Raw genomic sequence first — 81951 nt, forward strand, 5'->3', positions numbered from 1 at the left:
AGGCAGATGAGGGCGATCACGGGCATCAGGGTGGTGAAGCTGTCGCAGAGCAGCACCAGGCCCATCGCACCCAGCCGCAGCAGGTGACTCCAGATCAGCAGCCCCCGCAGCGGGAACCGCTCGGCGAGCTGCCCCGCCAGTGGCGACCCGGCGATGCCCGCCACCGCGGCGACGCCCAGCAACAGGCCGACCTGCCGGGCGTCCAGCCGCGTCACGAAGGTGAAGTAGAGCACCGAGGCCGCCGCCCACACGCCCGTCCCGGCCCGGTCCAGGAACTGGGCGAGCAGCATGATCCGCCCGTCCCGCCCGCCCGGCGGCCGTCGCAGCTGCGCCAGCAGTCCGCCCCCGTTGTCTCGCATGGCCCGCCACTTCCCGTTTTCCGTTCCGGTGCTCGGGAAGCAGCCTGCCGGAGATGAATCTCGACGTCAAGATACTTGATGTCGACAGACCTCCGGCCGTCAGGCGGACCCTAGTGATGCCTGCCGTCTCCCGTCCGGCTCCGGCCGGAGCCGCCGAGCGTCTCGCGGAGCAGCTTGCGGTCGGGCTTGCCCGCATCGGTGAGCGGCAGGTGGTCCACGGTGTGGACGGCGGCCGGCGCGTACATCGCGCCCAGCCGGTCGGTGATCCGGGCGCGGACCAGTGCGCCGTCCGCGTGCCGGCCGGCCGCCGGGACGACCGCGACGTGCAACTCCTCGGTCCCGTCCCCCCGCTGGACAGCGAAGGCCGCGCACTGGGCGACGGCGGGGTGGGCGAGCAGTGCCTGTTCCACCTCCGCCGGGTAGACGTGGCCGCCCACCACGATGACCACCTCCTTCAGCCGGTCGACCAGGTGGAGGTAGCCCGCGCCGTCGAGGTGGCCGACGTCCCCGGTGCGGATCCAGCCCTCGTGCAGCACCTCGGCGGTGAGGTCCGGCCGGCGCCAGTAGCCGCTCATCATCATGGGGGTGCGGACGTGGATCTCCCCGTTCTCGCCGGGGGGCAGGGCGGTCCCGGCCGGGCTGCGGATCTCGATCTCGACCCCGGGATCGGCCCGGCCGGCGGTGATCCGGCCGCCCGGTCCGGTGATCGTGTGCTCCTCCGGGCCGACCTCGGTGATCGACCCCGCCTCGGTCTGCCCGTACCAGCCGTGCAGGACCGGCCCGAACACCTCGGCGGCCTGCCGCAGCCGTTCGGCGGAGGCGGGGGTGCCTCCGTAGAAGAGCCGCCGGAGGGCGGAGAGGTCGGTGCCGGCCGCCGCCGGGTGGTCCAGTAGTCGGTACAGCAGGGGCGGCAGCAGCCACAGCTCGGTGATGCGTTCCCGCTCCAGGGCGGCGAGGACGTCCCCCGGGTCGAAGCCGGGCCGCAGCACGACGGTGCCTCCGGCCAGCAGGGCGGCGTCGGCGAGGATCCCGGCCATGTGGGCGAGCGAGGTGCAGGCGAGGGCGCGGGGCGTGGCGCCGGCCCGCATCCGGCCGGCGAGGCGGTCGAGCAGCTGCCGGTAGGGGCCGTGCGCCATCGGGATGCCCTTCGGGGTCCCGGTGGTGCCCCCGGTGAAGCGCAGGCACCAGTCGTCCTGCGCCCGGGCGTGATCCGCCGTCGTGGCGGGGGCGGCTGCTCGGGCCGCGGCACCCGGCGGCACGGTGGTGCCGAGCGGCAGCACCACCGGCACCCGCACCCGGGCGAGCAGTGCCTCGGCCGCGCCCGACCGGGCCGGACCGACCAGCAGCACGGGCGCGTCGACGCTCGTCACGATGTCCGCCTGTACCGCCGCGGACATGCCCGCGCCGAGGAAGGCCACCCGTGCACCGAGCAGGTTCGCGGCGTACCGCGCGACGATCGCCTCCGGCCCGTCGTCGGCGAGGAGTACCACGGTGTCCCCCCGGCGGACGCCGTGACCGGCGAGGACGGCGGCGAACTGCCGGACGTCGTCGTGGAGTTCACCGGCCAGGACGGTGCCGCCGTCGGCGGTGACCAGCGCCGGCCGGTCCGGGGTGCGGCGGAGGACCGTGAGGACGGCCTCGACGTAGCTCTCGAACCGACTCTCGGACGCCGGAGGCGGGTTGGCGGACATGCGGCAGCTCCTTCGGTGTGGCGGCCGTCGGGCGAGCGGCCCGGCCGGAACCTCTCCTCGGAGGCTAGGTGAGCCCCGCTCATCAACTCCAAGACCGAATACGGCATGAGATGATGCCTTCGGAGTTATGAGCGATGCCCGGGGGAGGGGAGAGCCTGTGGACCTGCCCGCGCTGCGGTGCTTCCAGGTCGTGGCCCGGCACGAGCACATCAGCCGGGCCGCCGAGGAGCTGCGCGTCGCCCAGCCCTCGGTGAGCAGGACGATCGCCCGGCTGGAGGCCGAGTTGGGGGTCCGGCTCTTCGACCGCCGGGGCCGGCGCATCCACCTCAACGACCACGGCGCGGCCTTCCTGCGCCGGGTCGACCGTGCGCTTCGCGAACTCGACGACGGGAAGAGCGAGTTGGCGGATTCCGCCCAGGGAGGCGGCCGGGTGGCGCTGGCCACCGAGACCCTGCTGACCGCCACCGACCTGCTGGCCGCCTTCCGGGCCGCCCACCCCCGCATCGAGGTGAGGGTGCGGCAGTCCTCCGTCGATGCGATGGCGCGCCGGCTCCGCACCCGGGAGGTGGACCTCTGCCTCGCCTCCCAGCCGCTGGTGGGCCCCGGGCTGGTCTCCGAACTGCTGCTGCGGGAGGACGTGCTGCTCGCGGTGCCGCCGGGCCACCGGCTGGCCGGACGCGAGGAGGTGCCGGTCGGCGAACTGGACGGAGAGCCGTTCGTCACCCCGAGCCGGGGCCACTGGCAGCGCGCTCTCGCGGACCGGCTCTTCGCCGCGGCGGGCGTCGACCCGGTGATCGTCTGCGAGGGCGACGAACCCGGCGCCGTCGTCAACCTGGTCGCCGCCGGGCTCGGCGTCGCCCTGCTGCCCGCGATGGCGCGCGCCTCGGACGTCCGCGCGCCTCTGTGCTGGGTGCGGCTCGTCGGGCCCGACTGCCACCGCGAGCTGCGCCTCGTCCGCGACGGGGACGCACCCCGGTCCGCCGCCGCCGGGCTCTTCGGGGCCTTCGCCCTACGTCATTTCCGCCGGACCGGTGTGGGCACGGGAGGCTGAGCAGCCGTACCCGTGCCGGGGCGCGCTGCTGCGGACGCGCGTGGTGTGCGCGCCGCTGGAACTGTTCTTCGTGCTCGTCGTGCTCCTCGTGCTCCTCGTGCTTGTCGTGCTCGTCGTCGGGACGGGGCTCGGCCGCCGGGCTGCCGGGCTGCCGGGGTGGAGCCGGCCGCGAGTGCGGAAGCAGGTCGTGGCGTGCCCCTTCGCCCGCCCCAGGCCGCCCGCGGGGGCGGGGCGCGGGACGCCCCAGGCGGCCCGGGGTGGGGAGGCACGCGGGGCCGCCCAGGGGGTGGCCCGCCCCGGTCCGCGCGCCCGCCCGGTTGTCCGACCTCGCGGTTAGGGTGGGAAGCCCGCTGTCCCGCCGTCCCGGAAGGCCCACCCGATGTACGCCCTGCACGCGCTGTGGCGGGCCGACGGCCGCCTCGCGCTCTGGGCGGAGGACGCACACGCGTACCGCAACGGCAGGCCGGCCGCCCGCCGTGCCGAGGGCGGCGCCCATCCGTTCGCGTGCCCGGCCGGCGAGGTCGCGCGGCTGCTGGGGGCGATCGGCCCGGGCCTCGACTGGCTGGCCGGGCAGGGCGCCGAGCGCTGGACGGGCCTTCTCCTGCCCACCCTCGGTGACCGGCCGGTCCCCTCGCCCGACCTGCCGGCCGGCAGCGCGCCACGCGGCCTCGCGCTGAGCCCCTGGCGGGTGCCGACCCTGCTGTTCGACGCCGCCGAGGCGGCCCAGCTGCTGGGCGCGGTCCACGACCCGCACTGGCCGGGCGCGACCGTCGAACTCCCCGGTGGCGGGCCCGGTGAATCCGGTGGCGAGTTCAGCGGCGCGTCCGTCGAGCTCGCGTACGGCGCCTCGCTGCGCTGGCTGTCCGCCGTGCACGACCTCGCCTGGCGGCTGGTCGGGCGCGGGCGGCTGCTCCCGGTGCTCGGCGAGGAGGCGCCGGCGGCGTGGGCCGCGCGGTGGCGGCCCGCCCCCGACGCCGCGGCCCGGCGTGAGCTAGCCGCCCTGGCCGCCGGCTGCCCGCCCGTCTGCCGCGCCGAGTACCACGCGTCCGCGCCCGCCCAGGCCGGGCCCACCGGCTCCGGCCTGGCCACCGCCCTGCTGGACACCCTGGTCGACTGCGAGGCCCGGGCCGCCCTCGCGGACCTCGAACCGCCCGCCGAGCCGTGGCTCGCCGCCCTCTGGTCCGCCGACGGCCGGCTCCCGGGGCCGCCGCCGGCCGGCCTGCCCGAACGCCTCGCCGCCTGGCACGCCGCCCGCCCCGCGGGCAGCCCGCTGCGGCTCAACCTCCGCCTCACCGAGCCACTCGCGCCCGACCTCGAAGCCTCCGGCCTCGAAGCCCGCGACGGGGGAGCCCCGGACGTCGGACTCCGCGACGGGGGACCCCGCGACCAGGGTGCCCCGGGCGAGGCCGCCCCCGAGGTCTGGCACCTCGACCTGCTGGTCCAGGCCGTCGACCGCCCGTCCCTGGTCGTCCCCGCCGCCGACCTGTGGTCCGAGGAGGCGGGGTACGCCGCCCTCGCCCGTACCGTTCCCGACCCGGCGGCCTCCTGCCTCGCCGAGCTCGACCGTGCCGCCCGCGTCCACCCGCCGCTGCGCACCGCCCTGTTGAGCCCCCGCCCGACCGGCGTCGAACTGGACCGCGAGGGCGCCCTGCGGTTCCTGCGCGAGGCCGCGCCCGCCCTCACCCGGGCCGGCTTCGGCGTGCTGCTCCCGGCCTGGTGGCAGCGGCGCCCCCGGCTCGGGCTGGCCCTCACCGCGGCCCCGGCCGCCGTGCCGGGCGCGGTCAAGCGCACCGCGCAGATCGACCGGGACGACGTCCTGGACTTCCAGTGGCAGCTCTCCCTCGGGGAACTCACCCTCACCGAGGAGGAGTTGGACGAACTGGCGGCGGCCCAGCAGGGCCTGGTCCGGTTGCGCGGCCGCTGGATCGAGGTGGACCAGGCCCAACTCGCCGTCGCGGTGCGGTTCCTGGCCGAGCGCGGCAGCGGCACCATGGAGCCGGCCGAACTGCTCCGGCTGGCCGTCGACGACCGCGCGGCCGTGGACGGGCTGCCCGTCACCGCTGTCCGGGCCACCGGTCCGATCGGCGAGCTGCTGGCCGGCCGGCCCGGCCCGGCCTCCCGCGTCCCCGACCTGCCCGCCGGTTTCACCGGAACGCTCCGCCCCTACCAGCGGCGGGGGTTGGCCTGGCTGGACGCCCTCGGTCGGCTCGGCCTCGGCGCCGTGCTGGCCGACGACATGGGCCTCGGCAAGACCGTGCAGACCCTCGCCCTGCTCGCCCTGGAACAGGAGCGTGGCGCGGCCGGGCCGACCCTGCTGGTCTGTCCGATGTCGCTGGTCGGCAACTGGCAGCGCGAGGCGGCCCGGTTCGCCCCGGGTCTGCGCGTGCACGTCCACCACGGCGCCGACCGCACCGTGCCCGACACGTCCGCCGACCTCGTGATCACCACGTACGGGCTGGTCCAGCGGGACGTCACCGAGCTGCGCCGGGTCCGCTGGCGGCGGATCGTCGCCGACGAGGCGCAGCACGTCAAGAACCCGGCGGCCCGGCAGTCCCGGGCGGTCCGCTCGCTGCGGTCCGGCCCCCGGATCGCGCTCACCGGCACGCCGGTGGAGAACCGGCTCGCCGAGCTGCACGCCGTCCTCGACTTCGCCAATCCGGGGCTGTTCGGCAGTGCGGAGTCCTTCAAGGAGCGGTTCTCGATCCCGGTCGAGCAGTCCGGCAACGCGGAGGTGGCGGCCCGGCTACGGCGGCTGACCGGTCCGTTCCTGCTCCGCCGCAGCAAGAGCGACCCGCTGATCGCCCAGGACCTGCCCGCCAAGCAGGAGTTCACCGTCCGCTGCAACCTCACCGCCGAACAGGCGGGCCTGTACCGGGCGGTGGTCGCCGACCTCCTGCAGCGCCTCGCGGGCATCCGCGGGGTGGAGCGCAAGGGTGCGGTGCTGGCGGCGATCGGCCGGCTCAAGCAGGTCTGCAACCACCCCGCCCAACTCCTCCACGACGGGACGGAGCTGGCGGGCCGCTCGGGCAAGGTCGAGCGGCTGGTGGAGCTCCTGGAGGAGGCGCTGGCCGAGGGCGACCGGGCGCTGGTATTCACCCAGTACGCCGAGTTCGGCACCATGCTCCAGCCCTACCTGAGCCGCCGGCTGGGCGAGGAGGTCGCCTACCTGCACGGCGGTGTGCCCAAGGGGCGGCGGGACGAGCTGGTCGAGCGCTTCCAACACCCGGACGGGCCAAGGGTCTTCCTGCTCTCGCTCCGCGCGGGCGGCACCGGCCTCAACCTCTCCGCCGCCAACCAGGTGATCCACCTCGACCGCTGGTGGAACCCGGCGGTCGAGGACCAGGCGACCGACCGCGCGCACCGGATCGGGCAGCACCGCGACGTGCAGGTCCGGCGGCTGGTCTGCGTCGGCACCGTCGAGGAGCGGATCGACGGCCTGCTCGCGGCGAAGCGCAGCCTCGCCGACGCCGTGATCGGCGGCGGCGAGCAGTGGCTGGCCGAGCTGTCCGCCGAGCGGCTGCGCGAGCTGCTGACCCTCTCCGCCGACGCGATCGGAGAGTGACCGCCGTGATGCCCCCACCTGCGGAGAGTGACCGCCGTGATGCCCCCTTGCGGAGAGTGACCGCCGTGATGCCCGCACCTGGTGACCGCCCGCTGGCCGAGTGCCTCGACACGTTCTGGCAGGGCCGCGTCCCGTCCGCCCCGAGCGGCGCCGACGAGACCGACCCCGTCGCCCCGGCCGTCGACGACCTGGGCCCGTCCGGCCTCGCCGTCCGAGGGCGGCCGCTGGAGGCCGCCCTCGGGCCGGCCTACCGGCGCTTCACCGGCAAGGGCTGAGAAACCGGCCGGGACACCCGGGGCGGGGACACCCGGCCCAGGCACCCGGCTTGAGGCCCCCGGCCCAGGCGCACCCAGCCCAGGACGCAGCCCAGGACGCAGCCCGGGCACCCGGCCGGCGTGCGCGGCCGCTCAGCCCGCCGACAGCGGGTAGTGGTCGGACAGGTCGGTGTAGGTGTAGCTCTTGCCCCAACTGCTCACCGTCCACGGTGAGCTGTGGAAGCGCACCACCGTGTTGGTGTAGCTCGCCGGCTGCGCGTGGTCGGCCCGGTAGAGGACGTAGTCGAGGTCCTCCTTGGGCTCACCGGGGTAGCGGTAGGCGGCGATCGAGTTGTCCACGGTGTCGAAGGAGTCGGCCCACCCGTCGCGGGTGGTGGCCGGCGACACGTTGGCGTTGCTGAGCAGCGACGGGTACTCGCTGCCGTGCGAGTCGATGTTGAGGTCGCCGGCGAGCAGCACCGGCTCGGCGGCCGGGATGTTCTTGCCGTCGATGAACGCCTTCATCGCCTTGAGCTGCGCCGCCCGGACGGCGGCCGGCTGGCTGGCGGAGCAGCCGGTGTCAGTGGACTGCAGGTGGGTGCCGACCACGTGCGTGCGCACGCCCTTGACGTCCAGCACCGCGTAGACGAAGCCCTTGTTCGACCACCAGTCGCTGCCGCAGGCGTCCTTGAAGATGTACTGCTCCTTGCGCAGGATCGGCCACTTGCTGAGCAGCGTCACCCCGCCGTCCTCCGGGGTGGACGAGGCGAAGCTGCCGCCGGTGGCGTCCCACCCGCTGGTCGACCGGCCGACGACCGGGGTGTGGTACGGGTACGCGGCGGAGGCCTGCGAGGTGAGCAGGTCGGAGGCGGCGTTGTCGAAGGCCTCCTGGACCACGACCACGTCGTGGCCCTGGAACACGTCCGAGGCGGCGATCGCCTTGGCCCGGTAGTCCTGGCCCCAGTTGGGGTACAGGTTCTTGCTCATCAGGAAGACGTTGTAGGTGAGCACGTTCAGTGCCGGAACCGTGGTGGCGGCCGTGCCGGCGACCGGGGCGGCCACCGCCGAGGCGGCCGGAGCGGCGGCCACCGGGGCGAGCAGGGCGGCGGCGACGGTGCAGGCGGCGGCCAGCCGGGTGCCGTGACGAAGCGTGGTGGAAGTTGGCATGCCCGCAGTCAACGCGTACCCGGTCACGTCCGGCAAGACTGCGGACGATAACCATATGAACTCAGCGGTAACTTAAAGCTGTCTGGTCAACTCGCTCTCGGGACGGCTGACTTGCCTGGACAACTTTCCCGGCCACCACATGTGACGGTCCAGGTCCATGGTGAGCGCGGTGACCAGGACCGACCGCACCACCAGGGTGTCCAGCAGCACGCCGAGCGCAACCGCGAAGCCGATCTCGGCGAAGCCCACCACCGGTAGTGTGCCGAGCACCGCGAAGGTGCTCGCCAGGATCAGCCCGGCCGAGGTGATCACCCCGCCGGTCGCGGCCAGCCCGGCCACCGCCCCCTGCCGGGTGCCGTTGTGGGCGGACTCCTCCCGCACGCGCGTCATCAGGAAGATGTTGTAGTCGATTCCGAGCGCGACCAGGAAGACGAAGACGAACAGCGGGAACGCGTTGTCCTCGCCCTCGAAGTGGAAGACGTGCTCGAAGAAGAACGCGCTGATCCCGAGCGCCGCCGCGTACGACAGCACCACCGTGGCGATCAGCACCAGCGGCGCGGTCACCGCCCGCAGCAGCAGCGCCAGGATCACCAGCACCACGCCGAGCACCAGCGGGATGATCGCCCGGTTGTCGCTGGCCGCGGCCCGGCCGGCGTCCAGGATCACCGCGGTGGAGCCGCCCACCTTGGCGTCGGCACCGGGCACTTCGTGGACGGCCGCCCGCACCCGGTCCACGGTGTCCTTCGCGGCCTGACTGTCCGGCGGATCGGCCAGCGTGGCCTGGAACAGCGCCTGCCCCTGCCGCTCCCCCGGCACCGACGTCCCGGCGATGCCGGGGGTGGCCTGCGCCACCGTCCGGACGGCACCCGCCTCGCCCGCCGTGCTGATCACGGTCAGCGGCGCGCCCGTCCCGCCGGGGAAGTGCTGCTCCAGCACCTGCTGGCCGACCACCGAGTCCGGCGTGTCGGTGAAGCTGCCGGCGGTGGACAGGCCGGTGGCGTTGAGCGACACCAGCCCGACGCAGCAGGCCCCCAGGGCCAGCGCGGTGCCGATCCAGACCTTGCGGGGCCGTCGGCCGATCCACGTCCCGACGTGCGCCCAGCGGCCGGTCCGCGTCGGCTCCGGCGTGCCGAAGGCAGGCTTGACCGGCCAGAACACCCAGCGTCCGACGACCACCAGCAGCGCCGGCAGCAGCGTCAGCATCGCCGCCAGGGCCACCAGCACGCCGATCGCGCAGACCGGACCGAGGCCGCTGGTGGAGTTCATCTCGGCGATCAGCAGGCAGAGCATCGACGCGACCACGGTGGCCGAGGAGGCCAGGATCGCCGGCCCGGCCCGGTGCAGGGCGAGCGCCATCGCCTCGTGCCGGTCCTCGTGCCGTCTCAGCTCCTCCCGGTAACGGGCGGTGAGCAGCAGGGCGTAGTCGGTGCCCGCGCCCAGCACCAGCACGATCAGGATGCCGGCACTCTGCGCGTTGACGGTCAGTCCGGCGTGTTTGGCCAGCAGGTAGATGACGGCCTGGGCGACGACCAGCGCCCCGGCCGCGGAGAGCAGCGGCAGCGCCCAGAGCACCGGGCTGCGGTAGGTGAGCAGCAGCAGGATGATCACCACGCTGACGGTGGCGGCCAGCAGGGTTCCGTCGATGCCCGCGAACGCCTCGGCCTGGTCGGCGCCGATCCCGGCCGGTCCGGTGACGTGGGTGGTCATGCCCAGGCTGTTGTCGGCGGCGGTGGCACGCAGGCTGTCGACCGCCGGGCGCAGGTCCTGCCAGCCACCGGTGCCGATGTCGACCGGCACGATGGTCTGCATGGCCCGGCCGTCGGTCGAGACCACCGGGCCGATCACCCGGCCCAGTACGTGCGGCGCGTTGGCGAAGGCGGTCGCGTCCCGGGCCGCCTCGACCTGGTCGGCCGGGGTGATCCCGCTGTCGCGGGTGTAGACCACCACGGCCTGGGCCGTGTCCACCGGCTGGAAGGCGCGCTGCTCGTTGAGTACCTGGGTGGACTCGGCGTTGCCGGGCAGCCAGCTGGACGCCTGGTTGTCCTCGGCGTCGGTGAGCTTGCCGGCGAGCGGTCCCGCCACCAGCAGCAGTACCAGCCAGAGCGCCAGCACCACCCATTTGCTGCGGCGTCCGCACGGGAGCGTGGCCAGTCGCCGGGTCGGGCTCATCGCAAACCCCCAGGGCCTGAGACATCACTCGTTCCAGCCTGCCACCGCCCCGCCGACCCGGCAGCCCGGGACGCGTCCGCCGGCGGGGACGGGCTACACCGGCGGGGACGGGCTACACCGGCGGGAACGGGCTACACCGGTACCGCGGCCCGCTCGCGCAGCTCCTTGAGCACGGCGATGTCGAGCGCGTGCCCGGTGCCGTCGCCGCCGTGCTTGCGGTCCGGCGTCTCGACCACCAGCGGGACGCCGGCCGTTTCCGGGTGCTCGAACAGCTCGCGGAACGGCTCCGCGCCGATCCGCCCGGCGCCGATGTTGGCGTGCCGGTCCTTGCGCGCGCCGACCACGTCCTCCGAGTCGTTGGCGTGGATCAGCCGCAGCCGGCCCGGCCCGGCGGCCGCGACCAGCGCGTCCAGCGTCTCCCGGACGCCGCCCGGCGCGGCGAGGTCGTGGCCGGCCGCGAAGGCGTGGCAGGTGTCCAGGCAGACCCCGACCTTCGGGTGGCCGTCCAACGCGTCCACGTACGCGGCCAGGTCCTCCATCCGCGAGCAGAGCGAACTGCCCTGGCCGGCCGTCGGCTCCAGCAGCAGCCAGGGCGCGTCCTCCCCGAGCGCGTCCAGCTCGTCCAGCAGCGGGCGGACGTCCTCGCGGACCTGCGCCATCGCCTCGGCCCGCCGGGAACCGCCGCCCGGCGCCGTGCCGACCGCCGAGCCGGTGTGCAGCACCACACCCAGTGCGCCGATCGCGTGGCCGCGCACCAGCGAGTGGCGCAGCGAGGCGGCCGAGCGCTCGCGGGTCCCCGCGGTGTCCGAGCCGAAGTTGATCAGGTACGGCGCGTGCACGTACGCCGGGATGCCCTGCTCGGCGCAGGCGGTGCGGAACTCCTCGTCCTGCGCCGGGTTGCCCGGGGGAGTGGCCCAGCCGCGCGGGTTGGCCACGAACACCTGGACGGCCTCGGCGCCGACCCGCCGCGCGTACGCGAGCCCCGTCCCGGCCAGCCCGCGGGCGGCCACCGGCACATGGGCGCCGACCGGGTTGCGGACGGCGGTGACCGGCGGTAGGGCGGCGACGGGCGGGAGGACGGCGGCGGTGTTCATGGCCCCGAGCATGCCACGCGCCCCGGACGCCCCGGCGCGCAGCCATCCGGGGCCGGCGATCGTATGCCGACGACACGCGCGGAGCAGCTCTCCTCTCTGCCCGATCGAGTGAATCGGACCTCGAACGCCAGGCCGGACGGCCCCGTTGGCGTCACTGCCCGTGACAGATCAGCGCACCGGCGCCCACCATCGGCACCCCGCTCACCATCGGCACCCCGCTCACCATCGGCACCCGTACCCACCAGCGGCAACCCGCTCGTAGCCCACACGCGTAACCCAACCCACGCGCGTAACCCACGCGCGTAACCCACGCGCGTAACCCACGCGCCCGCCCGCACCCACGCGCCCGCCCGCACCCCCGCGGCCGGGCGCGTCGCCATGTCCGCCGGCTCGCCGCCCTCACGCGCCGGTCACCACCCGCAGCCGTCCGGCGTGCCCCGCGCACGCCCCGCTTCCTCCGGTTGCCGACGCCCCGTCAGTCCCGCAGCCCAGCCCTGGTGGCGGGCCCACCCGTGCGCCCATAGCGTCGATGCGACCGACCCCACCGGCCGTCATCTCCCGCACACACCGCGTCACCGCGCCGGCGTCCCCGCGAGCGCGCCAGAAAGCAGGTCACCACTCATGCCCACGCGACGGGTCCACCATCTCGCCGCGGCCACCGCTGCCGCCACGACCGCCCTCACCACCGCCCTGACCACCCTCGCTGCCGCGCCCCCGGCCCACGCCGCGGGTGCCCTGCACCTCGTCCGGCCGGGCGAATCGATTCAGCAGGCCGTCGACGCCGCCCGCCCCGGCGACACCGTCCAACTGCTCCCCGGCACCTACCGTGGCAGCGTCCGGATCACCACCGCCGGCCTCAAGCTGCGCGGCTCCGGCCCGAAGAGCGTGATCACCCCCGGCACCGCCGAGGACGGCACCGCCGGCGACTCCGCCTGTGCCACCGCCGGCCACGGCCTCTGTGTCGTCGGCACCGACGCCGACCCGCTCGACGGGATCACCGTCGAGGCCCTCGCCGTCACCGGCTTCCGCAAGAACGGCATCAACGCCAGTGCCACCACCGGCATGACCGTCCGCGCCGTCCACGTCCACGACAACGGCCAGCAGGGCATCAGCCAGGAGAAGTCGACCAGGGCCGTCATCACCGGCAACAGGTCCACCCGCAACGGCCAGTCCGGTGTCTTCCTGGCCAACAGCGTGGCCAACGAGGGCGGTGCCATCGACACCGGCGGCACCGTGGTCAGCGGCAACCTGCTGACCGACAACCGGATCGGTGTCACCGTCCGCCGCCTGCGCGACCTGAGCATCGAGGCGAACCAGATCCACGGCAACTGCGGCGGCGTCTTCATCGTCGGTGACGAGGGAGTCCCCCGGGCCGGTGCGCTGAGCATCGCCCGCAACCGGGTCGTCGCCAACAACAGGTACTGCCCGCCCAACCCGCGGCTCGACTACATCCAGGGCACCGGCATCCTGCTCACCGGCGCCGAGGACACCACGGTGACGGAGAACCAGGTCAGCGACAACGTCGGGGCCTCGCCGATGTCCGGCGGCATCGTGCTCTTCCGCAGCGTGGTCGGCGTGGCCAACGCCCGCAACACCATCACCGGCAACCACGCGGTCGGCAACGGCCCGGCCGACCTGGTGGACGCCGACACCGGCACCACCAACTCCTTCACCCGCAACCACTGCGCGGTCTCCGTGCCCGCCGGTCACTGCTGAACCGCCGCGCGTCCCACCGGCTCCGCGACTCCCGCGGAGCCCAGGGGCGTGTCCGTGAAGGCCCGCCCGCCCGGCGACACCGGGACACCCGCCCAGCCCCCACCTCCCCTCTGCAGAAAGACGGCACATGACCACCACGCCCGCCACCACCCCGCCGGCCGCGATGCGCCTGCGGGAGCTCGTCTTCGGCGCCGCCTGCGCCGCCGCCGTCCGCGCGGCCGCCCGGCTCGGTGTCGCCGACGCGCTCGGCGACACCCCGACCAGCGTCACCGACCTCGCGGCCGCGCTCGACACCGAGCCCAAGCAGCTGCGCCGCCTGATGCGCGCGCTCACCTGCTACGGCATCTTCCAGGAGACCGGCGGCGACCGGTTCGAGCACACCGAAATGTCCCGGCTGCTGCGCGAGGACGCCCCCAACAGCCTGCGTTACATCTCCCTCTGGTGCACCGAGCCGTGGACGTGGGAGGCCTGGCCGAAGCTGGACGAGGCGGTCCGATCCGGCCGCAACGTCTTCCCCGAGTTGTTCGGCAAGGAGTTCTTCGACTACCTGCACAGCGACGCGGGCGACTCGGCGAAGGTCTTCGACAAGGCGATGACCACCTCCAGCCGCCAGTCCGCCGCCGACTTCGCCGCCTACCTGGACCTCACCGGGATCGACTCGGTGGTCGACATCGGCGGCGGCCAGGGACACGTGCTGGCCAGCCTGCTGGAGAAGCACCCGGCGCTGCACGGCACCCTGCTCGACCTGCCCAAGGTGGTCGCCGGCGCCGACCCGCGGCTCCGCGACGGCGGCGCCTACTCCGCCCGGGCCCGCCTGGTGCCCGGCGACTGCCGGGTGGACATCCCGGTCCGCGCCGACCTCTACATCATCAAGAACATCCTGGAGTGGGACGACGAGAGCACCCGTCGCACCCTCGCCAACGTGGTCCGCGCGGCCCGTCCGGGCGCCCGCGTCGTGGTGGTCGAGAACCTGGTCGACGACAGCCCGTCGATGCGCTTCACCACCGCCATGGACCTCATGCTGATGCTCAACGTCGGCGGCGCCAAGCACTCCGAGGAGAGCCTGGTCCGGCTGATGGAGGAGGCCGGCCTGGACGTCGCCGAGGTCCGTCCGGTCAACCCGTACCTGCACGCCTTCGAGGCCACCGTGCGCGGCTGACCCCGACCCGCGCACGACGAGACCGCCCGCACCGGGCTCCCGGTGCGGGCGGTCTCGTCGTGGCTGCTCGTCGTGGCTGCTCGTCGTGGCTGCTCGTCGTGGCTGCTCGTCGTGGCGATGGGGTCTCGTCGTGACGGCTCAGGCCTTGTGCGAGGACTCCAGGTGCGCGAAGACCACCACGTTGTCCAGGTAGTCCTTGCGCTTCTTGTCGTAGGTGCCGCCGCAGGTGATCAGTCGGAGCTGGGCATCCGGCGTCTTCCCGTAGACCTTCTGGTCGGGGAAGGCGCTCTTGGCGAAGGTCTCCACCGAGTCGACCGTGAAGACGGCGACCGTGCCGTCCGCCCGCTGCACCTCGACCTTGTTGCCCGGCAGCATCAGGCTGAGCAGCAGGAACACCGCCGGGCCCTTGGTGGTGTCCACGTGCCCGGCCACCACGGCGCTGCCGCGCTCGCCGGGGGTGACGCCGTCGCGGTACCAGCCGACGAGGTTCTGGTTCTCCGGCGGCGGCGCGTTGAGCTGCCCGGCCGGGTTCAGCGTCAACTCGGTGAACGGTGCGTCCACGGCGATCTGCGGGATCCGCAGCCGGGTCGGAACGGACCGCTTCAGCGCCGGCCCGGACGGCTTGGCCGGTGCCGGGGAGGCCGCCGGTGAGGCGGACGCGGCGCCGGGGGACGCGCCGGCGGTGGCCGCCGGGGGAGCGGCCTGGCCCGGCGGAGGCTCGGCCGAGGGTGCGGCGTCCACCGAGTTGTAGATGAGCAGCAGACCGGCCGCCGCCGCGCCCATACCCGCGCGCAGCAGCCGGGACGTACCAGGGACCAGACCGGTCATGACTCCACTCCTCGGCCTTCACGGCGACTCGGCCTTCAGCGCCGACCCGGCTTCAACGGCGACTCGGCTTCAAGTCGGCCCAGCGGTGGCACCGCCGCCGGAGGACCGCCCCGCGTGCCCCCGCCGTGGCCGGCGCACGGAGCGGCGGCCACGGCGGGGAGGCGACGGGAGGTGACGGGCGGCGCCTGACGCGGCGACGCAGGTCAGATCGCGGCTCCGGTGGCGCGACGGCCCTTGCGCAGCGCGATCGCGCCGGCTCCGAGACCGCCCAGCAGCAGGACGGCGCCGGCCCCGAGGCCGCCGCCGGACAGCGCCAGGCCGCCGCCGCCGGTGTGCACGCCACCGTGCGGGGTCTTCTCGTCGGCCTTGTGCTCCTCGCCCGAGGAGGAGCCCTTGTCCTTCTCCTCCCAGCTCTTCTGGCTGTCGGGGCTGGCCGACTTGTCCTGCTTCTCGTCCCAGGTCTTCTGGCTGTCGGGGCTGGCGGACTTGTCCTGCTTCTCCTGCCAGGTGAGGTTCTTGTCGGAGCCGTCGGCGAAGGCGGCCGGGGCGCCGACGGTGAGGGCGGCGGCGGCGACGACGGCCCCGGCGAGAAGCGTGCGTGCAGAACGCATGATGGTGATCCTTCCGGCGCGGCCCGCGACAGCCGACACGTCGTCGGGCAAGGGGACTCGCGGAGTGGTGCGCCTGATCCACCGTCAACCACCCCGGCGGCCGCTGCCACCGGAGCAGGGGGGTGACGGCGGTGGTTGTGCGCCCCTTCGAGTGGACTCCTTGGCGTGTTCACCCGGCTGCCCCGGCGATCCGGGTGAATCGGGTATGGACCCGGGCCGCGGGCCCGCCGTCCCGACGGGCGAAGGCCGGCGTGGATCCGGGCGCGCGCGGGCAGGCTTGGCGCATGGTCGAGATCTCGAAGGACGTCCGGGCGCGGATCGAGGCGGGGCACATCTGGTTCGTCGCCACGGTCAACGCCGACGGGTCGCCGCACGTCAGCCCGATGTGGGTGGGGACGGAAGGCGGCCTGGTGCTGTTCAACACCTCGGTCGGGCGGGTGAAGGAGCGCAACCTGCGGCGCGACCCCCGGGTCTGCCTGTCGCACGCGGACGCGGCCGACCTGTACGACCGGGTGCAGATCCGCGGGCGGGTGGTCCGGTTCGTCGAGGGGGAGGAGGCGGACCGGAACATGGACCGGCTGGCCGGGGTCTACCTCGGGGCGGAGCGCTACGAGTGGAGGATCCCCGGCGAGCGGCGGGTGGTGGTGCTGATCGAGCCGACCCGGATCAGCCGGGTGACCGGGGTCGAGACCCTCCCGCCGGGTGCGCCGGGTGCGCCGGGTGCGCCGGGTGCGCCGGGTGCTGCGGGTGCGCCAGGGGCCCGGGGGTAGCCCCTTCTCCCCGGTGACCACCCCGGGGAACCGGCCGCGACCTGCCGCGTCTATCTTGATGGTCCACTGACACGAGAGGGAGCGGTCGATGAGCACGGTCGGTCGGAAGGTTGCCGCGGTGGCGGCGACGGGGGTTCTGCTGGGCGTGCTGGCGGCCTGTGGCTCCGGGGGGTCGAAGACCTCCCACGACACGGCGAAGGGCAGCGCGAGCCCGGCGGCGGGTGCGACCGCGGGAGCGGCCACGACCGCTCCGGCGAGCCCCGGGGCGAGCCCGGCCGGTGCCGGGGACCAGGCGGCGGCCGGCGGCGCGACGTCCGCAGCCTCCGGCGCCGCGGCCGGTACCTCCGGCTCGCCCGCGCCGGGCACGCCGGGCACGCCGGCTCCGGGCGGGGGAGCGGGCGCCTCCGGCGGCGGGGCCGCGCAGCCCGCCGGGGCGGACTCCGACACGCTGCTGCTCGACGACAAGCTCCTGCTCCAGCTGATGCCGGACCAGAAGGCCATGACCGGCTGGGAGGAGGAGAAGCGCCGGGTGGACACCGCCGACCACGCCACCACCTGCACCGGCGCCGGGTCGTGCAGCGGCAAGCCGCTCAGCGGGTCGGCCCGCTTCTCCTCCGGCGAGGTGACCGCGCGCTTCGGGATCGAGACCCTCCCGAGCAAGGCGGCGGCCAAGGACAAGCTCGCGGAGACGTACGCGGGGTACGCCGACGGCAGCAAGTACCACGCGGTCGGGCTGGCTGCGCTGGGGAGCGAGAGCCGCGCCTTCCAGGGCGATCTGGCCGGCCGGGACGGCGTCGCCATCGTGCTGCGCTCCGGCACGGTGGTCGCGACGGTGACCACCGAGGGCGGCCCGGTCGACCCCGCGGCCACCAGGCGGCTCGCCGCGCTGCTGGTCCAGCGCGTCGAGCAGGCCCAGGCGGGCCGTACCCCGGACGCCACCCTCGGCACGGCCTGACGTACGCCCCGCCGCACGCCCCTGAGGCACGGCCCGACGTACGCCCCGAAGAACCTCGTCTTCAGCGCCTCAAAATCCATGATCCCCGCAACCCCTGAACTCCAGGGTGTTGCGGGGATCAGTAGAACCCACCCTTCCTGCGGGGCACCGTGCGGTCCGGGGCGCGGCTCAGTTGAGGCCGCCACGCTCCCAGCGGTAGAACTCACGCGCCATGGCGTCCTTGGGCTCCCGCCAGGTGGCCGGGTCGTACGCCTGGACGTAGGCGGTGAGGGCGTCGCTGACCGCCCGGAACTCCGGGTGGCCGGCGACCTGCGCGACGGCCGGGCCCGGCGGGCGGTCGGCCTCGATCAGGTGCAGGTAGACGTCGCCGAACTGGAAGAGGCTGCGGCCGGTGACGCCGATCAGGTGCGGCAGTTCACCGCGGTCGGACTCGGCGAACACGTCGGCGATGCCCGGGGCGGCGTCCGGCTTCATCCGGGCGACGATCAGTGCGCGGTGCATCCGGCTCACACCTCCCCGGCCTGCTTCTCGACCTTCTCGCGGATCAGCTGCATCTGGATGCGCGAGTTGCGGTTGATGTGGTTGACCATGCCGTCGTCGTCGACCGGGGCGGTGGGCTTCATCGCGAAGTCCTGGACCCAGCGCATCTTGGTGCCGGCCGGGACCTCCGCGTACTCCCAGCGGATGTCCATGAACTCGAACGGCCCGGGCTCGACCCGGCGGGCGCGCACCGCGAGCGAGGCCCGGTCGGTGGTGCGCTCGGAGACCCAGCTCCAGATCTGGCCGTTCTCGTCGGGGTGCATGGTGAGCCGGAAGCGCACGCTGTCGCCGTCCCGCTCCAGCACCTCGACGGAGGCGTACTCGCTGAACAGCTGCGGCCAGTTCTCCAGGTCGTTGGTGATCTCCCAGACCAGGTCGAGCGGCGCGGCGATGACGATCTCGTTGTCCGTGTGTCCAGGCATCTCAGGCACCGGCCTTCGCGGTGAACGCGGCGTTCACCAGTTCCAGGAATTCGGCCGGGGTCTTGGCCGACTCCGCACCGTTGGTGACCTTGACGCCGTGCCGGTTCTCCAGTTCGCCGACCACGCCGAGCAGACCGAGGGAGTCCACGCCGAACTCGTCGAAGCTGACACCGGGGCGTTCCAACTCGATCGGGTCGATCGCGACACCGGCCCGGGCCTGGATCAGCGCGGCCAGTTCGGGGTGGCTGAGGGTGATGCTCACGGGAAGTCCCTTCTAGGTGAGCCAAATAGGGGTTGTCGGTCAGGCCCGGTCGTCGCGCCGGAGCAGCAGCGCGGCGTTGGAGCCCATCAGCCCGCGGCTGAGCACCAGTGCGGTGCGCAGCTCGGCCGGGCGGGCGCGGCCGGTCACCAGGGCGAGGTCGTGGCAGACCTCGGTGACGTTGGGGGTGGGCGGCACCACTCCGTCCTCCATGGCGAGTACGGCCGCCGCCACGTCGAGCAGCGGCGCCCCGCAGTAGGCCCGCCCGGTGCCCGCCTTGGGCGCGGTCACCGGGACGCGTTCGGCGTAGGGGCCGAGTGCGTCGGCCAGGGCGAGCGCCTCGGCGCGGTCGGCGGCCGGGACGCCCAGGGCGTCGGCGAAGACCACGTCGACCTCCTCGGGGGCGATCCGGGCCTGGTCGAGCGCGATCCGGATCGCCGCGGCCAGCCCCTCCCGGGACTCCTCCCAGCGGGAGGCGCCGGTGAAGGTGGCGCCGTGCCCGGCGATGTGGGCCCGGACGGTGGCGCCGCGCCGGCGTGCCGTCCGCTCGTCCTCCAGCAGCAGCATCGCGCCGCCCTCGGCGGGGGCGAAGCCGTTGGCGTCCGCGGAGAACGGCAGGTAGGCCCGGTGGGGCTCCTCGGAGAGGCTGAGCTCGGGGTATCCGAGCTGGCAGACCATCGAGTAGGGCGCCAGCGGTGCCTCGGCGGCGCCGGCCACCACCGCGTCGGTGCCGCGCTCGATCGCGCGGGCCGCGTGTGCGAGGGCGTCCAGGCCGCCGGCCTCGTCGCTGGCGACCACACCGCACGGGCCCTTGTAGCCGCCGCGGATCGAGACCTGGCCGGTGCTGGCCGCGTAGAACCATGCGATGGACTGGTACGGTCCGACGAACTGTGGCCCCTGGCCCCAGAGTTGCTGCAGCTCGCGCTGGCCGAACTCGCCGCCGCCGGAGCCGGCCGCGGTCACCACACCCACCGCGTACGGCTGTTCGGGGTCGGGGGTGAAGCCGGCGTCCGCCACCGCCAGGTCGGCGGCGGCCATCGCGTAGTGCGTGAAGCGGTCGGTCTGTACCAGGTAGCGGCTGTCGATCACGGACTGCGGGTCGAAGTCCCGGACCTGGCCCGCGATGCGCAGCGGGAGGTCGGCGCAGCCCTCGCGGGATATCCGGTCGAGGACGCTCACGCCCTGCCTGGTGGCCTTCCAGAAGGCGTCGGCACCAACGCCGTTCGGCGCCACCACGCCGAGGCCGGTGACCACCGCCCGGCGTTCCTGTTGACGTGACGTCATGGATCTCACCCCGTTCTGTTGAGCACGACGGCGGACTGGAATCCGCCGAATCCGCTGCCGACCGACAGGATGTGACGGAGCGGCAGCTCGCGCGCGGTGCGCGGCACGTAGTCGAGGTCGCACTCCGGGTCCGGAGTCTCGTAGTTGGCGGTCGGCGGTACCACGCCGTGGGCCAGTGCGAGGGTGCACGCGACCACCTCGATCGCGCCGATCGCGCCGAGCGAGTGCCCGACCATCGACTTGATCGAGCTCATCGGCGTCTCGTACGCGTGCCCGCCGAGCGAGCGCTTGACGGCCGCCGTTTCGTGCCGGTCGTTCTGCTTGGTGCCCGAGCCGTGCGCGTTGACGTAGTCGACGTCGGTGCGGTTCACCCGGGCGTGGTCGAGCGCGTCGTCGATCGCCCGGGACATCTCCAGCCCCTCCTGGGTGAGGCCGGTCATGTGGTAGGCGTTGCCGAAGGTGGCGAAGCCGCCGATCTCGCCGTAGATCCGGGCGCCGCGCCGGCGGGCGTGTTCCAGCTCCTCCAGCACCAGGACGGCGCCGCCCTCGCCGAGCACGAAGCCGTCCCGGTGGGCGTCGAAGGGGCGGGAGGCGTGCTCCGGGTCGTCGTTGCGTTCGCTGGTGGCCTTGATGGCGTCGAAGCAGGCGACGGTGATCGGCGAGATCGGCGAGTCGGAGGCGCCGGCGATGCAGATGTCGGCGCGCCCCTCCTCGACCGCCTGGAAGGCGTAACCGATCGCGTCCAGCCCGGAGGTGCAGCCGGTGGAGACGGTCTGCACCGGGCCGTGTGCGCCGGTGCGCTCGGCGACCGCGGAGGCCAGCGTGGACGGCGCGAAGGCCCGGTGCAGCTGCGGTTCGGCCCGGCGGTGGTCGACGTCCCAGCGGGCGCCGCCGGCGCTGACCAGGGCGTAGTCGTGCTCCAGCCGGGTGGTGCCGCCGACGGCGGTGCCGAGCGAGACGCCGATCCGCCACGGGTCCTCCGCGGCGAGGTCAAGACCCGCGTCGGCGACCGCCTCGTCCGCCGCCACCATCGCGAACTGCACGTACCGGTCGGCCCGTTGGACGTCCTCGGGGCTCAGCCTGTGCGCCGCCGGGTCGAAGTCGCACTCGGCGGCGATCCGGGACCGGAACCCGGTGGGGTCGAAGAGCGTGATGCCCCGGGTCGCCGTCCGGCCGGAGGTGAGCAGCCGCCAGAAGGCGGGGACGCCCACGCCACCGGGTGCGACCACGCCGATCCCGGTGACGGCGACGCGCCGTGTCACGAAGCCACCTTGGCGTGTTCCGGCGGGCCGGAGGTGACGGCCCCCTCGGTCTCCTCGGTGTCGACGTGGCCCAGCTCCGGGCGGGGGGCGAGCGGGCCGAGGTGGAAGACCATCCGGGCCTCGGTGTCGCCCACGTTGCGGAACCGGTGGCGCATGTCGATCGGGATCATCAGGCCCTGGTTGGGCTTGAGCGCCCGGGTGACCCCGTCCAGGTCGACCTCGAGGTCGCCGCTCACCACGAAGACGAACTCCTCGGAGTACGGGTGGTAGTGCTCGCCGATCCGCTCGCCGGGCTGCACGATGGCCAGGCCCATGAAGCCGCTGGTCGCGCCGCAGGTGGTGGGGGTGAGCATGGCGCGCAGGTCGCCGCCGCGCCGGCGGTTCTCCGGTGCCTCGTCGACGTGCACGATCCGTGGGTACTGCGTGGACATGGTTTCTTCCTCCGAGTGTCGGTTCCGGATCTGGTCCGGCGGTGGTGCGGGGTCCGGCGGCTCTTCTGGCGGCGGCGTCGTGCCGGCGCCCCGTCAGCCCTCCTGCGAACTGCGGTCGGTGACCGGGTTCATCGCGCGGGCCGCGAGGAAGGCGCTGAGTCCGGCGACGGTCCGAAGGTCGCCGTCGGCGCCGAGGTCGAGGAGCCGGCCGAGGACGGTGGCCTCGCGTTCGCCGGCGACACCGAGGGCCGCCGCCGGGTCGGCCTCGGCGGGTACCCGCAGGTCCACCAGGCGGACCACGACGTCCTCCCGGTGGAAGACGAAGGACGCGGCGACCGGGCCGGTCGGGTCCGCGGTGGCCAGGTTGTCGTGCTCGGCCAGCAGCGCGGAGACGGCCTGCCCGTTGCCGGGCTTCACCGGGTAGAGCACCGCGTGCCGGTGCAGCCGCCCGGAGACGGGGGAGCCCGCGATCGCCTGGTGCTCGGCGGGCAGCGCCGCCTTGGCGAAGAAGGCGCGCGCGGCCTGCGGGTCGCCCAGCTGGCGGGCCTCCTCGAGGTACGGGTTGATCGCCTCCTCGACGGCCCGGACCTCGGGCTGCATGGCGACGTGGCGCAGTGCGTCACCGAGGTTGCCGATCACCTCGACGGCCCGGACGACGCGGTTGCCGTGCATGAACAGCGAGGTGCGGCGCAGCCGGGTGGTCTCGTCGACCTCGGCCTTGGGGGAGGTGTAGCCGGACAGGATCCGGGCCACCTTCTGCTCGCTGCCGGGCTTCACGGTGAAGGTCAGCGCGTGCCGGGTCACCCCGTCCGGGCCGGGTGCGGCCTGCGGCGGGCCGACGTGCCCGGCCGGCGTGGTGCGCGGCAGGCCGGCCGGCACCTCCGCCGGGGCGCGGGTGCCGGTGACGCCGGCCGCGGAGGTCTCCCGGAGGATGGAGTAGCGCAGCGAGCGGAAGGTGTCGCTGACGCAGCCGTGCATCGGCTTGACCATCTCGCGGTGCGCCGGGCTGTCGACCCACTCCAGGAAGGTCTCCTGGTCCTCCCACTCACTGGTGATCAGCCACTGCCGGGGGTCGTTGATCGACTGGCAGAGCTGGTCGCTGACATGCCCGGGGACGGACGCCACCTGGTGGCGCAGCGTCTCGTACACGTCGAGGAAGCGCTGCTGGGCGCCGTCCTTGATCTCCAGCATCAGCATGACGCGCAGCCGCGTGTCGGTCTCGGCCTGCTGTTGCGACTGCGGTTCGGACAGAGTCGTCATGATCCACTTTCTGCTTCTGGGGCGCCCGCGTCCGGCCGCGTGGGGCGGTGTCCGGCCGGTGGGCCCGACGGGGGAGGGCGGTGCGGTGGCGGTCGGCCCGGGCATCGGCGTCAGGCCTGAGGTCGATCGTGCGCGGAGCCCGCGGGGTGGCGCGAGATTTGCGGGCCATCCGAGCGAAGGGGCGGCAGAACGACCCCGGGGCGGGGGATGGAGAGATGGGGCCGCCGTGTGTGCGTGCCCCGCCGAGGGCGGCGCCGAGCCCGAAGCCGGACCGCGAACTCCCGTACAGGCTGGAGTAATTGATGAATCCGAAGGTTGACGACCGGGTGCCGGTCCTGATCGTCGGCGGCTCGCTGGTCGGGCTGTCGGCCTCACTCTTCCTGGGCCGGCTGGGTGTCAGGCACCTGCTGGTCGAGAAGCACGCCGACACCTCGCGTCACCCGCGTGGCCGAGGCAACAACGTCCGCACGATGGAGCTGTACCGGGTGGCCGGGATCGAGCAGGCGATCCGCGAGGCGGCCTCGGTGCTCGCCGCGAACCACGGCATCCTCCAGACCCCCTCGCTGACCGGCGAGGAGCAGGAGTGGCTGTTCCGGGAGATCGACCCGGGGGGCCGGCTGGCCCGGTTCAGCCCGAGCGCATGGTGCCTGTGCAGCCAGAACGACCTGGAGCCGGTGCTGCTGCGGTCCGCCCGCGAGCTCGGCGGCGACCTGCGCTTCAGCACCGAGCTGCTCTCCTTCGAGCAGGACGCCGACGGGGTGACGGCGCTGCTGCGCAGCCGGGAGACCGGCGAGGAGCGCACCGTCCGGGCGCAGTACCTGGTCGCGGCGGACGGCCCGCGCAGCCCGGCCCGGGAGCGGCTGGGCATCGGCCAGACCGGCAAGGGCGAGCTGTTCCACAACGTCAGCATCACCTTCCGGGCCAAGCGGCTGGCCGAGGCGGTGGGCGACCGGCACTTCATCGCCTGTTACCTGACCAACCCGGAGGCCGACGGCGCGCTGCTGCCGGTGGACAACCACGAGGAGTGGGTGTTCCACGCGCCCTGGCACCCCGAGCGCGGTGAGCCGCTGGAGGCGTTCACCGACGAGCGGTGCGTCCGGCACATCCGGGCGGCGGTCGGCGTGTCCGACCTGGAGGTGGAGGTCACCGGGAAGGCGCCCTGGCACGCGGCCGAACGGGTGGCCGAGCGGTACTCCGGCGGACGGGTCTTCCTCGCGGGGGACGCCGCGCACGAGATGTCGCCGACCGGCGCGTTCGGCTCCAACACCGGCATCCAGGACGCGCACAACCTGGCCTGGAAGCTGGCCGCGGTGCTGGGCGGCTGGGCCGGGCCGGGGCTGCTGGAGACGTACGGCCAGGAGCGCCGTCCGGTCGCCGAGGTGACGAGCGAGCGTGCCTCGGCGCGCTCGGCCGAGCACAGCCACCCCGGGTACGCGGTGGTGCCGGGCATCGGCCGGCAGGCCGGCGTGCTGGCGGTGGCGCTCGGCTACCGCTACCCCGAGGGTGCGGTGGCCGGGGCGGATCCGGCGGGCGCGGTGGTGCCGGAGAAGTTCGAGTCGGCCGGCGAGCCCGGCAGCCGGGCGCCGCACCAGTGGCTGCTGCGGGCGGGTGTGAAGCTCTCCACCCTCGACCTGTACGAGCAGGCGATGGTGCTGCTCACCGGCCCCGAAGGCACGGCCTGGCACGAGGGCGCCCAGCGGGCGGCCGACCGGCTGGCCGTCCCGCTGGACGCCTACCGGATCGGTACGGGCGCCGAGGACGACCTGGCGCCCGAGCCCGGCGCGGACTTCGCCGAGCTCCACGGGGTCCGCCCGGACGGCGCGGTGCTGGTCCGTCCGGACGGCTTCGTCGCCTGGCGCTCGGAGGGCGCGGTGGCGGATCCGGAGGCGGCGGTGACGGCGGCGCTGCGCGCGGTGCTGAAGCTGTAGGGCGCCGGGGATACGGGACGGGCCCGCCGGGGTGAACCGGCGGGCCCGTCCTGTGGTGTGACCGAGGGTCAGTGACCGCCCGCGTCGACCACCTCGATGTCCTCGACGTTCCGCTCGATCACGTCGGCCGGCAGCGCGACCCGGATCGCCCAGTAGTAGATGCCGAGGGCGAAGACCGCGACCACGGCCATGTCCCACCACATCGGAATGTGGCCCTGGCCGCCGAAGGTGCCCTGCCAGGAGATCACGCCGAGACCCACCAGGTACGCCGGCAGCCACTGGGCCGCCCGCCAGTCCAGGCGCGGCGCGTTCGGCAGGCCCTTGCGGATCGCGTAGACGGCGTAGCCGCCGAGCAGCAGGTAGCCGATCAGGATGGCGAAGCCCAGGCGGTACAGGGTCTCCCAGCCGGACCAGTAGATGATCAGGCTGGCGACCACGAAGGACAGCGGGGCGATGACGGCACCGCCGGGCAGGCGGTAGGAGCGCTCCCGGTTCGGCAGGCGGCGGCGCAGCGCGCCGAAGGCGAGCGGGGCGCCGGCGTACATCAGCACGCTCGCGGAGGTGATGAAGCCGACCAGCTCGTGCCAGCTGGGGAACGGCAGGAAGCAGATCACGCCGGTGACGAAGGACATGATCAGGCCGAAGTACGGCACGCCGTTGCGGTCCACCTTCTCGAAGGCCTGCGGCGCGTAGCCGTTCTTGCTCAGGCCGTAGGAGATGCGGGAGGTGGAGGTGGTGTAGATCAGGCCGGCGCCGCCGGGGGAGATGATGGCGTCCACGTAGAGGACGTAGGCCAGCCAGCCGAGGCCGACGGTCATGGCGAGGCCGGCGAACGGGCGGCTGATGCCCTCGAAGTCCAGGCCGGCCCAGCCCCCGGCGAGGCTGGCCGCGGGGATCGCGGCGATGAAGACCACCTGCAGCAGCACGTAGATCAGGGTGCCGATGCTGACCGAGCCGATGACGGCGCGCGGGATGTCGCGCTTGGGGTTGCGGCTCTCACCGGAGATCTGCAGGGCCTGCTCGAAGCCGAGCAGGGCGAAGATGATGCCGCTGGTGCTGATCGCGGTCAGGACACCCTTGATCCCGAACGGCGCGAAGCCGTGCTCGGTGAAGTTGCCGGGGTGGAAGTTGGTGATGGCCAGGACGAAGATCGTGGCCAGCGGCACGGCGATCTTGAACCAGGTGGTGATGCTGTTGGTGCGGGCCAGCACCTTGACGCCGAGGAAGTTGACGGCGACGAAGAGGGCCATGAGGAAGACGGCGACGATGAGGCCGCTGGTGGTCAGCGTCTCGTCGGGCCGCTGCAGGCCCTCGGCGAAGGACCAGTGCGTGGCGTAGTTGATCATGGCGAAGACCTCGATCGGCGCCACGGTCGCCGCCTGGAGCCACGAGAACCAGCCGAAAGACATCCCCGCCAGGCCGCCGAAGGCGTAGTGCGGGTAGCGGGCGGTGCCGCCCGCGACGGGGAAGAGTCCGCCGAGCTCGGCGTGGACGAACGCCAGCAGTGCGATCGCGATGGCGCCGATGCCCCAGGAGATGAGGGCGGCGGGGCCGGCGACCATGGAGGCGTTCTTCGCGCTGAACAGCCAGCCGGAGCCGATGATCGAGCCGACCGAGGCCCACATGAGGCCGATCAGTCCGACCTCGCGGCGCAGCGAGCGGTGAGTGGGGGTACCGGTGTCGGTACCCGTGCTCGGCGGGGAGAGCTGGTTGAGGGATGCCATGCGAAATCTCTCTGTGGTGTGGGGGCCCCGGCGATCGGAGCGCGGAGAGTTGCCACACAGTAGGCGTATTCATAGGCCTCTGCACAGATTTCATTACTGAATGTTTACCTACTTGGCCGGACATCCTCGCAGGTAGGGGGCATTCAGTTCATACATGTGTTACATAACTGATGAGTAAGTTCAGTACTTGAGCGGGAATTGAGCTTCGCCTCAAGATCTGGCAATCTGGACGGCACATAGGGTTATAGAAATAGCGCCTACTGCATAGTGATGCCGGCCCGGGCTGGTGGGGCGGCCTGCCCCAGGGGTGGTTCGTCCGCTACGGTATGCGCCACCACCGCGGCACAGCGTCGTGTCCGCGCGCTCTTACCTCCCCTCGAAGGTGCGCGCAGATGAAACTCACCCCCCACGAGCAGGAGCGCCTGCTCATCCACGTGGCCGCCGATGTGGCCCGCTCCCGGCGGGGCCGCGGCCTGCGGCTCAACCACCCCGAGGCGGTCGCACTGATCACCTCGCACGTCCTCGAAGGTGCCCGCGACGGCCGGACCGTCGCCGAGCTGATGGACTCCGGCCGCAAGGTGCTCACGCGGGACGACGTCATGGAGGGCATCCCCGAGATGATCCCGGACGTCCAGGTCGAGGCGACCTTCCCCGACGGCACCAAGCTCGTCACCGTCCACGGGCCCATCCAGTGAGCGCCGGCGGAAGCATGACGCCGGGTCAGATCATCCACGGAGAAGGCGAGATCGCTCTCAACCTCGGGCTGGACGTGACCCGGCTGACCGTCCTCAACGGCGCCGACCGGCCCGTCCAGGTCGGCTCGCACTACCACTTCGCCGAGACCAACCCCGGACTCGCGTTCGACCGCGCGGCCGCCCGCGGCCTGCGCCTCAACATCCCCGCCGGCACCGCCGTCCGCTTCGAGCCGGGCATCCCGGTCGAGGTCCAGCTGGTCCCGATCGCCGGCCGCCGCGAGGTCGCCGGCCTGCGCGGCGAGACGGCAGGAGCCCTCGATGACTGACCACCTCACGGCCGGCCGCCCCGCCCTCCGGCTCACCCGCGAGCGCTACGCCGACCTCTACGGCCCGACCACCGGCGACCGGATCCGGCTCGGCGACACCAACCTGCTGATCGAGGTCGAGGAGGACCGCAGCCGCGGCGGCGACGAAGCCGTCTTCGGCGGCGGCAAGGTGATCCGCGAGTCCATGGGCCAGGCCCGCACCAGCCGCGCCGAAGGGGCCCCGGACACCGTCATCACCGGCGCCGTGGTGCTCGACCACTGGGGCGTCGTCAAGGCCGACATCGGCATCCGGGACGGCCGGATCACCGCGCTCGGCAAGGCCGGCAACCCCGAGACCATGGACGGCGTCCACCCCCGGCTGGTGATCGGCCCGGAGACCGAGGTGATCGCCGGCAACGGCAGGATCGTCACCGCCGGCGCCGTCGACACCCACGTCCACTTCATCTGCCCGCAGCTGGTGGACGAGGCACTGGCCTCGGGTGTCACCACCCTGGTCGGCGGCGGCACCGGGCCCGCCGAGGGCACCAAGGCCACCACCGTTACCCCGGGCGCCTGGCACCTCGGCCGGCTCTTCGCGGCGATGGACGGCCTGCCGGTCAACCTCGGACTGCTCGGCAAGGGCAACACCGTCAACGAGACGTCGATGCACGACCAGCTGAGGGCCGGCGCGCTCGGCTTCAAGATCCACGAGGACTGGGGAGCCACCCCGGCCGTGATCGACGCCTGCCTGCGGGTCTGCGACCGGACCGGTGCCCAGCTCGCCCTCCACACCGACACCCTGAACGAGGCCGGCTTCGTCGGCGACACCCTCGCCGCGATCGCCGGCCGGGGCATCCACGCCTACCACACCGAGGGCGCCGGTGGCGGTCACGCGCCCGACATCATCACCGTGGTGAGCGAGGCCAACGTGCTGCCCAGCTCCACCAACCCGACCAGGCCGCACACCGTCAACACCGTCGACGAGCACCTCGACATGCTGATGGTCTGTCACCACCTCAGCCCGCACGTGCCCGAGGACCTCGCGTTCGCGGAGTCCCGGATCCGGCCCTCCACCATCGCGGCCGAGGACGTCCTGCACGACCTCGGTGCCATCTCCATCATCAGCTCCGACTCCCAGGCCATGGGCCGGATCGGCGAGGTCGTGCTGCGCACCTGGCAGACCGCCCACGTGATGAAGGCCCGGCGCGGCGCGCTGCCCGGGGACGGTCGCGCCGACAACCACCGGGCCCGGCGCTATGTCGCCAAGTACACCATCAACCCCGCCGTCGCCCAGGGGCTGGACGGCGAGATCGGCTCGGTCGAACCCGGCAAGCTCGCCGACCTGGTGCTCTGGTCGCCGCCCTTCTTCGGGGTCAAGCCCGACCTGGTCGTCAAGGGCGGCCAGATCGCCTGGGCGCAGATGGGCGACGCGAACGCGTCCATCCCCACGCCCCAGCCGGTGCTGCCGCGGCCGATGTTCGGCGCCACCGGGCGCTCGGCGGCGGCCAACTCGCTCAACTTCACCGCGCAGGCCGCGATCGACGACGGCCTGCCCGCCCGGATGGCCGAACAGCTCGGCGTGGCAAAGGAGTTCACCGCGATCCGGAACACCCGCGGGGTCACCAAGGAGCAGATGGTCAACAACAGCGCCCGCCCCGACGTCCGGGTCGACCCCGACACCTTCACCGTCACCGTCGACGGTGAGGTCGTCACCCCCGAACCGGCCACCGAACTGCCGCTCGCCCAGCGGTACTTCCTCTTCTGATGGCCCTCGCTGCCCTGCTGATGCTCGCCGACGGCCGGTTCCCCGCCGGCGGGCACGCGCACTCCGGCGGCGCCGAGGCGGCGGTCAAGGCCGGGCGGGTGTACGACAGCGCCACGATGGCGGCCTTCCTCACCGGGCGGCTGCACACCACCGGCCTGGTCGCCGCCGCCCTGGCCGCCGCGGCCGCCGCCGGACAGGACATCGTCGTCCTGGACGCGGCCGCCGAGGCCCGCACCCCGTCGCCGGCCCTGCGCGCCACCAGTCGCCGGCTCGGCCGCCAGCTGCTCAGGGCCGCCCGCGCCGCCTGGCCGCACGACCGACTCGACCGGCTCGCCGGCGGGTTCCCGCGCGGCGCGCACCAGCCGGTGGTGCTCGGCACCGCCGCACTGGCCGCCGGGCTCACCCCCGCCCAGGCGGCCTCCGCCGCCGTGTACGAGAGCGTCAACGGGCCGGCCACGGCATGCGTGCGGCTGCTCGGCCTCGACCCGTACGAGGTCGCCGCCGCGCTCGCCCGCCTCGCGCCGCAGCTCGACGCCGTCGCCGGCGAGGCCCTGGGTGCGGCGCTGCGCGGCGACCCGGACGCGCTGCCGGCCGCCTCCGCCCCGCTGCTCGACGTCTACGCCGAAGAGCACCACTCCTGGAAGGTCCGTCTCTTTGCATCGTGACCACGTCGACCCCGTCGACGCACCCGTCCGCCACACGTACGCCGCCGCCCTCGCCGCCGACGGCCGCCGCCGCGCCCTGCGGATCGGCCTCGGCGGGCCGGTAGGCTCCGGCAAGACCGCCACCGTCGCCGCCCTCTGCCGCCTGCTGCGCGAGGAACTGTCGCTGGCCGTCGTCACCAACGACATCTACACCACCGAGGACGCCGAGTTCCTGCTCCGCAACGCCGTCCTGCCGCCCGAGCGGATCAGCGCGGTCGAGACCGGCTGCTGCCCGCACACCGCCATCCGCGACGACATCTCCGCCAACCTGGAGGCCGTCGAGGAGCTGGAGGACGCCGTCGGCCCGCTCGACCTCGTCCTCGTGGAGTCCGGCGGCGACAACCTCACCGCCACCTTCAGCCGCGGGCTGGTCGACCACCAGATCTTCGTCATCGACGTCTCCGGCGGCGACAAGATCCCGCGCAAGGGCGGCCCCGGCGTCTCCACCTCCGACCTGCTGGTGATCAACAAGACCGACCTGGCCCCGCTGGTCGGCGCCGACCTCGGCGTGATGGCCCGCGACGCCGCCGCCCAGCGCGGCGAGCTGCCCACCGTCTTCTGCTCGCTCACCTCCGCCGACGGCGTGGCGCCCGTCGCCGCCTGGGTCCGGGAGAAGCTCGCGGCCTGGCGCGAGGCCGCGCAGCGCGAGACCACGCAGTACGAGGCCGACCCGGGTGAGGCCGCGCAGCACGGGGCCGACCCGCGCCAGGCCGCGCAGCACGCGACCGACCGGCGCGAGGCCCGGTGACGGCCGCAGTCCTCGCGCGGGCCCGCATCCTCGCCGAGCCGGACGGGCGGGGCACCACCGCTCTGCCCGTCCTCTCCGGCGCCGGCCCGCTCGCCCCCCGCCGCACCCGGGACGACGACGGCGCCGCCCACGTGGTGCTCGTCGGCTCGATGGCCGCACCGCTCGGCGGCGACCGGCTCGCCCTCGCCGTCGAACTCGCCGACGGCGCCGCGCTCACCGTCACCAGCGCGGCCGCCACCATCAGCCTGCCCGGGCCCGGGCCCGCGTTCTACGACATCGCGCTGACGGTGGGGGAGGGCGCCCGGCTCGACTGGCGGCCCGAACCCGTCGTCGCCGCGAGCGGCAGCCACCTCGTCCTGCACACCCGGATCACCCTCGCCGCCGGCGCCCGGCTGCGCCACCGCGAGGAACAGATCCTCGGCCGCCACCACGACTGGGCCCGTGGCGCCGCCCCCGGCCGGCTCACCTCCCGGCTCACCGTCCGCCGCGCCGGCCGGCTCCTGCTCGACCAGCAGACCGACCTCGGCCCCGGCGCCCCCGGCTGGGACGGCCCCGCCGTCCTCGGCGGCCACCGGGCCACCGGACAGCGGCTCACCGTCGGCCACCCGCCGCCGCCACCGCCCGGGCGGCCCGCCGGGGGCGACGCCGCCCTGCTCACGCTGCCCGACCCGGACGCCGCGCTGCTCACCGCCGCAGCCCCGGACGGGCTCGCACTGCGCCGGCTGCTGGGGTAGCCCACCCGGGGCGGGCGTGGCGTACCGGCGCGGCTGTGAGCACCCGCCCTAGCCTGGGGCGATGACCGACCGTTCGCCGGGCCCGCCCCGACAGGTGCGCTACCGCGCGCTCTCCCCGCTGCGCGAGCACCTGCGGGAGTCGTTCTGGTTCGCCCCGCTGCTCACCTGCCTCGCCGCCGTGGTGCTGGCCTCGGTCACCGCCTGGCTGGACGAGAGCGTCGTCACCGCCACCGTCGCCGAGACCGGCTCCGCCGACGAGCTGATGCGGTTCACCGGCGCCGCCAGGAGTGTGGTCTCGACCGTCAGTTCGGCCATGCTGACGTTCATCGCCGTGGTGTTCTCGATCTCGCTGGTCGCCCTGCAGATGGCCGCCAGCCAGTTCTCCCCGCGGGTGCTGCGGCTGTACGTGCGCAGCCGGCTGACCAAGGCGACCTTCTCGGTCTGCCTGGCCACCTTCCTCTTCGCGCTGCTCGTCCAGCTCAGCTACGACGACTCCACCGACCCGGCCAAGGTCACGTCCGTACCGGTCTTCTCCGGCCTCGTCGCCGTCCTGCTGGTGGTGCTCAGCCTGGGGCTGTTCGTCCTCTACGTGCAGTCCACCATGCGGCTGTTGCGCGTTCCGCACGTCATCGACCGGGTGGCGAACGAGTCGGTGTCGGTCATCCTCCACTACCGGCTGATGCAGCCCGAGCCGCAGCCGCCGGCCGTCCCCGAGGGAGCGCTCACCCTGTTGCACGAGGGCCGCTCGGGGGTGCTGCGCGACGTCAACATCGGCCGGCTGGTGCGGATCGCCCGCAAGCACGACGCGGTGCTCCACCTCGTCCCCCGGATCGGCGACTTCATCACCCCCGGCACCCCGATCGTCCGGGTGGCCGGCGCCCGGCCGCCGCGCCCGCGGCGGATCGCCCTGGCCTTCAACGTCGGCGTCGACCGGACGATGCACCAGGACCTCGGCTTCGGGTTCCGCCAGCTGGTCGACATCGCCATCCGTGCGCTCTCGCCCGCCGTCAACGACCCGACCACCGCTGTGCAGTCCATCGACCGGATCCACCAACTGCTCGCCATGCTCGTCCACGAGAGCTTCGGGGACCTCTGCTTCCGCGACCGGGCAGGCGCCGTCCGCCTGGTGGAACCGGTACCGGACTGGCGCTGCGTGGTCGACCTCGCCTTCACCGAGATCCGCCTCTGCGGCGCCGGGCACCCGCAGGTGACACGCCGCCTCGCCGCCTCCCTGGACGACCTGCTGCGCATCGCCCCCGAGCACCGGCGCACCCGACTCCTCGAGCAGCGCGTCCTGTTGGACCGGGCGGTGGCGGAGAACCTGCCCGACCCACAGGCCCGGACGTTCGCCCTGGTGCCGGACCGCCAGGGCATCGGCTGAGCCGCCGGCCGCCGGCCGCCGCTAGCCGCCGGCCACCAGGTCGGACGGGTCGGTGTTGGCGCCGCAGAGCAGGACGGCGATCCGCTCGCCGTCGGTCCCGTCCACCGCGGCGAGGGCGGTGGCCGCCGCGTGTTCGACGGCGATCCGGCGCTCGTCCCAAAGGTCCTGCCGGGCCCGGACGATGGCGGTGTCCGGCACCAGCACCGAACGGACGCCGTCCTGTTGGGCGGCATGGACGGCGAGTGCGGTGGCCCGGCGGGCGCCCAGGGAGTCCGAGGCCACCGACTCCACCGGGACGTCCACCGGACTCCCCGCCGCCAGCGCCGCGTTCAACGCCCGGCTGCCCGCCGGCTCCACCGCCACCACCCGGACGTCGTGCTCGCGCGCCGCGGCCGCCACCCCGGCGAACAGTCCGCCGCCTCCCACCGACACCACCACCGTGTCCAGGCCCGGGAGTCGGTCCCGGATCTCCTCCAGTACCGTCCCGGCCCCGGCCGCGATCAGCGGGTGGTCGTAGGCGTGCGAGGCCAACGCGCCGCTCGCCGCCGCGAACTCCTCGCACGCGGCCAGCGCCTCCGCGTACTCGCCGCCCGCCAGCCGTACCTCGGCGCCGTAGGAGCGCAGCCGCGCCATCTTCACCGGCGGCGCCGTCTCCGGCAGGAACACCGTGGCGCGCACGCCGAGTTCACGGGCCGCCCAGGCACAGGCCAGGCCCGCGTTCCCGCCCGACGCGATGGTCACCCCGGCGGCGGGCAGGGTGCCCGCCCCGGCGTGCGCGAGCAGGAAGTTCTGCGCGCCGCGCGCCTTGAAACTCCCGGTGTGCTGCAGGTACTCCAGAGCCAGCCAGACCCGCCCGCCCTCGTCCCCCGGCGCCACCACCACCGGTCGCACCCGCCCCGCGATCCGCTCCCCGGCCGCCTTCACGTCGCTGTACGTCAGGTGGTCCACGCCGCTGCTCTCCTCCGCACCCGGGGGTGGAGGAGGACCTCCACCGCGTCACCGCCGACGGTACGTGGTCACCGTGGGAGAGGAGAAGATCACGACCGGCCGAGGGTTCGCGGCGGGCGACCGTCCTTTTCGGGCTCGGGCCGGCCGTCAGCCAGTGCGCCTACTTCGGCTCGGTGCAGTACGCGGGCCTCGGCCTCGGCACGCTGATCACCATCGGCACCGATCCGACCCTGCTCGCCCACCGCTGGTACTTCGCGGGCCTGGCCACCGTGCCGGGTGCGACGGCCTCCGTCGTGGTCCTGATCGAACCGGCGACGGCCGCTCTGATCGCCACCGCCTTCCCGGGCGAGCCCCTCACCCCGGCACTCCTGGCCGGCTCCGTCCTCCTGCTGGCCGCGATCGCCGCGCTGACCCGCGAAAGCGGCTGAGCCGAGCCGCCCGCGCCCCGCGACACGGGGGCGCGGGCGGCGGGTGGCTACGGCACCGGCCGGAGCGTCGGCGGCCGGGGGACGAGGGCGCGCAGGACCAGGTCGATCCGGACGTGGGCGGCGCCGGCCCGCAGCAGGGCCGCGGAGATGGCCCGTAACTCCTCGGGGCCGGTGCAGGCGAGGCGGAGTTCGAGGTCGGCGTCCCCGGCCAGGGCGAGTCCGCTCTGCACGGCGGGGAACTCGGCGGCCAGCCGGTCGAAGTCGAGCGGGACGGGGCCGAAGCCGACCCGGGCGAGGGCGTGCAGGGACCGGGCTCCCTCGGGCTGCGGCGCGGCGCCGCCGGGGAGCAGATGGAGGGCGGTCACCGGGGCTGGAGCTGAGCGGCCGGGGCGGGGGCGCAGGTGGCGGGCACGGGCGGCGCCACCAGGCGCGGGTCCAGGACCACGGTGTCGACGCCGAGCGGTGCGGCGAGTGCCCGCAGTGCGGGTTCCGCGAGCTCGGTGGACGCCTGGCCCGGCCCGAGCAGGGCGGTCAGGGCCCCGGCGGAGCTGAAGCCGACCGCACAGCGGCGGCCGTCGCGGAGGCGGAACAGGCGAAGGGCGGTGGTGCGTCCGGTGACGGTGACCGGGACGTGCCAGACGACGCGGGCCATGCGGGTGCTCCCGAGTGGTGGAGGGGCCTGCCGGAACTGCTTCTCCGACGCTAGGGCGCCCGCGGTCCGCCGGGCGCCGTCCTGACGCAGTGTTGACCGAATGCGGCGCCGCGTTGACGGACTCCTGACGTTCGCCCGGCCGTCCTTCCCCAAACCTCCTTATTCTTCCCTTGTGCCATGCTCAGTATGGTAGTTTGCGGAGTAATAGAGCAGTCCAAGGAGGGTGGCACGCGTGCCGCAGTACTACTCGGTGGAACAGGTGGCCGAGCTGCTCGGGTTGCATGTCCGGACCGTGCGCGGCTACGTCCGCGACGGCCGGCTGAAGGCGGCCCGGATCGGCAAGCAGTACCGGATCACCGAGGAGGACCTGGCGGCCTTCACCGGCACCCCGGCGACGCCCGCTCCGGCCGCTGCGTCGGAGCTCCATGCCGAGGCCTCGACGATCGTGCAGGTCGACGGCATCGGTACCCGGGAGGCCGCCTGGCTCGCCAACACCGTGATGGCGGCGATCGCCGGCCCCCGCGAGGGCAGGCCGCTGAAGCTCCAGACCGTGCACGACGAGGAGCGATCGACGCTCAAGGTGATCATCCTCGGGGGGCTGGCCGACACCGCCGAGCTGCTCGTCCTCATCAATGCGCTGACCAGGGAGAACCGTCATGTCTGAGCACCACGAGGTCACCGACACCGTCGAGCCCGCCGCGGCGGTGGCCACCGGGGCGGAGGCCGTCGAGGTCGCCGGGGCCACCGTGCTGCGCCTGCCCGCCGAGGGCCCGGCGGTCCGCGGCGAGCGGGACGCGATGGACCTGATCGGCGACGCGATGGGCCACGACGCCGCCTGGGTCGTCGTCCCGGCCGCCCGCCTCGGCGACGACTTCTTCCGGCTGAGCACCCGGGTCGCCGGCGAGATCTCGCAGAAGTTCGTCAACTACCGGATCGGCCTGGCCGTCACCGGCGACATCTCCGGACACCTGGCCGCCAGCAGCGCCCTGCGCGACTTCGTCTACGAGAGCAACCGCGGCAACCAGCTCTGGTTCGTCGCCGACGCCGAGGAGTTCGGCGCCCGGCTCGCCCGGGCCTGACTCTCCTCCGCTTGCCCCGCGCCCGTCCCGGGACCACGGTGGACCTGACCGCCGCCGACCCGGGGCGGGCGCCGGCGCGTGCTCCGGAGCGGGGGGTGGTGGAGCGGAGGGGCGATCACGAGATATCTTGACATCAAGACGTTGGAGACGTGAAGCGGAGTACCGATGACTGACTCGACCATCATCTATACGCACACCGACGAGGCGCCGGCCCTGGCAACGTATTCGTTCCTGCCTGTGGTCCAGGCCTACGCCTCGACGGCGGGTGTCCGGGTGGAGACTCGCGACATCTCCCTGGCCGGGCGGATCATCGCGAGCTTCCCGGAGCGTCTGGAGGAGGGCCAGCGGATCGAGGACGCCCTCGCCGAGCTCGGCGAGCTCGCCAAGACCCCGGGCGCCAACATCATCAAGCTGCCGAACATCTCGGCTTCCATCCCGCAGCTGAAGGCGGCCATCGCCGAGCTGCAGGCGCAGGGCTACGCGCTGCCGGACTACCCGGACGACCCGCAGACCGACGAGGACAAGGACGTCCGCGCCCGGTACGACAAGGTCAAGGGCAGCGCCGTCAACCCCGTCCTGCGTGAGGGCAACTCGGACCGCCGCGCCCCCGCGTCGGTCAAGAACTACGCCAAGACGCACCCGCACCGCATGGGCGCCTGGACGGCCGACTCCAAGACCAACGTCGCCACCATGGGCCAGAACGACTTCCGCTCCACCGAGAAGTCCGCCGTGGTCGCCGCCGACGGCTCGCTCCGCATCGAGCTGGTCGGCGAGGACGGCACCACCACCGTGCTGCGCCCGTCGGTGCCGGTCCTGGCCGGCGAGGTCGTCGACGCCTCGGTGCTGCGCGTCGCCGCGCTGCGCGAGTTCCTGGCCGCGCAGGTCGCCCGCGCCAAGGCCGAGGGCGTGCTGTTCTCGGTGCACCTCAAGGCCACCATGATGAAGGTCTCCGACCCGATCATCTTCGGCCACGTGGTCCGCGCCTTCTTCCCGAAGACCTTCGCCAAGTACGGCGAGGCGCTCGTCGCCGCCGGCCTCAACCCGAACAACGGCCTCGGCGGCATCCTCGCCGGCCTGGACGGCGTGCCGCACCTGGGCGAGGAGATCAAGGCCTCGTTCGAGGCCGAGCTGGCCGAGGGCCCGGCCCTGGCCATGGTCGACTCCGACAAGGGCATCACCAACCTGCACGTGCCGTCCGACGTCATCGTCGACGCCTCGATGCCGGCCATGATCCGCACCTCCGGCCACATGTGGGGCCCGGACGGCAACGAGGCCGACACCCTGGCCGTGCTGCCGGACAGCAGCTACTCCGGTGTGTACCAGGCCGTCATCGACGACTGCCGCGCCCACGGCGCCCTCGACCCGGCCACCATCGGCTCGGTGCCGAACGTCGGCCTGATGGCCCAGGCGGCCGAGGAGTACGGCAGCCACGACAAGACCTTCGAGATCCCGGCCGCCGGCACCGTCCGCCTGGTCGACACCGAGGGCAACGTGGTGCTGGAGCAGGCCGTCCAGGCCGGCGACATCTTCCGCGCCTGCCAGACCAAGGACCTGCCGATCCGCGACTGGGTCAAGCTGGCCGTCACCCGCGCCCGCGCCACCGGCAGCCCGGCCGTCTTCTGGCTGGACGAGGGCCGTGCGCACGACGCCGTCCTGATCGGGAAGGTCAAGGCGTACCTGCCGGAGCACGACACCGAGGGCCTGCAGATCGAGATCAAGACGCCGGTCGAGGCGACGAAGTTCTCGCTGGAGCGCATCCGCCGCGGTGAGGACACCATCTCCGTCACCGGCAACGTGCTGCGTGACTACCTGACCGACCTCTTCCCGATCCTGGAGCTGGGCACCAGCGCCAAGATGCTGTCGGTCGTCCCGCTGATGAACGGCGGCGGCCTGTTCGAGACCGGCGCCGGCGGCTCCGCCCCGAAGCACGTCCAGCAGCTGGTCAAGGAGAACTACCTGCGCTGGGACAGCCTGGGCGAGTTCTTCGCGCTGGCCGCCAGCTTCGAGCACCTGGCCCAGTCCACCGACAACGCCCGCGCCCAGGTGCTGGCCGACACGCTGGACCGCGCCACCGGCACCTTCCTCAACGAGGACAAGTCGCCGAGCCGCCGCCTCGGCGGCATCGACAACCGTGGCAGCCACTTCTACCTGGCCCTCTACTGGGCCCAGGAGCTGGCCCGGCAGACCGCCGACGCCGCCCTGGCCGAGGCGTTCGCGGGCCTGGCCAAGTCGCTGGCCGAGCAGGAGCAGACCATCGTCGAGGAGCTCATCGCCGTCCAGGGCGCCCCGGTCGAGCTCGGTGGCTACTACCAGCCCGACCCGGCCAAGGCCGCGGCCGCGATGCGCCCGTCGAAGACCTTCAACGACGCGCTGGCCAACCTCGGCTGAACGCAGCCCAGTCGAACCGGGAGGCCCCGGGGTCCGCTCAGGATCCCGGGGCCTCCCCGCGCTCGTCCCGAGGACGCGGCGACCGGCCCGCCGGCCGGGCCCTACCAGCGCCAGCCGGCCACCGCCCCGGCCGCCGCGAGCAGCAGGACGGCCGCGCCGTTCACCCGCGGGTATAGCAGGGCGGTCGCGACCACCTCGCGCAGGACGGCACTCGGCCAGTAGTACGCGGCGGTCGGCGCCCCGACCACCTGGCCGGGCACGCCGGCCCGGCGGGTGGCGACGGCGGAGCGGAGCACGTGGAAGCTGCTGGTGACCACGGTGCAGTGGTAGCCCGGGTGCTCGCGCTCCATCAGCTCGCGGCTGAAGGCCAGGTTCTCGGCGGTGCTGGTGGCCTTCTCCTCCCGCCGGATCCGCTCGCCCGGGCAGCCGCGGGCGAGCAGGTGGGCGGCCATCGCGGCCGCCTCGGTGCAGCTCTCGTCCGGCCCCTTGCCACCGGTGACCAGCAGCAGCGGCGTGTGCCCGGCCGCCTCCTCGGCCCGGTACAGCGCCAGCGCCCGGTCCAGCCGGGCGGCCAGCAGCGGTGGCACCTCGCGGCCGTCGAGCCCGGCGCCGAGCACGACCACGTAGTCGGCGCCCGGGCGGACGGCCAGCCGCCGGTAGAGCAGGGTGTACCCGAGGAAGCAGAGCAGCAGGAACACGCCGTAACCGCCGAGCAGGACGGCGGCGCCGGCGGCCGCGCGCAGCGCCCGCACGCTCAGGTAGGTGGCCGAGAGCAGCAGCCCCAGCAGCCCGAGCAGGGCCGCACCGGTGAGCAGGGAGAGCAGGCTGGCCGGCCGGGTGCCCTCCCGGCGGACCATCGTGACCCCGTTCGCCACCAGCAGCGCGGCCGCGACGAGCCCGCTCAGCCAGACCGCGCCGGCCACCCCGGCGGTGACGGCGCCCGCCGCCGGCGCCGAGAAGTGGCCGACGGCGCTCACCGTGCCGACCGCCACGCAGAGGCCGGTCAGCCCGAGCAGCACTCCGTTGCCGAACCGTCGCGGTTCCTGGATCCGGGAGAGCAGCACCACGGCGAGCAGGGCGGCCATCAGAAGGGCTTGCATGCACCGGATGGTAAGCGGACGCCACCGCCCGCCGGGTGCTGCCCCGGCGGGCGGTGGCGGTACGGAGGGGTCAGTGCTCGCCGCCCGGGCGGGCGTTCCGCGGGAGCAGGAAGGCGGCCAGGAAGGCGAGGGCCAGCAGGCCGGCGGTCAGGCCGAAGGTCCAGCCGGCCGCGTGCCGGAAGCCGTCCGAGCCGGCCCAGCCGAAGAACGCGGTGCCGAGCAGCGCGACGCCGATCGAGCCGGCGAGCTGCTGCTGGGCGTTGAGCACCCCGGAGGCCGAGCCGGTCTCGGAGTCCTCGACGCCGGCCAGGGCGATGTCGAAGAACGGCGCCATGATCAGGCCGAGGCCGAAGCCCGTGACGGCCAGCGCGGGGGTCAGCTCCCAGCTGGTCAGGCCGCCGGCCCAGTGCTCGACGGAGGCCCGGAGGCCGAGCGTGCCCGCGGCGGCGACGGCCATGCCCGCATGCAGGACGCGCCGGCCGTACCTGGGGGCGAGGAAGCCGCCGGAGAGGATCGCGCCGGCCACGATGCCGAGCGAGAGCGGGATCATGGTGAGGCCGGAGTGCAGCGGGCTCCAGGCGAGGCCGAGCTGCAGGTAGAGGGTGAAGGTCAGCAGCAGGCCGGAGAGCGCGGCGAAGAAGACCAGCCCGGTGGCGAGCGCCGAGGTGAAGGCCCGCTTGGCGAAGAGCGAGGGCTCGATCAGCGGGGTGCCGCCGCGCCGCAGCACCCGGCGCTGGTGGACGGTGAACAGCCGGAGGGCCGGCAGCGAGGCGGCCATGGCGAGGTAGGTCCAGAGCGGCCAGCCCAGCTCGCGTCCCTGCACCAGCGGGTAGACCAGCAGCAGGACGGCGGCGCTGAGCACCAGGACGCCGACCGGGTCGAGCCGGCCGGCGCCGGCGGTGCGGGTGGTGCGGTCGGCGGGCAGGACCCTGACGGCGGCGAGCGCCGCGAGCAGGCCGAGCGGCAGGTTGATCAGGAAGACCATCCGCCAGCCGGTGCCGAACAGGTCGGCGTCGGTGAGGTAGCCGCCGAGCGTCGGCCCGAGGACGGAGGAGAGCCCGAGGACGGGGCCGAAGAGGCCGAACGCGGCGCCCATCTCCTTCGGCGGGAACATCGCCTTGATCAGGCCGAGCCCCTGCGGGATCAGCAGGGCGGCGAAGAGGCCCTGGACGGTGCGGGCGGCGATCAGGGTGCCCGGGCCGGCCGAGGCGGCGCAGAGCACCGAGGCGAGCGTGAAGCCGGCCGCGCCGGCGACGAAGAGTTTCTTGCGGCCGAGGAGGTCGCCGAGCCGGCCGCCGGTGATCAGCAGGACGGCGAAGGCGAGCGTGTAGGAGGCGGAGATCCACTGGATCTGCGCGTCGCTGCCGCCGAAGTCGCGCCGGATGGCCGGGGAGGCGACGCCGACGATCGTGGTGTCGAGGAGGTCCATCACCTCGGCGGCCAGGATCACGGCGAGGGCGGCCCAGCGCAGGCGGTAGCCGGCCGGTGCGGGCTCGGCCGCCGTGGCGGCCGGGGGAGGGGCGGTCTGACTGGTCATGGGGGCTCTCCTGATGGTCGGAGCCGGACGAACCATGTTCGTCTTAACGAACACTGTTTTCTTGCGACGAACAGTGTTCTCCCATGGAACGGCGTTCGTGTCAAGTAGTGTGGGACCCGACGCCGACCACGAAGGAGCCCCCATGACCAGTGCCGCCCCGCGTCCGAGCTGGTCGGCGCACTGGCAGGAGAAGGAGAAGACGGCCTCCCGGCGCCAGCCGCTGAGCCGCGAACGGATCGTCGAGGCCGCCCTGCGGATCGTCGACACCGAGGGCATGGACGCGCTGAGCATGCGGAGGGTCGGCCAGGAGCTCGGCACCGGCGCCGCCAGCCTCTACGCCCACGTCGGCAACAAGGACGAGCTGGTCGAGCTCGTCCTCGACCTGGCGTACTCCGAGATCGCCCTCGAACAGCCGGACCCGGCCGACTGGCAGGAGCAGATCAAGCGGCTGATGCGCCGCTCGCGGGAGGTGCTGCTCGGCCACCGCGACCTCGCCAAAGCCGCCGTGGTCGCCAACGTCCCGGTGACCCCGCACGCCATGGACGTCGCCGACACCATGCTGGGCATCCTGCGGGCCGGCGGGCTGGACGAGCAGACCGCCGCGTACGGCGTGGACCTGCTCGGCCTCTACACCACCGCGACCACCTTCGAGGCCTCCACCCGGAGCGGCCACACCGAGGCCGACGCCGACGCCTACACCGAGCGGGTGCGCGAGTACTTCAGCACGATCCCGGCCGACCGCTACCCGATGATCACCTCGATGGCCGCCGCGCTCACCCGCAACGTCGGTGACGAGCGCTTCGAGTTCGGCATGGACATCCTGGTCGCCGGCCTCGCCCGGCAGGCGGCCCCCCGCGACTGACCCCGGGAACGACGGAACCCCCACCCGGGCGTCGGGCAGGGGTTCGTCGGGGGAGCGGGACGCCCGGGAGCGGGCTCAGCCGGCGTCGGCCGCCGGTGCCGGGCGCTGGCCGCGCTTGTCCAGCGAGGCCAGGTACGCGTTGTACGCCGCCAGCTCGGCGTCACCGTTGCGGTCCTCGGCGCGGTCCCGGCGGCGGGACACCCGCTGCTCGGAGCGCATCCACTGGTAGACCAGCGCGATCAGCACGATCGCCGTCGGGATCTCGCCGAACGCCCAGGTGATGCCGCCGGCCAGCTTCTGGTCCGCCAGGAGGTCCGTCCCGGGCGGCGCGCCGGCCTCGGTGAAGGTGGTCACCAGCGAGTGGCTGGCCATCATCACCGCCACACCGAAGAAGGCGTGGAACGGCATCCCCATGAACAGCTCGATGATCCGCATCACGTGGCCGGGGCGGTTCGGGCCCGGGTCCACACCCATGATCGGCCAGAAGAACGCCAGCCCGGTGGCCAGGAAGTGCACCATCATGAAGATGTGCCCGAGGCGGTACTGCATCAGGAAGTCGAAGAGCGGGGTGAAGTACACCCCGTAGAGGCTCGCGATGAACAGCGGAATGGTGAACCCCGGGTGCGATATCACCTTGACGTAGGTGCTGTGCAGCAGCGCCACCAGCAGCTCGCGCGGGCCGCGCGGGCGCCCCTTGCCGGCCGGGCGCAGGGCGCGCAGCGCCAGCGTGATCGGCGCGCCGAGCAGCAGCAGGATCGGCGAGAGCATGGAGAGCACCATGTGCTGCATCATGTGCGCGCTGAACAGCACCATGCCGTAGTCGTTCAGTCCGGTGCAGGTGACCAGGATCACCGAGCCGACGCCCGCCACCCAGCCGACGGTCCGGCCGATCGGCCAGCGGTCGCCGCGCCGGTACAGCCGCACCACGCCCGTCCCGTACAGCGCCAGCGCGACCAGGCTGCCGATCAGGAACACCCAGTCGGGGGACCAGGTCATGACGTTGGAGAGGGAGAACGGCCCCAGCTCTGTCATCCCGCCGTGGTGGTGCATGCCTGACATTCCGTCGCCCATGGGCGGGTCCTGCTTTCCCTCGTCGCGGCCCCCTGGTGGGTCCGGTTCGCCCGTTTTGCTTGCGTCTACAGACTAGGCGGGCCTTACCCCGGGGCTTCCCCCGGCCCCCGGCTCCGCGGACGTGGCCGGCGCAGCGTGTTCGCCGGGGTGTCCCTCATCACGCTCCTCGTGGCCGTTGTCGTGCACCTCCTCGACCGGGACGCCACGCCGGCGGGGCAGGTCCGGGCCTCCGGGCCCCGGCCGACGGTACGGACCCGCCGCCTGCTGCTGCTCGGAGGGCTCTGCGCCCTCGCCTATCTGGTGGAGAACGCCTGGCAGAGCTGGTCGGCCGTGCTCCTGCGCTCGGCCTTAGCCAGCAGTGCCGAGGTCTCCGCCCTCGGCCCCGCCCTGTCCGCCGGGTCTGCGGCCGTCGGCCGGGCCCTGGGGCACGGGCTGCTCGCGGGCACGTCACAGCGGGTCGTCCTCACGGCGGGCGCGCTCGTCGCCGTCGCCCTGGCCGGCTGCGCCGCCCTGGTCCGGACCGCGGCCTCCGACCGTCCTCGGTCGGAGCCGACGGCGCCCGCGCGTGCCGTGGCGGAGGACGGCGGGGAGACCTCGGCCGGCTCCCGCGGATGAACGTGCAGGCCGCGAAGTGTCCGCCCGTACCCGCAGGATGATCCGGTCCGGACGCTCCTTCCGGGTCAGGTGCCGGCGGCCGGGACGAGGGTGTTCTCGTTGGTGCGGCCGGCTTCGTGGTCCTCGATGTTGCGGGCGGTGGCGTCGATGATCTGGCCGACGGCGGTGCGGGTGAAGTAGGCCTGGTGGGAGGTGACCAGGACCTGGGGGAAGGTCATCAGGCGGGCGAGGGTGTCGTCGCTGATGCCTTCGACCGAGCGGTCGTAGAAGAAGACGCCGGTCTCCTCCTCGTAGACGTCGAGGCCGACGCCGGAGAGCCGGCCGGCGCGCAGGGTCTCGACCAGGGCGGCGGTGTCGACGAGGCCGCCGCGGCTGGAGTTGACGAGGATGGCGTCGTCCTTCATGCGGGTCAGCGCGGCGGCGTCGATGAGGTGGTGGGTGGCGGGCAGCAGGGGGACGTGCAGGCTGACGAGGTCGGAGCGGGAGAGCAGCTCGGGCAGTTCGGTGTAGGTCATGCCGAGGGCGGTGCAGGCGGGGTTGGGGGCGATGTCCCAGCCGAGCAGCTCGGTGCCGAAGCCGTGGGCGATCCGGGCGAAGCACTCGCCGATCTTGCCGGTGCCGATCACGCCGACCGTCATCCCGTGGATGTCGCGGCCGAGCAGCCCGTCGAGGCGGAAGTCGAACTCGCGCGAGCGGTTCGCGGCCCGGGTGAGCCGGCGGTTCACGGCCAGGGCCAGGGCCCAGGCGTGTTCGGCGACGGCGAACGGGCTGTAGTGGGAGACCCGTGCGACGGTGAGGCCGAGTTCGGCGGCGGCCTCCAGGTCGATGTTGTTGAAGCCGGTGGATCGCTGGGCGATCAGCCTGGTGCCGCCGGCCGCGAGGAGGGTGAGGGTGCCGGCGTCGAGGACGTCGTTGACGCTGCTGCTGACGGCCGGGTAGCCGGCGGCCAGTGGGGCGGTGTCGCGGTTGAGGAAGACGCTCAGGCAGCGCAGCTCGTGCCGGCCCGTGAACGCCTGCTCCAGCAGCGGCCGTTCGTCGGCCTGTACGCCGTACGCGAGGATCTCCATCGGCTGCTTCCTTCCCGTGGTCTGACGGTGGCCCGGCGGTGCTCCGGCGGTGCTCCGGCGACGGCCGGCGGTGCTGGGTTCCGCCGGTCACGCCCCACCGGTCCTGCCCCACGGTCACGCTAGCCCGGGCGCGGGGGCGTCGCGCGGGAACGACACCGGCCCCCGAGCGGGTGCTCGGGGGCCGGCGGCAGGGGGCGGGGGAGGGTCAGATGACCGTCTCCGCCTCCAGGTAGCGATCCTGCGGCACGGTCTTCAGCTCGGCGACGGCCTCGCCCAGCGGCACCAGGTTGATGTTGGTGCCCTGCAGCGCGGTGATGTGGCCGAAGGCGCCCTTGTGGACGGCCTCCACGGCGTGCCAGCCGAACCGGGTGGCCAGCACCCGGTCGTACGCGGTCGGGGTGCCGCCGCGCTGGGTGTGGCCGAGGATCACCGGGCGGGCCTCCTTGCCGAGCCGGTGCTCCAGCTCGCGGGAGAGCTGGGTGGCGATGCCGGTGAACCGCTCGTGGCCGTAGATGTCCTTGCTGCCCTCTTCCCAGTGCATGGTGCCGGGCTCGGGCTTGGCGCCCTCGGCGCAGACCACGATCGCGAACTTCTTCTGCCGGTCGAAGCGTTCGCGGACGACGGCGGTGAGCTTGTCGATGTGGAAGGGGCGCTCCGGGACGACGATCGCGTGGGCGCCGGCGGCCATGCCCGCGTTGAGTGCGATCCAGCCGGTGTGGCGGCCCATGACCTCGACGACCATGACGCGCTGGTGCGACTCGGCGGTGGTCTTCAGCCGGTCCAGGGCCTCGGTGGCGACCGAGACGGCGGTGTCGAAACCGAAGGTGACGTCGGTGCAGGCGATGTCGTTGTCGATGGTTTTCGGCACGCCGACGATCGGCAGTCCGGCGTCGCTCATCAGCTTGGCGGCCTTGAGGGTGCCCTCGCCGCCGATCGGGATGACGGCGTCCAGGCCGAGGTCCGAGCAGTACCGCTTGGCGCGTTCGACGCCGTCGCGCAGGTGGCTCGGCTGCACCCGGGAGGAGCCGAGGATCGTGCCGCCCTGGGCGAGGATGCCGCTCACCGATTCCAGGGTCAGGGGGCGGTGGACGCCCTCCAGGAAACCGCGCCAGCCGTCCTCGAACCCGATGATCTCGTCGCCGTGGTCGACCACCCCCCGGTGGACCACGGAACGGATCACCGCGTTCAGGCCGGGGCAGTCACCGCCGCTGGTCAGCACTCCAATACGCATTGCTTTGCAACTCCCGAGCAGAACCGAGGAACGGCCGGACTACAGGCTGGGACGACGAACCGTCACCGTAGCGGCCCCGTTCCACGCCGTGATGGCGGGGAGATGACCGTGGGGTGAAGGACCGGCCGATCCGGACAGAACATCCGAAACCGGCCGGGAGTGTCGAGCATACGGCCCCTGCGTCCGGCCGGGCAGGAGCCGACGCGGGAGCGGCGCCGTCGGCGCCCCCGCGCGGAAGTGCAGCCTGCTGCCGAGGAGGGTGTGCAGCCGGCAACCCCATTGTCGTACGTCCGGGCCCGTCCGTGGACCGGGTGACCGCATCGCGGGCACCCGGTCGGAGCGGACCGGCGCACGACAGCGTGTGTTACGCGGGGCGCGATGTGGCCGCGATGCGCTCAGCGCGCAGCGCGTCGTACCAGGTGGTGTCGGCCGGCGGCAGGGCGTTGACGTCCAGCGCCAGCTTGATCAGCATGTCCGCCACGGCGGGGTTGCGGGCCATCACCGGCCCGTGCAGGTAGGTGCCGAAGACGGTGTCCCGCCAGGCGCCCTCGGTGCCGTCCCCGGTGCCGTTGCCCCGGCCCGCGGTGACGGTGGCCAGCGGCTGGACGCCCTGGCCGAGGTGGGTGACGCCCTGGTGGTTCTCGAAGCCGGTCAGCTGCGGCAGGCCGAGGCGCGGGTCGACGTCGGCCAGCACGTCGCCGACGCAGCGGGCGCCCTCGCCACGGGTGGTCCAGACGTCGAGCAGGCCGAGGCCCGGCTCGCGCTCGCCGAGGTCGTTGACGAACTCGTGGCCGAGGATCTGGTAGCCGGCGCAGACGGCGAAGATGATCGCGCCGTTCTCGGCGGCCCGGACGAGGCCGCTGTCGTTGCGCAGCCGCTCCGCGGCGAGCCGCTGCGGCCGGTCCTCGCCGCCGCCGATCAGGTAGATGTCCCCGCTGGTGGGCACCGCCTGGTCGGAGCGGACGTCGATCCGGGTCACGTTGAGATGGCGCTGGCGGGCCCGGCGCTCCACGACCAGGGCGTTGCCCCGGTCGCCGTAGGTGCTGAGCAGGTCCGGGTAGACCCAGACCACGCGCAGGCTGCTCTCACTCATCCTCGAAGGCCTTCCGTCACGCAAACTCGATGGGGCTGCTGGGCCGGCATCAGCCGGCCACGACCTTCCGCAGCTGCTGGAAGGCGGTGTAGTTGGCGATCGCCTCGATCCGGCCGGGCGGGGCCATCCGGACGGCCTGCTCCAGCGAGTCCACCACGTGGAACTGCAGCCCGGCGACCTCCAGGCGGACGGCCAGGTCCAGCTTGCGCTGGCCCATCACGAAGACGGGATGGCCGGCGAGGCGCTCGTAGTCGACGTCCCAGAGCCAGGAGGTGTCGGTGCCGTCGGCGTCGAGCGCGTTGACGGAGAGGATGACCGGTGTGGGCGGGCCGTCGATCAGCGAGAAGGTCTCCAGCCAGCCGGCCGGGTTCTTGGCCAGCAGCAGCCTTATGTCGCGGCCCTGGTACTGGACGACGTCGTAGCGGCCGGCCACGGCCGTCACCGACTGCATCCGCTCCAGCGCGACCTGCGGGGAGACGCCGAAGACGGCGGCCACGGCGGCGGAGCTGGTGGCGTTGGCCAGGTTGGCCCGGCCGGGGAGCTGGAGCCGGATGGGCCAGGCGCCGCGCTGCGGGTCGATCACGTGGGTGCCCTGGAGCGCCCAGTGCGGGTTGGGGCGGCGGAAGCCGCACTCCTGGCAGAACCAGTCCTCGCCGGGGCGCTGCATCACGCCGCCGCAGGCGGGGCAGGACCAGGCGTCTTCCTTCCAGGCCTGCCCGGCGGCCACCCAGACCACCTTCTTGCAGGAGGAGGCGGCCCAGGTCACCAGCGGGTCGTCGGCGTTGGCGATGACCACGGCCTCGGTGTCCTGGAGGCCCTCGCGCCACTTCTCGGCCATCATCCGGGTCTCGGCGGCGCGGTCGAGCTGGTCGCGGGAGAGGTTGAGCAGGGCGATCGCCTTCGGGTGGGTGTCGCGGGCGACCCCGGCCAGGTACTTCTCGTCCACCTCGATGACGCCGAAGCGGGCCTCCGAGCCGCCGGCCAGGGCGGAGGTGATGCCGGCCGGCATGTTGGCGCCCAGGGCGTTCGAGACCACCGGGCCGGCGGCGCGCAGCGCCTCGGCGATCAGCCGGGTGGTCGTGGTCTTGCCGTTGGTGGCGCTGACCAGCACCACGTCCAGGTGGTCGGCGAGAGTGGCGAGCAGATCGGGGTCGAGCTTGAGGGCGATCTTGCCGCCGATCACCGAGCCGCTGCCTCGGCCCGCCTTCTGGGACAGGGCGGCGGCCACCTTGCCGGCCGTGACCGCGATCTTGGCGCGGGCGGGCAGCGAGGCGTCGCGTGCGCCTGTGGGCTCCGATTCGGTGCCTGCCATGCTCAGTGGTTCCTCCTTGCTGCGGCACCGCCCGGGGCCGGATAACGGGCCGTCGGGCGGCGGGGACGGGGCCAGCCTACCGACTCCGCCGCCCGGCTCGACGATCCGGACCCCGCGCCGCCAGCTGCGACGGCCCCGGCGGCCCGGCCCGCGGGTCCCTGACGTTCCGTCAGAAAAGGCGGTGTACGGACGGGCCTTCCGCTGCTGGGGACGCCGTTCCGGGCCCCGGCGGTTCCCGGCGGGGCCCGGAGCGCGACCGGGCCGGACGGCGGGGTCGCCGTCCGGCCTGGGGTGCGCCGTGAGGGTGTGGTGAAGAAACGATCACCTGCCCGGCCGGGTCGGCCAGGGGACGGGGAGCTCCTCGGCCGCCTCGGCCAGGTGGGCCGTGATCACCAGGGTGCCCTCCTCGACCTGGTAGTCCAGCGGGGCGGCCAGCTTGCGCATGGTGGCGATCAGCCCGGTGTTGGAGGACTGCGTGACGGCGTACACCGTCTCCACGCCGGCCTCCAGGGCCAGCGCCGACATCCGCCGCATCAGGTCCAGCCCCAGCCCGCGCCGCTGCCAGGCGTCCTCGACCAGCACCGCGACCTCGGCGCTGCCGTCGTCCCACATCAGGTGCCCGAGGGCGACGATCCGCCCGTCGGTGGCCTCCACCGCCAGCGTCTGGCCGTGCCGGGCGTTCAGCAGGTGGTCCAGGTAGCGGTCGGCGTCCCGGACCGGGCCGTGGTAGCGCTTGCGCAGGGTGTCGGGGGAGCAGCGGTGGTGCATGGCCAGCGCCGCGGCCTTGTCGCCGGCGTCCGCGCGCCGCACGGTCAGGTCGGCCCCGGCGGGCTGGGCCAGCCTGGCCCGGACGTCCGGCACCCGGGGGCCGAGCAGGGTGTCCAGCTCGACCAGGGCCTGCGCCCGGGCGAACTCGGTCGGGGTGAACGGCAGGTGCGGGCGGCTGAGCTCGATCAGGTCGCCGGACGGCACCGGCAGCCGCATCACATGCCCGTCCACCCCGGTGCCGCCGCGCCCGGCCGCGCCCGGGTACTGCCGGATGGTGCACTGCCCGAAGAGCTGGCGCAGGGCGATCGGCAGCTCGGCGGCGTCCAGCGCGGTGCGGGTCGCCAGCGCCAGCACGTGGGTGGGCACGTCCACCAGGTCGTGCGCGTCGGCCGGGGCGCTCCAGATGTCGTGCCCGCCGGCCGCCGCCACCAGCGCGGCCAGGTCGGCCCGGGTCAGTGCCTGGGGCGCGCGGACGAAGAACTCGTCCACGGTGCCGCTGGGCAGCGGGTGCGACTGCATCGAGACGATGTTGACCTGCCGCTCCGCGAAGGCCGCGCAGACCCGGGCCAGGCTGCCGGGGGAGTCCTGCACGGTGGTGCGCACCCGCCAGAGCGTGGTCTGCTCGAAGTCGTGCAGCGGCCCCTTCAGCGGCTCCTTCGCGGCAGCCTGCGCCCCGGCTGCGGCCGGGGACGCGGCCGGGGGGGCGGGCGCGTCCGGGGCCGGCGGCCCGTGCAACTGGTGGCGGTGCGACCACCAGGTGTGGAAGAGCGCCGTGGCCACCAGGGCGACCGCGGAGGCGGCCAGCACCACCGGGCCGTCCGGGCCGTGCACCACGAGCTTGGCCACCAGGTCGGCCGCGGTCACCGAGAGGAAGACCGCGGCGAGCTCCACGGTGTCGCGGCGCCAGCGAGGGGTTCTGGTGCCGCGCCGCTGGGCACGGGAGGGGTTCGGCGTCGAGGTGGCGGTCGGTCCGGTCGTCGTCAGCTGCTCCGTGTGCTCCATGCCATCAATCTGCCGCCCCGGTGTTTCACGATCACGAATCCCCCGTGACCTGTCGGTTAATGTCGGTGACTCGCCCGCTCGCGGCCCGCGTCAGAGCAGCTCGCGGGCGGCGGCCTTCACCTCGCTGAGCAGCAGTTCGAGGTCCGCCTCGGTGGTGTCCGCGTTGAGCAGGCAGGCGCGGAGCATCTCGCGGCCGCCGAGCCGGGCGCCGGTGACGAAGACCCGGCCGCGCCGCTGGACCGCCACCGGCAGCTCCCGGTTGACGGCGTCGAGGGCGGCCTCGTCCAGCCCGGGGGCGCGGTGGCGGAACGCCACGATCGACGTCTGCACCTCGGCCAGAAGCTCCAACTCACCGTCCTTCTCGACGAGTTCGCCGAGGTGGCGGGCCAGGGCGGTGCACCGGGCGATGTCCCGGGAGAGACCGTCGCGACCTCGGTGGGCGATGGTGGCCCACACCTTGAGGGCGCGGAACGGGCGGGTCTGCTCGGTGCCGTACTCGGAGAACCAGCCGAGCGCGCCGGCCGCCTCGTCGCGCAGGTAGGAGGGCACGAGGCTGAAGGTGGAGCGCAACTCCTCGGTGTCGCGGACGAGTGCGCAGCCGCAGTCGACCGGCACGCCGAGCCACTTGTGCGGGTCGAGGGCGAGCGAGTCGGCCCGCTCCAGCCCGGCGTAGCGGTGGGCGATCGCCGGGTCCAGCGCGCCGAAGGCCCCGTACGCACCGTCCACGTGCAGCCACAGGCGCTGCTCGGCGCAGAGGTCGGCGATCGGGTGGAAGGCGTCCACCGCGCCGGTGCCGACCGTGCCGGCCGAGGCGACCACCAGGAACGGCAGCAGCCCGGCGGCCCGGTCGCGCTTGATCGCGGCGCGCAGCTCGGCGACGTCGAGCAGCCCGTCCGGGCCGGTGGCCACGGTGCGCAGGTGCCTGCTGCCCAGACCCAGCAGCTCGGCGGCCTTGCGGACGCAGGAGTGGGTCTCCCCGGTGACGTAGCCGGCCAGCGGCGGCATCCCGGCGAGGCCGTCCTCGCGGACGTCCCACCCGGCCGCGCGGGCGGCGCGGTCACGGGCGGCGGCCAGGCAGACGATGGTCGCCATCGAGGTGCCGGAGGTCAGCAGCCCGCCGCCGGCCGGGTGCGGGAACCCCACCAGCTCGGCGATCCAGCGGACCACCGCCCGCTCCAGGTGGACGTCGGCGTGGTCGCCGCCGGCCGAACTGGGGTTCATCGCGGAGGCGGCGAGGGTGGCCAGCACCCCGGCGGGGGCCGGGGCGGAGTTCACCCAGCCGAAGAAGCGCGGGTTGCCGTTGCCCATCGGGTACGGCAGGACGTCGCGCCCGATGGCGGACAGCAGCTCGGTGAGCGGGCGGCCGTCGGCCGGCAGCGGTGCGTCCAGCAGGGCCTGCCGGGCGGCGTCGTCCATCGGCTGCCAGACCGGGCGGGCGGGCAGCTCGGCGAGATAGTCGCTGACGAGGTCGGCGGCGGAGTGCGCGGCGGCGCGGAAGTCCTCTGAGGTCACGGGGTGCTCCAGCGGGTGGGGGAGGCCTCGTGGCGCGGCGTCCTCGGCGCACCTGATCGGGCCCGATCCTACGGAAGGGGGGCCCGCACCGTGCGGTGCGGGCCCCCCTTCGTGCGGCGCGGATGCTCAGTCGAGCGAGGCGGAGAGCCCGCCCGCGGAGCGGCAGTAGCCCTGCATCTCCTTGTCGGTGATCTTGGCGCAGAGCCGGCCGGCCGCGCCGGCGTCCGTGTAGTTCACCGTGTAGTAGCTGACCAGGCCCTCGGCGCAGGCCTTGCGCTGCCAGCCGTCGGCGGCGGTGGCGCACTGCTGGGCGGCCCAGTCCTCGCGGTCCAGGTTGTACTTCATGGTCCGCGAGCCGACGCCCCGGCTGCAGTCCACGGCCCCGCCGGAGGCCTTGCCGTTGAGGCACCACTTCAGCGCCTCGCCGTACACCTCGGGGTGGTTCGGGTAGTCGTGCGAGGAGAGGTAGAAGGTCGGCGCGTAGAAGTAGCAGGCGGACTGGAACAGCGACGGCTGGTCCTTGCACGGGTACAGCGGGTCCTGGGCGAGCTTGTCGGCGGGCAGGTTCGCCTTCGCCTTCTCGTCCTCCTCGTCCGGCCCGAACAGCTGCATGAACAGGCCTTCGGAGCAGCGGATCCGGTTCTGGTCGGTGGTGAACTTGTTGCACAGGTCCCGGGCCTTGGCCACGTCCTGCTTGGCGACGAACATCGTGCCGTGGCCGACGCCGTGGATGCAGGGCCCGCTGTTCTTGGGCGCGCAGAGCTTCAGCAGGTCCACCTCGGGCTGGGCGGAGGCGTTCAGCATCTCCTCGACCGCGCCGTGCAGATAGCCGGCCGCGCAGGTCTCGTGCGGGAAGGAGATGACCTTCTGGAAGTCGGCGTTGTACCGCTTGACCGCCTGGTGCCCGAGCTCGTGCGCGATCGGGTGGCAGAACCGGACGGTGTACGGCTGGGCCTTGGTGATCTTGTCCAGGTCGGCCAGCGCGACGCCGGGGTCGGTGGCCTCCATCTCGGCCATGAGCTTGTTCCGCAGCGTCGAACGCGTCCAGACCGCCGGGTCGCCGGTCGGGGTGGCCGTCGCCCCGGCCTGCTGCGCGCCGGCGGGCGGTGCGCCCGAGCCCCCCGGGCCGGCCGTGCCGGGGGTGGCCGACCCGGCCGCCGAGGTGCCGGCGGCGGGCGTCCAGTCGGTGACGGCCACCGACCCCAGGCCCAGGACCCCCAGCAGGAGGGCGGTGAGAATCGCGAATGCTCGCGGTTGCATGACGGAGATCCCCCGGCGGATCGAGACGGACGGTTCGCTCCCCATCCTGACGGCACGGGGCTGCGAAACCGTGTTTTCGGCCGCCATTCGGGAGGTGTCGGCGACGCTATCGCACGTCGTTCCCGGTCACCGAAGCGGGATGGCCGGGGGTCACCGCCCGGACGGCGCAGTCGCGGACGGGGCCCGCGCCGTGCCGTCCCGGTGGTGACGGTGGCTCAGAGTTCCAGCGAGACCTCGTACTCCGTCAGCCAGGTGTTGAGGTCCAGCGCCAGGTCGGCCCCGAGCCGGACGGACTGCGGGTCGGTCTCCGGGGCGAGCGCGTCGGCGAGCGCCCGGCGGTCGAGCAGCCCCAGGACGGGGGCGTTCGGGTCGGTCGCCAGCTCGGCGAGCTCGGCCCGCAGCAGCGCCGGGTAGCGCGGGTCCTGGACGACGGGGTACGGGCTCTTCAGCCGGTCGGCGATCGCGTCCGGCAGCACGTCCCGGACGGCGGCGCGCAGCAGGCTCTTCTCCCGGCCGTCGAAGGACTTCATCGCCCAGGGCGTGTTGAAGACGTACTGGACCAGCCGGTGGTCACAGAACGGCACCCGGACCTCCAGGCCGTTGGCCATGCTCATCCGGTCCTTGCGGTCCAGCAGGATGCAGACGAAGCGGGTGAGGTTGAGGTACGAGATCTCCCGCATCCGCCGCTCCACCGGGTCGGCGTCCGGCAGGTGCGGGACTTCGGCCAGTGCCTCGCGGTACCGGGCCCGCCGGTACTCGTGCACGTCGAGCTTGCCGATCAGCCCGCGGTCCAGCAGCTGCTCGCGCGGCCCGGTGCCCGTCCCGCCGAGCTGGGTCACCGCGCCCGCCCACGGGAAGTCGTCGGCGGCGACCAGCCGCGGGTCGTGGAACCAGCGGTAGCCGCCGAACAGCTCGTCCGCGGACTCGCCCGAGAGCGCCACGGTGGAGTGCCTGCGCACGCCGCGGAAGAGCAGCAGCAGCGAGATGTCCATGTCGCCGAAGCCGCCCGGCATGTCCCGGGCGCGCAGCACGGCGGCGCGCTGGACCGGGTCGGTGAGCTCGGCGCTGTCCAGCTCGATGACGCTGTGGTCGGCGCCCACGTGCCGGGCCAGCAGCCGGGCGTACGGGCCGTCCGGGGTGGACCGGACCTCGTCGGCCCGGAAGTGCTCGCTCTGGCCGGTGAAGTCGACCGCGAAGGAGCGCACCGCGCCGGCTCCGGCGGCGCGCAGGGCCCTGGCGGCCAGGGCGGTGACGGCGCTGGAGTCGAGGCCGCCGGACAGCAGCGAGCAGAGCGGTACGTCCGCCTCCAGCTGGCGGTGGACGATGTCGTCGAGCAGGGCCCGGACGGTGGCCACCGTGGTGTCCAGGTCGTGGGTGTGCTCGCGGGCCTCCAGCGCCCAGTAGCGGCGGACCGAGACGCCCTCGCGGCGGACCCTGACCACGTGGCCGGGCTGCACCTCCACGATGCCCCGGTAGACCGAGCGGCCGGGGGTCTTGGTGACGGCGAACATCTCGCGCAGCCCGTCGAGGTCGACCACCGGCCGGACGTCGGGGTGGGCGAGCACGGCCTTCACCTCGGAGCCGAAGATCACGCCGTGCGGGGTGGGGCAGTAGTGCAGCGGCTTGACGCCCATCCGGTCCCGGACCAGCAGCAGCTCCTCGCCGCGGGCGTCCCAGATCGCGAAGGCGAACATGCCGTTCAGCCGTTCGGCCAGGCCGTCGCCCCACTCCAGGTAGGCGTGCAGCACCACCTCGGTGTCGCTGCGGGTGTGGAAGCGGTGGCCGGCGGCGGTCAGCTCGGCCCGCAGCTCCCGGTGGTTGTACACCTCCCCGCTGTAGGTGAGGGCGGCCAGCACCCGGCCGTCGTGCTCGGCCGTCATGGGCTGGGTGCCGCCCTCGACGTCGATGACGGCGAGGCGGCGGTGGCCGAGCGCGGCGTGCCGCTCCAGGTGGACCCCGCCGGCGTCCGGGCCGCGGCAGAGCTGGGTGGCCGTCATCGCGTCGAGCACTGGACGTTCGGTGGTGAGGTCGCGGTCGAAGGCGACCCATCCGGTGATCCCGCACATCAGCAAGCCTCCGGTTCTTCCGACACGCATCTCCGATGCGTGTGCGGAGAGTCACGCTACGTGGCGATCCGGTGCCGCTACAAGGGTGTGTCGACAAGGTGACGAATCCATGCTGTGGCTTCCGGGGAGTGCCGGCCGGGTGTCCGGCGGTGTTCCTTGCGCCAAAAGTCTCAAGATCTGCCCGAATTCGGGCAGGATCTTTGATCTCTCCGATCGGTCCGGCCTAGAGTCCTCACTCGTGTCCAGCTCACCCGGCGCCTCGCACCCTCACGAAGACCTGCTCGCCCACCTCACCCGGACCAGCCCGCTCGGGCCCCGCGAGGCGGCGCGGGTGGTGGCGGAGGTCCTGGCGTACTTCTCCGAGACGACCGAGGAGTACGTCCGCCGCCGCCACGGCGAGCTCCAGGCACGCGGCCTGACCAACGAGCGGATCTTCGCCCGGCTCGCGGAGGAGCTGCCCGCCCGGCGGGTCGCGGCGCCCGGGCTCTCGGCCCGGCAGCTGCGCCGGATCGTCTACGGCTGAGCGCCGCCCCCCTGTCTCACGAAGGAGTCATCCCCATGTGCGGAATCGTGGCCTACATCGGCCCCAAGGACGCGACCCCCTTCCTACTGGAGGGCCTGGCCCGGCTGGAGTACCGCGGCTACGACTCGGCCGGCGTGGCCGTCACCGGCCGCACCGGCGGCCTCAAGGTCCGCAAGGTCAAGGGCCGGGTCGCCGACCTCGCCGCCGCCGTGCCGGCCCGGTTCAAGGGCGCCACCGGCATCGGCCACACCCGCTGGGCCACCCACGGCGTGCCCAGCGACGCCAACGCCCACCCGCACCTGGACAACGCCGAGCGCATCGCCGTCGTCCACAACGGCATCATCGAGAACGCCGACGAGCTGCGCGCCCGGCTCACCGCCGACGGCGCCGTCTTCCGCTCCGAGACCGACACCGAGGTGCTCGCCCACCTGATCGCCGCGCACGCGGCCGAGGGCGCCGAGCTGGAGGACGCCGTGCGCGCCGCGCTCGGCAAGGTGGTCGGCACCTACGGCATCGCCGTGCTCGACGCCGAGCAGCCCGACCGGATCGTGGTCGCCCGCAACGGCAGCCCGATCGTGCTCGGCATCGGCGAGAAGGAGATGTTCGCCGCCTCCGACGTCTCCGCGCTCGTCCGCTACACCCGCCAGGTCGTCCACCTGGAGGACGGCGAGCTGGCCACCGTCCGGGCCGACGGCTTCCGCACCTTCACCGAGGACGCCCGCACCACCCACCGCCAGCCGTCCACCGTGGACTGGGAGATCGACTCCTACGACACCGGCGGCTACGAGCACTTCCTGCTCAAAGAGATCCACGAGCAGCCCGGCTCGGTCGAGCGCACCCTCAGCGGCCGGCTCGACGAGCGGTTCGCCACCGCCCACCTCGGCGGCCTCAACCTGGACGCCCGCGAGCTGCGCGAGATCCGCCGGGTCAAGATCCTCGGCTGCGGCTCCGCCTACTACGCCGGCGAGATGGGCGCCCAGCTGATCGAGGAGCTGGCCCGCATCCCCGCCCACAGCGAGCCCGCCTCCGAGTTCCGCTACCGCAACCCGGTGATCGAGGCGGACACCCTGTACGTCGCGGTCAGCCAGTCCGGCGAGACCTACGACACCCTGGCCGCCGTCCAGGAGATCAAGCGCAAGGGCGGCCGGGTCCTCGGCGTCGTCAACACCGTCGGCAGCGCCATCGCCCGCGAGTGCGACGGCGGCATCTACCTGCACGCCGGGCCGGAGATCTCGGTCGCCTCCACCAAGGCGTTCACCTCCACGGTCGTCGCCTTCGCCCTGCTCGCCCTGCACTTCGGCCGCATCCACGACCTCTCGCCCGCCGACGGCCGCCGCATCGTGGCGGGCCTCAAGGCGCTGCCGGACCAGATCCGGGAGATCCTCGCGCAGAGCGACGACATCGCCGGACTCGCCGCCGAGTACGCCGAGTCCGAGGGCATGATGTTCATCGGCCGGGTCCGCGGCTTCCCGGTGGCCCGCGAGGGCGCGCAGAAGCTCAAGGAGATCTCCTACGTCCACGCCGAGGCCTACCCCGCCAGCGAGCTGAAGCACGGCCCGCTCGCGCTGATCAGCCCCGAGCTGCCGACCGTCGCCCTGGTGCCGGACGACGAGCTGCTGGACAAGAACCTCACCACCCTCGGCGAGATCAAGGCCCGCTCCGGCCGTGTGGTGGCCGTCGCGCACCGCCGCCCCGAGGCCAAGCTCGCGGACCACTGCATCCTGGTGCCCAAGAACGAGCCCGAGCTGGACCCGCTGCTCCTCAACATCCCGCTCCAGCTGCTCGCCTACCACGCCGCGGTGGCGCTCAAGCGGGACGTCGACAAGCCGCGCAACCTGGCCAAGAGCGTGACCGTCGAGTAGACCGCCGTGCGGTTGCCCCCGGGCCCGGTCGCCGTGCGGTGGCCGGGCCCGGACGTGCGGAAGCCCGCCGGGCTTCTGGGGCTCGGTGGGCTTCCGGGTGCTGTGCCGCCGGACGGGCCGGCGGCGTCAGACGTCAGAGGGGACGGGGGAGTGTCACAGCAGGTAGAGCTTGGCAAAGGGCGCAGTGATCCTCTTCTCCTGCGAGCCGAAGTCGACCAGGACCGCGGTTGCCCCGCCCTCGACGGCGACGACACGGCCGAGGCCGTACTCGTCGTGGGACACCCGATCGTCGACGGCGAAGTGTTTCGGTGGCGGGGGCACCTTGGCTCGGAAGGGACTGGTGGGCAGATGGCGCCTGGGCACGGGTGCGTTCGTCATTGCTGCCAGTATGCGCCCCGGAGGGCACCGAACGCGCCGGGACGGCGGCCCGAATTCGTTCACCGGGCGAGGTCCTTGGACCCGGCCGCTGCCGCGCGTCGGGGTCCGCCCACTCCACCCGCTCGGTCGGGTCACCGGAGGCCGCCCCGGACACGCCCTCGACGCGGGGGTGGACGGAGGGCGGGGCGCGGGCGAGTCGTGCGAGGAAAAAACGCCGTTCGGGTGCGTTACCTGCTACAGTCGGTGTCAGTTGCAGTTTTGGTTCCCATGAACTTTGTGTGCGCCTGCCGGTTGTGACCGCTGGCGCATTTTTTGTTTTTCCCGATTTCTTCTTCGGGTGGGCCTCATCGCGGCGACACGGGCCCCTGCGAGGTGCAGGACCCGCATTTGCCTTTCAAGGAGATTTTTCATGGCTAATGGCACTGTGAAGTGGTTCAACGCGGAGAAGGGCTTCGGCTTCATCGAGCAGGAGGGTGGCGGCCCGGACGTCTTCGCCCACTACTCGAACATCAACGCCCAGGGCTTCCGCGAGCTGCTTGAGGGCCAGAAGGTCGAGTTCGACGTCACGCAGGGCCAGAAGGGCCCGCAGGCGGAGAACATTCGCCCGCTGTAGTAACAACCGCTGAGCGGCACCCGCCCTTTTCCGGGCGGTGACGGCCGAACAGCACGGGCCTGCACCGAGCCATTCGCTCGGTGCAGGCCTTTCGGCGTTTTCCGGCCCCGCCGCGGGCCACTGCCCCCGGCGAGGCCGCTCCGTTAGTCTGGAGGCATGCCGAAACCGGATCCGCTGCTGACCAGTATCACCGCGATGGTGGAGTCGACGGGCAGCAATCAGATGCCGATCACCGTCGTCGTGCCCGGAGCGGTCATCACCGGACGGCTCGCCGCCGAAGCCGTCTGGCGTGAACGGGTCGCGGAGGTCCTTGAAGCCTCCGACCGCCTCAAGCCGTTCGCGCCGCTGTTCGCCGACGCGGCCGCCCCGGCCCCCGGCGCCGCCCCGGTGACCCACCTCCACCTGCACCTGGCGAGGATCCTCCAGGGTGACTTCGGTCTCCCGCACACCGGCGGGATGTACCGGATCGCGATCGAGGACGTCTCCAGCTGGACCCTCGGGGACCTCGGCTACTCGGACCAGTGACCGGGTCCGGGGCCGCCCCCCGGCTCAGCCCGCCCGGTGGACCACCTCGCCGCCGACCACGGTGAGGTCGACCCGGGCGTCCAGGTAGGCCTTCGGGTCCAGGGCGAAGAGGTCCTCCGAGAGCAGGACGAGATCGCCCAGCTTGCCGAGGGTGATCGAACCCAGCCGGTCGTCCAGGAAGTTGGCGTAGGCGCTGCCGAGGGTGTAGCCGCGCAGGGCGGCGGCCAGCGAGACCGTCTCGCCGGGCACCCACGGCTCGCCTCCGGCCAGCCCCCGGCGGGTCACGGCGGTGTAGAGGCCGACCAGCGGGTCCATCTCGGCGACGTTCCAGTCGCTGGAGAAGGCCAGCACCGCGCCGGCGTCCTGGAGGCTGCGCATCGGCCAGGCCTTGGACCAGCGCTGCTCGCCGACCGCCTCGGCCCAGTCCTTGCCCGGGCCGGCGATGTCGGGGGAGCAGTGCCGGGGCTGCATGCAGGCGACCACGCCCAGCTCGGCGAAGCGCGGCACATCGGCAGGGTCCAGGCACTCCACGTGGACCACCTGGTGGCGGGCGTCGCGGGGGCCGTTGACCCGGCGGGCGTGCTCGACCGCGTCCAGCACGGTGCGGATGCCGCGGTCGCCGGTGGCGTGCACGAAGGCCTGGAAACCGGCCGCGTCGAGGCGGGCCAGCACCTCGGCGAACTCCTCGGCGGGGTAGAAGGTCTCGCCCCGGTGGCTGTGGTGGCCCGCGTAGGGCTCCAGCAGCGCGGCCGTGTGCGGCTCCACCACGTCGTCGATGTAGAGCTTCAGCGGGCCGACCCGGAACCGGTCGTCGTCGTGCCGCCGTGCCGCCGCCGCGAACTCGGCGAGGTCCGCCCCGGTGGTGCCGCGGGGGTGGAACAGCGCGGCGACCAGGCGGGAGCGGAGCCGGCCCTCGGCGATCGCGCGCTCGAACAGGGCCAGGTCGTCCAGGGAGTTCTGCGGTTCGACCACGGTGGTGATGCCGTAGCGGGCGGCCAGGTCGAGGCTGGCGGCGAGCCGGCCGTACTGGCGGTCGGGGTGGGCCCAGGGGATGCCCGCGGCACGCAGCGCGCGGTGCCCGTCGCGGGAGAGGCCGCGGACCGCGAAGTCGGTGAGGAAGCCGGTCGGTTCGCCGGTGGCCGGATCCTTCCGCACGGTGCCGAAGGCGAGTTCGGCGGTCCGCGCGGTGATGCCGAGGCGGCGCAGGGCCGCCGTGTTCAGCCAGGCGGTGTGCACGTCGTAGCTGAGCACGAAGGCGGGCCGGTCGCCGGTGTACGGGTCCAGGTCGGCGGCGGTGGGCATCCGGCCGCCGGGGATGGCGGTGTAGTCGAAGGCCTCGGCCTCGATCCAGTCGGCGTCCGGGTTGCGGCGCAGCCAGTCGGCGATCCGGCGGCCGATCTCGGGCAGGTCACCGGCGCCGGCGAGCTGGACGCAGGCGGCGTCGGAGCCGAGCCGGACGTGGTTGTGGCTGTCCACGAAGCCGGGCATCAGCAGGCGCCCGCGGGCGTCGACCACCTCGGTGCCGGGGCCGGCCAGCTCGCGCCAGCCGTCGCCGTCGCCGACCCAGGCGATCCGCCCGTCGCGGACGGCGACCGCCTCGGCGCGGGGGCGCCGGTCGTCGACGGTGTGGACGTGGGCGTTGTGGACGACGAGGTCGGCGGGGCGGTTCACGAGGTCTCCGAGGCGGTGGCGTGGACGGGGGTGGAGGCGGCCACGGGGTCGGTCTGGTCGGCGGGGAGGCTGAGCACCCAGTGGGTGGCGCTGCGCGGGCGCAGGTAGAGGAACCAGTAGAGGACGCCGACGACGAGCACCGCGAGGGTGATCAGCAGGTCGCGCCCGGCCTGCTGGGTGAGCGTGTAGCCGAGGACCACGGTGGTGATCACCGGTGCGACCGGCCAGAGCGGCATCCGCCAGGCGTCGGTGGCGCGGTGACGGCCGCGCCGGGCGGCGAGCGCGGCGACGCCGAGCAGCAGGTAGATGACCGCGACGACCACGCCGGTGAAGCCGAGCAGCGCGTCGATCGGCACGGTCAGTGCGAGGACGGCGCCGGGCAGGCCGATCGCCAGGGTGGCCACCCAGGGGGAGCCCCAGCGCGGGTGCAGGGTGCCGAGGGCGCGGTTCACCGGGTCGGGCCAGGTCCGGTCGCGGGCCGAGGCGTACAGCACCCGGCCGTTCTGGATCACCATCACGATGACGGCGTTGAGGATGGCGGCGGCGATGCAGAGGCTCACGAAGGTGCCGACGGTGCTGCCCGCCCAGCCGTCGACGATGGCGACGAGGTCCCCCGCGGCGAGCTGGTCCGGTGAGCTCACGCCCAGGCAGATCGCGATCACCGGGAGGGTGATGACGAGGACTCCGGCCAGCAGGGACCAGAGCACCGTCCGGGCGACCGAGCGGCGCGGGTCGCGCACGTCCTCGGAGAGGTAGATGGCGGTGCCGAAGCCGTTGTAGGTGAAGATCGCTACGGCCAGGCCCGAGATCAGCAGCCCCGCGGTGAACGGGCCGGTGCCGCCCTGCCCGTCCGGGACGACCGCGTGCACCAGGGTCGAGGCCGGCTGGTGGACGTGGGTGAGGCCGAGGACGGTGACGACGCCGGCGGCGAGCACCTCCAGGCCGAGGAAGACGCCGGTGATCAGCGCGTTCGACTTGATGTCCAGGACGCCCACCGCGACGGCGAGCGCCATCACCGCGCCGCCGGCGACCGCCGGGTCCAGCGAGAGCACCGAGCCGAGGTAGCCGGCGGTGCCGAGGGCGATGATCGGCGGGATCACCAGCAGCGAGACGATCGAGATCACGAACACCAGCCAGCCGGCCAGCCGGCCGAGCACCTGGCCCACGATCGAGTACTCGCCGCCGGCGCTGGGCACCAGCGTGCCGAGTTCGGCGTAGCAGAGGCCCACCCCGAGCGAGAGCACGGCGGCCACCAGCAGGCTGAGCACCGCGCCGCTGCCCTGCGACTGGAGCAGCGGGGGCACGACGATGAAGAGCGACGACGCGGGCGTGACGCAGGACAGGGTCAGCAGGACCCCGCCGAAGACGCCGAGGGAGCGCGGCAGCGCGGCGACCTGCGGCGGTGGGGGAGGAGAAGACGCCATCGGGGGGACCGGACTCTCTCGCGGGGGAAGGTGTCCGGCCATTGAAGGCGGGCGAAAAGAACGCGTCAAGGGTTTGAAGGAAACGATTCGCTGACTGTGGTGTTGGTGGTGGGCGATTCGTTGGTGAGACGTACTGATGGCGAGGGAATCGCCTAGCCGATGGGCAGATCGTAGGTGTAGGACTCCTTCACGATGTCCAGGTGCACCCAGGACTCCGAGCGGGAGACGCCCGGCAGCGCGCGCACCGCCTCCAGGCCCGCGAGCAGCGCGGATCGGTCCGGGGCGTCCAGACCGCACACCACGTCGAAGCGCCCGTAGCCGGTGGCCACGTAGTTCACCCCCGGCAGTGCGGCCGCGGCCTCCGCCACCGACCGGACCGGGCCCTGCACCCCCAGCCCGACCCCCGCCGCCTCGCGCACGCCCAGCGCACGGGACTCCACCAGCCCGGTCACATGGACGGCGCCCTCCTCCAGCAGCCTCAGCACCCGCGCCCGGGTCGCCGGCTGGGAGAGGCCGATCCGCTCCGCCAGGTCGGCGAAGCTGGCCCGCCCGTCGAGCTGGAGCAGGCCGAGCAGCCGGCGGTCCACCGCGTCCAGCTCCGGCGGCGGCCCCGCGCGGACACCCGCGACCTCGGGCGAGTAGGCGTCCCGGACCAGCTCGGCACAGCGGAACACCTCCAGGCCCCGCACGCCCGGCACCGCGCGCAGCGCCGCGAACTCGTGCTCCAGGGCTGCCCCGTCGGCCACCCGGATCTCGGCGAGCACGCTCTGCGGGCCCGCCGTGCAGGAGACGAAGCTGGTCGCCCGCCGCCCGGCGGCCACGGCGGCGACCGGCCCGCCCGGACCGGACACGTCCAGCGAGACGTGGGCCACCGCCGCGATCCCGGCGACCGCGGGCGGCACGATGCCGACGATCCGCACCCCGCCGCGCTGCAGCAGCCGCTGCACCCGGGCCCTGGCCGCCTCGCGCGAGATGCCGAGCAGCTCGGACAGCCGCTGGTAGCTGACCCGGCCGTCGCGCTGCAGTTCGCGGACGAGGGCGGCGTCGGTGGCGTCGAGCACGGGGGGCTCCTGGGGGCGAGACGGGGGGTCCCGGCAATCTACCGCCCTCCGGGCGCACGGCGGCCGGCTCCCCCTCGCCTGCAGCCGGAGCCGTCGGGTGGTGGGGCGACGTCGGGGGACTGGCCGCCGGTCAGGCTCCGGGGGGTTCGGTGGCAGGGGGTTCGGCGGCGGCGGGTTCGGCGAGGGCGCGGAAGGCGATGAGGGCGATGTCGTCGCGGGCGTCGGGGACTTCGGCGAGCAGACGGTCGAGGAGGGCGTGGAGCGGCAGGTCGTGCGCCTGCCCGGCGGCGGTGGCCAGCCGGGCCAGACCGGTGGCCAGGTTCTCGCCGGGCACCTCGATCAGCCCGTCGGTGTAGAGCAGCACGGTGTCGCCGGGGCCGATCGGCGTGCGGTAGGTGTGACGCGGTTCGGCGGGGGCCACGCAGAGCGGGACGTCGGCCTCGTCGGCGTCGAGGAAGCGCGGCGGGCCGTCGGCCGGGAGCAGCAGCGGAGGCGGGTGGCCGGCGTTGGACCAGGCCGCCTGCCAGCTGCCCGCCGGGGTCGGGGCGAGGTGGAGGTGGACGGCGGTGGCGAAGACGGCGACACCGAGTCCGTCGGCGGCGGCGTCCAGCCCGGTGAGGGCGTCGGCCGGGGTGTGCAGGTGGGTGCGGTTGTAGGCGATGGAACGCAGCATGCTGCGCAGCTGGCCCATGGTGGTGGCGGCGGTGAGGTCGTGGCCGGCCACGTCGCCGATGGTCAGGGCGAGCGAGCCGTCGGGCAGCGTGAAGGCGTCGTACCAGTCACCGCCGACCTCGGCGGCGCGGTTGCCCGGCTGGTAGCGGGCGGCGAGTTCGGCGCCGGGCACGGTGGGCGGGGCGGTGAGCAGGGCCCGCTGGAGGACGAGGGCCGCGTGCCGGGTGCGCTGGAGCTCCAGGGTCTGGCGCAGCGGCACCTGGGCGCGCTGGAGCACCTCCTGGAGCAGCTCGATGTCGGCGCGGCCGGGCGGCGGGGTGTCGTCGCAGCCGGCCGCGGCGGCGAGGGCGACGGTGGCGCCGTCGATCACGATGGGCAGCAGGGTGAGGCTGGTGGCGCGGGCCCGGGCCAGCCACCGCGCCGACTCCTCGGGGACCAGACCGGGCGGGACGCGGCCGGCCGGGAAGGTCATCAGGGCCGGAGCCCGGTCGGCGACGGCCCGCCGGGCCGGGGGGCCGAGCAGGAAGGTCTGCTGGTGCAGCGGCGGCAGCGGTGGCAGGCCGGGCCGGGCGGTGGAGGCGATCCGGGTGCCGCGGATCTCGTCGGGCTGGGACGAGTGCTCCCGGCCGGAGAGCACGAAGACCGTGCAGGCGTCGGTGAGGTCGGGCACCACCAGGTCGGCGACGGCCGCGAAGGCGTCCTCGGTGCGGGAGGCCTCGGTGACCGCGACGGCCCGGGCGAGCAGGCGTTCGCGCAGCCGGTTGCGCCAGCGGTCCTCGACGTCGGAGGTGGCGCCGATCCACTCCACCAGCTGCCCGTTGCGCACGATCGGCACGGCCCGGGACGCGACGTGGCGGTACTCGCCGGAGGAGGTGCGGACCCGGAAGCTGTGCTCGAACATCGTCGGCTCGCCCTCCGCCGCGTCGAGCCAGTGCTGGGCCAGGGCCTCCCGGTCCCGGGGGTGGATGAGCTCGAACCACTCCTCGTCCATGGTCTCCCGCCACGGGTACCCGGTCAGCTCCTCCCAGCCCGGGACCAGCTCGGCCATCGTGCCGTCCGCGCGGGTGAGCCAGACCAGCTGCGAGACGGCCGACATCAGCGCCTCGTAGCGCTGGAGCGCGTACAGGCGGTCGAGCGAGAGCCGCTCGGCGCGCTGGGCGGAGTGCACCTCGGCGGTGGTGTCGATCGCGCTGACCAGGACGCCCGCCCCGAAGCGGGAGGAGACCGGCGAGCAGCTGTAGACGAAGTGCCGGTGGCCCTCCGGGTCGTCCTCGGACGTCTCCACGGTGCGCGGCGTGGTGACCTGGCGGGCCGTCCCGTCGGCCCGGACCAGGTCGAGGGTCTCGAAGAAGCGGTCCACCCCCGGCTCGGTGAACACCTCCCGGATCGGCACCCCCATCGGCCGTGGGCCGAACAGGTCGTGGAAGGCGTCGTTGCGGTACACCAGGCGGTGCTCCGGCCCCGCGGTGAGGGCGATCGCCACGATGGCCCGGTCGAAGACCTCCGGAGTCAGCTGAGGCTCGGGCACCCGTGTCGTCCCCTTCGGCGGTGCACGGCCGGGGCACGCGCAGCGCCGCGGCCGCTCGGTGATCGACGGCATCGACGGCCGGGGAGGCGAACAGCGGTGACCGACGACGGCCGTCACCCGCACGCTACCGGCGGAGCGGGCGCCTGCGCGCCGCAGAGTCGCCCCGACGGCCGACGTGTCGCACACGGAAGGCGTGCGGCACGCCCGGCGCGGCTGATCCGCGTGCCGCGCGAGGGACCGGCGACGCCCTGCCGGGCCCTCCGGCGGCAGCGGGCGGATCACCGGCCGGTCGTGGCGCGGGCGGCCTCGGCGGCGCGGACGACCGCCGAGGCCGGACGGTGGTTCTCCGACGCGCCGCCGCCCTCCCCGAAGGCGAACCGGCGGCGGGTGTAGCTGTACGCGAGGCCGCTGCGGGGGTCGGCGAAGGACTGCGCACCCACCGCGCCGCCGGCTCCCCCTCGCTACCGGACCTGGTCCGGCCTCTGATCACCGGCCTGCCGAGGCGTCAACCTCCGTACAGCGGCGGGTATTCCGGGGGCGAGGGTCGGTTCGGGAGCCGGGGCCGGTCCGGCGTCACTTCGCGGAGTGCCGGGTGGTGAGCGAGTTGAGGAGCGCGGCGCCGCGCTCGGCGTCGTCGACGCTGACGGCGAAGTCGGTCCCCTTGCGCGAGCGGACGACCAGGCAGTCGCCGCCACGGAGCATCACCGTGGTGCCCAGGCCGCTGAGGCGGTAGCCCCAGCCACCGACCTGGGCCGGGGTCCGCTTCTCGGCGCGGGCCGACTCGATGGTGTCGAGGGGCCAGCGGCGGACGGGCCAGCCGGCCGGGCCGAAGGCGACCTCCAGACCCTTCGGGGTCACCAGGGCCTGGACGGAGGAGCAGGCGAACATCGCGACGGCGGCGACGGCGAGCGGGAGGGCGACGGCCCACAGCGGGACGGCCAGGCCGGCGGTCGCGGCGATCGCGGTACCGGCGGCGGCCAGGCCGACCAGGGTCGCGGTCAGCTGGAGCCAGGGGTTGACGGTGCGGGAGAGCCAGGCGAAGCGCTCCCCGGCGGGGACGTCGAGCTGCGGGCCGACGGCCGTCCCGTCGGCCCCGGTGGCGGACGGTGGCGGGGTGGCGCGGCGACCGGCGAGCCGGCCGAGCAGGCCGGCCAGGGCCGAAGCCGCCAGGATGGCGACGACCTCGGGGCCGACGGAGCCGGCGTCCGTCCAGGAGGTCCGGTCCAGATTGGCGTGCACGATCGACGCCTGCGCGCCGGTGAGCAGGACACCCCCGGAGAGCAGCGCAGCTCCCGACCAGGACCGCGCCGCCGGGCCGGCCCGCCGGACGGTCAGGGCCAGCGCCAGGACCATGACCACCCAGATCCCGGTGGGGGCGAGCGGTACCGCCCAGAAGGGCATCGAGTCGTCGGGGCGGCCGCCCGCGCCCCAGTGGGTGGCCACTTCGTCCGGCAGCCGGCCGGCCGCCGCCAGGGGCAGTGCGACCAGGGCCGCCGGCACCCCCGCCGTCCAGGCGGCCGCGCTCCACCACGCACCACGTTTCCGGTTCCCCCCGCCGTTCACGGCAGCCTCCTGATCAGTTCGACGAGATCGGTCCTGCTGTAGCCCAGCCGCGCGGCCTCGGCGACCAACGCGGCCGCCTGGGCGAGTAGTTCGGCCCGTTGGTCGGCGCCCGCGGCCACCGTCACACCGCGGCCGCGGCGGAACTCCAGGACGCCCTCGTCCCGGAGTGCGCGCAGGCCGCGCAGGACGGTGTTGGCGTTGACGCCCAGCGCCCGGGACAGCTCCCGGGCGGGCGGCAGCCTGTCGCCCGGCGCGCACTCGCCCTCGGCTATGGCGCGCCGGATCGCACCGGCCACCTGCTCGTGCAGGGGGCGGCTGTCGGAGAGATCCAGCTTCAGCAGCATGATGCTATCGACAGTAGCACCATTGGGGTGGCGAGTGGCTTCTTCCGGAGCACGGAAGGGGCCGCGGGTCGGGAGGGGCGGGGGACGGCGGGGCCGGGGGCAGACGGGGCGGAGGGGGCCGGCCGGTTCCGGAAGGATCCGGGACCGGCCGGCCGGGTGGCTCAGTAGTCGATGCTGGGGGCGGCCGCCGTGGGGCCGAGGTCGGGGTGGTCGCGGAGTTCGACGGCCTCGGCGTGGGTCTCCAGTTCGAGGACCACGAGCTCGTTGCCGCCCGCGTGCCAGAGCGGGCCCGGGGCGTAGAGGGTGCGCTGCGGCCCCTGGCGGGTGTAGCGGCCGAGCAGGAAGCCGTTGAGCCAGAGCAGTCCGCGGCCCCAGCCGGGCAGGGCGACGAAGGCGTCGGCGGGGGCGTCGAGGGTCGCCTCGAAGCGGTGGAAGACCGGGTCGCCGTCGCTCGCCCCGACGGTGTCGGAGAAGGCGAGCGAGCCGAGGCCGGCGAGCGGGAGCGGGCGGATCTCCCAGTCGAACAGGCGCTGGTGGCCGTGCGAGACGCCGCGGCCGATCCCCTTGCGGTCGTTCTCCAGCAGCGGGCCGTAGTTCACCCGGCCGAGCGCCTCGACCAGGATGTCGAGGGTCGCGCCGGCCGGCCCGGTCGCCAGCGGAAGGGTCTCGCCGGGGGCGTTGCGGTCCAGGACGCCGAGCGGCACCCCGTCGGCGAACACGTGGGCGCGGTCGCCGATGCCGTCGATCCGCAACGGCAGCGCGGGACGCGGGCCGGGGACGCGGGTGCGGTAGTGGATCAGGCCGAGCGACTGGCCGACCTTCTCCATCGGTTCGGGCGCGGCCCGGCGCAGCGGGGTGGCCAGGGCGTCGAGGGAGGCCAGCAGGCGGGCGCGGCCCGTGGGGCGTCCGATCCGCTGTGGGGTGATGCGGGGCGGCGGCTGCGGCAGCTCCGTCCCGGGCAGCGGGACGTACCTGCCGATGACGGCCCGGAACGCGTGGAACTTGTCGGTGAGTTCGCCCGCCTCGCCGATCGGCGCGTCGTAGTCGTAGCTGGTGCCGGTGGGCTGGTGGCCGGCGTCCTCCGGGTGGGTGCCGGTGTGGTTGGCGCCGGCCCAGAAGCCGAAGTTGGTGCCGCCGTGCGCCATGTAGAGGTTGACGGAGGCGCCGGTGGCGAGCAGGTCGTCGAGCGCCCGGGCGGACTCCTCGGCGTCCCGGACGTGGTGGGGCCCGCCGACCTGGTCGAACCAGCCGATCCAGAACTCCATGGCGGTCAGCGGACCCTTGGGCTGGTGGCGCCGGAGCACCTCGAAGCGCTCGGCGGGCCGGGATCCGAAGGTGGCGGTGGACAGGTGGCCGGGGATGGTGCCGCCCTGCTGCATGGTGTCCTCGGCGCCGTCGGCGGTGAACAGCAGGCAGTCGACGCCCCGGGTGAGCAGGCCGTCGCGCAGATGGGCCAGGTAGGCCGCGTCATTGCCGTGACTGCCGTACTCGTTCTCGACCTGGACCGCCACCACCGGGCCGCCGCGGCTCGCCAGCAGCGGCAGGATCTCCGGCACCACGGCGTCGAACCAGCCGTCCACCTCGGCCAGGTAGGCCGGGTCGGCGCAGCGCAGCCGCAGGCCGTCGGCGGCGAGCAACCGGGCCGGGAACCCGCCGAACTCCCACTCCGCGCAGATGTAGGGGCCGGGGCGCAGGATCACGTCGAGGCCGTTGGCGCGGGCCAGTGCGGCGAACCGGCCGAGGTCCCGCCAGCCGGTGAAGTCCACCTCACCGGAAGGGAGTTCGTGGAAGTTCCAGGGAACGTAGGTGTCGACGGTGTTGGCGCCCAGGGCGCGCAGCCGGCGCAGGCGGTCGTCCCAGAGGTCGGGGTGGATGCGGAAGTAGTGCACGGCGCCGGAGATGATCCGGTGCGGTGCGCCGTCGCGGCGGAATCCGGTGTCGTCGTAGTCGAGCATGGGACCGGCTTTCGGTGGGAACTCGGGCTGCTCGGCAGGATAGTTGGGCCGGCCGGGCAGGCGGCGGGTTCGGCGGCCCGGGCGAGCCGGGGCCCTTCGGTGCGCCGGTCCGGAGCCTCAGGTGCCGGCCGGCGGGGAGGGCTCGGCGGGCGGCGGCAGAGGTGAGTAGCGGGCGCGGTTGGCGTTGAAGTGGGCCAGGTAGTAGGTGGCGCCCTCGTACTCCAGCTCCATCGGTGGCGGGTCGGTGACCGGCCTGATCCGGCGGACGAAGGGCTCGCCCGGTACGTGGACCTGGGTCGCCAGCCGCGGTGTGCCCCAGAACCGCACGTACGACTCGGCGTCCTCGGCCGTCCAGAGCGGCCCGCCGCCGAGCGCCCGCAGCAGCGCCGGGCTGTGGACGGTGGCTACGCGGAAGTTCTCCAGGAACCTGCGCGGGACGACGATCCCGGTGTAGCGGCGGCCGTTGCCCCGGTGCCGGCCGACGACGTGCACGTCCGGGCCGCCCCACCGCAGCGGTGCGATCCAGACCCTGGCCCCGGCGGCGAAGTGCCGCAGCCCGGTGCGGATCTCCAGCCCGCCCTCGCCGTGGGTGGTCTCCCGTGCCACGTTGGCCACCACGCAGAGGCCCGGCGCCTCCTGGTCGTTCCCGTTCGTCATGCCGCCATCATGGCCGGGCCGGACCTGCCCGGGGTAGCGGATTTCCGGCGGAGCGGCGGGCTGTCCGGACGGAGTCCACGCGCCTAGACTGCGGAACTCGCGCGGTATTACCGGCCGGTAGGGGATGGGGAGTCGTATGGCGGAGGAGCGGGTCCACGCGTTCGGGGACGACGCGCTGGGGGAGCACGACGCGGTGGCGCTGGCGGCGTCGGTACGGGCCGGGGAGGTCAGCCCGGCGGAGCTGGCGGCGGCCGCGGCGGCGCGGGCGGAGCGCGTCGACGCGGCGTTGGCGCCGGTCGCGTTCGCCGCGTACGGGCAGCCGCGGACGGCGCCGGCCGGTGACGGCGGCGCGCTGTTCGGGGTGCCGAGCTATCTGAAGGACAACGTGGACCTGCGGGGAATGCCGACCGGGCAGGGGAGTTCGGCGTTCCGGGCCAAGCCGGCACGGCGGACCGCGGGCTTCGCCGAGCAGTTCCTCAGTACCGGGCTGGCCGTCCTCGGCAAGACCCGGCTGCCGGAGTTCGGCCTCAACGCCTCGACCGAGTTCGCCGAGGCCCGGCCGGTGCGCAACCCGTGGCGGCCCTCGCACTCACCCGGGGCGTCCTCGGGCGGGGCGGCCGCGCTGGTCGCGGCCGGCGTCGTCCCGATCGCGCACGCCAACGACGGCGGCGGGTCGATCCGGATCCCGGCGGCCTGTTGCGGGCTGGTCGGGCTGAAGCCGACCAGGGGCCGGCTGGTCGCCAACGACCAGGGCCGACGGCTGCCGATCGACCTGGTCACCGACGGCGTGGTCACCCGTTCCGTCCGGGACACCGCCGCCTTCTTCGCGGAGGCCGAACGCCACCACCGCAACCCGGCGCTGCCGCCGCTCGGCCTGGTGGAGGGGCCCGGCGAGCGGCCGCTGCGGGTTGGGCTGGTGCTCGACTCGCCGGTGGCGGTCACCGACGGGCCGACCCGCAACGCGGTGGAGCGGACGGCGGGGCGGCTGGAGGCGCTGGGGCACAAGGTGACGCCGACCACGCTGCCGTTCGGCGAGGAGTTCTCCCGGGACTTCACCCTCTACTGGGGCTACATCGCCTTTCTGATCGCCACCACCGGCAAGCTGCTGCTGGACCCGGGCTTCCAGGCCCGCAAGCTGGACGGCCTCACCACGGGTCTGCGGCGCACCTTCCACCGCGAGTTCATGAAGACGCCGGGCGTGCTGCGCCGGCTGCGGCGGACCGAGGCGGCGTACGCGGGGCTGTTCCGGGACCATGACGTGATCCTCTCGCCGGTGCTCGCGCACATGGCGCCGCCGATCGGGCACCTGAGCCCGAACGTCGCCTTCGAGGAACTGCTGGACCGGCTGCACCGCTATGTGGCGTTCACTCCGGTGAACAACGTGACGGGCGGCCCGGCGATCTCGCTGCCGGCAGAGCCGGCGGGCAACGGCCTGCCGGTCGGCGTGCACCTGTCGGCGGCGCACGGCCAGGAGCGGCTGCTGCTGGAGCTGGCGTTCGCGCTGGAGGCGGACCGGCCCTGGCAGCGGATCCAGGACCAGGGCGTCTCGTAGGCCCGTCCCGGAGCCGTCAGCCCGGCCCGGGGGCCGCGATCACCCGCGCGGCCCGGACCTCCCGGTGCAGCGGGGCCAGCACGCCGTCCCGCTGTTCGTCCGGCTCGTCCGGGCCGTCCGCCGTCAGCGGGGCCGCCGGCGCCGCCCCGGCGCGCAGGGCGCCGGCCAGGTCGCCCAGCTCCCGGACGATGGCCGCGACCTCGGCCGTGGGCGGCGGCGGGACGCCGTGGTCGACCCGGACCCGGGTGGCGGTGGTGGCCTCCACGATCCGCTCGACGGCGATCACCAGCGGCCACCACGCGGCGGCCAGCGCTCCGGTCGGCGGAGGTTCGGTGAGCGCGCGCTGGAACTCCGAGCGGACGGCGGACAGGTCGCGGTAGAGCCGGCGCCGGTAGCGCAGCCGGACGGCCTGGTCGCGTCCGGGGGCTGCGGGGAAGGCCAGCGTGACGTAGGACGCCGTGTCCGCGACGGCGTCGGCGAGCCGGTCGCCGATCCGGGTGTGCCAGGACTCCGGCCAGAGCAGGTAACCGGCGATCAGCGAGATCGCGCAGCCGATCAGCGAGTCGTAGAGCCGGGGCAGCACCAACTGGAAGCCCTGGTGGTTGATCTGGTCGGAGAGGAGCAGGATGACCGGGGTGATGGCGGCGGTCTGGAACGCGTAGCCCTTGGCCGAGGCGGCGGGGATCAGCATCGCGAGGAACGCCGTCATCGGCACGTCCCACCACCCGCGGGGCACCTCGGCGAGGACCGGGATCGCGATCAGCAGCCCGGCCGCGGTGCCGAGCGCGCGCAGCACGGCGCGCGAGAAGACGGAGCCGAAGTCGGGTTTCATGACGAAGGTGACGGTCAGCGCCACCCAGTAGGACCGGGGCACGGGCAGCACCGAGACCACTGCCTGGGCGAGGCCGATGCACAGGGCCAGCCGCAGGCCGTACCGCCAGGACGCCCCGGAGAGCAGCGCGGCCCGCGCGGTGCGCCGGGCCCGCACCCGGAACGCGGCGGGGAGGCCGAGGCGGTCGGCCGGGCCGAACGGGTCGGGCGAGGGCTCGTGGGCGACGGCGGCCGCGTAGCGCAGCGCGTGGTCGATGGCGCGCTCCGACGGACCGGTCGGCGGCGGCAGGTCCAGCAGGCGCGCGCCGGGCCGGCCCTGTTCGACGGCGGCGGCCAGCTCGCGGACCGCCGCCGGGTACGCCTCTGCCAGCGGGCCGAGCGAAGCCGGCCGCAGCTTGGCCGCCGAACCGGCCTCGACCACCGGCATCACCGCGTTGAGCTGGGCGATCAGCCGGGCGAGCGCGGGGGAGCGGCCGTGCCGGCGGGCGCGGTGGGCGAGCAGCAGGTCGTAGGACCGGTCGAGCGAGTGGGTGACGGCCTGCCGCCGCTCGTCGTGAGCGGGCGTGCCCGCCGCCTGGAGGAAGTCGGCGACGGTCCGGTACGTCCCGGCGACCGCCGTCCGCTCCGGCACGCCGCCGCGCAGCGGCCAGGCGACCAGGGTGAGCACCAGCACCACCGCGCCGCCGAGGGTGAGCAGCAGCGGCGGCTTCCACCAGGGGGCGGGCATCGGCAGGCCGGCGCCGACCACGGCGTTGAGCAGGAGCAGCAGCCCCGAGGCGGAGGCGACGGCTCCGATCGAGGAGATCATGCCGGAGACCAGCGCGACCGCCGTGAGCACGGCGACGGCCGTCCAGCCCTGCCCGTACACCAGCGTCCCGAGGGTGACGCCGAGGGCACCGAACAGCTGGGGGACGGCGATGTTGAAGAGCCGCATCCGGTACGCGTCGGCGGTGTCGCCGATGACGGCGGAGAGCGCGCCCATCGACACCAGCGCGCCGTAGCCGGGCTCCCCGGCGGCCAGCCCGACCGCGAGCGGCGCGGAGAGCGCGACGGCGGCCCGGGCCACGGCGGCCCACGGGATCGGCGCGGAGTGCGGCCGCAGGCCGGCGGTGAGCCAGCTGGGGGGTGCGAGCCGGCCGGCTCGTGAGCTCCGTGCCATAGGAAGAACGTACGCTCCGGGCGCGGCCGGGCCCGGTAGCGCCGGTCGGGCCCGGTAACGCCGGCGGGCCCGGCGACCTCGGGAGTACGGTTTCACGACCCGGGGGCCCCGGGCGCCGGCCCGCCTCGCCCGGGAGGCCCCGCTGCACGCCGGGCCCTCGCAGGAGGGCGAGCGGCACTGCCCGGACGCCGCCCTCGGCCTGCTCCGCGACGGCCGGGCGAAACCGGTCCGCGCCGGCGGCCCGCGCCCACGTGCGGTGGCCGGGCTCCGGGCCGGCCATCGCCTTGTGACCAGCGGCCCGGAGGGACGGTGCCGCCGGGAACCGCGGGGCGGGTCAGCGCAGGACCGGGGACTGCGGGCGGCCGTCCGCCCCCTCCTCCGTCCGGTCCGGGCGGCGGGAGGCCGGGAGGTCGCGGGTGCGGCCGACGGGGGAGAACAGCAGGATCAGGGCGGCGAGCGGGACGCCGGCGGTGGCGATCCACATCGCGGGGCGCAGGCCGAGCGTCGTGCCGAGGACGCCGGCGAGCACCGCGCCGAGCGGGATGGTGCCGTAGTTGAGGACGGCGGCGCTGGCGGAGAGGCGGCCGAGCAGCTCGGGCGGGCAGTAGCTCTGCTGGAAGCTCGACTTGAGCACGTTGCCCGCCACCACTCCGGCGGAGATGCTGAACCCGCCCGTGACGTAGAGCAGCACGCCCACCCCGTCGGTGGTGAGCGGGATCAGCAGGGCGAGGCCGGGCAGGCCCAGCTCGAAGAGGAGCATCGCGCGGGCGGTGCCGATCCGGGCGGCGACCCGGCGGGCGGCGAACGCCCCGGCGATGCCGCCGCTGGCCCCGGCCGCGATCAGCCCGCCGACCGTGCCGGAGGCGAGCCCGACCTCGCGGATCAGGAAGGCGACCTGGATCGACTGGTACCCCATCAGCGCCAGGTTGGAGGCGGCGCCGAACAGCGTCAGCGTGCGCAGCCAGCGGTCACCGGCGACCAGGCGCAGGCCTTCGCCGACCTCGCGTCGCAGCGCCCGTTCCTTGCGGGGGGCGGGGGTCTCGCGGTGGCGGATCCGGCTCAGGCAGACGAGCGAGACCAGGAAGGTGGCGGCGTTGGCGAACATGCCGTTCACCGCGCCCGCGAACTGGGCGATCAGGCCGCCGGAGCCGAGCCCGGCGAGCTGGGCGGCGGACGCGCTGCCGTGCAGCTTGGCGTTGCCCTCGGGCTGGTCGGCGGGGTCGAGCAGGCCGGGCAGGTAGGCGGTGTAGGCGGTCTGGAAGAAGACCGCGGCCGTGCCCGTCAGCAGGGAGACGGCCAGCAGCAGGCCGATGCTCAGGTGGCCGAGCCGGTCGGCGAGCGGGACGGCGGCGAACAGCAGCAGTGAGGCCGCGGCGGTGGCCAGCATGATCGGTCGGCGCGGTAAGCGGTCCACCCAGACGCCGGCGGGCAGGCCGATCACCAGCCAGGGCGCCCAGGCGGCGGCGTTCAGCAGGCCGATCTCGAAGGTCGAGGCGTGCAGGTCGGAGACGGCGATCAGCGGCAGCGCCACGCCGGTGACGGAGGCGCCGAACTTCCCCGCGGTCTCGCCGCTCCAGAGCAGGCGGAAGTCCCGGTGGCGGCGGAGCAGCCCGCCGCGTGCGGTGGAGCTCACTCGGCACCCCCGGCGCGGCGCGGGAAGGACTGGAGCTGCACCACGATCGGCAGCGCGTCCGGGTCGGGTTCGGCGTCCGGCGCGGGGGTGTGGCGGGCGATGACGGCCTCGAACTCCTCGTTCAGTGCCTTGAGTTGGCTGGGCGTCAGGCGCAGGTGGCTCCAGTCCGAGACGGTGCCGACGTCCCGCCACTCGTCCTCCCACTCCTGGTCGATATAGGCGGTGACCCGGTTGAAGGAGTTCTGCACCACCTGGTGCACGTAGAGCGTGAGCGCGCCATGGCTGGCGGGGTCGTCGCGGAAGTCCGTGGTGTCGAGCCGGTTGGCCACGGGCACCCGGCGCCACCAGCGTTCGCGCTTGGTGCCGCGGCCGGTGTCCTCCTCGATGAAGCCGTGGTCGGCCAGGTGGCGCAGGTGCCAGCTGACGGTGCCGGTGTTCTCGCCGAGCCGCTCGGCGAGCCGGGTCGCGGTGGACGGGCCGTCCAGGTTGAGCAGTTCGAAGATCTGCATCCGCAACGGGTGGGCCAGGCCGCGCAGGCTCGTGGCGTCGAGCCGGCGCTGCGGCGTGGCGGGCGGGGTCGGCTGTTCCGGGTGCTCGGTCATGGTGTCATCGTATGTTGCAGAGGATTCTCTGCATAGAGGTCTCTGCAGAGAATCCTCTGCAATGTGGGTGGGCGGTGCTCTGCGATCATTCCGGCGGCCACGGGCGGCCGGCCGTCCCGGGGCGCGGCCCGGAGGTGCGGCGGATCAGTCCGGCCGCACCTCCGGACGGCAGGCGCCTCAGGCGGACTTGGCCGTCGCCCGGACGCCGAAGTGGACGTACCGGCTGCCGTCGGCGAGGGCGTAGAACACCACGGGGATCCACGCGTCCTTCTCGTTGCGGCGGCCGGCGAACACCGTCTTCGCCGGCGTGTGCGAGACCGGGGTCAGGTGCCAGACCAGCGGGTCGAAGGTGCCCGCCAGGCCGTCCGCGCCCTCGTACCTCAGCCGCAGCGTGCCCGGGCCGCCGTCGCCGGCGGCGATGGTCATGAGGAAGCCCTCGCGCTTGTAGCCGCCGAGGAACGGCTCCGTGTCCACGGCCGGGGGTTCGGCGGCCGGCGCGAACCTGGGCATGGTGACCCCGGCGAGTTCGGCGCAGAGCTCACGGCAGAGCGCCTCGAAGACCTTGGGCGCGGCGCCGCCGCCGTTGGTCAGCAGGGCGATGGCGAGGCCCTTCTCCGGGATGGCGCGCAGGTAGGCGAGCTGGCCGAAGGTGGAGCCGTCGTGGCCGAAGCCGCGCGCGCCGTCCCACTCGAACAGGCCCCAGCCCAGGCCCCAGTGGGCGCCGAGGAACCACTGGTCGGGCATCTCGACCTCGCGGGTCAGCATCGCGTCGACCACGGCGGCCGGCAGCACCCGGGTGCCGTCCGGTGCGGCGCCGCCGTCCACGAAGACCCGGGCGAACCGGGCCACGTCGGCGGCGGTCGCGCTGATTCCGCCGTACGGACCGGCGGAGCGCGGCAGCATGTTCCAGAGCGGGGTGGGGACTGGGGGCTCGCCCGGCTCGCCCATGTGCCCCATGGCGGCGCGGAAGCGCAGCACCTCCTCGGGCAGGGTCATGGTGTGCTCCAGCCCGAGCGGGGCGAGGAGGAGCTCCTTGAGCGCCTCGTCCCACGTCCGGCCGGTGACCACCTCGACGATCCGGCCGAGGACGTTGTAGGCGGTGCTGGAGTACGACATGGTGACGCCGGGCGGGTTGGTCAGGCCGACGGTCCGCGCGCTCTCGACGTAGCGGGCCAGGCAGTCGTCGCCCCGGCCGGTGTCGTTGACGTGGTCGCCCTCGATGCCGCTGGTGTGGTTGAGCAGCTGGCGCGGCGTGATCGTCCGGCCGGCCACGGCGTCGGCGACCGCGAAGTCCGGCAGGACGTCCGCGACCGGCGCGTCGAGGTCCAGCTTCCCGGCGTCGGCGAGCAGGACCACCATGGCGGCGGTGTAGCCCTTGCTGACGGAGCCGATCTGGAACACGGAGTCCGGGGTCACCGCGACGCCGGTGCCGGTGTGCAGGATGCCGGCGGCCACCTCGTGGATCTCGCCGTCGGCGAGCACGGCCAGGGCGGCGCCGGGGATGTGGTGGGCGGCGAGGAGCCCGCCGAGCCGGGCCTGCCAGCGGGCGGTGTCGAACGCCGGGGCGCCGTCGCCCGCACCCAGCGCGCGGTTGACCGTACGGGCCACGTCGCGGTCGGTCTGTTCCAGGATCCTGGCCACCTCCCGGTCGACGAGTTTCGACACTTCCCGGCGCAGGTTCTCCGACATGCTCTCTCCCTCGTGGTCATGGTGGAACGGCGCGGGCGGGGCGGGCGGCGCCTTCCGGCTAGCCGGCGCTGCGGGTCCGCCGCCCGACGAGCCCGGTCAGCGAGGCGACCGTCGTGCGCGGCGGCTGCACGAGGTCGCGGTCCGGTCGCAGGACGGTGCGGAACGCGGCCCGGACGAGTGCACCGAGGGCGAAGCCGTAGGCGGAGACCAGCCCGTGCCCGTTCTCCTGGGCGAACCACATGGCCAGGCCGAGCACCGGCACGCCGAGCGCGAGCAGCCGGGTCTTGCGGACGGCCTTGCCGCGGCCGGCGTCCTTGTCGGCGGAGCCCTTCCCGGCATCCCGGCCGGAGGTCTCGTCGGCGCCGCCGCGCAGCAGCAGGGCAGCGGCCAGCGTCGCGCCCAGGAAGTACGTGGCGCCGGAGCTGCCGGCGAAGTTGCGGGGGTCGGTGCTGTGGGAGGTCTGGCCCCACAGCTTGTCGATCTGCTCCGGCAGCAGGATGCCCGCGGAGAACAGGCCGAGCATCAGCGGCGCACCCCAGAACCAGTCGGCGAAGGCCGCGACGGCCGCGAGCGTGGCGATGTTCCAGGCGGCCCCGCCGAAGCCGCCGTTCTGCATGAAGACCGAGGTGACCACGCGCCACCAGCCGGACTTCGCCGGGTCCGCGTCGAGTGCGCCCATCGCCCCCGGCCAGCAGAGCTGGAGCGCCACCCCGGCGAGCGCGATCCCGGTCAGGCCGACGGCCGCCCAGGGGATCCGCCGCCGGCTCAGTGTGCTCTGGCCGACCAGGGCCAGACCGCCGTTGAACATCAGCACCATCAGTGCCGCCGTGGTCACGTTGAACAGCAGAACGTCCATCGTCACCACCCCCCTCCGAGCCGTGTGCGATTTTGCTGATCATGACAGTAGCGCGACTCGGAGCGTTTTCAAACAGTGTTTGAAAGTCGGCACGACTCGCTAGACTGCGGCCGTGAAACTGACCGTGGACCGGATCATCGAGACGGGGATGGCGGTGTTCGCCGAGACCGGCTACCACGGCTTCTCCGTGCGCAGGGTCGCCGACCGGCTCGACGTCCACGCCGGCAGCCTCTACTACCACGTGCCCAGCAAGGCCGCGCTGCTCCAGCTGATGGCGGACCGGGTGGTCCGGCAGGCGTACGAGGCCGGCACCGCGGCCCTGGCCGCACTGCCCGCGCGGGCAGGCTGGCCGGCGCGGGTCACGGCGCAGGCCGTCACCCTGAGGCAGAGCATCCGGCAGCACCCCGGCGGGGCGATCATGCTCGCCGGCAGCCCCAAGGTCCTCAGCCCCGGCGCTCTCTCGCTGATGGAACGGCTGCTCGCCACCCTCGCCGAGGCCGGCGTGCCCCCGGAGCACTGCGGCACGGCCGCCGACACCGTGCTCAGCCACGTCACCGGCTACGTGCTCCAGGAGCAGAGCGAGCCACCGGCGGTGCCGGTCACCGCCGAGGACGTCGCCGCCCTCCACCGGAGCTTCCCCCGGACGGTGGCCGCCGCGGCCGCGCACGGGCCGGACGAGAAGTTCACCCGCAGCCTGGACCTGCTCTGCGCCGGCATCGGGACGCTGATCCGGCCGCCGTCCGGGGGGAGCGTCCGCCGAGGGGACGCGCCGCGGAAAGGCGGCTGCGGGGACGGTGCCTGACGGGCCGTTCGGCGGACGGGAGGAGCGGCGATCTCCTAGAGTCACCAGCGGTACGACCGAATGACCGCAGCGACCCGACATCCGCACCGCGAGCACCACGGAGAGGCAGCACCACCATGAGCGAGCAGCAGGCCCCCGAGCCGTTCGAGCCCGTCACCGAGGACTGGCAGACCGCACTGGCTGTCGTCGCCCACCCCGACGACATGGAGTACGGCGGTGCCGCCGCCGTCGCCCGCTGGACGGCGCAGGGCAAGAAGGTGGTCTACCTGATGGTCACCAGCGGCGAGGCCGGTATCGACTCGCTGAGCCCCGAGGAGTGCGGACCGCTGCGCGAGGCCGAGCAGATCGCCTCCGCCGCCCTGGTCGGCGTCGACACCGTCGAGTTCCTCGGCCACCCCGACGGCGTGCTGGAATACGGGCTGCCGCTGCGCCGCGACATCGCCCGCGCCGTCCGCCGGCACCGCCCGGACATCGTCATCACCAGCAACTTCCGTGAGACGTACGGCGGGGTCTTCCTCAACCAGGCCGACCACATCGCCGTCGGCCGGGCCACCCTGGACGCGGTGCGCGACGCCGGCAACCGGTGGGTGTTCCGTGAGCTGACGGCCGAGGGTCACGAGCCGTGGGACGGCGTGCGCGAGATCTGGGCGGTCGCCTCGCCCGAGTCCCGGCACGCCGTGGACACCACCGACCACTTCGAGCAGGGCGTCGCCTCGCTGGCCGAGCACAAGGCGTACCTGGCCGGGCTGGGCGGCGTGATGAGCGATCCGCGCGAGTTCCTGGAGGGCTTCAGCCGGGCCGCCGGCAGCCGCCTCGGGACGCGCTTCGCCGTCCCGTTCGAGGTGTTCCCGCTGCGCTAGGCCTGCGAGCCCTCGTCCTGCGAGCCCTTGGCCTGCGGGTTCTCGGCCTGCGTGCTCTCGTGCCGTGAGTCCTCGCCCCGCGGGCCCTCGGGGTCCGGGCGCCCGTCCCGCGGGTCCTCGACCGCCTGCTCGCGCCGCCCGCCGTCCGGCCTGCGGCGGCGGCGCAGCAGGTGGCGGACGGCGAGGGCGGCGCAGAGGGCGGCGAGGGCGATCAGCAGCCAGAGCTGGTAGCGGATCGCCGTCCGGTAGACCCCGCCGATGTTGGCGCCGGCGAGGTAGCCGAAGGCGGACCAGACGCCGACCCAGAGCGCCGCCCCGAGCACGTTGAACGGCTGGAACCGCCGCCAGCGCATCTCGGTGGTGCCGGCGATGATGCCGTTGGTCTGGCGCAGCCCGTCCACGAAGCGGGCGACGGTGACGACCTTGCCGCCGTGCCGGGCGAAGAAGCCGTCGGCGCGCTCCATCCGGGCCGGGGTGAGCAGCACGTAGCGGCCCCAGCGGTGGACGAAGGCGCGGCCGCCGGTGCTGCCGATCAGATAACCGAGGCTGTTGCCGACGACCGCGGCGGTGAAGGCGATCGTCACCACGGCGGCGATGTCGAGGTGCCCGGCGCCGGCGTAGACGGCGGCGAGCACCAGGATGGTCTGGCCGGGCGCCGGGATGCCGCAGTTGTCGAGCAGCACGAAGACCGCCACGGCCAGGTAGCCGTACTGGTCGAGCAGCGGTGCGAGCCCGGCGAGCGCGCCGGGCAGTGCGGGGGCGGGCGCGGACACGTGAGTCACCACCCCGCGCCGCGGGAGCGCGGGGTGGCGGCCGCCTGGGTCAGCGGAGCGCCTCGCGGTGTTCGATGTTGCAGTCGGGCCCCGGGTAGATCAGGCCCGTGTGGCCGTCCTCGAAGCGGACCATGTACGGCGGCTCGCCCTCGGCGCCGCGCACCTCGATGATCTCGCCCTTCTGGTCGACCATGCCCACCGACCTGCTGTGGATGTGGAGCTGGTCACCTACCGCTGCGTGCATGGTCTGCTCCTCGGGTAGCGGTGGCCGCGCGGGCGGCCGTTCTGCTTCCACTGTGCTGCGGCGGGGACGGCCTCGCAACGGCGTGACGGTGCCGGGGACGCCCGGGGGTGCCGTCGCGGCCGGTCTCGTCGCTCGGCACGGGCCTCGGCAGGGGCCTCGGCACGGGCCCCGGCGGGGGTCCTCAGTGCGGGCCTCGGTGGGGGCCCGGGGGTTCGGCCAGGTAGCAGCGGACCAGCCGCTTGGACTCGGCGATCAGGACCGGGTCGCCCTCCGGGTCGCCTCGGAAGGCGAGCTTGAGCACGGCGTCCGCCGCCTCCAGGGCCACCCGCAGGCGGAGCGTGAGCGCCGCCGGGTCGGCCGTGGAGAAGAGCCGGCCGCCGAGCGCCTGGAGGCGCAGGGCGACGGCCGTGTTGTTGTCCAGCTCGGCGTCGATCAGGTGCCGGTCGTCCCGGACCCCGGCGGGCACGGCGGCGCCGGCCAGCCCGAAGTCCACCTGGCCGAAGCCGGGCACGGCCCGCTTCATCGTGACGAACTCGTCCACGGCGAGGTCGGTGAACCCGGCCGGGCCGTCCGGGGTCTCGGTGCTCAGCCGCCGGTCCAGCCGCTGGAGGTAGTGGTCGAGGTTGCGGCCGGCCAGGGCGGCCAGCAGGTCCTCCTTGCCGGCGAAGAACTGGTACAGCGTGCCGATCGGCACCTGGGCGCGGTGCGCGACCTCCTTGGTGGTGAGCGCGGTGGCCCCGACCTCGTCGAGCAGCCCGGCACAGGCGTCCAGGATCCGGCCGTACCGCTCCTGGCTGCGCTGCTGCACCGGCCGCCGGCGGCCCGGGGCGCGCTCCCCGGCGGCGTGGTGACTCCTCGTGTCCGGGCTCATGGGGCCACTGTGCCGCATCCGGCGTTCCCGCGGCCAATCACGAACTTGATCACTTCCCATGTCCGCCCGGAGCGGGCCGCTCGCGGCCGCGAGCGGCCCGCCGGTGACCGTCCGTCAGGCGGCCTGCTGCCAGCTGACCGGCGAGAAGTAGGCCGGGCGGAGCTCCAGCCGGTGCCGGGTGGCGGTCGGCTCGCCCGGCGCGGCGGCGGCCGCGGCCTGCCGGGACGCGGCGAGGGCCGTCAGCACGGCGGTCAGGGCCGCGAGCTCCTCGTCGGAGAGCGAGCCGCGGACGACGCGGATGCAGGGGGCGGCGGAAACGGCCATGATCCGGTTTCTCCCGGGCGGATGCGTGGTGTGTGGTCGGTGGCACCGGAACTGAGGACCGCGGGACGGCGCTGCTACATCGGCGGGTTGCCGTGCTTGCGGCTGGGCAGATCGGCGTGCTTGGTGCGGAGCATGGCGAGCGAGGTGGCGAGGACCTGGC

General features: G+C 73.9%; 76 protein-coding genes (1 of these 76 running past the window's edge). 28 read left to right on the plus strand and 48 right to left on the minus strand.

Annotation, left to right across the window (positions count from 1 at the left end):
- On the minus strand, positions 1 to 359 hold the beginning of the coding sequence (locus ACZ5WK_RS24030) for an MFS transporter (protein ID WP_465549903.1). It extends 1054 nt beyond the left edge of the window; the window shows 359 of its 1413 coding nt (coding positions 1–359); it begins with the start codon at positions 357 to 359; its stop codon lies beyond the left edge, outside the window.
- A 110-nt stretch (positions 360 to 469) separates the two neighbouring features.
- Positions 470 to 2050 carry a class I adenylate-forming enzyme family protein gene (locus ACZ5WK_RS24035; RefSeq protein ID WP_465549905.1) on the minus strand — a complete coding sequence of 527 codons (1581 nt, stop codon included), beginning with the start codon at positions 2048 to 2050 and terminating at the stop codon, positions 470 to 472.
- A 157-nt stretch (positions 2051 to 2207) separates the two neighbouring features.
- Between ACZ5WK_RS24035 and ACZ5WK_RS24040 the strand changes: the two genes are divergently transcribed.
- The 3 genes from ACZ5WK_RS24040 (at position 2208) to ACZ5WK_RS24050 (ending at position 6938) form a co-directional block, all read left to right on the plus strand.
- The gene (locus ACZ5WK_RS24040; RefSeq protein WP_465549907.1) at positions 2208 to 3101 is read left to right on the plus strand and encodes a LysR family transcriptional regulator; all 894 of its coding nucleotides are present in this window, start codon (positions 2208 to 2210) and stop codon (positions 3099 to 3101) included.
- A gap of 379 nt (positions 3102 to 3480) precedes the next feature.
- Positions 3481 to 6663 (plus strand): SNF2-related protein, encoded by a 3183-nt coding sequence (locus ACZ5WK_RS24045; RefSeq protein ID WP_465549909.1) that lies wholly within the window; start codon positions 3481 to 3483, stop codon positions 6661 to 6663.
- Between the two features lie 65 nt (positions 6664 to 6728).
- Positions 6729 to 6938: a hypothetical protein gene (locus ACZ5WK_RS24050; protein WP_465549911.1), complete on the plus strand. Its 210-nt coding sequence runs from the start codon at positions 6729 to 6731 to the stop codon at positions 6936 to 6938.
- Positions 6939 to 7070: 132 nt separating this feature from the next.
- Here the strand turns inward: ACZ5WK_RS24050 and sph are convergent, their stop codons facing one another.
- From sph to ACZ5WK_RS24065, 3 genes are all read right to left on the minus strand, one after another.
- The gene (sph, locus tag ACZ5WK_RS24055; RefSeq protein WP_465549913.1) at positions 7071 to 8084 is read right to left on the minus strand and encodes a sphingomyelin phosphodiesterase; all 1014 of its coding nucleotides are present in this window, start codon (positions 8082 to 8084) and stop codon (positions 7071 to 7073) included.
- A 72-nt stretch (positions 8085 to 8156) separates the two neighbouring features.
- Positions 8157 to 10253 (minus strand): MMPL family transporter, encoded by a 2097-nt coding sequence (locus ACZ5WK_RS24060; protein ID WP_465549915.1) that lies wholly within the window; start codon positions 10251 to 10253, stop codon positions 8157 to 8159.
- A 131-nt stretch (positions 10254 to 10384) separates the two neighbouring features.
- The gene (locus tag ACZ5WK_RS24065) at positions 10385 to 11347 is read right to left on the minus strand and encodes a deoxyribonuclease IV (protein ID WP_465549917.1); all 963 of its coding nucleotides are present in this window, start codon (positions 11345 to 11347) and stop codon (positions 10385 to 10387) included.
- A gap of 621 nt (positions 11348 to 11968) precedes the next feature.
- Here ACZ5WK_RS24065 and ACZ5WK_RS24070 point away from each other — a divergent pair.
- The gene (locus ACZ5WK_RS24070) at positions 11969 to 13063 is read left to right on the plus strand and encodes a right-handed parallel beta-helix repeat-containing protein (RefSeq protein WP_465549919.1); all 1095 of its coding nucleotides are present in this window, start codon (positions 11969 to 11971) and stop codon (positions 13061 to 13063) included.
- Between the two features lie 127 nt (positions 13064 to 13190).
- A complete protein-coding gene (locus tag ACZ5WK_RS24075) occupies positions 13191 to 14222 on the plus strand; it encodes a methyltransferase (protein WP_465549921.1) in 1032 nt (343 codons plus the stop codon).
- A 138-nt stretch (positions 14223 to 14360) separates the two neighbouring features.
- Here ACZ5WK_RS24075 and ACZ5WK_RS24080 read toward each other — a convergent pair whose 3' ends face one another.
- Positions 14361 to 15050 (minus strand): class F sortase, encoded by a 690-nt coding sequence (locus tag ACZ5WK_RS24080; RefSeq protein ID WP_465549923.1) that lies wholly within the window; start codon positions 15048 to 15050, stop codon positions 14361 to 14363.
- Between the two features lie 203 nt (positions 15051 to 15253).
- On the minus strand, positions 15254 to 15661 hold the full coding sequence (locus ACZ5WK_RS24085) for a hypothetical protein (RefSeq protein ID WP_465549925.1): 408 nt from the start codon (positions 15659 to 15661) through the stop codon (positions 15254 to 15256).
- Positions 15662 to 15945: 284 nt separating this feature from the next.
- Here ACZ5WK_RS24085 and ACZ5WK_RS24090 point away from each other — a divergent pair, with 284 nt between their 5' ends.
- Positions 15946 to 16431, plus strand: coding sequence for a PPOX class F420-dependent oxidoreductase (locus ACZ5WK_RS24090; RefSeq protein ID WP_465549927.1), 486 nt, complete (start codon positions 15946 to 15948; stop codon positions 16429 to 16431).
- Positions 16432 to 16519: 88 nt separating this feature from the next.
- A complete protein-coding gene (locus ACZ5WK_RS24095) occupies positions 16520 to 17386 on the plus strand; it encodes a hypothetical protein (protein ID WP_465549929.1) in 867 nt (288 codons plus the stop codon).
- Between the two features lie 168 nt (positions 17387 to 17554).
- Here ACZ5WK_RS24095 and ACZ5WK_RS24100 read toward each other — a convergent pair whose 3' ends face one another.
- The 7 genes from ACZ5WK_RS24100 to ACZ5WK_RS24130 all read right to left on the minus strand — a co-directional run bounded on the left by ACZ5WK_RS24100 (position 17555) and on the right by ACZ5WK_RS24130 (position 22844).
- Positions 17555 to 17887, minus strand: a complete 333-nt coding sequence (locus ACZ5WK_RS24100; protein ID WP_396322459.1) for a TcmI family type II polyketide cyclase — start codon at positions 17885 to 17887, stop codon at positions 17555 to 17557.
- 5 nt (positions 17888 to 17892) lie between these two features.
- On the minus strand, positions 17893 to 18348 hold the full coding sequence (locus tag ACZ5WK_RS24105) for an SRPBCC family protein (protein ID WP_396322458.1): 456 nt from the start codon (positions 18346 to 18348) through the stop codon (positions 17893 to 17895).
- 1 nt (position 18349) lies between these two features.
- Positions 18350 to 18610: an acyl carrier protein gene (locus ACZ5WK_RS24110; RefSeq protein ID WP_396322457.1), complete on the minus strand. Its 261-nt coding sequence runs from the start codon at positions 18608 to 18610 to the stop codon at positions 18350 to 18352.
- A gap of 39 nt (positions 18611 to 18649) precedes the next feature.
- Positions 18650 to 19891 (minus strand): beta-ketoacyl synthase N-terminal-like domain-containing protein, encoded by a 1242-nt coding sequence (locus tag ACZ5WK_RS24115; protein ID WP_465549932.1) that lies wholly within the window; start codon positions 19889 to 19891, stop codon positions 18650 to 18652.
- Between the two features lie 5 nt (positions 19892 to 19896).
- Positions 19897 to 21153 carry a beta-ketoacyl-[acyl-carrier-protein] synthase family protein gene (locus tag ACZ5WK_RS24120; RefSeq protein WP_465549934.1) on the minus strand — a complete coding sequence of 419 codons (1257 nt, stop codon included), beginning with the start codon at positions 21151 to 21153 and terminating at the stop codon, positions 19897 to 19899.
- Entirely contained in the window at positions 21150 to 21584 is a 435-nt protein-coding gene (locus ACZ5WK_RS24125; RefSeq protein ID WP_396322454.1) for a cupin domain-containing protein, read from the minus strand. Before ACZ5WK_RS24125 ends, ACZ5WK_RS24120 begins: the two co-directional genes overlap by 4 nt.
- 93 nt (positions 21585 to 21677) lie before the next feature.
- Complete coding sequence (locus tag ACZ5WK_RS24130) at positions 21678 to 22844, minus strand: SchA/CurD-like domain-containing protein (RefSeq protein ID WP_465549936.1); 1167 nt, start codon at positions 22842 to 22844, stop codon at positions 21678 to 21680.
- A 302-nt stretch (positions 22845 to 23146) separates the two neighbouring features.
- On the opposite strand from ACZ5WK_RS24130, the gene ACZ5WK_RS24135 reads away from it, so the two are divergent.
- Entirely contained in the window at positions 23147 to 24772 is a 1626-nt protein-coding gene (locus ACZ5WK_RS24135; protein ID WP_465549938.1) for an FAD-dependent oxidoreductase, read from the plus strand.
- A 68-nt stretch (positions 24773 to 24840) separates the two neighbouring features.
- On the opposite strand, the gene ACZ5WK_RS24140 is transcribed toward ACZ5WK_RS24135, so the two are convergent.
- Positions 24841 to 26496 (minus strand): APC family permease, encoded by a 1656-nt coding sequence (locus ACZ5WK_RS24140; RefSeq protein ID WP_465549940.1) that lies wholly within the window; start codon positions 26494 to 26496, stop codon positions 24841 to 24843.
- Between the two features lie 392 nt (positions 26497 to 26888).
- Here ACZ5WK_RS24140 and ACZ5WK_RS24145 point away from each other — a divergent pair, with 392 nt between their 5' ends.
- From ACZ5WK_RS24145 to ACZ5WK_RS24175, 7 genes are all read left to right on the plus strand, one after another.
- Complete coding sequence (locus tag ACZ5WK_RS24145; protein ID WP_465549942.1) at positions 26889 to 27191, plus strand: urease subunit gamma; 303 nt, start codon at positions 26889 to 26891, stop codon at positions 27189 to 27191.
- A gap of 14 nt (positions 27192 to 27205) precedes the next feature.
- Positions 27206 to 27517: an urease subunit beta gene (locus ACZ5WK_RS24150; RefSeq protein ID WP_465549944.1), complete on the plus strand. Its 312-nt coding sequence runs from the start codon at positions 27206 to 27208 to the stop codon at positions 27515 to 27517.
- Positions 27510 to 29261, plus strand: a complete 1752-nt coding sequence (locus ACZ5WK_RS24155; protein ID WP_465549946.1) for an urease subunit alpha — start codon at positions 27510 to 27512, stop codon at positions 29259 to 29261. Before ACZ5WK_RS24150 ends, ACZ5WK_RS24155 begins: the two co-directional genes overlap by 8 nt.
- Positions 29261 to 29926, plus strand: a complete 666-nt coding sequence (locus ACZ5WK_RS24160; RefSeq protein WP_465549948.1) for an urease accessory protein UreF — start codon at positions 29261 to 29263, stop codon at positions 29924 to 29926. Before ACZ5WK_RS24155 ends, ACZ5WK_RS24160 begins: the two co-directional genes overlap by 1 nt.
- Positions 29916 to 30713, plus strand: coding sequence for an urease accessory protein UreG (ureG, locus tag ACZ5WK_RS24165; protein ID WP_465549950.1), 798 nt, complete (start codon positions 29916 to 29918; stop codon positions 30711 to 30713). Before ACZ5WK_RS24160 ends, ureG begins: the two co-directional genes overlap by 11 nt.
- The gene (locus ACZ5WK_RS24170; protein WP_465549952.1) at positions 30710 to 31447 is read left to right on the plus strand and encodes an urease accessory protein UreD; all 738 of its coding nucleotides are present in this window, start codon (positions 30710 to 30712) and stop codon (positions 31445 to 31447) included. The genes ureG and ACZ5WK_RS24170 overlap by 4 nt, the downstream gene beginning before the upstream one ends.
- 61 nt (positions 31448 to 31508) lie before the next feature.
- The gene (locus ACZ5WK_RS24175) at positions 31509 to 32828 is read left to right on the plus strand and encodes a DUF2254 domain-containing protein (RefSeq protein WP_465549954.1); all 1320 of its coding nucleotides are present in this window, start codon (positions 31509 to 31511) and stop codon (positions 32826 to 32828) included.
- Between the two features lie 21 nt (positions 32829 to 32849).
- Here ACZ5WK_RS24175 and ACZ5WK_RS24180 read toward each other — a convergent pair whose 3' ends face one another.
- Entirely contained in the window at positions 32850 to 33776 is a 927-nt protein-coding gene (locus ACZ5WK_RS24180) for a serine/threonine dehydratase (RefSeq protein ID WP_465549956.1), read from the minus strand.
- Positions 33777 to 33802: 26 nt separating this feature from the next.
- On the opposite strand from ACZ5WK_RS24180, the gene ACZ5WK_RS24185 reads away from it, so the two are divergent.
- On the plus strand, positions 33803 to 34204 hold the full coding sequence (locus tag ACZ5WK_RS24185; RefSeq protein ID WP_465549958.1) for an EamA family transporter: 402 nt from the start codon (positions 33803 to 33805) through the stop codon (positions 34202 to 34204).
- Between the two features lie 47 nt (positions 34205 to 34251).
- Here the strand turns inward: ACZ5WK_RS24185 and ACZ5WK_RS24190 are convergent, their stop codons facing one another.
- Both ACZ5WK_RS24190 and ACZ5WK_RS24195 read right to left on the minus strand, forming a co-directional pair.
- Positions 34252 to 34569: a hypothetical protein gene (locus ACZ5WK_RS24190; RefSeq protein ID WP_465549961.1), complete on the minus strand. Its 318-nt coding sequence runs from the start codon at positions 34567 to 34569 to the stop codon at positions 34252 to 34254.
- Complete coding sequence (locus ACZ5WK_RS24195) at positions 34566 to 34856, minus strand: SAV_915 family protein (protein ID WP_465549963.1); 291 nt, start codon at positions 34854 to 34856, stop codon at positions 34566 to 34568. Before ACZ5WK_RS24195 ends, ACZ5WK_RS24190 begins: the two co-directional genes overlap by 4 nt.
- Before the next feature lie 232 nt (positions 34857 to 35088).
- Between ACZ5WK_RS24195 and ACZ5WK_RS24200 the strand changes: the two genes are divergently transcribed.
- The 3 genes from ACZ5WK_RS24200 to ACZ5WK_RS24210 all read left to right on the plus strand — a co-directional run bounded on the left by ACZ5WK_RS24200 (position 35089) and on the right by ACZ5WK_RS24210 (position 38323).
- Positions 35089 to 35520 (plus strand): helix-turn-helix domain-containing protein, encoded by a 432-nt coding sequence (locus ACZ5WK_RS24200; RefSeq protein WP_465549965.1) that lies wholly within the window; start codon positions 35089 to 35091, stop codon positions 35518 to 35520.
- On the plus strand, positions 35513 to 35935 hold the full coding sequence (locus tag ACZ5WK_RS24205) for a DUF4180 domain-containing protein (protein ID WP_465549967.1): 423 nt from the start codon (positions 35513 to 35515) through the stop codon (positions 35933 to 35935). Before ACZ5WK_RS24200 ends, ACZ5WK_RS24205 begins: the two co-directional genes overlap by 8 nt.
- A gap of 165 nt (positions 35936 to 36100) precedes the next feature.
- Positions 36101 to 38323 (plus strand): NADP-dependent isocitrate dehydrogenase, encoded by a 2223-nt coding sequence (locus tag ACZ5WK_RS24210; protein WP_465549969.1) that lies wholly within the window; start codon positions 36101 to 36103, stop codon positions 38321 to 38323.
- A 101-nt stretch (positions 38324 to 38424) separates the two neighbouring features.
- On the opposite strand, the gene ACZ5WK_RS24215 is transcribed toward ACZ5WK_RS24210, so the two are convergent.
- Together ACZ5WK_RS24215 and ACZ5WK_RS24220 are read right to left on the minus strand one after the other, a co-directional pair.
- Positions 38425 to 39423 carry a YdcF family protein gene (locus ACZ5WK_RS24215; protein ID WP_465549971.1) on the minus strand — a complete coding sequence of 333 codons (999 nt, stop codon included), beginning with the start codon at positions 39421 to 39423 and terminating at the stop codon, positions 38425 to 38427.
- 70 nt (positions 39424 to 39493) lie between these two features.
- The gene (locus ACZ5WK_RS24220; RefSeq protein WP_465549973.1) at positions 39494 to 40960 is read right to left on the minus strand and encodes an MFS transporter; all 1467 of its coding nucleotides are present in this window, start codon (positions 40958 to 40960) and stop codon (positions 39494 to 39496) included.
- A 142-nt stretch (positions 40961 to 41102) separates the two neighbouring features.
- Here ACZ5WK_RS24220 and ACZ5WK_RS24225 point away from each other — a divergent pair, with 142 nt between their 5' ends.
- Entirely contained in the window at positions 41103 to 41822 is a 720-nt protein-coding gene (locus ACZ5WK_RS24225; protein WP_465549975.1) for a TetR/AcrR family transcriptional regulator, read from the plus strand.
- Positions 41823 to 41897: 75 nt separating this feature from the next.
- Here the strand turns inward: ACZ5WK_RS24225 and ACZ5WK_RS24230 are convergent, their stop codons facing one another.
- Positions 41898 to 42872: a cytochrome c oxidase assembly protein gene (locus ACZ5WK_RS24230; RefSeq protein ID WP_465550037.1), complete on the minus strand. Its 975-nt coding sequence runs from the start codon at positions 42870 to 42872 to the stop codon at positions 41898 to 41900.
- A gap of 189 nt (positions 42873 to 43061) precedes the next feature.
- Here ACZ5WK_RS24230 and ACZ5WK_RS24235 point away from each other — a divergent pair, with 189 nt between their 5' ends.
- Positions 43062 to 43508 (plus strand): hypothetical protein, encoded by a 447-nt coding sequence (locus ACZ5WK_RS24235; protein WP_465549977.1) that lies wholly within the window; start codon positions 43062 to 43064, stop codon positions 43506 to 43508.
- A 65-nt stretch (positions 43509 to 43573) separates the two neighbouring features.
- On the opposite strand, the gene ACZ5WK_RS24240 is transcribed toward ACZ5WK_RS24235, so the two are convergent.
- The 8 genes from ACZ5WK_RS24240 to asnB form a co-directional block, all read right to left on the minus strand.
- Positions 43574 to 44575, minus strand: coding sequence for a 2-hydroxyacid dehydrogenase (locus ACZ5WK_RS24240; RefSeq protein ID WP_465549979.1), 1002 nt, complete (start codon positions 44573 to 44575; stop codon positions 43574 to 43576).
- Between the two features lie 205 nt (positions 44576 to 44780).
- Complete coding sequence (locus tag ACZ5WK_RS24245; protein WP_396322432.1) at positions 44781 to 45806, minus strand: 6-phosphofructokinase; 1026 nt, start codon at positions 45804 to 45806, stop codon at positions 44781 to 44783.
- Between the two features lie 364 nt (positions 45807 to 46170).
- Positions 46171 to 46899 (minus strand): type 1 glutamine amidotransferase, encoded by a 729-nt coding sequence (locus tag ACZ5WK_RS24250; protein ID WP_396322431.1) that lies wholly within the window; start codon positions 46897 to 46899, stop codon positions 46171 to 46173.
- Between the two features lie 49 nt (positions 46900 to 46948).
- Positions 46949 to 48211, minus strand: coding sequence for a MurT ligase domain-containing protein (locus ACZ5WK_RS24255; RefSeq protein ID WP_396322430.1), 1263 nt, complete (start codon positions 48209 to 48211; stop codon positions 46949 to 46951).
- A 321-nt stretch (positions 48212 to 48532) separates the two neighbouring features.
- A complete protein-coding gene (locus ACZ5WK_RS24260; protein ID WP_465549982.1) occupies positions 48533 to 49981 on the minus strand; it encodes a GNAT family N-acetyltransferase in 1449 nt (482 codons plus the stop codon).
- A gap of 90 nt (positions 49982 to 50071) precedes the next feature.
- Positions 50072 to 51493 carry a pyridoxal phosphate-dependent decarboxylase family protein gene (locus ACZ5WK_RS24265; protein WP_465549984.1) on the minus strand — a complete coding sequence of 474 codons (1422 nt, stop codon included), beginning with the start codon at positions 51491 to 51493 and terminating at the stop codon, positions 50072 to 50074.
- 126 nt (positions 51494 to 51619) lie between these two features.
- On the minus strand, positions 51620 to 52753 hold the full coding sequence (locus ACZ5WK_RS24270) for a hypothetical protein (protein ID WP_465549986.1): 1134 nt from the start codon (positions 52751 to 52753) through the stop codon (positions 51620 to 51622).
- A gap of 215 nt (positions 52754 to 52968) precedes the next feature.
- Complete coding sequence (asnB, locus tag ACZ5WK_RS24275) at positions 52969 to 54819, minus strand: asparagine synthase (glutamine-hydrolyzing) (protein WP_465549988.1); 1851 nt, start codon at positions 54817 to 54819, stop codon at positions 52969 to 52971.
- 238 nt (positions 54820 to 55057) lie between these two features.
- Here asnB and ACZ5WK_RS24280 point away from each other — a divergent pair, with 238 nt between their 5' ends.
- Both ACZ5WK_RS24280 and glmS read left to right on the plus strand, forming a co-directional pair.
- Entirely contained in the window at positions 55058 to 55342 is a 285-nt protein-coding gene (locus tag ACZ5WK_RS24280) for a hypothetical protein (RefSeq protein ID WP_396322425.1), read from the plus strand.
- A gap of 35 nt (positions 55343 to 55377) precedes the next feature.
- A complete protein-coding gene (gene glmS / locus ACZ5WK_RS24285; protein ID WP_465549990.1) occupies positions 55378 to 57204 on the plus strand; it encodes a glutamine--fructose-6-phosphate transaminase (isomerizing) in 1827 nt (608 codons plus the stop codon).
- Between the two features lie 153 nt (positions 57205 to 57357).
- Here the strand turns inward: glmS and ACZ5WK_RS24290 are convergent, their stop codons facing one another.
- The gene (locus ACZ5WK_RS24290; RefSeq protein WP_396322423.1) at positions 57358 to 57582 is read right to left on the minus strand and encodes a hypothetical protein; all 225 of its coding nucleotides are present in this window, start codon (positions 57580 to 57582) and stop codon (positions 57358 to 57360) included.
- A 409-nt stretch (positions 57583 to 57991) separates the two neighbouring features.
- Here ACZ5WK_RS24290 and ACZ5WK_RS24295 point away from each other — a divergent pair, with 409 nt between their 5' ends.
- Together ACZ5WK_RS24295 and ACZ5WK_RS24300 are read left to right on the plus strand one after the other, a co-directional pair.
- Complete coding sequence (locus tag ACZ5WK_RS24295) at positions 57992 to 58195, plus strand: cold-shock protein (protein WP_042388274.1); 204 nt, start codon at positions 57992 to 57994, stop codon at positions 58193 to 58195.
- Positions 58196 to 58351: 156 nt separating this feature from the next.
- Positions 58352 to 58720 (plus strand): hypothetical protein, encoded by a 369-nt coding sequence (locus tag ACZ5WK_RS24300; protein ID WP_396322422.1) that lies wholly within the window; start codon positions 58352 to 58354, stop codon positions 58718 to 58720.
- Between the two features lie 24 nt (positions 58721 to 58744).
- Here ACZ5WK_RS24300 and ACZ5WK_RS24305 read toward each other — a convergent pair whose 3' ends face one another.
- The 9 genes from ACZ5WK_RS24305 to ACZ5WK_RS24345 form a co-directional block, all read right to left on the minus strand.
- Entirely contained in the window at positions 58745 to 60391 is a 1647-nt protein-coding gene (locus ACZ5WK_RS24305) for an amidohydrolase (RefSeq protein ID WP_465549993.1), read from the minus strand.
- A complete protein-coding gene (locus ACZ5WK_RS24310; RefSeq protein WP_465549995.1) occupies positions 60388 to 61815 on the minus strand; it encodes an APC family permease in 1428 nt (475 codons plus the stop codon). Before ACZ5WK_RS24310 ends, ACZ5WK_RS24305 begins: the two co-directional genes overlap by 4 nt.
- Positions 61816 to 61967: 152 nt before the next feature.
- The gene (locus tag ACZ5WK_RS24315; RefSeq protein ID WP_465549997.1) at positions 61968 to 62876 is read right to left on the minus strand and encodes an Lrp/AsnC family transcriptional regulator; all 909 of its coding nucleotides are present in this window, start codon (positions 62874 to 62876) and stop codon (positions 61968 to 61970) included.
- Positions 62877 to 63006: 130 nt separating this feature from the next.
- The gene (locus ACZ5WK_RS24320; protein ID WP_465549999.1) at positions 63007 to 65076 is read right to left on the minus strand and encodes a SpoIIE family protein phosphatase; all 2070 of its coding nucleotides are present in this window, start codon (positions 65074 to 65076) and stop codon (positions 63007 to 63009) included.
- 278 nt (positions 65077 to 65354) lie between these two features.
- On the minus strand, positions 65355 to 65516 hold the full coding sequence (locus tag ACZ5WK_RS24325) for a hypothetical protein (RefSeq protein WP_465550001.1): 162 nt from the start codon (positions 65514 to 65516) through the stop codon (positions 65355 to 65357).
- Between the two features lie 133 nt (positions 65517 to 65649).
- Entirely contained in the window at positions 65650 to 66639 is a 990-nt protein-coding gene (locus ACZ5WK_RS24330; protein ID WP_465550003.1) for a DUF1648 domain-containing protein, read from the minus strand.
- A complete protein-coding gene (locus ACZ5WK_RS24335; RefSeq protein ID WP_405362740.1) occupies positions 66636 to 66983 on the minus strand; it encodes a GntR family transcriptional regulator in 348 nt (115 codons plus the stop codon). The genes ACZ5WK_RS24330 and ACZ5WK_RS24335 overlap by 4 nt, the downstream gene beginning before the upstream one ends.
- Before the next feature lie 161 nt (positions 66984 to 67144).
- Positions 67145 to 68938, minus strand: coding sequence for a glycoside hydrolase family 35 protein (locus ACZ5WK_RS24340; RefSeq protein WP_465550005.1), 1794 nt, complete (start codon positions 68936 to 68938; stop codon positions 67145 to 67147).
- A 117-nt stretch (positions 68939 to 69055) separates the two neighbouring features.
- Complete coding sequence (locus ACZ5WK_RS24345) at positions 69056 to 69595, minus strand: hypothetical protein (RefSeq protein WP_465550007.1); 540 nt, start codon at positions 69593 to 69595, stop codon at positions 69056 to 69058.
- A 136-nt stretch (positions 69596 to 69731) separates the two neighbouring features.
- Here ACZ5WK_RS24345 and ACZ5WK_RS24350 point away from each other — a divergent pair, with 136 nt between their 5' ends.
- Positions 69732 to 71147, plus strand: coding sequence for an amidase (locus tag ACZ5WK_RS24350; protein WP_465550009.1), 1416 nt, complete (start codon positions 69732 to 69734; stop codon positions 71145 to 71147).
- Positions 71148 to 71163: 16 nt separating this feature from the next.
- On the opposite strand, the gene ACZ5WK_RS24355 is transcribed toward ACZ5WK_RS24350, so the two are convergent.
- The 5 genes from ACZ5WK_RS24355 to ACZ5WK_RS24375 form a co-directional block, all read right to left on the minus strand.
- Complete coding sequence (locus ACZ5WK_RS24355; protein ID WP_465550011.1) at positions 71164 to 73137, minus strand: FUSC family protein; 1974 nt, start codon at positions 73135 to 73137, stop codon at positions 71164 to 71166.
- Between the two features lie 334 nt (positions 73138 to 73471).
- Positions 73472 to 74770 (minus strand): MFS transporter, encoded by a 1299-nt coding sequence (locus ACZ5WK_RS24360; protein WP_465550013.1) that lies wholly within the window; start codon positions 74768 to 74770, stop codon positions 73472 to 73474.
- A complete protein-coding gene (locus ACZ5WK_RS24365) occupies positions 74767 to 75372 on the minus strand; it encodes an ArsR/SmtB family transcription factor (protein ID WP_465550015.1) in 606 nt (201 codons plus the stop codon). The genes ACZ5WK_RS24360 and ACZ5WK_RS24365 overlap by 4 nt, the downstream gene beginning before the upstream one ends.
- A 177-nt stretch (positions 75373 to 75549) precedes the next feature.
- A complete protein-coding gene (locus tag ACZ5WK_RS24370) occupies positions 75550 to 77061 on the minus strand; it encodes a serine hydrolase domain-containing protein (RefSeq protein ID WP_465550017.1) in 1512 nt (503 codons plus the stop codon).
- Positions 77062 to 77119: 58 nt separating this feature from the next.
- Positions 77120 to 77917, minus strand: coding sequence for a hypothetical protein (locus ACZ5WK_RS24375; RefSeq protein ID WP_465550019.1), 798 nt, complete (start codon positions 77915 to 77917; stop codon positions 77120 to 77122).
- Positions 77918 to 78029: 112 nt separating this feature from the next.
- On the opposite strand from ACZ5WK_RS24375, the gene ACZ5WK_RS24380 reads away from it, so the two are divergent.
- Together ACZ5WK_RS24380 and ACZ5WK_RS24385 are read left to right on the plus strand one after the other, a co-directional pair.
- Positions 78030 to 78719 (plus strand): TetR/AcrR family transcriptional regulator, encoded by a 690-nt coding sequence (locus tag ACZ5WK_RS24380; protein ID WP_465550021.1) that lies wholly within the window; start codon positions 78030 to 78032, stop codon positions 78717 to 78719.
- A 116-nt stretch (positions 78720 to 78835) separates the two neighbouring features.
- Positions 78836 to 79579 (plus strand): PIG-L deacetylase family protein, encoded by a 744-nt coding sequence (locus ACZ5WK_RS24385; RefSeq protein WP_465550023.1) that lies wholly within the window; start codon positions 78836 to 78838, stop codon positions 79577 to 79579.
- On the opposite strand, the gene ACZ5WK_RS24390 is transcribed toward ACZ5WK_RS24385, so the two are convergent.
- From ACZ5WK_RS24390 to ACZ5WK_RS24405, 4 genes are all read right to left on the minus strand, one after another.
- On the minus strand, positions 79576 to 80352 hold the full coding sequence (locus tag ACZ5WK_RS24390; protein WP_465550025.1) for a DedA family protein: 777 nt from the start codon (positions 80350 to 80352) through the stop codon (positions 79576 to 79578). The genes ACZ5WK_RS24385 and ACZ5WK_RS24390 overlap by 4 nt on opposite strands.
- Positions 80353 to 80401: 49 nt before the next feature.
- Positions 80402 to 80596, minus strand: coding sequence for a DUF1918 domain-containing protein (locus ACZ5WK_RS24395; RefSeq protein WP_465550027.1), 195 nt, complete (start codon positions 80594 to 80596; stop codon positions 80402 to 80404).
- A 181-nt stretch (positions 80597 to 80777) separates the two neighbouring features.
- Entirely contained in the window at positions 80778 to 81467 is a 690-nt protein-coding gene (locus tag ACZ5WK_RS24400) for a TetR/AcrR family transcriptional regulator (protein ID WP_465550029.1), read from the minus strand.
- A gap of 114 nt (positions 81468 to 81581) precedes the next feature.
- A complete protein-coding gene (locus tag ACZ5WK_RS24405; RefSeq protein WP_465550031.1) occupies positions 81582 to 81791 on the minus strand; it encodes an acyl-CoA carboxylase subunit epsilon in 210 nt (69 codons plus the stop codon).
- Positions 81792 to 81951: the final 160 nt, after the last annotated feature.

Source organism: Kitasatospora sp. NPDC032757 (genome assembly GCF_055579305.1).

What these genes read in the sequence shown, in the direction of transcription:
- ACZ5WK_RS24035 (WP_465549905.1), bottom strand. Translation starts at nt 2,050, where the DNA reads ATGTCCGCCAACCCGCCTCCGGCGTCCGAGAGTCGGTTCGAGAGCTAC.
- ACZ5WK_RS24045 (WP_465549909.1), top strand. Translation starts at nt 3,481, where the DNA reads ATGTACGCCCTGCACGCGCTGTGGCGGGCCGACGGCCGCCTCGCGCTC.
- sph (WP_465549913.1), bottom strand. Translation starts at nt 8,084, where the DNA reads ATGCCAACTTCCACCACGCTTCGTCACGGCACCCGGCTGGCCGCCGCC.
- ACZ5WK_RS24060 (WP_465549915.1), bottom strand. Translation starts at nt 10,253, where the DNA reads ATGAGCCCGACCCGGCGACTGGCCACGCTCCCGTGCGGACGCCGCAGC.
- ACZ5WK_RS24065 (WP_465549917.1), bottom strand. Translation starts at nt 11,347, where the DNA reads ATGAACACCGCCGCCGTCCTCCCGCCCGTCGCCGCCCTACCGCCGGTC.
- ACZ5WK_RS24070 (WP_465549919.1), top strand. Translation starts at nt 11,969, where the DNA reads ATGCCCACGCGACGGGTCCACCATCTCGCCGCGGCCACCGCTGCCGCC.
- ACZ5WK_RS24075 (WP_465549921.1), top strand. Translation starts at nt 13,191, where the DNA reads ATGACCACCACGCCCGCCACCACCCCGCCGGCCGCGATGCGCCTGCGG.
- ACZ5WK_RS24080 (WP_465549923.1), bottom strand. Translation starts at nt 15,050, where the DNA reads ATGACCGGTCTGGTCCCTGGTACGTCCCGGCTGCTGCGCGCGGGTATG.
- ACZ5WK_RS24085 (WP_465549925.1), bottom strand. Translation starts at nt 15,661, where the DNA reads ATGCGTTCTGCACGCACGCTTCTCGCCGGGGCCGTCGTCGCCGCCGCC.
- ACZ5WK_RS24090 (WP_465549927.1), top strand. Translation starts at nt 15,946, where the DNA reads ATGGTCGAGATCTCGAAGGACGTCCGGGCGCGGATCGAGGCGGGGCAC.
- ACZ5WK_RS24095 (WP_465549929.1), top strand. Translation starts at nt 16,520, where the DNA reads ATGAGCACGGTCGGTCGGAAGGTTGCCGCGGTGGCGGCGACGGGGGTT.
- ACZ5WK_RS24100 (WP_396322459.1), bottom strand. Translation starts at nt 17,887, where the DNA reads ATGCACCGCGCACTGATCGTCGCCCGGATGAAGCCGGACGCCGCCCCG.
- ACZ5WK_RS24105 (WP_396322458.1), bottom strand. Translation starts at nt 18,348, where the DNA reads ATGCCTGGACACACGGACAACGAGATCGTCATCGCCGCGCCGCTCGAC.
- ACZ5WK_RS24115 (WP_465549932.1), bottom strand. Translation starts at nt 19,891, where the DNA reads ATGACGTCACGTCAACAGGAACGCCGGGCGGTGGTCACCGGCCTCGGC.
- ACZ5WK_RS24125 (WP_396322454.1), bottom strand. Translation starts at nt 21,584, where the DNA reads ATGTCCACGCAGTACCCACGGATCGTGCACGTCGACGAGGCACCGGAG.
- ACZ5WK_RS24130 (WP_465549936.1), bottom strand. Translation starts at nt 22,844, where the DNA reads ATGACGACTCTGTCCGAACCGCAGTCGCAACAGCAGGCCGAGACCGAC.
- ACZ5WK_RS24135 (WP_465549938.1), top strand. Translation starts at nt 23,147, where the DNA reads ATGAATCCGAAGGTTGACGACCGGGTGCCGGTCCTGATCGTCGGCGGC.
- ACZ5WK_RS24140 (WP_465549940.1), bottom strand. Translation starts at nt 26,496, where the DNA reads ATGGCATCCCTCAACCAGCTCTCCCCGCCGAGCACGGGTACCGACACC.
- ACZ5WK_RS24145 (WP_465549942.1), top strand. Translation starts at nt 26,889, where the DNA reads ATGAAACTCACCCCCCACGAGCAGGAGCGCCTGCTCATCCACGTGGCC.
- ACZ5WK_RS24150 (WP_465549944.1), top strand. Translation starts at nt 27,206, where the DNA reads ATGACGCCGGGTCAGATCATCCACGGAGAAGGCGAGATCGCTCTCAAC.
- ACZ5WK_RS24155 (WP_465549946.1), top strand. Translation starts at nt 27,510, where the DNA reads ATGACTGACCACCTCACGGCCGGCCGCCCCGCCCTCCGGCTCACCCGC.
- ACZ5WK_RS24160 (WP_465549948.1), top strand. Translation starts at nt 29,261, where the DNA reads ATGGCCCTCGCTGCCCTGCTGATGCTCGCCGACGGCCGGTTCCCCGCC.
- ACZ5WK_RS24175 (WP_465549954.1), top strand. Translation starts at nt 31,509, where the DNA reads ATGACCGACCGTTCGCCGGGCCCGCCCCGACAGGTGCGCTACCGCGCG.
- ACZ5WK_RS24195 (WP_465549963.1), bottom strand. Translation starts at nt 34,856, where the DNA reads ATGGCCCGCGTCGTCTGGCACGTCCCGGTCACCGTCACCGGACGCACC.
- ACZ5WK_RS24205 (WP_465549967.1), top strand. Translation starts at nt 35,513, where the DNA reads ATGTCTGAGCACCACGAGGTCACCGACACCGTCGAGCCCGCCGCGGCG.
- ACZ5WK_RS24210 (WP_465549969.1), top strand. Translation starts at nt 36,101, where the DNA reads ATGACTGACTCGACCATCATCTATACGCACACCGACGAGGCGCCGGCC.
- ACZ5WK_RS24215 (WP_465549971.1), bottom strand. Translation starts at nt 39,423, where the DNA reads ATGCAAGCCCTTCTGATGGCCGCCCTGCTCGCCGTGGTGCTGCTCTCC.
- ACZ5WK_RS24220 (WP_465549973.1), bottom strand. Translation starts at nt 40,960, where the DNA reads ATGACCAGTCAGACCGCCCCTCCCCCGGCCGCCACGGCGGCCGAGCCC.
- ACZ5WK_RS24225 (WP_465549975.1), top strand. Translation starts at nt 41,103, where the DNA reads ATGACCAGTGCCGCCCCGCGTCCGAGCTGGTCGGCGCACTGGCAGGAG.
- ACZ5WK_RS24230 (WP_465550037.1), bottom strand. Translation starts at nt 42,872, where the DNA reads ATGCACCACCACGGCGGGATGACAGAGCTGGGGCCGTTCTCCCTCTCC.
- ACZ5WK_RS24240 (WP_465549979.1), bottom strand. Translation starts at nt 44,575, where the DNA reads ATGGAGATCCTCGCGTACGGCGTACAGGCCGACGAACGGCCGCTGCTG.
- ACZ5WK_RS24245 (WP_396322432.1), bottom strand. Translation starts at nt 45,806, where the DNA reads ATGCGTATTGGAGTGCTGACCAGCGGCGGTGACTGCCCCGGCCTGAAC.
- ACZ5WK_RS24250 (WP_396322431.1), bottom strand. Translation starts at nt 46,899, where the DNA reads ATGAGTGAGAGCAGCCTGCGCGTGGTCTGGGTCTACCCGGACCTGCTC.
- ACZ5WK_RS24255 (WP_396322430.1), bottom strand. Translation starts at nt 48,211, where the DNA reads ATGGCAGGCACCGAATCGGAGCCCACAGGCGCACGCGACGCCTCGCTG.
- ACZ5WK_RS24260 (WP_465549982.1), bottom strand. Translation starts at nt 49,981, where the DNA reads ATGGAGCACACGGAGCAGCTGACGACGACCGGACCGACCGCCACCTCG.
- ACZ5WK_RS24270 (WP_465549986.1), bottom strand. Translation starts at nt 52,753, where the DNA reads ATGCAACCGCGAGCATTCGCGATTCTCACCGCCCTCCTGCTGGGGGTC.
- asnB (WP_465549988.1), bottom strand. Translation starts at nt 54,819, where the DNA reads ATGTGCGGGATCACCGGATGGGTCGCCTTCGACCGCGACCTCACCACC.
- glmS (WP_465549990.1), top strand. Translation starts at nt 55,378, where the DNA reads ATGTGCGGAATCGTGGCCTACATCGGCCCCAAGGACGCGACCCCCTTC.
- ACZ5WK_RS24290 (WP_396322423.1), bottom strand. Translation starts at nt 57,582, where the DNA reads ATGACGAACGCACCCGTGCCCAGGCGCCATCTGCCCACCAGTCCCTTC.
- ACZ5WK_RS24295 (WP_042388274.1), top strand. Translation starts at nt 57,992, where the DNA reads ATGGCTAATGGCACTGTGAAGTGGTTCAACGCGGAGAAGGGCTTCGGC.
- ACZ5WK_RS24300 (WP_396322422.1), top strand. Translation starts at nt 58,352, where the DNA reads ATGCCGAAACCGGATCCGCTGCTGACCAGTATCACCGCGATGGTGGAG.
- ACZ5WK_RS24310 (WP_465549995.1), bottom strand. Translation starts at nt 61,815, where the DNA reads ATGGCGTCTTCTCCTCCCCCACCGCCGCAGGTCGCCGCGCTGCCGCGC.
- ACZ5WK_RS24335 (WP_405362740.1), bottom strand. Translation starts at nt 66,983, where the DNA reads ATGCTGCTGAAGCTGGATCTCTCCGACAGCCGCCCCCTGCACGAGCAG.
- ACZ5WK_RS24340 (WP_465550005.1), bottom strand. Translation starts at nt 68,938, where the DNA reads ATGCTCGACTACGACGACACCGGATTCCGCCGCGACGGCGCACCGCAC.
- ACZ5WK_RS24345 (WP_465550007.1), bottom strand. Translation starts at nt 69,595, where the DNA reads ATGACGAACGGGAACGACCAGGAGGCGCCGGGCCTCTGCGTGGTGGCC.
- ACZ5WK_RS24350 (WP_465550009.1), top strand. Translation starts at nt 69,732, where the DNA reads ATGGCGGAGGAGCGGGTCCACGCGTTCGGGGACGACGCGCTGGGGGAG.
- ACZ5WK_RS24355 (WP_465550011.1), bottom strand. Translation starts at nt 73,137, where the DNA reads ATGGCACGGAGCTCACGAGCCGGCCGGCTCGCACCCCCCAGCTGGCTC.
- ACZ5WK_RS24365 (WP_465550015.1), bottom strand. Translation starts at nt 75,372, where the DNA reads ATGACCGAGCACCCGGAACAGCCGACCCCGCCCGCCACGCCGCAGCGC.
- ACZ5WK_RS24370 (WP_465550017.1), bottom strand. Translation starts at nt 77,061, where the DNA reads ATGTCGGAGAACCTGCGCCGGGAAGTGTCGAAACTCGTCGACCGGGAG.
- ACZ5WK_RS24375 (WP_465550019.1), bottom strand. Translation starts at nt 77,917, where the DNA reads ATGGACGTTCTGCTGTTCAACGTGACCACGGCGGCACTGATGGTGCTG.
- ACZ5WK_RS24385 (WP_465550023.1), top strand. Translation starts at nt 78,836, where the DNA reads ATGAGCGAGCAGCAGGCCCCCGAGCCGTTCGAGCCCGTCACCGAGGAC.
- ACZ5WK_RS24395 (WP_465550027.1), bottom strand. Translation starts at nt 80,596, where the DNA reads ATGCACGCAGCGGTAGGTGACCAGCTCCACATCCACAGCAGGTCGGTG.
- ACZ5WK_RS24400 (WP_465550029.1), bottom strand. Translation starts at nt 81,467, where the DNA reads ATGAGCCCGGACACGAGGAGTCACCACGCCGCCGGGGAGCGCGCCCCG.
- ACZ5WK_RS24405 (WP_465550031.1), bottom strand. Translation starts at nt 81,791, where the DNA reads ATGGCCGTTTCCGCCGCCCCCTGCATCCGCGTCGTCCGCGGCTCGCTC.